Origin of the sequence: Streptomyces sp. NPDC047085 (assembly GCF_040643735.1) — a bacterium.
GTDB lineage: Bacteria > Actinomycetota > Actinomycetes > Streptomycetales > Streptomycetaceae > Streptomyces.
On the sequence record NZ_JBEYUW010000019.1, the window covers coordinates 1 to 111177 of the forward strand.

104 protein-coding genes and 21 pseudogenes (1 of these 125 only partly in view) are annotated in these 111177 nt (G+C 68.7%); 61 read left to right on the top strand and 64 right to left on the bottom strand.

Annotation, left to right across the window (positions count from 1 at the left end; translation table 11 throughout):
* Nucleotides 1-207: 207 nt before the first annotated feature.
* The 3 genes and pseudogenes from ABZ865_RS39040 (at nucleotide 208) to ABZ865_RS39050 (ending at nucleotide 2270) form a co-directional block, all read left to right on the top strand.
* Complete coding sequence (locus ABZ865_RS39040; protein WP_361241310.1) at nucleotides 208-423, top strand: hypothetical protein; 216 nt, start codon at nucleotides 208-210, stop codon at nucleotides 421-423.
* 262 nt (nucleotides 424-685) lie between these two features.
* A pseudogene (locus ABZ865_RS39045) lies at nucleotides 686-1848 on the top strand (IS3 family transposase).
* Between the two features lie 299 nt (nucleotides 1849-2147).
* Entirely contained in the window at nucleotides 2148-2270 is a 123-nt protein-coding gene (locus tag ABZ865_RS39050) for a hypothetical protein (protein ID WP_361241313.1), read from the top strand.
* A 120-nt stretch (nucleotides 2271-2390) separates the two neighbouring features.
* Here ABZ865_RS39050 and ABZ865_RS39055 read toward each other — a convergent pair whose 3' ends face one another.
* Both ABZ865_RS39055 and ABZ865_RS39060 read right to left on the bottom strand, forming a co-directional pair.
* Nucleotides 2391-3020 (bottom strand): class I SAM-dependent methyltransferase, encoded by a 630-nt coding sequence (locus tag ABZ865_RS39055; protein WP_361241315.1) that lies wholly within the window; start codon nucleotides 3018-3020, stop codon nucleotides 2391-2393.
* Between the two features lie 543 nt (nucleotides 3021-3563).
* Nucleotides 3564-3920: a hypothetical protein gene (locus ABZ865_RS39060; RefSeq protein ID WP_361241318.1), complete on the bottom strand. Its 357-nt coding sequence runs from the start codon at nucleotides 3918-3920 to the stop codon at nucleotides 3564-3566.
* 288 nt (nucleotides 3921-4208) lie between these two features.
* Here ABZ865_RS39060 and ABZ865_RS39065 point away from each other — a divergent pair.
* Nucleotides 4209-4410: pseudogene (locus tag ABZ865_RS39065) on the top strand (type I glyceraldehyde-3-phosphate dehydrogenase); the annotation flags it as partial.
* 37 nt (nucleotides 4411-4447) lie between these two features.
* Here the strand turns inward: ABZ865_RS39065 and ABZ865_RS39070 are convergent.
* Entirely contained in the window at nucleotides 4448-6718 is a 2271-nt protein-coding gene (locus ABZ865_RS39070; RefSeq protein ID WP_361241321.1) for a PAS domain S-box protein, read from the bottom strand.
* A gap of 554 nt (nucleotides 6719-7272) precedes the next feature.
* Nucleotides 7273-8439, bottom strand: a complete 1167-nt coding sequence (locus ABZ865_RS39075; RefSeq protein ID WP_361241323.1) for an alanine--tRNA ligase-related protein — start codon at nucleotides 8437-8439, stop codon at nucleotides 7273-7275.
* Between the two features lie 829 nt (nucleotides 8440-9268).
* Here ABZ865_RS39075 and ABZ865_RS39080 point away from each other — a divergent pair.
* Both ABZ865_RS39080 and ABZ865_RS39085 read left to right on the top strand, forming a co-directional pair.
* Nucleotides 9269-10180: a hypothetical protein gene (locus tag ABZ865_RS39080; protein ID WP_361241325.1), complete on the top strand. Its 912-nt coding sequence runs from the start codon at nucleotides 9269-9271 to the stop codon at nucleotides 10178-10180.
* Between the two features lie 175 nt (nucleotides 10181-10355).
* Nucleotides 10356-10520, top strand: a pseudogene (locus tag ABZ865_RS39085) (IS5/IS1182 family transposase); the annotation flags it as partial.
* A 1664-nt stretch (nucleotides 10521-12184) separates the two neighbouring features.
* Here ABZ865_RS39085 and ABZ865_RS39090 read toward each other — a convergent pair.
* Nucleotides 12185-12421 (bottom strand): hypothetical protein, encoded by a 237-nt coding sequence (locus ABZ865_RS39090; RefSeq protein WP_361241328.1) that lies wholly within the window; start codon nucleotides 12419-12421, stop codon nucleotides 12185-12187.
* Nucleotides 12422-12495: 74 nt separating this feature from the next.
* Between ABZ865_RS39090 and ABZ865_RS39095 the strand changes: the two genes are divergently transcribed.
* On the top strand, nucleotides 12496-12771 hold the full coding sequence (locus tag ABZ865_RS39095; protein ID WP_361241331.1) for a hypothetical protein: 276 nt from the start codon (nucleotides 12496-12498) through the stop codon (nucleotides 12769-12771).
* A 55-nt stretch (nucleotides 12772-12826) separates the two neighbouring features.
* Here ABZ865_RS39095 and ABZ865_RS39100 read toward each other — a convergent pair whose 3' ends face one another.
* From ABZ865_RS39100 to ABZ865_RS39110, 3 genes are all read right to left on the bottom strand, one after another.
* Nucleotides 12827-14086 (bottom strand): MFS transporter, encoded by a 1260-nt coding sequence (locus ABZ865_RS39100; protein ID WP_361241333.1) that lies wholly within the window; start codon nucleotides 14084-14086, stop codon nucleotides 12827-12829.
* A gap of 49 nt (nucleotides 14087-14135) precedes the next feature.
* Nucleotides 14136-14894 (bottom strand): GntR family transcriptional regulator, encoded by a 759-nt coding sequence (locus ABZ865_RS39105; protein ID WP_361241336.1) that lies wholly within the window; start codon nucleotides 14892-14894, stop codon nucleotides 14136-14138.
* A 490-nt stretch (nucleotides 14895-15384) separates the two neighbouring features.
* Nucleotides 15385-15891, bottom strand: a complete 507-nt coding sequence (locus ABZ865_RS39110) for a hypothetical protein (RefSeq protein ID WP_361241339.1) — start codon at nucleotides 15889-15891, stop codon at nucleotides 15385-15387.
* Nucleotides 15892-16213: 322 nt separating this feature from the next.
* Here ABZ865_RS39110 and ABZ865_RS39115 point away from each other — a divergent pair.
* A pseudogene (locus tag ABZ865_RS39115) lies at nucleotides 16214-16448 on the top strand (IS701 family transposase); the annotation flags it as partial.
* A gap of 308 nt (nucleotides 16449-16756) precedes the next feature.
* On the opposite strand, the gene ABZ865_RS39120 reads toward ABZ865_RS39115, so the two are convergent.
* Nucleotides 16757-17314, bottom strand: a complete 558-nt coding sequence (locus ABZ865_RS39120) for a hypothetical protein (RefSeq protein ID WP_361241341.1) — start codon at nucleotides 17312-17314, stop codon at nucleotides 16757-16759.
* Between the two features lie 100 nt (nucleotides 17315-17414).
* On the opposite strand from ABZ865_RS39120, the gene ABZ865_RS39125 reads away from it, so the two are divergent.
* From ABZ865_RS39125 to ABZ865_RS39135, 3 genes and pseudogenes are all read left to right on the top strand, one after another.
* Complete coding sequence (locus ABZ865_RS39125; RefSeq protein WP_361241344.1) at nucleotides 17415-18113, top strand: TetR/AcrR family transcriptional regulator; 699 nt, start codon at nucleotides 17415-17417, stop codon at nucleotides 18111-18113.
* Between the two features lie 125 nt (nucleotides 18114-18238).
* Nucleotides 18239-18429, top strand: a pseudogene (locus tag ABZ865_RS39130) (DUF6207 family protein); the annotation flags it as partial.
* A 144-nt stretch (nucleotides 18430-18573) separates the two neighbouring features.
* Nucleotides 18574-19485 (top strand): ADP-ribosylglycohydrolase family protein, encoded by a 912-nt coding sequence (locus tag ABZ865_RS39135; protein WP_361241347.1) that lies wholly within the window; start codon nucleotides 18574-18576, stop codon nucleotides 19483-19485.
* 477 nt (nucleotides 19486-19962) lie between these two features.
* On the opposite strand, the gene ABZ865_RS39140 is transcribed toward ABZ865_RS39135, so the two are convergent.
* The gene (locus tag ABZ865_RS39140) at nucleotides 19963-20301 is read right to left on the bottom strand and encodes a hypothetical protein (protein WP_361241350.1); all 339 of its coding nucleotides are present in this window, start codon (nucleotides 20299-20301) and stop codon (nucleotides 19963-19965) included.
* Between the two features lie 245 nt (nucleotides 20302-20546).
* Nucleotides 20547-20693, bottom strand: coding sequence for a hypothetical protein (locus ABZ865_RS39145; protein ID WP_361241353.1), 147 nt, complete (start codon nucleotides 20691-20693; stop codon nucleotides 20547-20549).
* 276 nt (nucleotides 20694-20969) lie between these two features.
* Between ABZ865_RS39145 and ABZ865_RS39150 the strand changes: the two genes are divergently transcribed.
* Both ABZ865_RS39150 and ABZ865_RS39155 read left to right on the top strand, forming a co-directional pair.
* On the top strand, nucleotides 20970-21908 hold the full coding sequence (locus tag ABZ865_RS39150; RefSeq protein ID WP_361241356.1) for a MerR family transcriptional regulator: 939 nt from the start codon (nucleotides 20970-20972) through the stop codon (nucleotides 21906-21908).
* 71 nt (nucleotides 21909-21979) lie between these two features.
* Entirely contained in the window at nucleotides 21980-22549 is a 570-nt protein-coding gene (locus tag ABZ865_RS39155; RefSeq protein WP_361241359.1) for a GNAT family N-acetyltransferase, read from the top strand.
* A gap of 137 nt (nucleotides 22550-22686) precedes the next feature.
* Here the strand turns inward: ABZ865_RS39155 and ABZ865_RS39160 are convergent.
* Nucleotides 22687-23229 (bottom strand): annotated as a pseudogene (locus ABZ865_RS39160) (transposase family protein); the annotation flags it as partial.
* A 347-nt stretch (nucleotides 23230-23576) separates the two neighbouring features.
* On the opposite strand from ABZ865_RS39160, the gene ABZ865_RS39165 reads away from it, so the two are divergent.
* Complete coding sequence (locus ABZ865_RS39165) at nucleotides 23577-24107, top strand: GNAT family N-acetyltransferase (RefSeq protein WP_361241362.1); 531 nt, start codon at nucleotides 23577-23579, stop codon at nucleotides 24105-24107.
* A 272-nt stretch (nucleotides 24108-24379) separates the two neighbouring features.
* Here ABZ865_RS39165 and ABZ865_RS39170 read toward each other — a convergent pair.
* Nucleotides 24380-24460, bottom strand: a pseudogene (locus ABZ865_RS39170) (AAA family ATPase); the annotation flags it as partial.
* A gap of 273 nt (nucleotides 24461-24733) precedes the next feature.
* On the opposite strand from ABZ865_RS39170, the gene ABZ865_RS39175 reads away from it, so the two are divergent.
* Together ABZ865_RS39175 and ABZ865_RS39180 are read left to right on the top strand one after the other, a co-directional pair.
* The gene (locus tag ABZ865_RS39175; RefSeq protein ID WP_361241365.1) at nucleotides 24734-25708 is read left to right on the top strand and encodes a helix-turn-helix domain-containing protein; all 975 of its coding nucleotides are present in this window, start codon (nucleotides 24734-24736) and stop codon (nucleotides 25706-25708) included.
* 159 nt (nucleotides 25709-25867) lie between these two features.
* Nucleotides 25868-26599: an MBL fold metallo-hydrolase gene (locus tag ABZ865_RS39180; RefSeq protein ID WP_361241368.1), complete on the top strand. Its 732-nt coding sequence runs from the start codon at nucleotides 25868-25870 to the stop codon at nucleotides 26597-26599.
* Nucleotides 26600-27379: 780 nt separating this feature from the next.
* On the opposite strand, the gene ABZ865_RS39185 is transcribed toward ABZ865_RS39180, so the two are convergent.
* Entirely contained in the window at nucleotides 27380-28516 is a 1137-nt protein-coding gene (locus ABZ865_RS39185) for an NAD(P)/FAD-dependent oxidoreductase (RefSeq protein WP_361241371.1), read from the bottom strand.
* A 333-nt stretch (nucleotides 28517-28849) separates the two neighbouring features.
* Between ABZ865_RS39185 and ABZ865_RS39190 the strand changes: the two genes are divergently transcribed.
* The gene (locus ABZ865_RS39190; protein WP_361241374.1) at nucleotides 28850-29239 is read left to right on the top strand and encodes a hypothetical protein; all 390 of its coding nucleotides are present in this window, start codon (nucleotides 28850-28852) and stop codon (nucleotides 29237-29239) included.
* Between the two features lie 179 nt (nucleotides 29240-29418).
* A complete protein-coding gene (locus ABZ865_RS39195) occupies nucleotides 29419-30573 on the top strand; it encodes a hypothetical protein (RefSeq protein WP_361241377.1) in 1155 nt (384 codons plus the stop codon).
* Nucleotides 30574-30728: 155 nt separating this feature from the next.
* Here ABZ865_RS39195 and ABZ865_RS39200 read toward each other — a convergent pair whose 3' ends face one another.
* A complete protein-coding gene (locus ABZ865_RS39200) occupies nucleotides 30729-31955 on the bottom strand; it encodes an MFS transporter (protein ID WP_361241380.1) in 1227 nt (408 codons plus the stop codon).
* A gap of 55 nt (nucleotides 31956-32010) precedes the next feature.
* Between ABZ865_RS39200 and ABZ865_RS39205 the strand changes: the two genes are divergently transcribed.
* Complete coding sequence (locus tag ABZ865_RS39205) at nucleotides 32011-32373, top strand: helix-turn-helix domain-containing protein (protein ID WP_361241383.1); 363 nt, start codon at nucleotides 32011-32013, stop codon at nucleotides 32371-32373.
* Between the two features lie 39 nt (nucleotides 32374-32412).
* On the opposite strand, the pseudogene ABZ865_RS39210 reads toward ABZ865_RS39205, so the two are convergent.
* A pseudogene (locus ABZ865_RS39210) lies at nucleotides 32413-32691 on the bottom strand (transposase); the annotation flags it as partial.
* A gap of 75 nt (nucleotides 32692-32766) precedes the next feature.
* Nucleotides 32767-33711: pseudogene (locus ABZ865_RS39215) on the bottom strand (ISAs1 family transposase); the annotation flags it as partial.
* A gap of 119 nt (nucleotides 33712-33830) precedes the next feature.
* On the opposite strand from ABZ865_RS39215, the gene ABZ865_RS39220 reads away from it, so the two are divergent.
* Nucleotides 33831-35102 (top strand): MFS transporter, encoded by a 1272-nt coding sequence (locus ABZ865_RS39220; RefSeq protein WP_361241386.1) that lies wholly within the window; start codon nucleotides 33831-33833, stop codon nucleotides 35100-35102.
* A 298-nt stretch (nucleotides 35103-35400) separates the two neighbouring features.
* On the opposite strand, the pseudogene ABZ865_RS39225 reads toward ABZ865_RS39220, so the two are convergent.
* A pseudogene (locus ABZ865_RS39225) lies at nucleotides 35401-35502 on the bottom strand (IS5/IS1182 family transposase); the annotation flags it as partial.
* 84 nt (nucleotides 35503-35586) lie between these two features.
* Here ABZ865_RS39225 and ABZ865_RS39230 point away from each other — a divergent pair.
* From ABZ865_RS39230 to ABZ865_RS39250, 5 genes and pseudogenes are all read left to right on the top strand, one after another.
* Entirely contained in the window at nucleotides 35587-36516 is a 930-nt protein-coding gene (locus ABZ865_RS39230; protein ID WP_361241389.1) for a GNAT family N-acetyltransferase, read from the top strand.
* A gap of 58 nt (nucleotides 36517-36574) precedes the next feature.
* Nucleotides 36575-36775 (top strand): annotated as a pseudogene (locus tag ABZ865_RS39235) (transposase); the annotation flags it as partial.
* A gap of 468 nt (nucleotides 36776-37243) precedes the next feature.
* Nucleotides 37244-37783, top strand: coding sequence for a GNAT family N-acetyltransferase (locus ABZ865_RS39240; RefSeq protein WP_361241632.1), 540 nt, complete (start codon nucleotides 37244-37246; stop codon nucleotides 37781-37783).
* A gap of 112 nt (nucleotides 37784-37895) precedes the next feature.
* The gene (locus ABZ865_RS39245; protein WP_361241392.1) at nucleotides 37896-38726 is read left to right on the top strand and encodes a M55 family metallopeptidase; all 831 of its coding nucleotides are present in this window, start codon (nucleotides 37896-37898) and stop codon (nucleotides 38724-38726) included.
* A 584-nt stretch (nucleotides 38727-39310) separates the two neighbouring features.
* Nucleotides 39311-39721 carry a PPOX class F420-dependent oxidoreductase gene (locus ABZ865_RS39250; protein ID WP_361241395.1) on the top strand — a complete coding sequence of 137 codons (411 nt, stop codon included), beginning with the start codon at nucleotides 39311-39313 and terminating at the stop codon, nucleotides 39719-39721.
* A gap of 530 nt (nucleotides 39722-40251) precedes the next feature.
* Here ABZ865_RS39250 and ABZ865_RS39255 read toward each other — a convergent pair.
* The 4 genes and pseudogenes from ABZ865_RS39255 to ABZ865_RS39270 form a co-directional block, all read right to left on the bottom strand.
* Nucleotides 40252-40982, bottom strand: a pseudogene (locus tag ABZ865_RS39255) (DUF3626 domain-containing protein).
* 10 nt (nucleotides 40983-40992) lie between these two features.
* Nucleotides 40993-41472 (bottom strand): hypothetical protein, encoded by a 480-nt coding sequence (locus ABZ865_RS39260; protein ID WP_361241398.1) that lies wholly within the window; start codon nucleotides 41470-41472, stop codon nucleotides 40993-40995.
* A 96-nt stretch (nucleotides 41473-41568) separates the two neighbouring features.
* Nucleotides 41569-41694, bottom strand: coding sequence for a hypothetical protein (locus tag ABZ865_RS39265; RefSeq protein WP_361241401.1), 126 nt, complete (start codon nucleotides 41692-41694; stop codon nucleotides 41569-41571).
* 52 nt (nucleotides 41695-41746) lie between these two features.
* Nucleotides 41747-42079, bottom strand: a complete 333-nt coding sequence (locus tag ABZ865_RS39270) for a transposase family protein (RefSeq protein WP_361241404.1) — start codon at nucleotides 42077-42079, stop codon at nucleotides 41747-41749.
* Nucleotides 42080-42447: 368 nt separating this feature from the next.
* Here ABZ865_RS39270 and ABZ865_RS39275 point away from each other — a divergent pair, with 368 nt between their 5' ends.
* Complete coding sequence (locus ABZ865_RS39275) at nucleotides 42448-43545, top strand: MerR family transcriptional regulator (protein ID WP_361241635.1); 1098 nt, start codon at nucleotides 42448-42450, stop codon at nucleotides 43543-43545.
* A 90-nt stretch (nucleotides 43546-43635) separates the two neighbouring features.
* On the opposite strand, the pseudogene ABZ865_RS39280 reads toward ABZ865_RS39275, so the two are convergent.
* A pseudogene (locus tag ABZ865_RS39280) lies at nucleotides 43636-43803 on the bottom strand (ATP-binding protein); the annotation flags it as partial.
* A 40-nt stretch (nucleotides 43804-43843) separates the two neighbouring features.
* On the opposite strand from ABZ865_RS39280, the gene ABZ865_RS39285 reads away from it, so the two are divergent.
* The gene (locus ABZ865_RS39285; protein WP_361241406.1) at nucleotides 43844-44269 is read left to right on the top strand and encodes a transposase family protein; all 426 of its coding nucleotides are present in this window, start codon (nucleotides 43844-43846) and stop codon (nucleotides 44267-44269) included.
* Between the two features lie 358 nt (nucleotides 44270-44627).
* On the top strand, nucleotides 44628-45839 hold the full coding sequence (locus tag ABZ865_RS39290; RefSeq protein ID WP_361241409.1) for a serine hydrolase domain-containing protein: 1212 nt from the start codon (nucleotides 44628-44630) through the stop codon (nucleotides 45837-45839).
* A 411-nt stretch (nucleotides 45840-46250) separates the two neighbouring features.
* On the opposite strand, the gene ABZ865_RS39295 is transcribed toward ABZ865_RS39290, so the two are convergent.
* Both ABZ865_RS39295 and ABZ865_RS39300 read right to left on the bottom strand, forming a co-directional pair.
* On the bottom strand, nucleotides 46251-46457 hold the full coding sequence (locus ABZ865_RS39295; protein WP_361241411.1) for a transposase: 207 nt from the start codon (nucleotides 46455-46457) through the stop codon (nucleotides 46251-46253).
* A gap of 144 nt (nucleotides 46458-46601) precedes the next feature.
* Nucleotides 46602-47288, bottom strand: a complete 687-nt coding sequence (locus tag ABZ865_RS39300) for an SDR family oxidoreductase (RefSeq protein WP_361241414.1) — start codon at nucleotides 47286-47288, stop codon at nucleotides 46602-46604.
* Nucleotides 47289-47399: 111 nt separating this feature from the next.
* On the opposite strand from ABZ865_RS39300, the gene ABZ865_RS39305 reads away from it, so the two are divergent.
* On the top strand, nucleotides 47400-47936 hold the full coding sequence (locus ABZ865_RS39305) for a TetR family transcriptional regulator (RefSeq protein WP_361241417.1): 537 nt from the start codon (nucleotides 47400-47402) through the stop codon (nucleotides 47934-47936).
* Nucleotides 47937-48215: 279 nt separating this feature from the next.
* A complete protein-coding gene (locus tag ABZ865_RS39310) occupies nucleotides 48216-48851 on the top strand; it encodes a DEAD/DEAH box helicase family protein (RefSeq protein WP_361241419.1) in 636 nt (211 codons plus the stop codon).
* On the opposite strand, the gene ABZ865_RS39315 is transcribed toward ABZ865_RS39310, so the two are convergent.
* The 4 genes and pseudogenes from ABZ865_RS39315 to ABZ865_RS39330 form a co-directional block, all read right to left on the bottom strand.
* Nucleotides 48751-49050, bottom strand: a complete 300-nt coding sequence (locus tag ABZ865_RS39315) for a YciI family protein (protein WP_361241638.1) — start codon at nucleotides 49048-49050, stop codon at nucleotides 48751-48753. The genes ABZ865_RS39310 and ABZ865_RS39315 overlap by 101 nt on opposite strands.
* A pseudogene (locus ABZ865_RS39320) lies at nucleotides 48998-49936 on the bottom strand (virginiamycin B lyase). The gene ABZ865_RS39315 and the pseudogene ABZ865_RS39320 overlap by 53 nt, the downstream one beginning before the upstream one ends.
* Nucleotides 49937-49941: 5 nt before the next feature.
* A complete protein-coding gene (locus tag ABZ865_RS39325) occupies nucleotides 49942-50598 on the bottom strand; it encodes a CatB-related O-acetyltransferase (RefSeq protein ID WP_361241422.1) in 657 nt (218 codons plus the stop codon).
* Nucleotides 50599-50859: 261 nt separating this feature from the next.
* On the bottom strand, nucleotides 50860-52329 hold the full coding sequence (locus ABZ865_RS39330; RefSeq protein WP_361241425.1) for an MFS transporter: 1470 nt from the start codon (nucleotides 52327-52329) through the stop codon (nucleotides 50860-50862).
* Between the two features lie 151 nt (nucleotides 52330-52480).
* On the opposite strand from ABZ865_RS39330, the gene ABZ865_RS39335 reads away from it, so the two are divergent.
* Nucleotides 52481-53047 carry a TetR/AcrR family transcriptional regulator gene (locus ABZ865_RS39335; RefSeq protein WP_361241428.1) on the top strand — a complete coding sequence of 189 codons (567 nt, stop codon included), beginning with the start codon at nucleotides 52481-52483 and terminating at the stop codon, nucleotides 53045-53047.
* A gap of 272 nt (nucleotides 53048-53319) precedes the next feature.
* Here the strand turns inward: ABZ865_RS39335 and ABZ865_RS39340 are convergent, their stop codons facing one another.
* Complete coding sequence (locus ABZ865_RS39340; protein ID WP_361241431.1) at nucleotides 53320-53448, bottom strand: hypothetical protein; 129 nt, start codon at nucleotides 53446-53448, stop codon at nucleotides 53320-53322.
* Nucleotides 53449-53484: 36 nt separating this feature from the next.
* On the opposite strand from ABZ865_RS39340, the gene ABZ865_RS39345 reads away from it, so the two are divergent.
* A complete protein-coding gene (locus ABZ865_RS39345; RefSeq protein ID WP_361241433.1) occupies nucleotides 53485-53661 on the top strand; it encodes a hypothetical protein in 177 nt (58 codons plus the stop codon).
* A 111-nt stretch (nucleotides 53662-53772) separates the two neighbouring features.
* On the opposite strand, the gene ABZ865_RS39350 is transcribed toward ABZ865_RS39345, so the two are convergent.
* On the bottom strand, nucleotides 53773-54552 hold the full coding sequence (locus ABZ865_RS39350) for a GNAT family N-acetyltransferase (RefSeq protein WP_361241436.1): 780 nt from the start codon (nucleotides 54550-54552) through the stop codon (nucleotides 53773-53775).
* Nucleotides 54553-55516: 964 nt separating this feature from the next.
* Here ABZ865_RS39350 and ABZ865_RS39355 point away from each other — a divergent pair.
* Nucleotides 55517-55891 (top strand): annotated as a pseudogene (locus tag ABZ865_RS39355) (SDR family oxidoreductase); the annotation flags it as partial.
* A 205-nt stretch (nucleotides 55892-56096) separates the two neighbouring features.
* On the opposite strand, the gene ABZ865_RS39360 reads toward ABZ865_RS39355, so the two are convergent.
* The 3 genes from ABZ865_RS39360 to ABZ865_RS39370 all read right to left on the bottom strand — a co-directional run bounded on the left by ABZ865_RS39360 (nucleotide 56097) and on the right by ABZ865_RS39370 (nucleotide 59451).
* A complete protein-coding gene (locus ABZ865_RS39360) occupies nucleotides 56097-57209 on the bottom strand; it encodes an MBL fold metallo-hydrolase (protein ID WP_361241439.1) in 1113 nt (370 codons plus the stop codon).
* 254 nt (nucleotides 57210-57463) lie between these two features.
* Entirely contained in the window at nucleotides 57464-58138 is a 675-nt protein-coding gene (locus ABZ865_RS39365) for a hypothetical protein (RefSeq protein WP_361241442.1), read from the bottom strand.
* A gap of 383 nt (nucleotides 58139-58521) precedes the next feature.
* The gene (locus ABZ865_RS39370) at nucleotides 58522-59451 is read right to left on the bottom strand and encodes an NAD(P)H-binding protein (protein ID WP_361241445.1); all 930 of its coding nucleotides are present in this window, start codon (nucleotides 59449-59451) and stop codon (nucleotides 58522-58524) included.
* A 787-nt stretch (nucleotides 59452-60238) separates the two neighbouring features.
* On the opposite strand from ABZ865_RS39370, the gene ABZ865_RS39375 reads away from it, so the two are divergent.
* Nucleotides 60239-60808, top strand: a complete 570-nt coding sequence (locus ABZ865_RS39375; protein ID WP_361241448.1) for a DinB family protein — start codon at nucleotides 60239-60241, stop codon at nucleotides 60806-60808.
* A 130-nt stretch (nucleotides 60809-60938) separates the two neighbouring features.
* Here ABZ865_RS39375 and ABZ865_RS39380 read toward each other — a convergent pair whose 3' ends face one another.
* A complete protein-coding gene (locus ABZ865_RS39380; protein WP_361241451.1) occupies nucleotides 60939-61109 on the bottom strand; it encodes a hypothetical protein in 171 nt (56 codons plus the stop codon).
* Between the two features lie 647 nt (nucleotides 61110-61756).
* Nucleotides 61757-62389 (bottom strand): type III effector protein, encoded by a 633-nt coding sequence (locus ABZ865_RS39385; RefSeq protein WP_361241453.1) that lies wholly within the window; start codon nucleotides 62387-62389, stop codon nucleotides 61757-61759.
* A 127-nt stretch (nucleotides 62390-62516) separates the two neighbouring features.
* Here ABZ865_RS39385 and ABZ865_RS39390 point away from each other — a divergent pair, with 127 nt between their 5' ends.
* The 3 genes from ABZ865_RS39390 (at nucleotide 62517) to ABZ865_RS39400 (ending at nucleotide 63950) form a co-directional block, all read left to right on the top strand.
* Entirely contained in the window at nucleotides 62517-62948 is a 432-nt protein-coding gene (locus ABZ865_RS39390) for an Hsp20/alpha crystallin family protein (RefSeq protein ID WP_361241456.1), read from the top strand.
* A 101-nt stretch (nucleotides 62949-63049) separates the two neighbouring features.
* Complete coding sequence (locus ABZ865_RS39395) at nucleotides 63050-63445, top strand: DUF2267 domain-containing protein (RefSeq protein ID WP_361241458.1); 396 nt, start codon at nucleotides 63050-63052, stop codon at nucleotides 63443-63445.
* Between the two features lie 67 nt (nucleotides 63446-63512).
* A complete protein-coding gene (locus ABZ865_RS39400) occupies nucleotides 63513-63950 on the top strand; it encodes a DUF2267 domain-containing protein (RefSeq protein WP_361241461.1) in 438 nt (145 codons plus the stop codon).
* Nucleotides 63951-64277: 327 nt separating this feature from the next.
* On the opposite strand, the gene ABZ865_RS39405 is transcribed toward ABZ865_RS39400, so the two are convergent.
* The 4 genes from ABZ865_RS39405 to ABZ865_RS39420 form a co-directional block, all read right to left on the bottom strand.
* Nucleotides 64278-65750: a lipase maturation factor family protein gene (locus tag ABZ865_RS39405; RefSeq protein ID WP_361241463.1), complete on the bottom strand. Its 1473-nt coding sequence runs from the start codon at nucleotides 65748-65750 to the stop codon at nucleotides 64278-64280.
* 193 nt (nucleotides 65751-65943) lie between these two features.
* Nucleotides 65944-66330, bottom strand: a complete 387-nt coding sequence (locus tag ABZ865_RS39410; RefSeq protein WP_361241466.1) for a hypothetical protein — start codon at nucleotides 66328-66330, stop codon at nucleotides 65944-65946.
* Nucleotides 66327-66707: an STAS domain-containing protein gene (locus ABZ865_RS39415; protein ID WP_361241469.1), complete on the bottom strand. Its 381-nt coding sequence runs from the start codon at nucleotides 66705-66707 to the stop codon at nucleotides 66327-66329. The genes ABZ865_RS39410 and ABZ865_RS39415 overlap by 4 nt, the downstream gene beginning before the upstream one ends.
* 146 nt (nucleotides 66708-66853) lie before the next feature.
* Entirely contained in the window at nucleotides 66854-67282 is a 429-nt protein-coding gene (locus ABZ865_RS39420; protein WP_361241472.1) for an Hsp20/alpha crystallin family protein, read from the bottom strand.
* A gap of 195 nt (nucleotides 67283-67477) precedes the next feature.
* Between ABZ865_RS39420 and ABZ865_RS39425 the strand changes: the two genes are divergently transcribed.
* From ABZ865_RS39425 to grpE, 3 genes are read left to right on the top strand one after another with little or no spacing between them, the layout of a single operon-like run.
* Nucleotides 67478-67828 (top strand): J domain-containing protein, encoded by a 351-nt coding sequence (locus ABZ865_RS39425; RefSeq protein ID WP_361241475.1) that lies wholly within the window; start codon nucleotides 67478-67480, stop codon nucleotides 67826-67828.
* A gap of 45 nt (nucleotides 67829-67873) precedes the next feature.
* Nucleotides 67874-69724 (top strand): molecular chaperone DnaK, encoded by a 1851-nt coding sequence (gene dnaK, locus ABZ865_RS39430; RefSeq protein WP_361241478.1) that lies wholly within the window; start codon nucleotides 67874-67876, stop codon nucleotides 69722-69724.
* Nucleotides 69725-69726: 2 nt separating this feature from the next.
* The gene (grpE, locus tag ABZ865_RS39435; protein ID WP_361241481.1) at nucleotides 69727-70332 is read left to right on the top strand and encodes a nucleotide exchange factor GrpE; all 606 of its coding nucleotides are present in this window, start codon (nucleotides 69727-69729) and stop codon (nucleotides 70330-70332) included.
* Nucleotides 70333-70775: 443 nt separating this feature from the next.
* Here the strand turns inward: grpE and ABZ865_RS39440 are convergent, their stop codons facing one another.
* The 5 genes and pseudogenes from ABZ865_RS39440 to ABZ865_RS39460 all read right to left on the bottom strand — a co-directional run bounded on the left by ABZ865_RS39440 (nucleotide 70776) and on the right by ABZ865_RS39460 (nucleotide 75088).
* Nucleotides 70776-71213, bottom strand: a complete 438-nt coding sequence (locus ABZ865_RS39440) for a VOC family protein (RefSeq protein ID WP_361241484.1) — start codon at nucleotides 71211-71213, stop codon at nucleotides 70776-70778.
* A pseudogene (locus ABZ865_RS39445) lies at nucleotides 71210-71884 on the bottom strand (IS256 family transposase); the annotation flags it as partial. The gene ABZ865_RS39440 and the pseudogene ABZ865_RS39445, both read right to left, overlap by 4 nt.
* Nucleotides 71794-72330 carry a DUF6000 family protein gene (locus tag ABZ865_RS39450; protein WP_361241487.1) on the bottom strand — a complete coding sequence of 179 codons (537 nt, stop codon included), beginning with the start codon at nucleotides 72328-72330 and terminating at the stop codon, nucleotides 71794-71796. The pseudogene ABZ865_RS39445 and the gene ABZ865_RS39450, both read right to left, overlap by 91 nt.
* A gap of 196 nt (nucleotides 72331-72526) precedes the next feature.
* Nucleotides 72527-73402 (bottom strand): metallophosphoesterase, encoded by an 876-nt coding sequence (locus tag ABZ865_RS39455; RefSeq protein WP_361241640.1) that lies wholly within the window; start codon nucleotides 73400-73402, stop codon nucleotides 72527-72529.
* Between the two features lie 582 nt (nucleotides 73403-73984).
* Nucleotides 73985-75088 (bottom strand): hypothetical protein, encoded by a 1104-nt coding sequence (locus ABZ865_RS39460; RefSeq protein WP_361241490.1) that lies wholly within the window; start codon nucleotides 75086-75088, stop codon nucleotides 73985-73987.
* 889 nt (nucleotides 75089-75977) lie between these two features.
* On the opposite strand from ABZ865_RS39460, the pseudogene ABZ865_RS39465 reads away from it, so the two are divergent.
* Nucleotides 75978-76655, top strand: a pseudogene (locus ABZ865_RS39465) (IS256 family transposase); the annotation flags it as partial.
* Nucleotides 76656-76694: 39 nt separating this feature from the next.
* Here ABZ865_RS39465 and ABZ865_RS39470 read toward each other — a convergent pair.
* The 3 genes and pseudogenes from ABZ865_RS39470 to ABZ865_RS39480 form a co-directional block, all read right to left on the bottom strand.
* Entirely contained in the window at nucleotides 76695-77648 is a 954-nt protein-coding gene (locus tag ABZ865_RS39470) for a MerR family transcriptional regulator (RefSeq protein ID WP_361241493.1), read from the bottom strand.
* Between the two features lie 84 nt (nucleotides 77649-77732).
* Nucleotides 77733-77981, bottom strand: a pseudogene (locus ABZ865_RS39475) (transposase); the annotation flags it as partial.
* Between the two features lie 431 nt (nucleotides 77982-78412).
* Nucleotides 78413-78892 carry an XRE family transcriptional regulator gene (locus ABZ865_RS39480; RefSeq protein ID WP_361241643.1) on the bottom strand — a complete coding sequence of 160 codons (480 nt, stop codon included), beginning with the start codon at nucleotides 78890-78892 and terminating at the stop codon, nucleotides 78413-78415.
* A 37-nt stretch (nucleotides 78893-78929) separates the two neighbouring features.
* Here ABZ865_RS39480 and ABZ865_RS39485 point away from each other — a divergent pair.
* Nucleotides 78930-79112 (top strand): annotated as a pseudogene (locus ABZ865_RS39485) (transposase); the annotation flags it as partial.
* A gap of 192 nt (nucleotides 79113-79304) precedes the next feature.
* Here ABZ865_RS39485 and ABZ865_RS39490 read toward each other — a convergent pair.
* Entirely contained in the window at nucleotides 79305-79829 is a 525-nt protein-coding gene (locus ABZ865_RS39490) for a GNAT family N-acetyltransferase (RefSeq protein ID WP_361241496.1), read from the bottom strand.
* Between the two features lie 58 nt (nucleotides 79830-79887).
* On the opposite strand from ABZ865_RS39490, the gene ABZ865_RS39495 reads away from it, so the two are divergent.
* Nucleotides 79888-80106: a hypothetical protein gene (locus tag ABZ865_RS39495; RefSeq protein WP_361241498.1), complete on the top strand. Its 219-nt coding sequence runs from the start codon at nucleotides 79888-79890 to the stop codon at nucleotides 80104-80106.
* An 839-nt stretch (nucleotides 80107-80945) separates the two neighbouring features.
* Here ABZ865_RS39495 and ABZ865_RS39500 read toward each other — a convergent pair.
* Nucleotides 80946-82321, bottom strand: a pseudogene (locus ABZ865_RS39500) (IS1380 family transposase).
* Between the two features lie 127 nt (nucleotides 82322-82448).
* On the opposite strand from ABZ865_RS39500, the gene ABZ865_RS39505 reads away from it, so the two are divergent.
* Complete coding sequence (locus ABZ865_RS39505; protein ID WP_361241501.1) at nucleotides 82449-83756, top strand: MFS transporter; 1308 nt, start codon at nucleotides 82449-82451, stop codon at nucleotides 83754-83756.
* 272 nt (nucleotides 83757-84028) lie between these two features.
* Here ABZ865_RS39505 and ABZ865_RS39510 read toward each other — a convergent pair whose 3' ends face one another.
* From ABZ865_RS39510 to ABZ865_RS39520, 3 genes are all read right to left on the bottom strand, one after another.
* Complete coding sequence (locus ABZ865_RS39510; RefSeq protein WP_361241504.1) at nucleotides 84029-84646, bottom strand: SUKH-4 family immunity protein; 618 nt, start codon at nucleotides 84644-84646, stop codon at nucleotides 84029-84031.
* A gap of 145 nt (nucleotides 84647-84791) precedes the next feature.
* On the bottom strand, nucleotides 84792-85088 hold the full coding sequence (locus ABZ865_RS39515; RefSeq protein ID WP_361241646.1) for a GNAT family N-acetyltransferase: 297 nt from the start codon (nucleotides 85086-85088) through the stop codon (nucleotides 84792-84794).
* Between the two features lie 327 nt (nucleotides 85089-85415).
* Nucleotides 85416-86063, bottom strand: a complete 648-nt coding sequence (locus ABZ865_RS39520) for a TetR/AcrR family transcriptional regulator (RefSeq protein WP_361241507.1) — start codon at nucleotides 86061-86063, stop codon at nucleotides 85416-85418.
* Nucleotides 86064-86137: 74 nt separating this feature from the next.
* Here ABZ865_RS39520 and ABZ865_RS39525 point away from each other — a divergent pair, with 74 nt between their 5' ends.
* The gene (locus tag ABZ865_RS39525) at nucleotides 86138-86524 is read left to right on the top strand and encodes an ester cyclase (protein ID WP_361241510.1); all 387 of its coding nucleotides are present in this window, start codon (nucleotides 86138-86140) and stop codon (nucleotides 86522-86524) included.
* Between the two features lie 407 nt (nucleotides 86525-86931).
* Here the strand turns inward: ABZ865_RS39525 and ABZ865_RS39530 are convergent, their stop codons facing one another.
* Both ABZ865_RS39530 and ABZ865_RS39535 read right to left on the bottom strand, forming a co-directional pair.
* On the bottom strand, nucleotides 86932-87270 hold the full coding sequence (locus tag ABZ865_RS39530) for a hypothetical protein (RefSeq protein WP_361241512.1): 339 nt from the start codon (nucleotides 87268-87270) through the stop codon (nucleotides 86932-86934).
* 476 nt (nucleotides 87271-87746) lie between these two features.
* Nucleotides 87747-88709, bottom strand: coding sequence for a TetR/AcrR family transcriptional regulator C-terminal domain-containing protein (locus ABZ865_RS39535; RefSeq protein ID WP_361241515.1), 963 nt, complete (start codon nucleotides 88707-88709; stop codon nucleotides 87747-87749).
* Nucleotides 88710-88886: 177 nt separating this feature from the next.
* On the opposite strand from ABZ865_RS39535, the gene ABZ865_RS39540 reads away from it, so the two are divergent.
* From ABZ865_RS39540 to ABZ865_RS39550, 3 genes are all read left to right on the top strand, one after another.
* Complete coding sequence (locus tag ABZ865_RS39540; RefSeq protein WP_361241518.1) at nucleotides 88887-90098, top strand: FAD-dependent monooxygenase; 1212 nt, start codon at nucleotides 88887-88889, stop codon at nucleotides 90096-90098.
* Between the two features lie 184 nt (nucleotides 90099-90282).
* Nucleotides 90283-90909, top strand: coding sequence for an NUDIX domain-containing protein (locus ABZ865_RS39545; RefSeq protein WP_361241521.1), 627 nt, complete (start codon nucleotides 90283-90285; stop codon nucleotides 90907-90909).
* Nucleotides 90910-91023: 114 nt separating this feature from the next.
* Complete coding sequence (locus ABZ865_RS39550) at nucleotides 91024-91470, top strand: hypothetical protein (RefSeq protein WP_361241524.1); 447 nt, start codon at nucleotides 91024-91026, stop codon at nucleotides 91468-91470.
* A gap of 220 nt (nucleotides 91471-91690) precedes the next feature.
* On the opposite strand, the gene ABZ865_RS39555 is transcribed toward ABZ865_RS39550, so the two are convergent.
* Entirely contained in the window at nucleotides 91691-92521 is an 831-nt protein-coding gene (locus ABZ865_RS39555) for a class I SAM-dependent methyltransferase (protein WP_361241527.1), read from the bottom strand.
* 59 nt (nucleotides 92522-92580) lie between these two features.
* On the opposite strand from ABZ865_RS39555, the gene ABZ865_RS39560 reads away from it, so the two are divergent.
* The 3 genes from ABZ865_RS39560 (at nucleotide 92581) to ABZ865_RS39570 (ending at nucleotide 94699) form a co-directional block, all read left to right on the top strand.
* Nucleotides 92581-93180 (top strand): helix-turn-helix domain-containing protein, encoded by a 600-nt coding sequence (locus tag ABZ865_RS39560; protein ID WP_361241530.1) that lies wholly within the window; start codon nucleotides 92581-92583, stop codon nucleotides 93178-93180.
* A 234-nt stretch (nucleotides 93181-93414) separates the two neighbouring features.
* The gene (locus tag ABZ865_RS39565; RefSeq protein ID WP_361241533.1) at nucleotides 93415-94005 is read left to right on the top strand and encodes a helix-turn-helix domain-containing protein; all 591 of its coding nucleotides are present in this window, start codon (nucleotides 93415-93417) and stop codon (nucleotides 94003-94005) included.
* Between the two features lie 22 nt (nucleotides 94006-94027).
* Nucleotides 94028-94699 (top strand): transposase, encoded by a 672-nt coding sequence (locus tag ABZ865_RS39570; RefSeq protein WP_361241536.1) that lies wholly within the window; start codon nucleotides 94028-94030, stop codon nucleotides 94697-94699.
* A gap of 345 nt (nucleotides 94700-95044) precedes the next feature.
* On the opposite strand, the gene ABZ865_RS39575 is transcribed toward ABZ865_RS39570, so the two are convergent.
* Entirely contained in the window at nucleotides 95045-95707 is a 663-nt protein-coding gene (locus ABZ865_RS39575) for a class I SAM-dependent methyltransferase (RefSeq protein WP_361241539.1), read from the bottom strand.
* A 76-nt stretch (nucleotides 95708-95783) separates the two neighbouring features.
* Between ABZ865_RS39575 and ABZ865_RS39580 the strand changes: the two genes are divergently transcribed.
* From ABZ865_RS39580 to ABZ865_RS39590, 3 genes are all read left to right on the top strand, one after another.
* Nucleotides 95784-96434 (top strand): TetR/AcrR family transcriptional regulator, encoded by a 651-nt coding sequence (locus tag ABZ865_RS39580; protein ID WP_361241649.1) that lies wholly within the window; start codon nucleotides 95784-95786, stop codon nucleotides 96432-96434.
* A gap of 87 nt (nucleotides 96435-96521) precedes the next feature.
* Nucleotides 96522-96863: a hypothetical protein gene (locus tag ABZ865_RS39585; RefSeq protein ID WP_361241542.1), complete on the top strand. Its 342-nt coding sequence runs from the start codon at nucleotides 96522-96524 to the stop codon at nucleotides 96861-96863.
* A gap of 61 nt (nucleotides 96864-96924) precedes the next feature.
* The gene (locus ABZ865_RS39590) at nucleotides 96925-97182 is read left to right on the top strand and encodes a helix-turn-helix domain-containing protein (protein WP_361241545.1); all 258 of its coding nucleotides are present in this window, start codon (nucleotides 96925-96927) and stop codon (nucleotides 97180-97182) included.
* Nucleotides 97183-97399: 217 nt separating this feature from the next.
* Here ABZ865_RS39590 and ABZ865_RS39595 read toward each other — a convergent pair.
* Nucleotides 97400-97830 (bottom strand): annotated as a pseudogene (locus ABZ865_RS39595) (DUF2267 domain-containing protein); the annotation flags it as partial.
* 603 nt (nucleotides 97831-98433) lie between these two features.
* Here ABZ865_RS39595 and ABZ865_RS39600 point away from each other — a divergent pair.
* Both ABZ865_RS39600 and ABZ865_RS39605 read left to right on the top strand, forming a co-directional pair.
* Nucleotides 98434-98895 (top strand): hypothetical protein, encoded by a 462-nt coding sequence (locus tag ABZ865_RS39600; RefSeq protein WP_361241548.1) that lies wholly within the window; start codon nucleotides 98434-98436, stop codon nucleotides 98893-98895.
* A 289-nt stretch (nucleotides 98896-99184) separates the two neighbouring features.
* A complete protein-coding gene (locus tag ABZ865_RS39605) occupies nucleotides 99185-100774 on the top strand; it encodes a S8 family serine peptidase (protein ID WP_361241551.1) in 1590 nt (529 codons plus the stop codon).
* A gap of 808 nt (nucleotides 100775-101582) precedes the next feature.
* On the opposite strand, the gene ABZ865_RS39610 is transcribed toward ABZ865_RS39605, so the two are convergent.
* Nucleotides 101583-102482, bottom strand: coding sequence for a hypothetical protein (locus ABZ865_RS39610; RefSeq protein ID WP_361241554.1), 900 nt, complete (start codon nucleotides 102480-102482; stop codon nucleotides 101583-101585).
* A gap of 106 nt (nucleotides 102483-102588) precedes the next feature.
* Between ABZ865_RS39610 and ABZ865_RS39615 the strand changes: the two genes are divergently transcribed.
* From ABZ865_RS39615 to ABZ865_RS39630, 4 genes are all read left to right on the top strand, one after another.
* Nucleotides 102589-103803 carry a hypothetical protein gene (locus tag ABZ865_RS39615; RefSeq protein WP_361241557.1) on the top strand — a complete coding sequence of 405 codons (1215 nt, stop codon included), beginning with the start codon at nucleotides 102589-102591 and terminating at the stop codon, nucleotides 103801-103803.
* Entirely contained in the window at nucleotides 103800-104012 is a 213-nt protein-coding gene (locus ABZ865_RS39620) for a hypothetical protein (protein ID WP_361241560.1), read from the top strand. Before ABZ865_RS39615 ends, ABZ865_RS39620 begins: the two co-directional genes overlap by 4 nt.
* Nucleotides 104013-104488: 476 nt before the next feature.
* Complete coding sequence (locus tag ABZ865_RS39625) at nucleotides 104489-106021, top strand: hypothetical protein (RefSeq protein ID WP_361241563.1); 1533 nt, start codon at nucleotides 104489-104491, stop codon at nucleotides 106019-106021.
* A gap of 297 nt (nucleotides 106022-106318) precedes the next feature.
* Nucleotides 106319-106813: a hypothetical protein gene (locus ABZ865_RS39630; protein WP_361241565.1), complete on the top strand. Its 495-nt coding sequence runs from the start codon at nucleotides 106319-106321 to the stop codon at nucleotides 106811-106813.
* Nucleotides 106814-106962: 149 nt separating this feature from the next.
* Here the strand turns inward: ABZ865_RS39630 and ABZ865_RS39635 are convergent, their stop codons facing one another.
* From ABZ865_RS39635 to ABZ865_RS39650, 4 genes are all read right to left on the bottom strand, one after another.
* On the bottom strand, nucleotides 106963-107130 hold the full coding sequence (locus ABZ865_RS39635) for a hypothetical protein (protein ID WP_361241567.1): 168 nt from the start codon (nucleotides 107128-107130) through the stop codon (nucleotides 106963-106965).
* Nucleotides 107131-107224: 94 nt separating this feature from the next.
* Nucleotides 107225-107632, bottom strand: a complete 408-nt coding sequence (locus ABZ865_RS39640) for a hypothetical protein (protein WP_361241570.1) — start codon at nucleotides 107630-107632, stop codon at nucleotides 107225-107227.
* 215 nt (nucleotides 107633-107847) lie between these two features.
* On the bottom strand, nucleotides 107848-108198 hold the full coding sequence (locus ABZ865_RS39645) for a hypothetical protein (RefSeq protein ID WP_361241573.1): 351 nt from the start codon (nucleotides 108196-108198) through the stop codon (nucleotides 107848-107850).
* 579 nt (nucleotides 108199-108777) lie between these two features.
* Nucleotides 108778-109746 (bottom strand): helix-turn-helix transcriptional regulator, encoded by a 969-nt coding sequence (locus ABZ865_RS39650; RefSeq protein WP_361241576.1) that lies wholly within the window; start codon nucleotides 109744-109746, stop codon nucleotides 108778-108780.
* Between the two features lie 79 nt (nucleotides 109747-109825).
* Here ABZ865_RS39650 and ABZ865_RS39655 point away from each other — a divergent pair, with 79 nt between their 5' ends.
* Complete coding sequence (locus ABZ865_RS39655) at nucleotides 109826-110026, top strand: hypothetical protein (protein ID WP_361241579.1); 201 nt, start codon at nucleotides 109826-109828, stop codon at nucleotides 110024-110026.
* Between the two features lie 254 nt (nucleotides 110027-110280).
* On the opposite strand, the gene ABZ865_RS39660 is transcribed toward ABZ865_RS39655, so the two are convergent.
* On the bottom strand, nucleotides 110281-111177 hold the 3' portion of the coding sequence (locus ABZ865_RS39660) for a helix-turn-helix transcriptional regulator (RefSeq protein ID WP_361241582.1). The gene runs 54 nt beyond the window's last position; the window shows 897 of its 951 coding nt (coding positions 55-951); the start codon falls outside the window, past its right edge; its stop codon occupies nucleotides 110281-110283.

Below are 111177 nucleotides of genomic sequence, written 5' to 3' on the forward strand. Positions count from 1 at the left end.
ATGTCCCGCGAACTGACCGGAGAATCCACACCTACCTGGCGAATCGAAACGGACATCCCACTCACACCAGCGTGAACATTGATCAGATGCTCTCTTAGCGATCACCAGTGATCGACTGCCGACGAGGTTGGACGTGAGTAGCCCGAATGGCGGAGCGCGCCGGGTGCCACCGTCCTTGCCGAGGACTTCAACGACATCATCTCTTCCGTGCGCGTACCCGGCGGTTGGACTGTCACGCTGTTCGACGGCCGTGACTTCGAAGGCGAAAGGCTCGAGCTCACCTCGGACGCGCCCAGCCTCGACCGCCAGATCAACGACCGAACCTCCTCCGTCCTCATCACCGCCCCGGAGCCTGGCGGACGCCTCTCCCCAGGAGAGGAGACGGTCCAGGCCACCGTCCACATCGTGCACTCATTGACCTGACGCCGCACCATGCCTGGGCAGTGGCTCCCGCCGACAGCGGGGCCCCTACGCTGACGCGCGTGGAAACGCGGTCAACGGGAACAGCGCCCGCCGATCCAACTTCACTGACAATCCGTCCAAGTTCGTTGTCACCGGACAACCGGTACGCTCCGATGCCTGAGCGAAGCGAAGGCATCGGAACCCACGCGATGGAGGGTCTGCTGCACGATCGGGTGACATCTGAACTGGCTTGCCCTGAGGGGCGGGTGGGAAGGATGTCGCTGTGCCCAAGCCCTATCCGGAAGAGTTCCGCGAGGACGTCGTGCGGGTCGCGAGGAACCGCGGCCCGGGTGTCACGGTGGAGCAGGTGGCCACCGATTTCGGGGTTCACCCGATGACGTTGTGGAAGTGGATGCGCCGGGCGGACATCGATGACGGGTCCAAGCCCGGGGTGACCAGCCAGGAGAGCGCGGAACTGCGGGAAGCGCGTCGGCGGATCAAGCTGCTGGAGCAGGAGAACGAGGTCCTGCGCCGGGCCGCGGCCTATCTGTCGCAGGCGCATCTGCCGGGAAAAGGATCTACCCGCTCGTGAAGGAGCTGGCCGTGGACGGGATGCCCGTCACGGTGACGTGCCGGGTGCTGAAGCTCGCCAGACAGCCCTACTACCGCTGGCTCGACAAGCCGGTGGCCGACGCCGTACTGGAGGAGTCGTATCGCGCGAACGCACTGCTCGACGCTCACCGCGACGACCCGGAATTCGGCTACCGCTTCCTGGCCGATGAAGCGCGTGGTGCCGGGGCTCGGATGGCGGACCGGACCGCGTGGCGGATCTGCCGGGACAACCGCTGGTGGAGTGCGTTCGGCAAGAAGCGCGGCAGGGGCAAGAAGGCCGGCCCGCCGGTGCACGACGATCTCGTGAGCCGCAACTTCAACGCGACCGGCCCGAACCGGCTGTGGCTCGCCGACATCACCGAACACGCCACCGGTGAAGGGAAGCTGTATCTCTGTGCGATCAAGGACGTCTTCAGCAAGAGGATCGTGGGCTACTCCATCGACGCGCGGATGAAGTCCCGCCTGGCCGTGACCGCCCTGAACAACGCCGTGGCCCGGCGGGAACACGTCGACGGGTGCATCCTGCACAGCGATCGCGGCTCGCAGTTCCGGTCCCGGAAGTTCGTCCGGGCCCTCGACCGGCACCGCATGGTCGGATCGATAGGGAGGGTCGGGGCGGCCGGCGACAACGCGGCCATGGAGTCCTTTTTCAGCCTGCTGTAGAAGAACGTCCTCGATCGCCGGAGCTGGGCCACCCGCGAGGAGCTGCGGATCGCGATCGTGTCCTGGATCGAGCGGACCTATCACCGGCGCCGCCGACAAGTCGCACTCGGCCGGCTGACACCCGTCGAATTCGAGACCGTCATGACCACACCGGCCCTCCAGGCCGCGTGACCGAACCTGTCACCTGAACCTGCACCAGACCCCGATGTACTTGATCTTGTTACTAAAGGTGCCCAGTTCTCCGGAGGCCGGATTGCCGGCGACCGCTGAACCGGCGCCCGGAAACCCGTCCTCGGTGACCGATGCACCGAAAACCCGGAACCGGCTGTGCTCATGAACACGCCTGTGTCCGTTGTCCCGTCCTCATCGTTCACGCGACGGAACGTCCGCAACTCGTCGAGATCCGCGACAACCTCCTCGCGCTCATGCTGGTAGCTGAACGCGAAGGTTGGATCGGGGAGGTCGAAGGCTTGCAGAGCAGCCTGTGCCACGCCGAGGAGAAGCTCGCCCAACTCGAAGCGCAGATCTTCCGGCAGCAGGAGTCCGTCGACCTCGCTCGCACCACTGCGGCCGCACCGCCGGAGCCTTCGTGACCTGGACGGTTGTCACCTCCGGCGATGCTCACTGGCCGCCGGCACAGAACACGGCGCCTCGGACGAGCTTCATCCACGCGGATGATCTACACCACCTCGATCCAGGCCCCGGGCCGCGCTCTACGGGCGGCGGGCCAGGAAGTGGGTGTCGAGGAAGCCCCGCTCGGACGCTGGGTCGTGGAGCAACCGAGCTACCGTGACGAGTCCGGCCCCGGCCAGCAACTCGGCAAACCGCTCCGCCGGCCAGCTGTAGGCGGGCGCCACCTTGTGGTCGAAGCGGAGGGGCTCCGGCCCCTCGGTCCCGAAGAGGGACACCAGGAGCAGGCCCCCTGGTGCCAGGACACGCACCTGCTCGGCGAGCAGCGCGGGCAGTTCTCCCGGTGGGGTGTGGATCATCGAGTAGTGGGCCAGCACTCCGCCGAGCGAGCTGTCCTCGATCGGCAGGGCCTCCATTCGCGCTTCGTCGAACCGCAGCGCCGGATGGGCCCGCCGGGCGTGGTCGACCATGGCCGGGGAGAGGTCGAGCCCGAAGGCGTCCAACCCCAAGTCGTGCAGCATGGCTGTCAGATGACCGGGTCCGCACCCGACGTCGGCTGCCCGCAGGTTCCCCGTGCCACGCACGAGCTCGGCGAAGGTGCCGATCATGTTCCGCGCGAACGGCTGCGTCTCCAACCGATTGGCGAACATCGACGCGTACAGCTCGACGACCCCGTCGTAGGCCGCCCTGGTCTCGTCCTGGTGTTTTAACACGGGGAGGAAACTAACACCCGCGCCGTTCGCAGCCGTTCTCCGGCCCTGTACCGGTCCATCCCCTCGGGACTGATCGTCCCGTCACCGGATCACGGGACGCCCCGGTGGTTCGGAGAAGCCAGGTGGAGTACGAGGCCGGTTCGTCTCCAGGTCCGGTCCAGGTGAGGGCCTCCCTGAGGACCAACCCACAGCGTCGCCGGCGCGACCGCGGACGGGCTGCTCACCTCGTCGTCGGCGCTGCCGGGTCTGGTCGTGGACATGTTGCGGCACGCGATGCTCATGGACGGCGACGACGTCCTGGTGACCGCCGGCACTGGCTACGGCATGGCACGCGTGTGTTGTCGCCTCGGTGCCGGCCGCGTGATCGGCGTTGACGTTGACTCTGACCTGGTGAAGTGGGGCAGTGCCGGAATTGGACAGGGAGGCTGCCGACCCTATGTGGCCGTCTGCGGCATGACAGAGGCCCCGGGGCGGTGACGGCCTCGCCGTCCCCCCTGGGGCCCTGGTCGCCTACACGGGCCTACGCAGCCCACCGAGCGGTGCTCAGCCGGGCGACGCCGTCGGTTTGGTTGTCACCGTCTTGGACTGGCCGCAGCTGAGCATGGCCGCGATGGACCAGCCTCCGTCAGTCGCGCTGCCCATCTGCCACAGACAGTCGTGCAACTCGTCGCGGAACAGTTCGAGTTCGGCGTGTGTCAAGCCGTGCTGATCCAGATCGGGTCGCGGGCCGTCCGCCGTGGCAATGGCGCTGAAGTGCGCGAAGTCGTCCTGCTCGAGCAGATGGGCGCAGCGGCCGACCTCGTCGTTCACGTCCGCGGCGGCGATCACGTTGTTGAGACCGACATATCCGTCCCCGGTGGAGTTGGCGAACTCGCCGGCGGTCTCGAGACTGCCGAACACCTGGGGCTCCAGAAGCGTGTCGGTGCAACGCCCCGGTTCACGGACCGGTGAAAGGCAGGTGCAGTCTCACACTGGAGCAGCAGCGCTGAAAGAGCTCAGTGTCCGCTCGGTCCAGCGGTGGCGGCGGGCCGCGGACAGGGGCGGCACGCGGGCTCTGCGGTCGGCGGGTTCGGCCGCGCTTCCCCGGCTGAGCGACGCCCAGTTCGCCGTACTGGAGGCTGAGTTGGCCAAGGGCCCGATCGCGCAGGGCTGGGCCGATCAGCGGTGGACGACGCGGCTTGCGCCGAGGCTGCCGAGGGACCGCTGAAAGGCATCCTGCGCCTCTCGACGGCGCCCATCGTCTCCCGTGACGTCATCGGCGACCCGGCCTCCTGTGTCTTCGACGCCGCGCTCCAACGGCATCCTCGCCAAGATCTTCGGCTGGTACGACAACGAATGGGGCTACACGAACCGGCTGTTGGACCTGACGGAGCTGGTCCCTGACTGCTGACGGCAAGGCAGGCCGCGACGAGTCGACTCACCGCGTCTCACAGCTTGAGGCTGAACCACGTCGTCTTTCCCAAGTCCGTGGGCCGCACGCCCCAGCTGTCGGCGAGGGCACGGACCAGCAGCAGGCCGCGCCCCGACTCCTCGTCCTCCGCGGCGAGACGTGGCTGGGGCAGGTGGGGGCTGCGGTCGCTGATCTCCACGGTGAGATCGGTGTCCGTGCGGCAGGCGTGGATGCCGATGGGGCCCTGGGCGTGCCGCACGGCATTGGTGAGGATTTCCGAGAGCAGCAGGAGCGCGTCGTCCGTCGTACCCGCGCAGCCCCACGTGCTCAGTGCCTTGGCGAGGAAGTCACGGCCCGCCGGCACGGACTCGGGCGCGGCGGACAGGTCCGTGGTGGCCGTGGCCAGCGGAGCCGCGGGCAGCTGCGTCAGCAGCAACGTGACGTCGTCGTGGCCGTCCGCGTCGGGCAGCAGCGTCGACAGGACGTGGTCAGCGGCGCTCTCCAGACCGGGTGCCGCGGCCGGGAGCTCGTCCAGGGTGGCGACGAGCTGGGCCAGCTTGTCCTCGATGTCGGTGCCTGGGGTTTCTATCAGACCGTCGGTGTAGAGCACGAGAGTCGCGCCGGGCTCGATGGTGCTGCAGCAGTGCTCGTAGATCACCCCACCGACGCCGAGGGGAGCGTTGACGGGTGCAGGAAGCGGCCGAGTGGGGGCACCCGGGACGGCGACGAGAACCGGCAGGTGGCCGGCGGAACACACGGTCACCTCCCCTGTGTCGGCGGCGATGACCAGATAGCAGCAGGTGACCAGTTGGTCGGGGACGTCGAGATCGGCGACGACGGTGTCCATCGCCTGCATCAGCTGGCGCGGTTGCAAGCCAGTCTTGGCCAACGCGTGTGCGGCGGAGCGGAGTTGTCCCATGACGGCTGCGGCTTCGAGACCCCGGCCCATCACATCACCGATCAGCACACCTACTCGGCCGGCGCCCAGCGGGATCAGGTCGAACCAGTCACCGCCGACGCCGGCCCCCTGGGTCGCGGGCCGGTAGCGGCTGGCGGTGGCGAGGCCGGGGATGTCGGGCGGCGTTCCCATCAGGCTGCGCTGCAGGGTCAGGGCGATGTGCCGCTGCTGCTCGTACAGTTCCGTCAACTCGGCCTCGGCGCGCTTGCGATCGCTGATGTCCCGGACGATCGCGCACGCCCCGACGACCGCGCCGTCCGCCGCCCGGGTCGGCCACAGGGTGACATCGACGTCCAGCAGCTCTCCGGAACGGGTGAGCCGTAACGTCTCGAAGTGCTCGACCTTCTCGCCTCGGCGCAGCCGCTCCAGGAGCGCGGTGATCTCGTGCCTCCCCGTGGAGGGGGCCAGCATGGACACATGCCGTCCCAGGACCTCGTCCGCCGCGAACCCGTACAGCCGCTGCGCCGCGGCGTTCCAGTACGTGATGCGGCCGTCGAGGGTCTTCGCGAGGATCGCGTCCTGCGAGGACTCGACCAGCGCGGCGAGCTCGTTGATGCGCTCCTCGGCGGTCTTGCGTTCGCTGACGTCGCGTACGGCGGCGGAGACGAGGAGGCCGTCGGTGGTTTCCAGGGGGCTGAGGCTGATCTCGACGGGGAACTCGGTGCCGTCCTTGCGCAGGCCGTACAGGTCGAGTCCGGCGCCCATGGGGCGCACCTGCTGGTTGTGGGCGTAGCCGTTGCGGTGTTCGGTGTGGTGGGTGCGGAAGCGGTCGGGGACGAGGAGTTCGACGGGGTGGCCCAGGAGTTCTTCGCGGCGGTAGCCGAAGAGGGCCTCTGTCTGGGCGTTGACGAGGCGTATGGTGCCGGTGTCGTCGACGATGACCATGGCGTCCGGCGCCGCCTCGAGCAGCCCCCGGAACCTCTCCTCCGCGGCCTTGCGTTCGCTGACGTCGCGTACGGCGGCGGAGACGAGGAGGCCGTCGGTGGTTTCCAGGGGGCTGAGGCTGATCTCGACGGGGAACTCGGTGCCGTCCTTGCGCAGGCCGTACAGGTCGAGTCCGGCGCCCATGGGGCGCACCTGCTGGTTGTGGGCGTAGCCGTTGCGGTGTTCGGTGTGGTGGGTGCGGAAGCGGTCGGGGACGAGGAGTTCGACGGGGTGGCCCAGGAGTTCTTCGCGGCGGTAGCCGAAGAGGGCCTCTGTCTGGGCGTTGACGAGGCGTATGGTGCCGGTGTCGTCGACGATGACCATGGCATCGGGCGCCGCCTCGAGCAGCCCCCGGAACCTCTCCTCCGCGGCGCCCGGGACGCCGGCGGGAACCCGCGAGCCGCATCGGCACGTGTCAAGTTCCACCGGGTGGGAGGGATCAGGTGGTGCTGTTTCGGCCAAGCCGCTCATTTTCGTCCTTGCCCCAGGCTCACGATGCGACAGGTCATTTGAGCGCAAACCGCATGGCTGTGCGGCGCCATGTCGCGTAATGGGCCCCGACTGCCCGAACTTGTCCACCGACGACGACCGCGGTGACCGCTGTTCGGCGACGTTCGCCCGGTCACCGCGGGAAGCGGCGACGCTCGCGCATGCGTCCCGGGCAATCAGGGCCGACCCGGCCCCCACATGGCCTCCGGACAGCCCAGGGGATCCCCTCATGACCCGGCCGAAGCCCGACCTATCGAGAGAATCAGGCGTGACGGGGAGAACGTCCAACGGGACGGGACAGCCGGACGTCACACGTAGACCACGGCCACGTGGGACACGCTCTTAGCTCGTTTTTTATGGTCTCGCCTGGTCGCGTTCGCTGACGAAGTGGACCGAGAGCGGGTGTGGCGGATCGGCACTCCTGTTGTGTGGTGGATCCCTGCTTTCGCGACCGGGTATCCACCACACAGGTGGGGCGCTGTGAACCGCCGTCACTGCGACCGCAGGTTCAGGACGAGCTCGCGCGGAAGACCATGGGTGTCGTGGAGGTAGTGGAAGTCCTCTTCGCTCAACGGTCCTCGGAATCGGGGTCGAGCCAGTACCTGCCGGCCGCGCTCCAGGAGCCGACGGAAACGGCGCTCCTCCTCGAACAGCACCTGGCGCACGACGTTCGGATCTCCTTTCTGGCGAAAGCGGTCCAGGGTGTGCTGGATCAGCTCGTCCGGCAGGTCTCCAAGACCGCACCACGGATCGTCCCGCAACAGCACGGCGAGCACCCGACGTACCAGGCGGCGCAGCACGTAGCCGCGGCCGGTGTTGGCCGGGTTCACCCCGTCGCCGATCACCACGATGGCCGAGCGCAGGTGGTCGCAGACCAGCCGCAGCGAGGATTCGTCCAGCTGCCACAAAGTCGGCACGATCCGGCGCCAGGGGTCGAAGAGGTCGCACTCGAACACCGACCGCCGGCCCTGCAACAGCGAGGCCAGCCGTTCCAGGCCGAGTCCGGTGTCGACGTTGCGCTGCGGGAGCGGCACGAGTGAACCGTCGGAGAGCCGTCGATGGCGCATCATCACGTGGTTCCACACCTCCACCCAGCGGTCGTCACCGGTCGGCGTCGACTCCGGCGGGGTGTCACCGGTCCACAGGAAGATCTCCGAGTCTGGGCCGCACGGGCCGGTCGGGCCGTTGGACCACCAGTTGTCCTCGACGGTGAGTTCCACCGGCACCCCGCGCTCCTGCCACAGCTCCAGGGAAGCGGTGTCCAGGCCGGTCTGGTGATCGCCGCCGAAGACCGTGACATGGAGCAGCCCCGGATCGACTCCGAGCCCCTCGGTGAGCAGTCCGTAACCCCAGTCGAGGCTCTGCGGTCCCTCGTAGTCGCCGAGCGACCAGGTGCCGAGCATCTCGAAGACAGTCAAATGGGTTCGATCCCCGACCTCGTCGAGGTCCGTGGTGCGCAGACAGCGCTGCACATTGACCAGCCGCTTGCCGAGAGGGTGCGGGCGTCCCTCCAGGTACGGGGTGAGCGGGTGCATGCCCGAGGTGGTGAACAGCACCGGGTCGCCGGGAGGCGGCAGCAGGGTCGAGCCGGTGATCCGGCGGTGGCCGCGCTCCTCGAAGTACTCGACGAACGTGCGGACGATCTGATCGGTGGTCATGGGTGGCTCCTTTGCTGGCGCAGCGTGGAGGCACCGGACAACGGGTCCGCACGATCATCGGAACCGGGGGCGGGAACGCCATGGAACCATCGGCAGACCGTTTCCGGTCGCCGGTGGGAAGGGGAAGTACGTCAGGCGGCGGCAACCGGCGAGCTGGTCGCTCGCGCGGTCGCGGTGATGCTCCGGCCGGTGACGTTCATGGCGCCGAGGGTAACGCGCCCAGTGCCCCCGGGCCACACGATTTCCGGCTTGGACGTCCCTGGCGAAACCCTCCAACGGATGCCCGGAGCGGACGGATGGCCTGAGCGCGCTCCACGCCGACAGACTTGCCTCTGACCTGGGGCCCGTCGTTTGGATCATCTGGCAGTTGGCCAAGGCTGCTGACTGGAGAGTCGATCGCGGTGCCCATTGTGGCGTACGCGTCGGCGCGGAGGGCTTCCGCAAGGGCGCAGTGGACCAGTGCGATGTGGGGATGGTTCAGAGAGTCGGGGCAGACGCGGAGTTGCAGGTTGTTGCCGCCGACTATGTCGATCTTGGTGAAGTTGCCGTCCGGATGGCGCCAGGGATGCGGGGTCGGAGTCGTCCGTTCCTCCTCGGGGATCCAGGTCACGCTGCCGGAGTCCCATTCCGAGGAGACGATGGTGAGGAGTGGGACCTCCGCGGTGCCGCACTCGGGGCAGGAGCGGTCGACGGGGTCGGTGACCGCCCAGCGGGTCCAGCCGCCGGTCTTCCAGCCCGCGGCGGTGGAAAGGTTGCCCAGGTAGAGCTCGCCCGGGTCGTCCGCCTACGTGTTGTACCGCGCGGGGTCGATCGTCTCCCAGCGGCTGAAGTGGCGGGGCTGCCGCTGCCCCATCGGCTGCGGCTGTGCTTCTTCGACGCCCGGCACGGGCGGGCCGTGCGCGAGCTGCCCTGGGCTCCTCCGGACGCGGCCACCCGCAATGTCGCGGTGTGCGCGGCGTGCGGGTTGCGGCTGGAGGAGCGGTGCGGTGGGGGAGGAGGGAGGCTTCCCGTCCCCCGACGGGTGGGGTCCGGGGCCGCGCTCCGGCAGCCAGAGCCCGTGGGGGCCGCCGCCCATCCTGATGGGGGCGAGCGGGAGTTCGGGCAGGGCCCTGGATCCACGCGGGTGCGGCTGCCGGCCGTGGGCCGGCCCGCCGTGCTGGTGGTGCGCAGCGACAACGCCGAGCAGCCGACCGTCGTCCTGCTGCTGCGCGGCAACCAGCGCAAGGGCTACATACTGGGCGACGGCTTCGAGCGGTGCACGCCCGGGTGCCGCTGCGGCGCTAGGGCAACCGCGAAGTGGCCCGGTTCCAGGTGGAGTTCGGGGGCCGCGGCCCGGGCCGATTGGGAGGCGTGGGTCGAAGTCGAACCCGTCGACGCCGTACCGCAGTTCACCGAGCGGATCCACGGGCGCGGCGGGGACCTCGTACGGTACGCGGGCCCGGGCGGCCCGGCCGTGCTGCGGCACCGCGGGCGCGGCGACGTACGGCTACTGGCCCTGGACGACGACCTCGCCGAGTGGGCCGAGGCGGCCCGCGGCAAGGGCGACGCCGACCTGCCGTTCCGCCTGCCTGGGCCTGGCGTCTACCAGGTGCAGGCCCGAGGCAGCTGGGCCATCGCGGCCGATGCACGGACGGGGACTCGGAGGCGGGAGACAGGCGCGGGGCGTGAAGGAGGGTTCACCCTTGTCTCCCAGGCCCGGGCCCCGCGGGACCCGTATCGCGGTCTGTGTTCCTCAGGCTGAACTCGTGGTGTCCGGTGACCTGATCGCGTTGTGATCCACGGCCAGGCCGGCGGGCGGGAGGCAGCCGTCGACGAGGTGGGGCCGGTACCGGATCTGTTTCAACTTCCGCTTGATCACCCGGGTGAGGTGCGTGAGGTCGGCGGCGAAGCCGGCCAGGTGCCGCTTGGGCAGCGACCAGAGTGCACCCGGCCTGCTGCGCGTCCTGCGGGAGGCCGATCCCGATCACGTCCTGCTGAGGGCACGCCGGCGGAGTGCGACCGGGTCGGCGACAGCCGGGCGGACGACTCCCACGAGCCGACACGGAGTGCACCTGCAGGCAGTGACTGACCCAGCCGGACGGCGCAGTGGTAGATGACTCGTCAGGAGGCTGGCGCACAGTAGCCGTAGCCCCTGCCAGGTTTGGTCTTGGTGGGATTGTGAACGGTGGTGCCCCAACTGTCGCCATTGGCATTGGTTGTAGCCTGGAAAGAGCCGTAGACGATCGTCCCGCTGCTGTAGACCCAGCCGCCGGAGATGGCCTTCTGCCCGGCGGGGCAGACAGTAAAGCTGTTCCCGAATCCGCCGGGCGCCACATCGATTCGAACTCCTCCGGATCCGTTGATGAGGCTTCTTGAAAACCTCCCCGCCCGACGCTGGCGGGTGGGACAGACCTGCTCGCCCGAGCTCCCCCACGCCCCTGCACCCGGTCATCGCGACGAACACGACCGCCGCCAGCACCTCACGCCCCCCCGACGCCGCCCGCCACCCTGCGGGCGATTACCGCCTTCTCCGGCACCACACGCCGGAACAACACCCACAACTCCTCCGGCACCAACCGCTCGATCAAACTCGTCATGCGCAGCACAACGACCCCAACGGTCCAAAGCTGGGTCTGTCGGAGGGACGAGTGCCTGCGGCGCTACCACCAGATGACGATGTACCCGTCACCTCCTGAGCGTCCGGCCCACCCCCAGCGGCCTCCACCGTTGCCGCCCTTCCCGCCAACGGCCCGACCTTGTGGCAGAGCGACGATGCCGTTGGCAACATCACCGCCTAGCCCAGCAATGGGGTCGCCGCCGACCGAGCCCTCCTCGCCATCGCTGCCGCGGCGGATCACGCCTCCGGTTGTGGACATGCCGTCTCCGCCGCCACCTCCAGCGCCGCCCGGAGGCGCGGGGCCTAGGTATCCAGGAGCGCCACCGGTGGCTCCGTATGCGGAAACCAGGGTGGTGCCACCGGACGTGGCCACCGATGACGCGCCTCCAGCACCTCCATGTCCGGCATAGACGCCTTCGGTGCCCCCGTCTCCGCCGCCGCCCCCAGTTCCGACAGTCACCGTGTATGTCTGCCCGGAAATGACTGGGATGGTGCACCAGACGAAGCCACCGCCGCCGCCTCCACCGCCGCCCGTCCCTGGTTCAGGATCGTGCGGGGTGGGGTTGGTTGCCCCGCCGCCACCGCCGCCTCCTGCACCCCACGCTTGAACGTGTACGGAGGTGACTCCCTGTGGGGGAGTGAACGTTCCGCTAGCGGTGAACTCTTGCAGTCCGCTGATCGTTCCTCCCAGGGACTCGAGTGTGGCTTCCAAGACGGAGTGGTCGTTTTTCCAGCGAGACGGCCCGCAGATGAGCGGTCCCTGAAGGTCAGCACACCGCACTCATCCGCGGACCGCGCGTCAGCAGGGGAAGGTCATGGCCCAGGCGGGTGACGAGATGCCAGAAGACCGTGCCCACTCGCCAGCGCCTCTGCAAGAACCAGCGTCGCGCCGACCAGCTGCCCCCCAACAGCGGCCGACGGGCCTTCGCCGATGTCGTTCTGGGCGACCAGCCCAGGCCTTCTTCACGAAGCAGAACCGCGCCGGCCTGGCCCGTCGAGCCGCCGCCGAACGGCTCGTCGCCGAGGGCCGCATCCGCACCAGCCTGATCGACGGAGCGCGAGGTGTCCAGGCCGGACGACAGCCGAGGCCCTTGGCACGACAGTCTCCAGCCCCGCGAACGCGCGGTCGAGTGCCTGGCCCTACATGGATCACGACCCCTCCTGGCCCGTCTCCTCACCACCGCCATCGCCGAACGTCGGTTCCAACGGCTGAGGGACCTTTTCGATGCCGAAAGTCGCGGCGAGGCCATCGGCTTCGGGCCCGGTGCTGACCAGATGTGTTTGGCTTTCGCTGCCGTCCGGGAGAAGGCCGAAGATCTCCGAGCGAGTGGGAAGGCCCAGCGAGGGGATATTCGCGTCGAGCGCGGCCTGCTCAAGCGCACGCACCTGTCGATCCGGTTCGGGAAGCTCAACTGCTGCACCATGGACGAGAACAACCCTGTCGGTGCGAAGGCCTGGAAGTGAACCGCGCCACCGACGTGCTCGCTGATTGGGACGACCGCATCGGCCAGAGCCCGGCAAGTCTCCACGACCAACGGCAAACGCAGGAGATCTCTGACCTTCGCCGCCAACTCAAGAACAACCGGCAAGTGCGACAGCAACTCCAGGACCAGGTCGACGCAGCCGCTACCGTCATCGCCGTCTTGCTCGCGGAAAACACAGCCCTGCGCGAGCAGGCCACCAAACAATCGGCCGTCATCATCCCCCTCGATCGCACTCACTTCATTTCTGAGTGAAGACCCCTTGGCGCTACAGGTCGTACACGCTTGTTTGTCAGCCATTAGCGACACCTCAACGCGCGAACTCGGGGGCCTTCTCCGTGGGCAACGTGCGCATTGTCCGAAGCGGTGACATGAAGTTGGGGAGGACACTCAGCGTCATACCCGCTGCACCGATGCACAAAGTGCCTGCCGCTCCGAACACGGAACCCGAGGCTCCACCCAAAAGCCCACCGAGAGGAATGCCACCCCAGGAAACAAACCGAGCTGTTGCGCTCATCCGACCCAGAAGCCGATCCGGCGTCAGGGCCTGCTGGAAGCTTGACTGAGCCACCACGCGGACGACTCCACCCAGTGACAGAGCCGCGAGTCCGATCGCAGCCACATACACGCTCCAACCCGCGCGTGCCAACGGCATGAGCACGGTCAACGGACAGGTAACCAGCGACGCCAGCCAGATGACCGGACCTTGCCCGACCCGCTTGGAGACCCTGGTTGCCAACAGTGCGCCGAGCAAGGCACCACAACCCATTCCCGAGAAAATGAGGCCGATACCAAAGGGCTCGAGACCAATCTCCCGCTCCAAAAAGACCAGCAACATGGTCTGATACATGACCAGGAAGAGATTGAATAGCGCGTCCCCCAGCATGATCGCACGGAGGGTAGGGTACTTGACGACGAACTTCAGTCCCTCCTTGATCTCTCGAGCCAATTGCGGATGTTCACTCGGCTCAGGCTTCTCTTCGCGTTTCCGGATGGTAATCGCGAGCAGCCCTGACATAGCCATACCGGCCGAACTCACCAAAAGCGTTGCCGGAGCTCCAACCAGGCCGACCAACGGCCCCGCCACCGTCGGCCCGCTGATACTGGTCACCGAGCGTATGGCCGACAGTTTTGAGTTTCCTTCCACGAGATTGCTGCGTCCCACCACGTGCGGGAGATAGCTGACGTACGCAACATCGAAGAAAACAGTCAACACTCCATGAACCAAGGCGACTGCATAGAGCCACCAGATGGTGAGAAGGCCCGCCCACCATGCCGCCGGAACCGTCAAGAGGAACAGCGCGCGAGCGAGATCAGTGCTGATCATCACCGATCGCTTCCGCATACGGTCGACCCACGCACCTGCCGGCAACCCGACCAGGAGCGATCCTGCCGAAGTCATCGCGGTCAGTAATCCCACCTGGAACTCGTCGGCATGCAATGCCGCGATAGCAATCAGAGGCAGGTCCAGAAAGATGATGCGGTCACCCAACTGACCGAGCGCAGTGGCAGCAAACAATCGCCCGAAGTCCCGATTACGTAAGAGGTCGAGCCGGGAGGATTTTGCCATGGAATACCTTACTGTCGAATTTTCGATGTCTCTCTCATGGCTTCAACGACTACGGACGGTCGACTCCGAACTCGTAGACCACTTCCCGGCGCATATCCGGAATGACCATGTCGGCCGTTTCCACCGGACGTCCGTCCGTGTCGAAGATCGTCCGCTCGATCTGCAGCACGAGGTCCCCCACGCTGATCCCCAGAAGGTTCGCCTGCACCTGGGTGGCACGAGCCGGGCGCGGCACCTCGACCACAGTCGAGATGACCACGTCAATGGAATGCATGCGCTCAACCACCCCTTTACCCGCCAGGGGACCCATCTCGGGCAGCACAATCGGCGTTCCATCCGTGATAGCCATCGGCTCCCAGGATTCGGAAAGCTGGACAGGTTGCCCGTCGGCGAGGAACTCGTAATGCGTATAGACGCAGAGGTCCCCGGGGCTGATGGCGAGCCGCTCGGCAATTGGCTCGGGTGCGGGGACGCGCACCTGACTATGTGAATCCCAGGCGTCGGCCCTGCCCCGCTCCCTCCTGTCCTGCCAGGGGGGAGAGCCCTCCCGGCGTTCGCGGTGCCGCGAGCGGACCAACCGGAGGCGCTCTCGCGGTCTGCGGACGTAGGTGCCCGAGCCGGCGCGGCCTTCGAGGAGACCCTCGATGATCAAACGGTCCATGGCCCTCTGTATGACGTTGCGTCCGACCCCGTACTCCACGGCAAGCCGTGCCCGGGACGGCAGGCGCTCCCCGATCTCCCACTCTCCGGCGAGAATCCGCGCGCGCAGCACGTCGGCAACAGCGAGGTACGGCGCCTTTCGGGGCATGGATGATCCTCCGGTTGTCCTGTTCTGCGGCACCTGGTCATTCCCAGGGGGCGTTGGCAAGTTACTGCACCAGGAAAAAGCTGCTGGAGTAGCAATACGCTCCGAGCTCATGCGCCTACGGAGGTAGTCGGCAAGCAGACCAACTCGCCGCTGATCGGCCGCCAAGAGGCGGACATGGCGTGCTGGTGCGGGGGCAGCGGTCCGGCAAGAACCAGCTTCTGCCGATCCATGGATGCGCAGAGCTGGACGAAACCGAGAACTCCTGGCAGCCGTGCACGGGCGGATGGTGACGTGGTGGTGGCATCGCCACCCCGACCGGGCCTGGTCGGGGTGGCGATCTGGGCCGGGCCGGTGTGCTGGTCACGGGGGTGACGTCCTCGGCCTGGTACTCCAGCTGTAGATCGTGATCTTGCAAACTTGCAGCGGCGACGGTGGAGCGCGTGCCTCCCGCGAACGTGAGCCTCTCGACCTGGCCGAAGGCGCCGTAGCGCTACAGGTTCTGACAGGCCTTGGCCTTGAAGTCCGCTATGGAGACGGTGATTGCGGATTCGACGCCGTTGTCCGAGATGCTGTCGTAGCGGACCTTGCCCGGGGTGAGCCGGTCCCGGTCGGCCAGGGTGAAGGAGACGCTGCTCGCTGACCACGAGTTGTCCTTGGTCCAGCCGTAGAGCGCGTAGGTGGTCTTGGCGGTGAGCGGAGCGAGGGATCCGGTCGCGGTCCAGCCGGCAGCCGGAGAATCGAGGGTCCAGGTGGCGAGACCCGACGTGAGGCGGCGGTCAGCGGTCCATGAACCGACCGTCACCTGCTTGTCGACGTCGTCGCTGTCCACGTAGAGGGTCGCGCCATCAATCTGATGACCGCAGACCATCATGACGCCCAGCAGATGGCCATCGGCGGTCACAGAGATGCTGGCAACGGCGTCGGAGGGAACGGTGCATCCAGAGGTTGCGGCCAGGGCCACGCCGACCACGACCGCGCCGACGAAGCGCCGGAACACCGGACGTGAAGTGGTCGACCACATGCCTAGCCCCCTGCCCGGGGTACTCGTCACGCCCCCTGTCCGAGACGGTAGGGGGCGAGCGGGGTTTGGCCCCAGCGTCGCCATCCACCCGTTGCGCGCTCGTTGTTGTCTTGTAGTCGCTCGGCTGGGTCAGCCCGATCACGGCACCGACAACCCGGCACCTTCCGCTCAACGATCGGCGGCATACGAAACGGATGCGACCACCGGTGATCATCGGTGTGTGAAGACAGAAGATCAGGCGGTGGCCGCAGGTCACAGCATAGATCCAGCCGGCTGGCAGGACATGTTCGAGGCTCTGATGGGCCGCATCGCAGGACGGTTCCCCCGAGTGGAACCACGATGGCGGGCGCGGAAGTTCGTGCTCGGACTCTTGTCGGACCTACCACGCAAGAATTGCTGGACGGCCGAGCACGCCGGCGATGCCACCCCGTACGGGCTGCAGCACCTGCTGTCGGGGCGAAGTGGGTGCCCATGCTGTCCGGGACGATCTGCGCAGCTTCGCCATCGAGCAACTGCATGACAGGGACGCGGTGTCAGCCCGTCCACGGTCGGGCGAGGCCCTGAAAGCGGCCTGAGCGACCCGGTCCTGCTTGTCGTCCGAGTCGTCATCGTCCTGCGGATCGTTCACTTCGGCCGCGGCGACAGCACGGTGAGCGAACCCGGAGACGTCGGTCTCACACGCAGGCGCGCGCTGCGGCCGCAGCGATACGGCCAGCGGATTCCCAGTCCATCGGGGTCTGGCGTCCCATACCCCGAGCTCCGCCCCGCGGCCAGATCCGTATCAACCGCTGGATCAACCACTGGCCACGGCTTACGTGTAGAGGGCCTCCATATCAGGTTCTCAGCTCCTGGGGGTCGAGCGGGACAGGCGGATCGCCGAGACGAGGAAGAAGATCCCGCCGAGCGTGGCGTAGCCGGCGAGGGGGGTCAGCGAGGGGTGGTCCTGTGTGGCGCTTCGGATGAAGGTCGCCCCGGCGAGGACGGAGATGCCGCCGCTGAGGATCATGGCCCACTGGCCGCCCATCGGGCGGCGCGCGACGCCCACGAGGAGCTGGATGAGGCCGGAGACGACCGCCCACGCGCCCCAGACGCGCAGCACGTCGGGGACGCCCGAGGTGCTGGCGACGGCGATGCCGAGGGCGGCGAGCACGCTGACCGCCATGTTGGCGTACAGGCCCTTGACCGGACCGGCGGCGCGCGCAGACCTGGCGTCGACGACGGCCGCGGCCACGTCGAAGACGGGATAGAGGAACAGCAGCAGCTTGGCCCCGACGGTGAGCTCCGAGCCGGACACCAGCAGGAGCGCGGCCCACGCGGCAGCGAAGACGAAGCGGATGACGTACAGCCGGCGAAGGGCGAGCGTGGCGCCGATGGGCTCGGCGGAGGCGGTGGATGCCATGTTTTCTCCAGTGACTGCGGGATAGAGAGAACGATCTCTCTTGTTTGCAGCCTGGCACACCTTCTCCGCGAAGACAAGAGAGAGCGTTCTACCCGCTACTATGGGCGATATGACAAAGACGGCAGCTGGCACAGGCACCGGCAGGCGAGTCTCCGAGGCCCGGGAACGGCTCCTGAGGACCGCCGGGCAGCTCTTCTACGCGGAGGGCATCCATACGGTGGGCGTCGACCGTCTGGTCGCCGAGTCGAAGGTCACCAACGCCACCTTCTACCGCCACTTCCGCAGCAAAGAAGACCTTGCCGTCGCCTACATCGGAAGCGTCGACCAGGCGATCCGCGCCCAGATCGGCTCCCTGATGGCCGCGGACGTGCCGACCGACGGCATCCTGCGGGGCATCGGTGCTTCCCTGGTCGAGCAGATCCGCTCGCCGGGTTACCGCGGATGCGCCTTCCTCAACGCGGCAGCGGAATTCCCCGACCCCGACCACCCGGTCCACCGTGCCGTCGTGCAGCACCGCGAATGGTTCCTTCAGACGATCACCGGACTGTTCGCCGAGATCACGGCCGCACAGGCCGAGCACGCCGGGCGGCACTTCGTCATGCTCCGTGACGGCGCGATGAGCGCCGGCTACCTCGGCGACCCCGTCCTGGCCGGCGAGACCCTGCTGCGCGGCATCGAAGGACTACTGCGGATCCACACCGCCCGTGGGCTCGACGAGCCCGCCGCCTCCCCACCCGGCCAGGCGTCGTCGACAGCCACGACGGTCTCCGGCATTGAGTGCTCGCCGCCCAGCGCGTAACCGCGATCGGGGCGAGACCGGCCCCGTTGAGCGCCGAGCGGGCCGAGGCGCGGTCTACCGCCGGAACGCAAGGCGCGCAAGAATCCCAGGGCTGCGGTGCGGACCGCAGGGCCCTTCATCCAGCGCTCGCTCGGCGATGGGCGACCGCAGAGCCGAGAACACCACGCGGGAACCCGGCGAGTCGGGCGTCCGACTGCGCTGCTACCTGGACCTGCGCCAGGAACTCGGCCGAGACTGCCTCGGGAAGGCGCCCGTCCCGGACCGTGGTGGCGAGGACCGCGAGATGACACAAAGCCGAGATCCTTACCAGGGCTGATGCCAACTGTTCCTCGACGCGGAGACCCCACTTGAGGAGGTCTTCTTGGCGCATGGGTACACGGCAGGGCGCGGGCGGCGTCAGAAACATGGCCACGCCGAAATTGGAGTGCTGGGGACGCCATCGCCTTGTGATACTGCTCCGATGATCAACCTGCCTACCGCTGTGCTGGACTCGTTGTCCGGGCTCGCTTTCGGTGATGCCTTCGGTGACCGATGGTTCGGCATCCTGCGCCGCGAAGGCACGGCAGCCTTGGAGGCACGGACCTTGCCCCCGGAGCCGCTGTGGCGGTGGACCGACGACACCGCCCAGGCACTCGTTCTCGTCCGGGAACTCGCCGCGGGCGGCGGCTCCGTCGACCAGGACCGCCTCGCCCTGCGCCTCGCCGAGGCTTACGCCGACGACACGCACCGTGGCTACGGTGCCTCGATGCACGACGTGCTCCGCCGGATCGGCGCGGGCGAGCCCTGGCGGGAGGTGGTGGCAGGACAATTCGGCGGCCAGGGCTCCTGGGGCAACGGTGCGGCCATGCGCGTCGCCCCGCTCGGCGCCTGGCACGCCGCCGACCTCGACGCCGTCGCCGAGCAGGCCGCCCGTCAAAGCGCGGTCTCGCATCACCACCCGGAGGCGGTCGCCGCGGCGGTGGCGGTAGCCCTCGCCGCGGCGCTGGCAACGCGCAGCCGGGGCGGGCCCGCGCCGGCACGTCCGGACTTCCTTCAGGCGGTCGCCGCACAACTCCCCGACAGCGACGTCCGGTCGGGAGTGCGGGTCGCGGCCCGGATGCCGGCACGCACCTCGGTTCGGCACGCCGCGGAGGTCCTGGGCTCCGGCTACCGGATGTCCGGGCCCGACACCGTCCCCTACGCCCTTTGGTGCGCGGCGGGACACCTCGACGACCTGCACGAGGGCCTGTGGCTCACGGTCTCCGGGCGAGGCGATATCGACACCACCTGTGCTATCGCGGGCGGGGTGATCGCCGCTCGTACGGGCGTCGCCGCTCTCCCGCTCGCCTGGCACGCAGCGCGTGAACCGCTGCCCCCGGCCCTCGTCTGGTAGCCGAACTGCGCCAGGACCCGGCCGTACGGCGCCGCGACGTGGGCGGCGTGGGTCGAAGCGAGCGGCCGGCCTGGCAGCCGCCGTACGGTGCGCGATCAGTGGCCCCGCTGAAAACGCTCACTGAAGCGATCTACTCGAGGAAAGCGGGACTGTCCCCTCGAGCAGGGTGGGATCACGGAAGTCGTGCAGGGCCTCGGCGATCTGCTTGCCGAGGCCGCGGTCGCCGAGTCGGCGCGTGAGGCGGGGCCGGGCATCCTGGAACGCCCGCATTGCCTCCTCGAAGGCCTCGGCCCAGCCAGATCCATCGGCCAGTTCGCAGACCAGGAGGGCCCCGAAGACGAGGCAGCTCCCCCCGGGGACGTCCCTGGCATTGGCTGCGGCACTGTTCGCAGGTGTTGAGAACGAGCAGGCGCCGCTGCTTCGTGGACGGCAGGGGAGCGGCTGCGAGTTCCTGCAGCGGCACCTGCTCGGTGGAGGTCAGCAGGATCGAAGAATCATCCGGTCCTTCAGCGGGTGCCGTCCGTGCGCGGCCCCCCAGAGCACGTCGTAGTCGTCGCGCTGGTACGAGGCCAGGAAGCTGGAGCGGGCCACCTCGTCACCGTCCAGCACATTGCACCGGATGCCGTCGTAGGAGAACACCGTCTCCAGTACCTCGGCCTCCGCCCTGGCGAAGGGAGCGTCTCCGCACCACAGCTGTACCGCCCCGACAGGACGGTCCGGCAGCGGCTGGCGCAGGCTGACTGCAAGCGGCAGTACGGGGCCGTGCCGGCGGGCCGGCAGTGCCTGGGCGGGTATCAGAAAGGGCAGGGCCGACACGAATGCCTCAGCCTTCTCGTGGCTGATGTAGTCCGCCAGATCGGCCGCGTCGAGGTACGCGAGCAGTGTGCGTCCTCCAGCTCGGCGGCAGACTCGAAGGACTTGCGCCCGGTAGCGGGCGTCGTCAGCGCCGCATCACTCAGACCGTGTGTGACCAGGCTCTTGCCGAGGGCTCCGTTCACCGCCGCGGTCAACCGCACCAGTGCGGTATCCCCCTCGGAGCCTGGGGCCGTCTGGGGCCGGTATCAGGCGCGGCTGCCTCCGGTCGCGAGCACGACGCACCGCCCGCTGCGCTGCTCTTCTGCCTCGACGCCGTACCAGACCGAAAGCCACTGCATCAGATCCCCAACGTCGCTTGCCTGCAGCAGCATGTGCACCAGGGGCCCGGACATGGACCGCACCCTGCCTCGGTCCCGCGACCGCTGCCCTGCTCCTGCTCGACGAGGGTGACCACCGTTTTCAAGGCCAGCACTGTATACGGGTTCAACGCGAGGTGGCCCAGAGCCCACTGGGAGCCTCGGCCGGGGCACTGTGTCTAGGTCCGTGACGTCACCGTAGGGCGAGACCTGGGCGCGCTTGCGGGGGAGGGAGAGGGTGAGCAGGAGGGAGTGTGGAGTCGTGGGGCGCAGACTTGAGTCTCCTGCAGGGGGAGACAGGAAGGTGGGCTCATGGACGGCGGCACTCTCTACTCGATCGGTGAACTGGCTCAGCGCACCGGGCTGACAGTGAAGACGATCCGGTTCTACTCCGATCGCGGGATCGTGGTGCCGGCCGGCCGTACTCACGCCGGCTACCGGCGCTACGCCCCGGAGGCCGTCGCTCGCCTTGCCCTCGTGCGGACACTTCGAGAACTGGGACTCGGCCTCGACCTGATCCAGCGGGTCGTGGATCAGGAACTCACGCTCGGCGATGTCGCCGCGGAGCACGCCGCCGCGCTGGACGTACAGATCAGCATCCTGCGTCTGCGACGGGCCGTGCTGACGGCCGCCGCCGAACGCGAGCCCACCGCCGAGGAGATGGAACTCATGCACCAGCTGGCCACGCTGTCTCAAGCCGAACGCCGCCGCCTGATCGACGACTTCCTCGACAGCGTCTTCGACGGCCCGCACAGCGGCCCCCGCCATGCCGCAGCTCGGCGCTCCATGACACCCGAACTGCCCGACAATCCTACAGACGAGCAGGTCAGGGCATGGGTTGAGCTGGCGGAACTGTCCCTGGACCCAGACTTCCGAGCCACGCTGCGGCGCCTGGCCGAAGACCATGTGACCGGCCTGCCCGACGGCGCCTGCACACGACCGCGCCCGGACATGGTCGCCGTCGCCCGTGATCTCGTCGGACCAGCTGTGGCGGCTGGTGTCAGCCCGGATTCGCTCCAGGCCGATCCTGTCGTCGCGGCGCTCACCGCTCAGTGCGCGCTCGCCCACGGCCGCCCCGATGACCCCACACTGCACCGGTGGCTGCTGCACCGTCTGGAAGCCGCGAGCGATCCACGCAGGGACCACTACCTCCAGCTGCTCGCACTGATCAACGGCTGGCCGGCGCCGGACCGCCTCGCCCCGGTGATCGACTGGTCCATCACAGCTCTGCGCATACGGGCGGCACGATGACACACCAGCCTCACGGTCCCGCACAGCCGGACTAAGCACTCAAAGCCATTACGGCCACGTACCCTCGGCCGATGGACAAGATCGCTGCACGACTGGAGGCAGATGCCACACCGTCAGCCCCCGCCCTCGTACTGCGTCCTTGGAGCCCGGCGGATGCTGCCGACCTGGTTGAGCTGTATCGGGATGACGTCCTGCGCTGCTGGACGAGTTCAGCCGTGAACGACGAGGCGAGCGCGGCGCGGTGGGTTCAGGAGCAGCAGCGGGGATGGGAGACGGGGGACCGCTTCGGATTCGCCGTTGTGGAATCCCAAGCCACGGGTCTTGAGGAGCAGTTGGCGGGCCACGTGGTCCTCAAGAACGTCACACCGGGTGCTTCGTCCGCCGAGGTCGGCTACTGGACCGCGGCGCATGCGCGCGGCCGGGGAGTGGCGCCCAGAGCACTGCAGGCGCTCACGGACTGGGCCTTCACCGCCTTCCCCGGTGACGGACTGACGCGCCTTGAACTCCTGCACCAGGTGGACAACACCGCGTCATGCCGCGTCGCCCAGAAGAGCCGGTACGAACTGACCACGCTCCTGCCCCCGGCACCGTCTGCATACCCCCGTGCCGGTCACCTCCACGTACGGACGCGCGAACCCTGACCGCTGCAGCGGGTCCCGGTCGAATCCGTGAGAGTGAGCTAGACAAGCCCACGACCTGCACCGAAGTACCACTCAACCTGTCATGCGAGGCTCAGACACAGCTTCTGACCGGCGGAAGGGGTTTCCCGGCGACCTCAACAGGGGGTACGGACCGTGCCGCCGGCGCCCCGATGCGCCTTGTCCGCCCAGCACTGGACGCCGGTCTCGGCGAGGGCGTCGAGGATGCCGCGTTCGCGAGCCGGGCGGACATCGTGGTCGGCGCCGGGCTGGGCCGGTGAGGCCCACAGCGGTCGGCCGAAGGAATCCGTGAAGATCTGCACGTTCATGCCGGGCTTCTTGTGTTTCCCGGAGGAGAAAGGCCGGTCCGCGGCAATGCGGTCGATCGGCAGGAGCGTGCCGCCGAGGATCACGAACGCCTTCGTCGACGCGGCCCGTATCGCATCGGTCAGGGTGGGCGCGAGGTCGGCCAGGAGTTCCACAGCCCCGGTGACATACCGGTAGGCGGTCGTGATCCCGGCGCCGAGCCCGGCCGCGAGCTGGGCATGCGTGTGTCCTACCCTCAGGTGGGCGAGCGTGAGCGGGGCCTGCCGGCCGGCGCTCAGACGCCGCCGGTGGGAGCCGATCGCGCGACGGTGCTGCCGCAGACGGGTGGGCAGGAAGCGCAGGACAGAACCGGACACGTCGACGCCCGGCGGGTAGACAGGCTTGCGAAGCCTCTGGTGGAGACGGTTCTCTTGGTCGAAAACCCGTCTACCAGGGGCTTCACCACATGGTCAGCCCAACCACCCCGGCCCTGCGGCGGGTTGGAAGGAGCTCATGTGTTTCCCCGCTCTCCCGGTCAACACCCATCCGCTCCTGGTAAAGGTCTCTAACGGCTCCGTCCGCGATTGATGGTGGGTGTAGCTCCGTCTTGGGGGCAGCTGATCTGGGGTGTTGCGACGACCGTTGACCGGCCCGGGGTGTTGTGATGTGCGGTGCTCGGGATATTCGCTGGTCGCTGCTTGTTGGTGGTGTTCATACTGCCGGGATGGATCCGGTGACTCTTGAGACCGACCGTCTGGTGCTGCGGGCGTTCACACCTGCCGACGTGGATGCGGTGTACGAAGCCTGCCAGGACGAGGACATCCAGTTCTACACCCCGGTGCCGGTGCCGTACCGGCGTGCGGACGCGGAGAAGCTCGTCGGTGAGAAGCTGCCCGCTCAGTGGGCCGAGGACAGGGACTACACCCTCGGCGCCTTCCGTAGAGACAGTGGCGCCCTGGTCGGCTCGTACTGCCTGACCCTCATCAGCCGCGGCGTCTGGGAGCTCGGTTACTGGGCGGTCAAGGAGCAGCGCGGACGCGGGTACTCGGTGGAGGCCGCTCGGGCCCTGTGCGACTGGGGCTGGGCGACGCTCGACGTGCACCGCATCGAGTGGTGGGCCATGGCCGGGAACACCGGATCGCGTGCCGTCGCCGAGAAACTCGGCTTCACCGTCGAAGGGACACTGCGCAATCGCGCCATCGCCAACGATGGCAAGCCGCACGACTGGTGGGTGGGCGGACTGCTGAGGCCCTGATGCTCGGGCCGGTGCTTGGCCGGCTGCCTTTGCTCTTCTGCAGGGAAGTTCCCAGCTCGGACAGTTCCCGCAGAAGAGCCACACCCATTGATCACCGACGGGCAGCCGTGACGTGGCAGTGGCCGCACGGGTTCTTCGAGTGTGACCAAGTGGGCCCGTGCGGCCTTGACCCATCCTGCCTTCTGCGGCGTCTCGCATACACATCTCGGCGATCCGATCGAAGAGTTGGCCGATCTGTGGCTAGCCCGGTGTGAGTCGGGGCTTCGTGAGCGGCGTGGGAAGCCCGCGGCGCGGATGCAGTGCTCGGGCCGGCGGCGGTCGCGGTCCTCGCACTCGGCCATCAGCAGTTCGGCCTGGTGGGGCCGGTTCTTCGAGCCGAGTGGTCTGCCGGGTCCAAGGCGTTCAGCCGACCCGCCACGCCCAAGCCGCGCGCCGGCGGGCGGTGGTTGATGCCGGCCTCGGGGTCCGGCGGTCGGGAGTTGCATCAGGTGTCGCCGGGTCCGGGTTCCGGGCCGCGGGGTGGCCCCTGGCTGCTGGTGGGGCCGGTCGGGCTCTCTTGGTCGTTGGCTTGATGTGACAGATTCTGGTCGTTGCGGCCGTATCTGGTCGGGCGGAATGATCAGGGCATGCCCTCACCGCATCGTGTCGTGATCGTCGCTTTCCCTGGTATCGAGGTGCTGGATGTCACCGGCCCGGCCGAGGTGTTCTCGGTCGCCGCCCGGGTCGGCGGGGCCGGCCGGCCCGGCTACCGTGTCCAGGTCGCGACGGCTGACGGCGGCCCGGTGGTCACTTCCAGCGGCGTGCGGCTGATGGCCGACCTGGCCCTGGGGGACGTGGCGGGCCCGGTCGGCACCCTGCTGGTTGCGGGGGCGGTCGAGTTGGTCGACGGCGGCGTGGAGCCGGTGATCGACCGCGACGTCACGAACTGGCTGCGGCGTGCGGCGCCTCGGGCCCGGCGTGTCGGGTCGGTCTGCGCGGGGGCGCATCTCCTGGCGGCTGCTGGGCTGTTGGAGGGCCGGCCGGCCACCACGCACTGGCTCACCGCCGGCCGGCTGGCAGCCGAGCATCCCGGCGTCCGGGTCGACCCCGATCCGATCTTCATCCGGGACGGGCGGGTGTGGACGTGCGCCGGTGTCACCTCCGGTATGGACATGGCCCTGTCCATGGTCGCCGAGGACCACGGCCAGGATCTCGCGCTCGCGACGGCCCGGATGATGGTGATGTATGTCAAACGCTCCGGGGGGCAGAGCCAGTTCAGCGTGCCGCTGTCCGTGCAGAGCTGCGAGGACGACCGGATCGACGAGCTGCGGATGTGGATCGCCGATCACCTCACCGAGGACCTCTCCCTCGAAGCCCTGGCGGCCCGGACGCATCTGAGCGTGCGCCACTTCAGCCGGCTGTTCCGGCAGCGCACCTCCACGACACCGGCCGCCTACGTGGAGGCGGCCAGGCTGGAAGCCGCCCGCAGACTGCTGGAGGACAGCGACCTGAGCCTGCCGGAGGTCGCCGCCGCCGGCGGCCTGGGCTCCGTGGAGACGCTGCACCGCGTCTTCCGGCGGCGGCTGGGCACCACCCCGGCCGAGTACCGCCGCCGCTTCTGACCGCTTTGTCCCACCCGCACCACCTGCCGGCCGGCGGGCGCGTTCGCACACCCGGCCGAGCCTCGCATGCCTCGTACGGCGTGACACCGACCCGCGTACCCCGGACGAAAGCCATGCCCGCACGGCGTGGCATCGACCCGCGCCCTTGAGAGGAAAGCCATGTCCCGCATAAAGGTCGTCCCGATCCCGGTCACGGGCCGGCACAACATCAACGCCTATCTCCTGCTCGGCCGCCGGCCCGTCCTCGTCGACGCCGGAACCCCCGGCAGCGGCCGGAAGATCCACGACCGGATCACCGCGCTCGGCGTCGACCCCGCCGATGTCTCGCTGATCGTCATCACCCACGGCCACATCGACCACTTCGGCTCGGCTGCCGAACTGCGCCGGCTCACCGGCGCGCCCGTCGCCGGCCACGTCGCCGACCTGGGGCCGTACCGCTCGGGCCGGGCCCGCGACCCGTACCTGCCCACCGGCCCGATGGGCCGCCTCATGGCCCGCAGCCGCAAGCTCCACACGCGGGTCGAGCCCGTCGAACCCGACGTGCTCATCCGCGGCGAGACGGGCCTGGAGGATTTCGGGCTCGCGGCGCGCATCATGCCCACCCCCGGCCACACCGCCGGGTCGGTCTCGGGCCTCACCGACGACGGCGACCTGATCGCAGGCTCGTTCATGGGTCTGATCCCCGCAAGGCCCGCCAACCCGCCCTTCCACGACGACCCCCGACAGAACCTCGCCAGCCTCCGCGAGATGCTCGCCCTCAACCCCACCAGCCTGCACGTCGGCCACGGCACGGCCCTCGATCCCGGGCGGGTCCGGCGGTGGGCCGAGAAGGAGCACGACCGCCTCGAACGGCTCGATGCTGCCAAACGCCTCACCGTCCGCGGCCAGTGATGCGCCCGTTGCGGTCCAGACCAGGACGGGGCATCCGGCGCCGGCCTCCACCGGCCCCCTGCTCGGTCGGGTCGTTGTCCCGCCGCGGGCCCACGCGTCGGCCGGCCCTGGCAGCCCCGGCCGGGCGGCCCCAGGGCCGACAGCCGCTTCAGCCGGCCGGAGGCAGGCCCCCGCAGAGCTGGGGTGGCGAGAGGCCGTGCCGGTCGTCGGCCCCGGCCGCGAGGGCGCGTGTCCGGGCTTTGTCGCCCTTGGTGGAACGGGTGGTCCGTGTGTCCGGCCTTCCCGCCGCCGTAGAACGTGGCAGGGCCGGCCTGCCAGCGGGAGGTTCTCCCGGTAGCGGCGGACCAGGTCCGGGCCGGCCAGGAATGGCGTGCCGAAGGCGACCAGGTCCGCGTACCTGGCGTCCACAGCCGCCTGGGGCGCGCGCGACGTCGTAGCCGTTGTTGGCGATGAACGCACCGGCGAACCTCCTCCGCAGCGCGCGGTGGTCGACGCAGGCGGTCCTCGTCGCCATGTCGCCCTCCAGGACGTGCGCGTGCGCCAGGCCGCGCCCCAGGCCCTCCCCGGCGAGCCCGCCTGCGTCGACCTGGGGATCCTCGTCGCCGTCTGCGCCCGGGTCCAGGCCCTTCGCCGTTCGGTCACGCTATGGCCAACGGAAAAGCGAGGATGACGAAGGCGTTCGTGGAACGGTCGTGGTGACCGCTCCACGAACGGAATACATGGAGTGGGCGAGGAACTTGAGCACGAGGCGACATCACCGTGGTGACCTCGGTCGGCGACTCATGGGGTCTGCTCGTCCTGGGTGAACGCGGCGATCAGGCCGTGGGGTGTGTTGTTGTCGGAGTCGATCCTGTGGATCTCGGCACCTTCAAAAGTGGCGACTTCGGTGCTGCGGGGGAACATGGCCTGTTCGTACTCGGTGAGTGCGGCCTCGATGTCGTCGGGGTGCGCGGCGAGGGCCTTGCCGAGTTCGGCGCCGTCGAGCATGGCCAGGTTGGCGCCTTCGCCGTTCGGGGCCTGGAGGTGGGCGGCGTCGCCGAGCAGCGTCACCCCCGGCACCCGGTCCCACCGGAGCCCGGCCGGCAGAGCGTGGAGGGAGCGAAGAACCGGCGCCGTGTCGCCGTCGGTGATCAGCGCGGTGAGCTCCGGCGCCCAGCCGTCGAACTCCGCCGCGATGCGCGCGGTTGCCGCGGCGGCATCGGTGAAGTCGATGGTGGCGAACCAGTCCTGCGGCTTGCTGAGCCCCACGTAGATGTGCAGGGTGTCGCCGCTCTCCCGGTGCGCGAAGATGTCTTTGCCCGTCGAGGGCGCGATCATCGACCCGCCGCCGACCGTCTTCGCGGCGGCGGGGTGCCGTGTGTCGGCCTCGTACAGATAGATCTCGACGCACGACGTGCCGGTGTACTCGGGTGTGGCATCGCAGAGCAGCGGCCGCACCCGTGACCACGCGCCGTCCGCGCCGACCAGCAGGTCGGTGACGACGGTGCCGCCGTCGGTGAACGTCACCTCGTGGCGACCCTCGCCGAGGGCACGGGTGCGGCCGGCCTTGTGCCCCCACCGGACGGTGCCGTCCGGGAGCGATGCCAGCAGGATCCGTCGCAGCTCGCCGCGCATCACCTCGGGGCGTCCGCCCGAGCCGTCGTCGCCTTCCTCGAACAGGACGGTCCCGTCCCGGTCGAGGACCCGCATCGCCTCGCGGCCGTCCAGGACGATGGCGCGGAACTCGTCCATCAGGCCGGCCGCCTCGAGGGCGAGCTGCCCGTTGTAGTCGTGGATGTCGAGCATCCCGCCTTGCGTGCGCGCCGACGGGGAGGACTCGGCCTCGTAGACCGTGACCGGGATGCCGTGGACGTGCAGGACGCGGGCCAGCGTGAGTCCGCCGAGTCCGGCGCCGATGATCGTGACGGGAGTGCGCATGGTGGCTCCTTCGGAATCAGGCCGCCGGTGAGGTCCGGCCGACCGTCTCCGGAAAGGTGCCAGCGCCCGCCGACACGTCACCGACATCGGACCGACAGCCCCCGACAGCTGACCGACAGCGGGGCTTCGGCCGCTCGGTCACCCCGGGCCAAAGCGCAGATCAACCAGGAGGCTTGGCCCACGATCTGAGGCGGATGTTCCTCAGTCCCCGAGTTGGCCGAAGGCGACTCAAACGCCTTCCATCTGTCGCACGGGCCATGGTTCTGTCGGCAGTTTCGTGCAGCCTTGGTTTGCCCGGCCCTGAGCGCAGTGGATGCCCGGTGTGGATGACTCATGCGGCTGTCCGGGTGTCTTCCGGGCATCCTGCGGGCCTGTGACGTGTGGTGGGGGTATGTCGTTTCGGGTGAGGCGGCGTTGGGATCGGTGAGGAGATCAGCCATGTACGCGGTGGTTCGGCGGTACGAAGGGGTTACTGATCCTGCCGAGGCGGGACGCCAAGTGGATGAGGGATTCGTGCCTCTCCTGCGTCAGGTCCCCGGATTCGTGGCCTACTACTGGGTGGATGCCGGGGACGGAGTGATGGTCTCTACCAGCGTCTTCGAAGACCGAGCCGGAGCCGACGAGTCGGTCAGGAGGGCGGCGGACTTCGTACGGGACAACCTCGCGGCGCTGCTCCCCAATGCTCCTCAGGTCACGGCCGGCCAGGTTGTGGCTGCTGGGTAGCGGCCTCCGCACCGGCTCTGGAATCCACGTACCCCCATCCCGCTGACCTGGTCATTCACAAAACGCCGGTCAGAGCCCTGACACTTTCCGGGCGGTGCTGGGAGGGCGATGAGGCTTGCCCACACCTGATTCCTCGGGCGCATGCGTGATGGGGAGGGCGTGAACCCTAGGATGAGCGCATGGCTGTCCCCGCAGGGGCTCTCCTGGTCGACGCGCTGCAGGCCCTCCTGACCGACCGCCATGCCTCGCCGGTCGCTGTCGAGCGCTGGGAGCGGGTGGAGCCGTGGGCCGTGGCCCGGGTGTGGCTGCGAAGGAGTGCTGCCGGGCTTCCGCGTTCGGTCGTCGTCAAGTGGATACCGGACGGACAACGCGAGGCACGGACTGCCTCGTGGCGGCTGCGTACCGAGCTGGCTGCGCTCCGGTTCCTCGACGAGGATCTCGGGGCCGGCCTTGCTCCCGGCGTCATCGCCGCCGACACGGCTGCCCGATTCCTCGTGCTGGAAGACCTCGCTCCCCGCGTCCCTCTGGACCAGTTGCTCCGACGGGACGGAGCGGCAGCGCACGGCGAGCGACTGGCCGCGTTCGCCCGCGCTCGCGGTGCGCTGAGCGCGGCCACCGCGGGGCGGGCGGAGGCCTACTACGCCCGCCGGGCCGCCCTGGGACCGGTTGACGCCGTGGCAGACCTGGCAGGACGACACGCCCCTCTCCAGCAGGCAGCCATCGAGCACGCGTCGGCACTCGGGGTACCCCTTGACGGCCGGGTTGCCCATGAACTCGCCGCAGCCATGGGAGAATTGGCCCGCCCGGGGCCTTTCCTGGCCCTGAGCAACGGCGACGCGGAAGCCAACAACCTCTTGCTCCACGCCACTGGCTCGGCCGACGCCCGCCTCATCGATTTCGAGTTCGCCGGCTACGCCCACGCGCTGACCGATGCCGTGTGCCTGTATGTGCCGGGCCCGGCCTGGCTGTCAGTGGGTGATCCGACCACCACGGGCCTGGCTGACCAGTACCGCCGCACCCTGGCGTGCGGCATCCCAGAGGCCGAGGACGACCGGCGGTACGGATACGGCCTCGCTGCGGCGTGCGTGTCCTGGGCGCTGGTACGTCTGCAGCGGTTCGCCCGCCTCGACTCGCGCCCACCGGGAGACCACAGCCGGCTCCAGCTCATCGCCACACTGGAAGCCGTCGCACGCACCGCAGAGACCTACAGGACCCTGCCCCGCCTCACCGCCTGGATCCGCCGCGTCGCTGTCGTGCTGCGTCGCCGCTGGCCCGACGCGGACCAGGACTTCGCCGACTCCGCACGGTTCCCGCCCTACCAGGCCCGGCACTGATACCGAGCGTCCCTTCGCGGCTCGACCCCGCGACCGAATGACCTGCATCGAGCGACCAGCTACTGCCGAATGCCTTCGTCGAGACCGAAACCAAGCGAGGCACGTGAGCATCCTCAGCCAACCGCCATGACCGCCAACCCGGCGGACCTGCGGCACTAGACACCTCCGATGTGGCTCTGCGCCGCTGGCACCACTTTGCCGATCGTGGTGGCGAGCGTGGCTCCGAGGACGCTGACGCCGGCCAGGGTCAGCCAGATCGCGGCTGCCCCCGTGGACAGCAGCCCGGAGAGGGCGGCCGGAGCGACCGCTCCTGCGACACTCACGGCGAGCTGGTTGAGGGCCAAGTACCGGCCGCGGAGAGCGTCTGGGGCGCTCTCCGCGGCGACAGTCGACGTGATGGGGCCGCCGACGATTTCACCGAAGGTGTAGCTGATGGCACCGAGCAGCACGACGCAGACCGCGAGGGCGAGCGCAGCCACGCGGTCGGCGGCGAGGAACAGGAGGTAGCCGGTCGCAAAGCAGGCGTGTCCTGCGACGAGGACGCGGCTGCGCATCCGCCCGCTGAGCCACCCGACGATGACGCCTTGGGCGAAGCCGACCATCAGGGTGTTGAGCGTGAAGACAGCGCCCGCAGTCCAGCCGGGCAGTCCCAGCACGTTCACGGCGTAGACCGGTATCGCGATGTTGAGGGCGAACAAGGAGATCGCGAAGCACAGTTGATGCGTGACCACCGACAGGTACCGCAGGTCCCGGAGTACGCGCCCCCAGCCTCCAGCAGCGTCCTGGGCCGCCTCGGGACGGATGTTCGGCACGGCCCGCATCAGAACGAAGGCGGTGAGATAGGACAAGGCATTGACGACCACGATCGCGGCGTAGACGCCGTGAGTACCGAAGCTGACGGCGACGGCGGTGAGGAGGCCGCCGAGTGCGTAGCCGAGGTTGCGTACCGACCCCAGAAGACCGAACCAACGCTCGCGTTGGCCGGGCGCGGCCAGCGCCGTGACGGTAGCGCCGTAGCAGCTGAAGAACACCGCCCGCCCGGCACTGTTCAACCAGGCACAGAAGGCGATCTGCCACGTCTGGCCCACGAGGAGATACCCGGCGAAGCCGACCGCCTGGGCCAGGTTTGCCGCCTGCAGCACCGGCTTGGCGCCGTACCTGTCGACCAGTCCTCCGACCAGAGGGCCCACCGGGAGTGCCAGCAGCCCGGCCGTCGTCAGTGCCGCGCCCACCTGAACCAGCGTCAGTGACGTCGTGGCCAGGAAGTACAGCATCGAAACGGGGACGAAGACACCGGTGCCGATCGAGTCGATGACGATAGCTGCGACGAAACGGCGGTGCCGGGCTATCGAGGGACGGACCGTGCAATCGGGAACAGTCACAACCCGGACGGTATAGATTCGATACCGGTATCTACAACGCTACCGGGAGTCGTGCATGGGTAACGCCTACAACGTCATGGCCGCGACCTGTCCCAGTCGCACCGTTCTGCACCGGATCGGGGCACGCTGGACGGTGTTCATCGTCAACGCGCTGGACAACAGGCCGATGCGATTCACCGAACTCAAGGCGCACATCCGGGGGATCACGTCGAAGGCGCTCACCGAGACGCTTCGCGCGATGGAGTACGACGGTCTGATCGCTCGCACGGAGACTCCCGCAAATCCCCCGCATGTCGAGTACGCCCTCACCGACCTCGGGCGGTCACTGCTGACACCCCTACGCGCCGTCCGGGAATGGGCCGAGAGCCACGTCCCCGACATTGAACGCGCCCGCGCACAAGCCGATGCGCAACGGTAACTCCGTTCGCCGGTGGGTGCGGTTGGCCGCCCTTACGAATCACGTCGAGTTGGCGGCCTTCGCAAGCCTGCGGTAGTAGATCAGGGCGGCGGCAATTCCGGCGAAGGCGAGGAAGTGTTCTGCCTTCCGTCCGTATCGACGGTGTAGGCGGCGGCACCCGGCCGGCCACGCCACTGTCCGTTCCACGATCCAACGATGGCGACCCAGCCGTTGAGAGGGCTCGATGCCCCTGCGGGCGATGCGTGAGGTGATGTTCCGCGCTCGGAGCCACCTGCGCAGATGGTCGTGGTCGTAGCCCTTGTCGGCGCGGAGCTTGTCAGCCGTCTCGACGCCGGTGGCGAGGTTGCGGAAGGTGGCCATGGCGCGGGGTGCGGTGCCGGTGTGCATGCGGGAGGCGTCCTCGGCGAAGGTGACATCTCGGATGTTGTGGGAGGAGTTCTCAATTCCCCAGTGTCCGCGGATCGCGTTCGCTGGGTCGGCGGGGCTCGTCTGGTGGGCGTCGAGGCTGGTCACGGCGTAGACGGTCGTACGAGTCTCCCGCTGGCCGGCGGATCGTCGGCGGCGGTGCAGGCGCAGGGCGAGGCGGGCGTGGGGGAAGTTGATGCCGCCGAGGTTGTCGGCGATGGCGCAGGTCTTGATAGAGCGGGACTCGCGTCGGCCGTGGGCGGCGGTGGAGGCGGTGTGCTGCACCGGGATCGCGTTCCAGGGCAGGGCGGCGAGCTGCCGGTCGGTCGTGGGCTGGTTCGTCTTGATCACGGCGATGTAGTGGCCCTTCTTGGCCGTCACGAGCCAGGTGATGGTGGCCTTGACCGAGTGCAGGGCGTCGAAGGTGACGATGGTGCCCGCGAGTTCCAGGGGCGCCAGCAGCGGGCGGAAGTGCCGGGTTTCGTTCGTCTTCGACCCGACCTCGACCTGAGCGATCGTCGCGACGGGGGCGTGGGTGACGGCCGACAGCAGGTGCCGGCCCGGGGCGCCCGAGTGGGCCGAGCCGTTGAGGGTCTTGCCGTCCACGGCGATGACCCGATGCGAAGGGCCGGTCGCCGCGGACTCGGCGGCGCGGTGCTGACCGGCGAGGTAGGCGCTGACCGCCCGGTCGAGGGCGTCACCGTCGAGGGCAACGAGGACGCGTCTGATGCTCGCCGCCGATGCCGAGCGGCGCCAGCCCAGCAGATACCGGCGCACCCCGAGGGCCGCCAGCACGCTCCGGCAGGCCCGCTGACCGAACTCGGCGACCTCCTCGATGCTTCTGGCGCCGGAGACCGCCGCGCAGGCGCACATCAGCAAGATCGCCGTCAGCGGGTACCACCGCCCGCGCCGTGATCGCGGATCCGGAACCATCCCGAGGTGAACGCGCAGGTCAGCGACCCGGTCCTCGTCCAGCGGACCCAGGTTCTCCAGCACGGCAGGGATAGGGGAAGATGCAATGATCACCGGAGTCACCAGGGGGAGCCCGCAGCATGACCGGCACCACGCAGGCCCTTGGCGGGTCGGCTGCAGTCGACGATGCAGCACGAAGCGTCACGCGCCCGTTCTACGTATACGCCGTGCTCGCCAACTCGCTGTTCCAGCGTGGCGTATTCGTCCTCTTCCTTCAGCAGCGAGGCTTCTCCGCCGGGCAAGTGGCCCTCCTTCAGACACTGCTCTACCTGGTCAGCGGACTTGCGGAGTTGCCGACGGGAGTCATCGCTGACCGAATCGGCAGGCGTGCCAGCATCGTGATCGGCCAGGTGCTGATAGCTGGATGCCTGCTCGGTCAGGTGACGTCCTCCAACTACTGGGTGTTCCTGACGCTGTTCATCGGCCAGGGCGTGGGCATGGCATGTGTATCCGGTTCGGACACCGCCCTGCTGTACGACCTGCTCGTGCGTCGTGGTGCAACGGCCGGCTACGTCAAGATCAAGTCTCGGTTCACCATGCTCGGGACGGTCACCTCGGGAGTCGCCATCGTCCTTGGCGGCCAACTGCAGCAGTTTTCCTGGGGAATCGTCTACGTCGGTTCGGCGTCGTGCCTCGTCCTGGCCGTGGTGGTGCTGATGTCACGGGTGCCCGAGATCCGCGGCGCGGATGCGGTGGACGAGCAGGACGGAGCCGAGAAGGAGCACGGCGACGCCACAGCATGGCGGGCGATGCTTCGGGTCGCCACGCCGGCGCTCGTGACGCTTGTCGTGGTGTCCGGATTGATGCATGCGACTTTGACGCCGTACATCATTTTTACGCAGAAGACCCTCTCCGATCAGGGAGCGGGCACCGCATTGGTCAGCGTGGTCATATCGGCGGGATTCTTCGTCGGCGGACTCACTCCCTTGCTGTCGGACCGCGCGAACCGGCGCATCGGATATCGGGTCATCGTCCCGGTGTCTCTCCTGACGCTCGCCGCGGCACTCGGCCTGAGCGGCCTCGGCCTTGTCTGGGTCACCATCGCCGCGTTCCTGGCCCTGGTCGGAATTCCCGAGATCACCGCCGTGCTCGTGGACAACGTGTTCAACGAGGCAGTGCCGTCACGCCACCGGGCGAGCCTGCTGTCGATGATCGCATTCGTGGAGTCGGCGCTCATCGGCATCGGCTATCTCGTCCTCGGCGCCCTCATGGACGGGCTGGGCTCCAGCGTGGGCATGGCCACCTACGCCGCGGTCCCCCTGCTGGCATGTCTCCTGTGGCTCCCAGTGCTCTTCCGAGGGGCACGGGTGACCACCGAGATCGAGAAGCCCGCCGACCAAAAGGCATCCTGAAACAGACCATCTCGAGCAACGCCCCTGCCCGATGGCAGGGGCGTTGCTCGTTGACATGTCGCTCCCAGCGGCGACGGAGCTGTCATCGCGACGATCGGCACCAAACGGGATGGGAGGAATCGCGCCACTGCGGCAGCTGTTCAGCCTGGATCGACCGCGTAACGGTCGGCCTGTGGATGGCGAAATGAGAAGAGGTACCCGCTGACCTGCGAGAATGGGAGTTCCTACGCTTCCATCCGCCGCTCACAGCAAGCCACCTCGTAAGTGAAAGTCTTCCACAGGCCCCTTACTGATCGTTTCAGAATGAGGTACCCAGGCGACGGAGGCAGATGAGGCAGCAGGCCAGTTCGAGCATGCTCTGGTGGAGGTCGGCGTGTCGTTCGTAGCGGGTGCGGAGTCGTGGGCGATGTTGCGTCGGGTCCCCGAGACAGTCACCGACAAATATTGGTTGTGAACAACTCCACGTTCCTGCGACGGTGCCCGTGTGCATAGCAGAGCCGTCAACGAGTCTGACATCGAGGCGATCTTCGATCTCTTCGGCCGAGCCGAGCACGCCGCAATCGGGCGTCAAATGACGACGCGAGCAGACGTGCGTGACCTGCTCGCGAGCCCCGGCCTGGACATGGCGTCGCGGACGATGGTCGTGGAGTCGAAGGACGGTCGGCTGAGCGGCTTCGTCGCACTGCATCCGGCACCGCAGGCTGGCCAACTCCGGGCGCATCTGCTCCTTGCGTCGGCAGACGGCGCTACGGACACGGCCCGAGCACTGCTGCACCTGCTCGACGAGTGGGTGCTACGGGACGCGCCACACGCCGACACTCCCGTGACCATGTTTCAGCTGCCCAACTGCCCGGCCCATGACCTCATGGCCGCCGAGGGCTGGAGCATCGTGCACAGCTACACGCGCCTCAGCATCGACCTGGACACCACCGAGTTCCCCGAACCGGCTCAGCCACCCCTCGGTGTGCGACTGCGCTTCGCTGCCGATGACCAGGACCGGCGCGCCGTCCACTCCGTATTGGAGGACGCATTGGCCGGGCACTGGAACCACCGGCGGCGTACCTTCGCCCAGTTCGACCGTGACCAGCAACAGCGCGACGGCTACGACGCGGCCCTATGGTGGCTGGCCGAGGTCGATGGGGTCTGTGCGGGTGCTGTCATCGCTCGCGACCCGTCGGAGCGCGCATGGATCGCTTGGCTCGGAGTTCTCGATGCCTACCGCGGCCGTGGCATCGGCACCCAGTTGTTGAGCACCGTCTTCCGGCTCCTCCGGGACCGTGGCCATCACAGCGTGGGCGTCGACGTCGACACCCACAACTCTGTCGGCGCTCTCGGCGTCTATCGGACCGCCGGGATGAGCGAGCGGGGCACCGCTGACCAGTGGCGCAAGATCTACAGCCAACAGCCTTCCTGAGCAATTCAGTTGAGCCTCAGGTCTTGCGCATGTCGATCTTGGCCGACAGGGCGTCCGCGTGCGTGCTGATCTTGTTCCGGATGACCTGTGGGAGCGAGTGGCTCCGCTACTCCCGCCCGCTCCCGAACGCCGCCGCCGCTACCCCGGGCGGTTGCGCGTTCCGGACAGGGCGGCCCTCGCAGGCGTCATGTACGTGTTGCGGACCGGTGTCGCGTGGCGCGACGTGCCCGCCGAGACTGTGGGCTGCTCCGGAGTCACACACCCACTCGTCGAGCAGGCGTAGCAGTGCTCGGGCCGTGTCCGTAGTGCCGTCTGCCGACGCAAGGAGCAGATGCGCCCGGAGTTGGCCAGCCTGCGGTGCGGCAGGCTGGTTCACCGGGGTGGCTCGTGGAAGGAGAGGTTGCTTGGCACCCGGCACGGGCTGGCCGGGCGCCGCTTGGAGGTGACGGGTCGTGCCCGTGCTGACGCGCTTGCCCGCTTCCGCGCTCCGGTGCTGCAGGGCCGGGGCGAACGGGCCCGGGGCGGGCGGCTCGGTCCACGGACCGCGATCGAGCTCGTTCAGCCCGGTGAGGCTGCCCTCGGCGTAGAGCCGCTCGGCGTTGCAGCGGGCGGCTGAGAAGCTGTGATTGAGCCTTGCATGGCAAAGTGGACGGTGCTTTGGTGCAGGTTTGGAGCTCAGGTCGTCTGTTTCGGATCATCCTCGCGGGCGTGCGATATGTTGCCCGCCATGACTGATCTTGGACCCGTCGCCTGGCCACCTGCCTTGATCAGGACCGAAAGGCTCGTGCTCCGCGAGTCCGAGGCCCGGGACCGTGCGGCGTTCATCGAGCTGCTGGCGTCGCCAGAGGTGCACACCTACCTCGGCGGCCCCCGCCCTCGTGGCGAACTTGAGCGCGAGATGCCTGAGGTGCCCGAGCGGTGGCCCGGGAGTTTCGTCGTTGAACTCGATGGAGCGATGATCGGCCAGATCCTGCTCAGGAGAGCACCGGAGCACAGTCGCCCGGCCGCTGCGGGGAAGGTCGATCTCGGCTACCTGTTCCTGCCGCGAGCGTGGGGATCCGGATACGCCGCCGAGGCGTGCGCGGCGGCACTCGACTGGTTCGACGGCGTCCTTCCCGGCGAGCCGGTCGTGCTCCACACCCAGACGGCCAACGTCGGTTCGATGCGCCTCGCGGCAAAGCTGGGGTTCACCGAGGTAGAGCGGTTCCATGCCTGGGACGCCGAGCAGTGGCTCGGCCTACGGTCCCCGGTCATGCCGTCCAGCTGAGCTGACGAGCGTGCTGGTCCAGGCGGAAACCGGATGATCGTGAGCTGGTGAAGGAACCAGAGCAAGAACGGCGAACGTCTCCTGAAACGATCAAGCTCGAGGAGACTGCGCAGTGCGGATCTACATCAGTGTGGACATGGAGGGCATCACCGGGCTGGTGGATGCCGACGATGTCCAGCCTGGCGGCCGGGACTACGAGCGTGGACGGCTGATGATGGCAGAGGACGTCAACGCCGCGATCCGCGGTGCTGTCGCGGCCGGTGCCACCGACATCACCGTCAACGACGCGCACGGCCCGATGCGCAACCTCCTGCCCGAGGCACTGCACCCAGCAGCGCGCCTCATTCGCGGCAAACCCAAGCAGATGCTCATGCTCGAAGGACTCGCTCCCGAGCACGACGCTGCGGTTTTCGTTGGCTATCACTCACGGGCCGGTGCGCCCGGCGTACTGAGCCACAGCTTCATGGGGCACGAGATCGAAGACATGTGGCTGGACGGCCGGCCTGTGGGTGAGATCGGCCTGGCCCACGCCACCGCGGCCGCCATCGGTGTGCCGGTGACGGTCCTCACTGGTGACGACTGTGCCTGCACAGAGATGACGGAATGGGACGCCTCGGTGACGACCGTGCCAGTGAAGTATGCGCGAGACCGGTTCTCGGCAGATCTGCGGCCGTCGCAGGAAGCACGTGCGGCCATCGAGAAGGCGGTCGCCGCCAGTCTTTCCGTACCACCGAAGGCTCCAGCCGTCGCAGCGGGCCCCTCCACCCTCACGGTCCGGTGGCAGTCGGCTTCAGTGGCCTCGACGCTCCTGGGAATTCCGGGCGTCACCTCGGCAGACAGCCGGACCGTACAGGCGCAGGGCCCTCTGCCCGGCCTCTACCGGCTGTTCGGCGTGTGGATGCGAGTGGCAGCGTCCCTGACCAACCAGCCCCCTTACTGCTGACCGCCGGCGGGCGACGGCTGGCCGGAGATCGAGCCTTCGCCCTGCGGTGGCCGCATGGCCAGGAACGGGGTGCCCCGGCTGCGGCTGTTCGTCGTCACGGATGGCGACGCGGGGCCGCGGCTATGTCGCGGGTGCGGAAGTCCGCTGATGCCGGCGGCGAAGGCGACGGCGATGTTCCGCTCGTCGGCGTGCCGGTCTCGGCACTGGCGTCGGATGCGGCGAGCACGGGTGAGGACCGAGGCATTGACGGCCAGCCAGACCTCGTCGTGCCCAGAGTGCGAATCCGCGTGGTATCCGCGGCGGCTGAAGTCGGCGGTCCTCTCGGTGGGGGTCTGGTCAAGCAGCTCGCGAATGGGACGCAGCAGGAGGTCCTGTTCAGGAGTTCGGGGGGCATCCGGACCGTGCCGTGTTCGATGTTCACGGGAACCGACGGCACCCGGATCACTGGCAGGCGTCCCTTCTGAAGTCCCGTTCGGCATCGACGGGTGACGGAACCGTGAGGCGTGGCCCGCCGCCAGCGCAGGACCTCTCAGTCGACTGAATCCAGGTGCGAGACGGGCCGGGCGGCAGGTAGCTTCGCCCGAATGACAGTCATGCTGAACGATTCCGTCCGGGCGCTGCTCGATGCGCCGGTTCCCGCCGTCCTCGCCACTGTCAACCCGGACGGAAGCCCGCAGACGTCGGTGGTCTGGGTCGGCCGCGACGGAGATGACCTGCTCGTCTCCACGGCTTCCGGCCGCCGCAAGGAACGCAATCTGCGCCGTGACCCCCGTGCCTGCCTGACCGTCTACGATCCGGATGACCCGTTGCGCTACGCCGAGATACGGGGCCTTGCCACCGTCACCGAGGACACCGGCCGGTCTGTGGCGGTTGCCCTCGCCGAACAGTACGAAGGCCCCGGCGCCGGCCAGGAGTACCTCGATCTCCCGGCAGAGGTTGTCCGTGTTGTCGTCCGCATCAGCCCGACCAAGGTGGCCGGTACCGCGTCCGCCTGACCGATCGTCACCGGACCGCCCCTGTGAGGCTGAGGCCTGAGTTTTCATCGGGGACATGAGGACATCCCGGCGCTGTCGGTGCCCCCGGGGAGAAGCGCGAGGACACCGGCAGCTTCGTGCAGGCCCGTCTGAGAGTGCGTCGGGCGCGGCCGGCAGATCCGTGGGAGGCTCCACGATCCGTGGGGCGTTGGAGGCGGCTTCGTTGACGGCCTTCGTGCAGGCGGTGGTCCGGTTGTGGGGTGGTGCGGTGTGCGGCCCGCTCCTTCTCGCAGTGCGGCACCTGTTCGTCCCGGACGTGGCACGGGGCGGTGACCATCGAGGGTGCGATACGTTACGGTCGGCGTAGGGCGACGTAGTCGGTCACGGTGCACCTGCTCGGGATCCACAGGAACACCGCCACTCAGTGGGCGGCACTGGCCCAGGACAGCTGGGCCGGCTACCTCGCGGCTCTCAGAGCTGCCGAGTGACGCTCTATCAGGTGATCGCTCGGTAATCAGCCTGTTCGTCCAGCCACGAGGGGGCGTTGCTACTCAGCAGGCGGTGCGTACTCCGAAGCGCGCCAGGCAGTGCCAGACCTTCTTGAGGTCCTGAAGGCTGTAGCGGCCAGTGCAGGCGGCATCCCCGATGACCTTGGGGTCGAGCAGGCCGTCAACGGCGATCTCAGCACCCAGATCAACGTATTCCCGCCCCCGGTAGCTTGCGTGACGTCGTAGTTCAGCCACGCTGAGCCGAAAACCTGGATGCCCTTCGATTGGGCACGGGAGGCGATGAGCTGCGGATTCAACCTCTGTGCCGCGATAGCTCGGGTCCAGCACCAGCGCCTCTCAGCCGACTCGATGAGCGAGCAGCGGTCTGCCATGCCGAAGTCGGAAGGCTCGGTGGAACTGTCGGGGTAGCAGAACGTGGTGCGTCTCAGGGTCTCCGCGTTGAGTCTGAAGTACGAAGAGCCGAACCGCGGTGCACCACCGACCGGATCACGGCGGTAGTTCAGCGCACCGTATACAGGGCGCTGCTCATCAGGGGCCTCGTCGTACGCACCGCCAAAGATGCGACTCTCCCAACGCCACCGGTCTCCACCAGGATGAGCGGTTAGACCACCGTTGCTCGTTCCTGTCACGAACTGCGACCGGTAAACACCGTCTTCCACCATCTGAGCCAGGGTCAGACGATCCCCTGCGGGACGATCGGGATGAAAATGCATCGTCACCCGGAGGTCCCCAGCGAGTGGCTCGCTTTCCGTGAACCGGTCACGGTGAGTCATGCCACGTAGCTCAAAGGCCGTGGTTCTGGTGCGCTTCTGTGGCGAGATAGTCTCGCGCCGCGGAGGTGACCCGGTCGCGAATGTGCTGCTGGTCCGGAGGTTGATCGTTCGACAGGTAAAGCGCTCTCGCCAGATCAGCGATGGGTTGCAGCGCGTCGGGGTAGTCGAGTTCGGCTGCAGCTTCCTCATGGATCAGCTTCGCTCCGTGCACCGGATCGAGTTGGCACGCCACGATCTGGCCTGCCCACCACCGGGCCGCGGTCCATCGCGCCTCGGCAAGATCTTCCGAGGTCAGCGGCAGCAGACCCAACTCTTCCAGCACAAGGTCGAACAGCTCGCGGGCCTGGGGATACTCGCCACGCGCGAGGCCGGCCAGCAGGGGAAGCGAGGGAGCCTCGATGTCGGCCATCAGGGCGTCCAGGCCCAACTGGACCAGGTAAGCGTCCGAGGGGCGCTGCCAGGGTTCCATGGCCAAGTCTGCAGCGGCCATGCGGATCAGGCTGATCGCTACTACTGCGTCCAAGCTGTCGCCTTCTCATCGTCTTCCCGTAGAGGGAAGTCCTATCACCGAGAGCCGGGTGGTTGATCAGGCGGCCAGCGGCCCGGCCTCGCGGGTCGGGAGCACATGGACCACGCGATGGTCTTCGACGCTGGTCAAGACCGTGGAGTAAGTCTGGCCGCGACGGATCGTGAAGTCGTCGACGACCAGCACCCGAAGTGTACTGAACTGCGGATCGGCAATGACATGATCCTGCGTAACAAGGTCATTCTTCCCGCGCCGAAGCCCATCTGGGCAGCCAGCCGGGCGAACGGCTCGGCGAACGTCCGACGCGGGCATTCCGCCGACCCCAGATGAAACGCCGGACCATCAGCCGGATCACAAAGCCCTGTGCAGCGAGCGGAAGGTCCTTCAGCCTGCGCTGGTACCGGTCGTGGACCCGGTCCGAGAAGCAGCCGCAGTCCGGGCATGCAGCCTCGGCCCCGCGGCCTCTCGCCGCTACCTCGACCGTGCCGAACGCGGCCGTAACCGCCTCGGCACCCACATCGTCGATCCCGTCGAACACCAGCGAGTCCCGGAACGGTGCATCGGTGTGCATGGCCAGCACCATCACCGTCCACAGGCGACACCCGCAGAGACAGGCCGATATCTGAGGGAGCGTCATTTCCGGCTGTCGGACGACAAGGCGCACGCCGTCTCACACGAGCCATCTCCTCACCATCGAACATCGAGGTAACGCTCCGCGACGACTCCCCAAGATCTGTGCCAGAACCGACTTTTGATGTCACTAGGTGTGCTGCCGGGCCACTCCGTCCAGTTCCAAGCTTCTCTGACCCAGACCATCGCTCTGGCTCGCAGGAGTCGCCTCGAACCACTGCTTCCCGTTCGGCTCTTGCTGCCGTCAGTGAGGTTGACCCTCACGTGGCGTCAGGCTGCATAGTCGGTGCCGTGGAGGATCACTGGACCGTGGGACACGTGGCCGAGCTGGCCGGCGTGAGCGTTCGCACGCTGCATCACTATGACGAGATCGGGCTCGTTCGGCCGTCGGCGCGGACCGCGGCCGGGTACCGGGCATATTCGGCAGGCGACGTGGAGCGCCTGCGGGAGGTGCTGGCCTATCGGCGGTTGGGATTCGGGCTGCGGGAGGTTTCGGAACTGGTCGGCGACCCGTCCACCGACGCGGTCGCGCACCTGCGCCGACTGCGCGGCCTGCTGCTGGAGCGGCGTGATCGCGCTGACGCCATGGTGGCGGCCATCGACAGGGAACTTGAGGCACGGGCGAAGGGACTGATGGTGACACCGGAGGAGCAACTGGAGATGCTCGGTGCACGGCTGTACGACGCGATCGGCGGCGCTTACACCGCGACACGGCGTACCGAGCCGCGGATCGCCGCGCAGATCTGGGACGCGCTCGGGGACGCGCAGACGGTGCTGAACGTCGGGGCTGGCACCGGCTCCTACGAGCCTGCTGATCGCGACGTGACCGCGGTGGAGCCGTCTGCGGTCATGCGGGGGCAGCGGCCTGCCGGCGCGGCGCCGTGCGTGGCCGCCGCCGCGGAGAGCCTGCCGTTCGAGGACCAGTCCTTCGACGTCGCGATGGCCGTCTCCACCGTTCACCACTGGGGGGATCCGATTGCGGGGCTGCGTGAGATGCGGCGCGTGGCCCGCCGCATGGTGGTGCTCACGTTCGACACGGACGAGCCCGGATGGCAGGACCGGTTCTGGCTTACCCGCGACTACCTGCCCGAGTTCGCCGCCGTCCTCGCAGAGTTTCCCTCGCTTGCCGGGATGGCCGACGCGATCGGCGCCCGCACTGAGCCGGTGCCCATCCCGTGGGACTGCGCTGACGGCCTGTTCGAGGCGTACTGGCGCCGACCGGGGGCGTATCTGGAGGATCACGTGCGTCGTGCGATGTCGGTGTGGACGAGGGTCGGGCCGGAGGCCGAGCAGCGGGCGGTGCGAAGCCTCAGCGACGACCTCGACTCCGGCCGGTGGGCCGAGCGCAACAGCGGCCTCGCCGACCTCGACGCGGCAGATCTCGGCCTCCGCCTGCTCATAGCTTGACCCGCGTCGTAGGTTCAGCGTCATGGCGGCTCCTGGACGGCCCGCTGGTTCGGCTGGTTGTCAGGCGGCCCCCTCCCATGTGGCGCCCGGTCAGCTGGCCTGGGCTTGTTCGACTTGGGCCTTGGTGTGGGCGAGGCGGTGGGACTCGGTGCCGGTCTGGATGATGGCGCCATGGAAGGGCAGCCGGTCGACGATGGCCGCGCAGAGCCGGGGATCGGTGAACGTCTTCGTCCATCGTGCGCCGTGAGGCGCTTCGTTGTATCCCCGACGCAGTCGGGAGGAACTTGGAGGTAGGTTCTTGGGTCGCCGGGCTTTGCGGGGCGGGGAGGTAGTCCTGATCGACGGCACTCTCATCCCCACCCAGCGCCGCACCGGCGCCGCGAGCCGACCGAACTACTCCGGCAAACACCACCGCCACGGCCTGCACGTCCTCGCCCTCACCGACGAGCGGGGCCGGATGCTCTGGATCTCCGCCGCCCGGCCCGGCCGCACCCACGACATCACCGCCGCCCGCCGCGACCACATCCTCGCCCACCTGCGTGAGGCCGGCCTCGGCGCACTGGCCGACCTGGGCTTCATCGGCCTGGACGACGGCGGGGACGACCCCGTGGTCGTCACCGGCTTCAAGGCTACTCGCGCCCGCAAGCTCACCACCGGCCAAAAGGGGGCCAACCAGGTGCTCGCCGCCGCACGCGCCCCGTCGAACACGGCTTCGTCCACCTGAAGCACTGGCGGATCCTCACCAAGCTCCGCACCGATCCCGCCTGCGCCACCCACCTCCTGCGCACCCTGCTCGTTCTGACGAACCTCGAAGTGCGCCGCTGACGGATGATCTACGCGGAGGATCGCCGCCCACGACCAGCACCCCCGCGCAGCGTCACGCCAGGCCCCCTGACCAGACACTTCAAGATGACGCAGGCTCAGTCATCGATCCTTACGGGGGTTATCCCCACTGCCGTTCCGGATGATCACCCCATCGCATCGGCCGGCACCGCTCGGGCATCGTGAACTGACGACGAGAGGGCGGGGTGTCAAGAGCCCTCCGCAGCAGCGATCTTGCTACGACGACGGAGGATGGACACGTGATCAAGCACAAGCGTGCACTGGGTGGGGCACTCACGCTGGCCGTGGCAGTCGGTGTGATGGGAGGCGGCCTGCCGGGTAACGCCGCCACCGCGGCGACCACGGCCAATACCACCACCGAACAGTCCACCCACACTGCCGACGACGCTCAGCTCCGCGTGCTCATGCACCGGTTGACCACCGCAGACGGTGCGCCCGGAGCACTCGTCGCGACGCGGGACAGACGCGGCGGCGCGGTGCTGACCAGCGGCGTCGCGGACGTGGACAGCCAGGCGCCGGTGCGTGGCGACAGCAGGTTCCGGATCGGCAGCATGACCAAGCCCTTCGTGGCCACGGTCGTGCTCCAGCTGGTGGGAGAACACCGCGTCGATCTCGACGCCCCGGTGGAGCGCTACCTGCCCGGCGTCGTCCGCGGCCACGGAAACGACGGCCGGGTGATCACGGTCCGTATGCTCCTCCAGCACACCAGCGGCCTGCCCGACTACCTCGACCACCTCAAACCGCAGGACATCCTCAAGGAACCGCTGGCCCACCACGACACCCGCGACCTGGTGAACCTCGCGCTCGCCCACCCGCCGACCTTTGAGAAGCCCGGTGCGAAGCCCGGCTCCGAGTGGCACTACTCCAACACCAACTACCTGCTGGCGGGCATGCTCATCGAGAAGGTGACCGGACACTCGTACGGCGAGGAGATCGGCCGGCGCATCATCGAGCCGCTCGGCCTGCACCATACGTCCGTGCCGGGCGATGCCACGTCGATCCCCGGACCGCACCCGCGCGGGTACGTACGCCCAGGCGAGGACGCGCCGCTCATGGACATCACCGCATTCAACCCCTCCATCGCGGGCGCGTCCGGCGAGATGATCTCCAGCGGCACCGACCTCAACCGCTTCCTGGACGCCCTCGTTCGCGGCAAGTTGCTGCGCCCGGCCCAGCTCAAGGCGATGATGAAGACACGGTCGACCGGCAGTGACGACGGCCGGAAGTACGGCCTGGGCCTGGAGAGCCGGCCGCTGCCCTGCGGCGGCCTCTACTGGGGCCACGGCGGCGACATCTTCGGCTACCAGACCGCGGGCGGCGCCACCGCCGACGGCAGGCAGGCGACGGTCATGACGAACGTCGACCCGGGTGGAACGGACGCTCAGGACGACGACATGGAAGCCGCCGTCCAGACGGGGCTGTGCGAGGGGCAACCCGCACACTCCCAGTAGCGGTTCGGCGTCGCCTTCGCCGTCCCCATCGTCCTCCTGGCCAGGCACGCGGCGTCGTCCCTGGCATGAAGAGAGCCGGGCTCCTGCGATCGGTGCGGCCCGCCGTGGCGACGGGCGGCCGGTCGTCACCGGGCCCGCGGACTGTCGCACGGCGAGCTCGTCCCGTTCAGCCCGCACCTCGGACAGCTGCTTGGCCAGTTGCTCTTCGCGTCCGTCCAGCTCCGTGCGTCGCGCGGCGATCCGCTCCCGCGCCTCGGGATCCGTCATACGCCGGAGCGTAGGAGCGGCACCGGCGACGACGAACGGGAATCCGCAGAACCACCCTGCCAGACAAGCTACGCGGCAGACTGCCGCCCACGACCAGCACGAGCACCCCGGAACAACATCACGCCAGGCCCCTGACCAGCCACTTCAAGATGGCGCACGCTCAGTGTTCTCGACCCGGCCTGCGGTGCACTGCCGCTGCATGCCCACCGGGACGGCGCCCTTCTTCAGGAAGCCTGTCTCGTCCACGATCAGGACGCGTCGTCGGCACCGAGGTGTTTCGTGGACGTAGGCCCGGATGTCATCGCGGACCGCTTCGGCGTCCCATCGAGTGCTCCGCAGCAGCCGCTGCATCGGCTCGGGCCGGGCGTGACCGGCCTGCTCGGCCGAACGCCGGCATTCTTCCGCTCGACGCGGGACAGCAGGGCGAGCACGAAGGCGCGGGCGGTCGCCCGCGGCTCCATCCGCCTGAACCGGCCCGTGATCCGGGCCATGGCCTCAGCTGAGGGTGGGCGTCTGGGAAAGGCCCTGCTTGATCTGTCGGGTGATGTCGTCGGCGAGGATCTCGGGCAGGCCCGCCTCGATGCCGTCCAGGGTCTGGGCCGCGACATCGGCCGGGTCGGACTTGTCCGCCGTGGGCATGCCGGCGGTCATGTCGGTGTCCATGAGGCCGACGTGCAGTGCGGAGACGGTGATGCCGCGGGGTGCGAGTTCCTCGCGGAGGGCATCGCTCATGGCCCATGCGGCGGCCTTGGACGCGGCGTAGGAGCCGAGCTCGGCCGGGTGCCACCACGAGAGCACGGAGGCGACGTTGAGGACGGCTCCGCCGCCGTTGGCCTCGATGACCGGGGCGAATGCACGGGTGACGGCGAGCGGCCCGTAGAAGTTGGTGTCCATCTCCGCGTGCACCGCCGTCAGGTCGCCGGTGATCAGCCGAGTGCCGAGGGAGATCCCGGCATTGTTGATCAGCAGCGTCGCGTCGGACGCGACGCGGGCGGCCTCCCGGATCGTGGCCTCGTCCGTGACATCGAGACGCAGTGGCGTGACGCCCTCCAGGTCCACGCTCTCGGGCCGCCGGGCCGCGGCGTACACCTTCGCCCCGCGCTGCACGAGCTGCTCGGCCAGGCGGCGCCCCAGCCCGCGGTTGGCGCCGGTCACTACAGCGGTCGCACTCTTGAGTTCCATGATCCACTTTCGGTAGGTATGGGCCGCACGGCCCGCACTAATAGATTACGTATGTAATCTAAAATCGAGCCTACTATAGATGACGAGTGGCATCTAACTGGGAGGTGGGCGATGGGCCGCGTATCGCAGGCGCAAGCGGAAGAGAACCGGCGCCGCGTCGTCGAGACCGCGTCGCGCCTCTTCAAGGAGCAGGGAGCCCAGATCAGCGTTGCCGATCTGATGAAGGCGGCCGGACTGACGCACGGCGGCTTCTACAAGCAGTTCGCCTCCAAGGAAGCGCTCTTCGACGAAGCCACCACCCACGCCTTCACCGCCTCGCACGCAGGCTCCGCGACTACAGATGCCTCTCCCGAAGCCACGATCGACGCCTATCTGTCCACCGAGCACCGCGACGACGTAGCCGACGGCTGCCCGGTGGCAGCCCTCGCAGCCGACATCGCACGGGGCCAGGGGGGCCCCGCGGCACAACGCAGGTACAGCGAGGGCGTCAGCGAGCTGGCGCAGCGCCTGGCCACGGACCCGGACGACGGCCTCAGCCGACTGTGCACCATGGTCGGAGCACTGATCCTCGCGCGGGCGACCAAGGGCGAACCTGTCTCGGAGAAGATCCTCGCCGCCGCCCGTAAAACGCTGGACCAAGGCAACTGACCAGGAAACCAATCGACACCCCAGGCGAGTTGCCGGGCCCATCACTTGAACCGATCCGCTCGGCTGACCAGCTGTGGCACCCCGTACCCTCACAGGCCGGGCAGACCCGACTCGGCAGAGACCCTCATCAGGCGGAAACGCGCCCCACACACCGCGCACATCCCGCCTCTCGGAACGTGGACCGGATGCCACAGAGCGCCCACACGAGATGTGCCGACTGCGCGAAGCTCCGCCAGATCCGGCACCCGTCCGTCCCGCGTCCCGAGGTTCCAAGCCGCGATGCCCCTCGCAACGCCCCACCCCGCAGCTCGTCGTGTGCTGCGCCCGGATCAGAACGCGGCCGTCGACGCGGCGGTCCGGCACCTGAGAAACCCGGGTTCGCGTGGTCACATCGTGTCCGCATGCGGGACCGGGAAGACCCTGATCGCGCTATGTACAGCAGACGCACTCGACGCCCGTCACCTCCTGGTGGCGGTGCCGTCCCTGGGCCCGCTCGGACAGTGGGCGGCCGCGGCCCGCGCCGATGGCCGCCGCGAGCGGCTGATGGCGGTCTCCTCCTTCGACGCCGGCAAGCACCCACTGCTCGCCGGCGCGGGAGCGGTGAGTACGAGGTCGGGGGAGTACCTGGCGTACTGGTTAGCCCAGCGCACCAAGCGGCGTGAGCAAGCGACCGTGTTCGTCACGCTCGAATCCCTGCCCTGCACGACGGCCGGGCCTGCCCGCCCCGGACGGCATGATCAGACGAAGCCGGGCGGCACTACAAAGGCGACCCTGCGGCCGGGCTCTGTGCCGTCGGGCCGGCTGCCGGCGTCGGTCAGGCGGATTCGAGAATCGGGCGGACCTCGACGGTCTCCGGGGCGGGGAGGCTCTTGGCCAGTTCGAGTGCTTCCGTGCGGTCGGCTACCTCGACGATGAACCAGCCGCCGAGGGTCTCATCGCCGGCGTGCGCGGGCCCGTCGGTCACCGTCGACGTCCCGTCTGCCGCAGTGCGCACTGTCGCGGGAGCGGTGTGCTCGGTCTCCAAGGCTTCGCCGCCCACCAGTTTCCCGGCCGCGGCGAGGCTACCGATCCAGCTCTCGTACTCCTTGCGGTACGAGGCCCGGTCGGCCCGGATAGGGCGGGGCGATGCGGGCGAGTGAACCGATCTCCAGCGCGGTCCACAGGGCGCCGTCGGGGCCGACGGTGATGCCGTGCGGTTCGGAGCCGGGGGTGGGCAGGTCGTGGACGGTGACGCAGCCGTCGGGGGTGATCGTGCCGACGCGGTTGCTTCCCTATTCGGTGAACCATGCGGTGCCCTGTCCGTCGACGGTGACGGCGTGTGGTCGGGCGGCGCGGTCGGGCAACGGGAACTCGGTGATCCGCCCGTCGGGAGTGATCCGGCCGATCTGACCGGCGGCGATCTCGACGAACCAGAGGGCTCCGTCGTGGCCTGCGGCGATCCCGACCGGCGCCGCCGCCTTGGTCGGCAGGGGGTGGAGGGTGACCGCACCGTCCATGCCGATCCGCCCGATGGCGTTGGCCTGGTTGAGGGTGAACCACATCCTTCCGTCGCCGCCGGCGGTGATCGCCGAGGGAAACGCGCCGGTGGCGGGCAGCGGAAACTGGGTGAGGTGACCGTCGACGGTGATGCGGCCGATGCGGTCGGCGGCGGTCTCGGTGAACCACAGCGCGCCGTCGGGCCCCGCCGCGATGCCGAACGGTCCGCAGCCGGAGCCGGGCACGCCGAACCCGTCGATCACGCCGTCGGTGGTGATTCGCCCGATCCGGTCCGCTCGGTACTCGGTGAACCACAGCGCGCCGTCCGGGCCGGGGGTGATGATCGTGGGCCCGCTGTCGGGGTCGAGCCGGTGGCTGGTCGGCTCCTCTCCGGGGACGAGACGGCCGATCCGGCCGCTGTGGACGAGGGTGAACCACAGGGCGCCGTCCGGTCCCGTGGTAAGGGCGTAGGGTCCGGCCGCGTGGTCGGCCACTGTGTGCTCTTCGATGGATACCTGGGGCACGTGGTTCAAAGGGACTTCCCCCGTCCGTGCTCGGTGGCGATGCGCGCGATGTCGGCCGGGGTTCCGGCCATGATGGTACGGGCGTGTTCGGTGACCAGGTCGGCGGGCCAGTCCCACCAGGCTGCGCGCCGCAGCCGCTCGACGTCGACGTCGTCGAAGCGCTGCCGGATCGGTTTGGCCGGGTTGCCGCCGACGATCGTGTAGGGCGGGACGTCGGCGGTGACTACGGCGCCGGCCGCGATGATGGCGCCGTCGCCGATCCGTACGCCGGGCATGACGGTCGCCCGGTACCCGAACCAGACGTCGTTGCCGACGACTGTGTCGCCGCGGCTGGGCATGGCGGTGACGATGTCCAGCGTCTGCTCGGCCCACCGGCCGCCGAACATGGTGAACGGGTACGTCGAGACGCCCATCGTCGGGTGCTCGGCGCCGGCCATCAGGAAGGTGGTTCCGGTGGCGATCGCGCAGTACTTGCCGATGGTGAGGCGCTCCGGCCCGTAGGCGTAGAGGACGTTGCGGTGCTCGAAGTCCGTGGCGCCATCCGGGTCGTCGTAGTAGGTGTACTCGCCCACGGTGATGTTCGGTGAGGTGACCAGCGGGTTGAGGAACACCACGCGGTCGTGAGCGGGCAGCGGGTGCACGGTGGTCGGGTCAGGGGACAAGGTCGGGGTCCTTTGCGTGGTTGCGGGATGTCGCACACGGTCCTGGCGGGGCGTCGCCGGCCCAGGGTCGGATCGCCCTGGCCCGGTGGGGCTTCAGGTGTTCGGGGCTGGGCGGGGTGACCCACTCGATGACCTGGACGATCACGCCGCTGGGGTCGGTGACCTGGAAGTAGCGTTCGCCCAGGGGGCCTCGGCAGCGGCATGGTGATGTCGACGCCCTCGGCGCGCAGCCGCTTCTCCCGGCCAAGGCGGTTGTTGTTGTCAACGGCTGTTCACGGATGCCTCGTTCGAGGTGGTGACCGCATCTGGATGGGTGGAACGATGCGGCGCCGCGGAGCCTTCCGTGGGCTTGGACCTCGCCAGCCACAGGCCGGTGAACACGGCGGTGGCCAAAGTGACGGCGCCGGCAGCGAGGAAGGCGCTGTCGAGGCCGGTCTCGAAGGAGGCGCCGCCGGATTGCCGGGTGCGGACGATGGCTCCGAGTACCGCCACGCCGAGCACCGCGCCGATCTGCCGGGTGGTGCTGCTGATGCCTGAGGCGAGGCCGCCTTCCTGCGGGCTGACTGCTTGGATGGCGGCGCCTGTCAGTGGGGACATGGCCAGTGCGAAGCCGGTGCCGGCGAGTCCCAGCCGCCACCACACGTTCCCGTAGCCGGTGTCGGCGTGCACCATGCCGAGCGCCAGCAGCCCCAGGCCGGCCAGGGCCAGGCCGGTGGTGACCACGATGCGGAAGCCGTACCGGGCGGCGAGCCGGCCCGCGTACGGGCTGACGATCACCATGGCGAGGGATACCGGCAGGGTCTGCAGGCCGGCGCGCAGGATCGAGCTGCCCTGGACGTACACGAAGAACTGGGAGAAGAAGAACGACGAGCCCATGAGCGCGAACCCCACCACGACCATGGCGGTGTTGGACACGGTGAACAGGCGCTGCCTAAACAGCCACAGCGGCAGCATCGGAGCGGAACGACGCGCTTCGACGGCGACGAAGGCGGCGAGGAGGATCACCGAGGCGGTGAAGCTGCCCAGGATGACCGGTGAGGTCCAGCCGCGGGCACCCCCCTCGATCAGCCCGTAGGTCAGTGCCCCCACCGCCAGAACGGACAGCACCGTGCCCGGGATGTCGATCGCGGGGGCGCTCGGGTTGCGGGACTCGCCGAGGTGGCGCAGGCCGACCAGCAGCAGGACCACGCCGATGGGCAGATTGACCAGGAAGATGGCGGGCCAGCCGAAGATTTGTGCCAGCACGCCGCCGGCCACGGGGCCCGCGGCCAGACCGATTCCGCTGAGTCCGGCCCACAGCCCGATCGCCTTGATTCGTTCTTGCGGCACGGGATGGGCGGCGGCGAGCAGGGCGAGCGAGGCTGGGCTCAGCGCCGCGGCCCCGATGCCCTGCAGCACCCGGCCGGCGACCAGCCAGCCGAGCGAGGGCGCGAGGCTGCACAGCAGCGACGCGGCGGTGAAGACCGCCACGCCGGTCAGGTACACCCGCTTGCGGCCGAACCGGTCGGCGAAGACACCGCCGGACAGCAGGAGCATGGCGACCAGCAGTACGTACGCGTCGACGATCCATTGCAGTCCGGTCAGCTGAGCATGCAGCCGGTGCTGCATATCGGGCAGTGCCGCTCCGACGATCGTGTTGTCGAGCAGGACCATGAATTGGCCCAGGCAGGTCACCGTGAGCAGCACGGTCCGGTTTGATCGACTGCCTGCGGTCGCATGCGATGCAGCCACGGGATCCCCCTCAATCGTTGGTTGCGCCCGGTTTGCGGTCGATGCGGGTGGCGATACACCTGAGCGCTCTAAAGCAGTCAGCGACTGCGTTAGGTGACTATAGGGAGGATCGCCTCGCAAACGCAAGCCGCCACTGCGTTAAGGTGAGGTCATGAACGAGCGACAGCGAGCCCGGCGGCCCGGCGGGCGCAGCGCCCGCGTCGGCGCGCAGGTGCACCAGGCCGTCACCGACCTGATCAGTGAGCGCGGCTACGGCAACTTCACCGTCGGCGAGGTCGCAGCCCGCGCAGGCGTAGCCGACAGCAGCATCTACCGCCGGTGGGGCAGCCTGGAAGCCCTGCTCACCGACGTGGCGCTCACCCGCCTCAATGCGCAGTCGCCGATGCCCGACACCGGGAGCCTCGCCGGCGACCTGCGCACTTACGCGGCCCAAGTGGCCCGCGAGATCACCGGACCCGACGGTCCGGCGGTGCTGCACCTGGCCGTCGCCCTGTCGAGCAGCGGTCAGCAGGGCCTGCAGGCTGGTGCCGACCTCCGCGCCGAACGCACCCGGCAACTGCAGTCCATGCTCGATCGCGCCCGCGACCGTGGCGAGCACGCACCCGACGCGTTCGACGTGCTGGACCACATCCTGGCCCCGATGTATATACGCGTCTTGTTCGGCATGGTCCCGCTCACCCCGGACTACATCGACGGGCTGGTCGACCGATTGCTGTGACCTCAACCCGGTTCCCGGGATCAGCCCTCGGACGCGGTGCCAGGGCTCCGCGAGGTGCTCGCCGACACGCGCCCGGCCGGCTCAGGGATCCGGCCCTCGGCTGGCTCACGCGGCCCGGCTGAATCCGTCGGGCGGCGGGCCGTCGCCTTGGCCGGGACCGCCCCGGCCCAGCTGGCCGCTGCGAGCATGGACGAGCCGCCGCTCCACTTCACCCTCGAGCAGGCCCCGGCTGCGGCGCAGCGGCAGAGCCCCGAACCCAGGGCCGCCGCCGGTCAGAAGAAGCCGGTGACGATCACGGGGTCGCAAACGTCGTTGGCCAGGCCACGGAAGCCGAGGTCCGCGAGGGCGCCGAGGCCAGCGGCGCGCAGGTGGCAGGAAGAGAGGGGTGACAGCAGCTGCACTCCCGCCTCCCGGGGCAGGAGACACCCCCTCGGCCAGTGGATCTGCTCACCGGCGACCGTGATCTCCACTTCCTCCGTCCGGGCACCGGTGGAGCACGATTTCGCCACGTCAAGAACCGGGGAGTCCTCGGCACGTTCCGCACCGACCAGACGTGGGCGACCACCCTGGTGCGGGCCTTGCTGGTCCTGACGAATCGCGAAGTCGCCCGGTGACCGACGATCTACGCCGAAGTCGTCCGCCCGCAACCAGCACGAGCACAGTGCCTACCGGCGCATCTGTTCACATGATTGGGGCCCTGCGGGGAACTGGCGAGCCGGCGGGCTTCACCGCGACGCTGTCACATGAGGAGAGGCCCACCAGGTCGAGGGCGTCGCGGCGGTGTAACCCAGCGACTCGTACAGCGGCCTGCCCAGCTTCGACGCGGTAAGTGTGACCGGCAGATCCGCCAGGTGGGCGAGGGAGCCGAGCATGACGGCCCGACCCACGCCACGCGACCGGAATGCGGGCGAAGTACCGACCCAGTAATGGCTGCCGACGCCGTCGTCCACGACCCTGACGCAGGCTCCCGCGGCCACGCCGTCGTGCGAGGCGACGAACACGTCCACGCCCGGCTGCTCGATCAGCGCCCTCGGGAACAGCTCGCCGGGGCGGTAGGGCTCGAATCCGGCCAGCTCGAAGCCCTCGATCACGATCCGCTCGGCTGCCTGGAGGTCCTCGGACCGCCGTACCCGGATCACGTCCAGCACCGGTTCGCCGACGGGCCCGGGCGGGCGCAGCATGATCGGCATCTGCCAGCTGCGCATGCCCAGGTGGCTCAGGTCGGTCGAGCTGAACGGATCCTCGGCGTTCACCGGGCCCCTGCCCTGGCGGGCCAGCTCGCTCAACTCGCCCAGTTCGCCCGGGTCGAGATGGGGCTCCTGGATCAGGATCCGCAGGCCTGCACGCTCGTCACCGTCGACCGCGACGAATCCGCGGCGCCGGATCACCTCATGCCCCCGGCCTCGCCCGGTCGCGATCCAAAAGGCGGCGGAGTTGCGGGCCTGACGCATCGGCGCCTCGGCCAAGGACGTGGGCTGGTCGGTCGAAGTGGATCCCGTTGTCATTGCACCCACGGTAGTGAGGAATTGACCCATCACACGGGCCAATTCCATGCGAGCCGACCGGGCCACCTTCGGGCCGGGCCACCCGGGCGAGCACGAGCAGAACATCGAAGCCAGCGAACAGGCGGCGCTGGCCGAGACGTTGAGCCGTTGCCCCGACAGCCCCATCACCGTGACCCTGGTGTGCGCATGCTGGGCAGACGCTGGCGCGGTCTGTGAGGGAGAACGCTTCACCGGTGCGGCCAGCGCTGTCTTTGAGCGTGCCCTCGGTCTTGTCACCCCACCTCGTAGGAGGCATCCAGGAGCCAGTGCATCGGGGCACAGCCGAGTCCTGGCAAGACGAGCATGAGTGCAAAGTGGCTTCTAACAAGGGTGCAGTATCGGGAGCGGCCCGTACGATGATCGGCGTGACCGTCCGCCGCACTCTTGGCAGCGGCCCCGAGGCTTCCGCGCATAGCATCCGCGCCGCCCAGGCCGACCTTCTCGACGCGCTGCCTGCCGTCCAGCTGCCCGACCTTGACGAACTGCGAGCCCGTGGAGTGCTCGGAGCCCAGCCTGCATCATCCCGGGGCCCGCGGCGCACCCTCGGAGCCGGCAGCCGCGCGGACGACAGCCCGACTGACAGCCTCGACTGACGCACCTCCACCGTGGCCGCAGAGGTGCCGGCAAGGGGGCGGTCTTTCCGGACGTCTCGGTTACTGCGCAGGGCCTATTGCCGCCGTTCCGCAGTGTCCTCCCGGATCGCGGCGGCGACCTCCAGCAGTACGTAAGCGATACCAGACAGTCCTTCGCCGATGGCGTCGGCCTGACGGTCGTCTCCGGTAGAGGGTCGCGTCGCATGCGTCAACCCGGAGCGAGCATCGCGGCGGAGTCATGGTCTACGTTCCTGACTCGGCGAGCCGTTGGACCAGCGGGCCTCGGGCGCAGCTTGACCTTGCCGTTGGCGGCAGGGTTGAACGATCACTGCATGGACACCCGCATCGCACCGCAGAGCAGCAGAATCGTTGCCATCACCGGGGCCGGCACTGGGATCGGCCGGGCCACCGCCCGGGCCTTCGCTGCCGAGGGCGCCCACGTGCTCGGCGTCGGCCGGCGAGCCGAACCACTCCACGAGACCGCAGCCGGTCACGAGCGGATCACCCCGCTCACCGCGGACATCACCGCCGCGGGAGAGCCCGATCGAGTCATCCACACCGCGCGGGAACTGCACGGCCGATTGGACGTGCTGGTCAACAACACCGGCATCGTGCGCAGCGGTGCCCTCGGCACCCTCACACCGGAGGTGATCACTCCGCAGATCGCCACCAACCTGATCGCACCCGTCGTGCTGACCCAGGCAGCGCCTACTCACCCACATTGCCGCCGCACCAGCCGGGTTGCTCGCCGGCGTGATCTGCCCGGTCAACGACGTGACTTGCTCACCGGAACGAGGACGGAGCGACAACGGGCACCTCGACAGCCGCACTCGGCCTGCGGACCAGCACCGGGCATGCCCGCTGATCATGCTGTCGTACCGGGGAACGCCGCGATGCCTGGCAGAGTCGGGCTCAGGGGCGGGTGCCGAAGGGGCCGAGGACTTTGTGGTCGAGCCGCAGGGATTCGACCATGGTCCAGGCGTTGTCGAAGGTGAAGACGTCGGCGCCGCCGAGCCGGCCGGTCCAGGCCGGGGTGACGGCGTCGGCCGTGGTCTGGGTGAGGATGTCGAGGTACTCCTTGAACACGGCCCAGGGGTTGTCCGGGTACTTGGCGAAGAGGGGTCCCACGTTGCCGAATTCGGTGATGGCCTTCCTGCCGTAGTGCTCCAGGTCGCGCAGGTACTCCTGCTGGATCTCGACGTCCTGCCGGGTACCCAGACGGGTCAGGTGCCCGCCGATGTAGGTCTTGAAGTCGAACTCCAGGATCTGGTTGTGCGCGTTAAGCCAGCCGGGGATGTTGGTGGACACGACGAGGTTCCTGAACGGGACCCAGCCGGGGTAGACGATGTCCACGACGTTCAGGACCCTCTGCTGCGGCGCGTAGATGAACAGGTTGTCCTGGCTGTGATTGGGGCCCTTGTAGTGGAGCTCCAGGACCTGGTCGTCCACCTCCAGACGGTAGCGGCTGGAGACGGAGCGGTTCGGCATCGGCGGCCGGCTGGACTCGGGTACCTGCTTCAGCAGGTGGGCGGTCTGCTCTTGGGCGATGATCACTAGCTTCGGGAGGCTCGCGTCGCGGAGCTTGTCCGCCGCGCCGATGTGGTCCGCGTGGTAGTGGGAGTACACCAGGTGGCTGATACGGGCACCCGGTGCCACCTCCTCGATCGCGCGGAGGATGTTGCCCCCCAGCGTCGGGGGAGCGTCCACGACGATGACACGCTGCCTCTTGTCCTGGTGACGTTCGGTCACCAGGAACATGATCTGGTAGAAGCCGTCCGTCAGCCAGTACAGCCGCTGGCCGATCTCCTGGACCAGATAGCCCTTCGCGGGGATCTGCGGGCCGATTGCGGTGGGCGGAACGGGCGCGTATGCGCCCGGTGCGGCAGCGGCCGCAGCGGGGTTTGCGAGTACGGACTGCAGCGCGGGTACTGATGCTGCCAGTGCCGAGTACTTCAGGAAGCTGCGACGGCTGGCCGGGTCGTGAGCGACGGGGGGAAGGGGTTCCCCACCAGGAGCTGTCGTCATGGCCTCTCCCAGAGGTGTACGTCCGAATCGACGGGTGTGGCAGCCCTCCTGCCCGTCAGAGCAGCCCACTGCAACCCGCAGCCGACGCAGACTGGAAGGGCGGGGCAAATCTAGGTGCTGCACCGCGCTTCATCGATGAGCCACGCTGAGATCGTGGACGCCCTGGAGTAGCTGGATGACGCACAACCACCCGGCCCAGAGCGCGGCGGACCACTTCCACGTCGCCATGCGGGGCCCACGTGTGCAGGCGCGCCTCAGCTGGCGGTGCCGGCCAGGCGACGCATGATCGTCAAGAGTTCGTCGGGCGGGGAGATCCTCATCGTCCGACTTTCCTGGTCGAAGAGCGTGATCGATGTCAGGGTGCCGGCGCGCCACCAGAACATCCGGGGGGAGAGGCGTCCGGGGCCATCCTCGTAGGCGCCTTGCCCGAACTGTGCCAAGGCGTTGACGGCCTCGGCCACGTGCTTGTCGGTGAGCGGGTAGAACGCGAGGTTGTGGCGGTTCGGGACGACTAGCAGAACACCCTCGTCCGGTATCTCGGGGCCGTCGGTGGCCCGCACCGCCTCTTCGAAGACGAGCACCTTGCTGGCCGCGAACACCGACTCCGGGTGGCCGAGGATGTGGAGGACCGCGCCACCGGGAAGATCGACGGCGTCGTAGTTGACCGGCTCGCTGAGCAAGTTGGTACGCGCTGCGGCCGTCAGGGTGTCCCACTCGACGAGGGCCACGTCGCGGTCACTGAGGACGCGGACGTTGTCAGGGGTGTCGAGGGCGATGCCCGCCAGGAGGTCCGTGGCCAGTGGTTGCAGGTAGCTGAACTGCCCTCGCGCTTCCTCGGGTATCGATTCCTCGGCGACCAGCCGCAGGTACACGCTGCGCAGGGGATCCGGGGCACTGTTGTGGTCGGTCCGGGCTGACAGGTCGTTCATACGCGGTTCCTTGGGATCTGGTGGGTGGTCCGTCGGGCGGCTCACAGGTGGAGCAGCTCACCGATCAGATCACGCGGCCCCGCGCCGCCGCACCGTGGTGCAGCGGCGAGCAGGTGCGGGCGCGGGGTGCGGCCGGGACACCACATTGCCGGTGGCGAGGCCCGGCATCGCTCCCGTACAGCTCTGTCACTCGCGCGCCGGCGGCGTGGACAAGATCGGTGAGACCGCGGGCCACTGACATAGGCGGACCACCCGGCCTGTGCCCGGAACCCCTCTGGGCGACGAACGAGGCGGGCATCGCGCCGGGCAGCGTCGTAGGACGGCTGCAGCACGAAGGCGCCTTGCTGCCCGGCCGACCTCGGCGGCCCGGACGGCAAGCGGCTTCAGCGAGTGAACAGCTCGGGGTTCTTGCGGACGAAATCGGCTACTCCTGCAGCGGGCCGCCCGGTGACCTCTGCCATGCCGTCTGCCTGGCGTTCGTAGCGGCCGGCCGCGTGCAGGCGAGCCATGGTGGAGATGTGCTGGAAGACATGGTCCGGCAGTCCCAGCGCTCCGAGATCGTTGTCGAGCCATTCCTGCAACGGGACGTCGGTGTAGCCGACTGTGCGGTGCAAAGCATCGGAGATCTCCGCGGCCAAAGCGGCGATGTCCTGTGATCGGGGGCCGGTCAGCTCATAGATCCGGCCGATGTGCCGGCCCGGATCGGCCAGAATCTCCTCGACGACCGCGGCAACGTCACCGGCCGCGATCGGGGAGGTTTTCGCCTTGCCGAAGGGCCACCTGATGGCGCCGTCCTTGGCGATCGAGGAAAACGCGGTCTGGAAGAGCGGGTTCTCCATGAAGACGGTGGGCCTGACCTGGACCACGGGCAGACCTGACCAGACGAGAACCTGCTCGACCAGCCACTGCTGCCGATGCTGATGCGACTCGGACGTGCTGGTGGCGTCCATCTCGGAGACGGTCAGCTGCGACATGTTCACGAACGCCTCCAGTCCTCCATAGGCGCGCGCGACCGCCGCTGTGGTCACGGCGGCCAGGAGATACTGTGCCGACACGGCCATGCCGAAATACACCCGTCCGCAGCCGTCGAGGGCGTCGGCCACATCACGGGCACGCGTCAGATCTCCGACCACGACTTCGGCGCCCGTCGCGCGCAGCGCCTGAGCACGGTCGTCATCGCGGCGCACCAAAGCCCGGACCTGGAGGCCCCGGCGCCGAAGACCTTCGACCACGGTCCTGCCGACGGCCCCGACCCTGCCCGCAGCGCCGGTCACCAGAATGGGCCGCACGCCTGCTTCCGGGGTGTAGTCCATGGGGGCAGCCTGCGGCCCGCACGACCAGGGCGCAACCGGGGTGACGTCCAGCCCACGGACCACCCCAGGGGACGCTGCTGCTGAGACGAGCGGATCCTCGCGGGCAGAGATCCGGGTGCGTCCGTCCACGGCGATCGACGGCATGTGGCTGCTGGCAAAGAGATCCGCATGCACCCAAAGCCCGGCTCGGCCCGCCCGCCCGAACAGTTACTGACCTTTGCGGGGTGTTGTCGTTGGGGGCTGACGATGTGTGATCGCCGCGGTATGCCGGTTGTGTGAGATATCCGCAGGGTGGTGGGCTGACGCCATCAAGGATCTCTAGCCGGTGACGAGCAGCTCAGCCAAGACGCGTACGGCTGCCGAGCACCTGCCGCGCCCTCCATGCCAGGGACACCCAAAACCTTGCCTCGGTGCGAGGCCAGAAGCCGCTCGCGAGAGCTCATGCCGCGACCACGGATCGCCTGTGGACGGAGTCCGGCGTCCCAGTGGCGCCCCGGCTGTGCGGGGGTGATGCGGCGTTGCGTGTTCGCCCTCAAGTCAGTGTCCTGCGGCATGGCACCTGCTCGACGACCCCGGTGTCCATCCGCCGTCGGCCAGGCTTAACTGAGAGCCGGTCACATTCCAGAACGAGAGGAGAGGCGGCTTTGGACGCCAATACCGTGACTGCCATCTGTGCCACCGCCATCGCAACTGCGTCTTTCGTCGTCTCCGTCCAGCAGAGAGGGCGAGCCGGCGACGGCGTCCGCGTGGGGCGCAGCCAGGTCTCCGTTGTATGTAGTGTGCGGACATGACAAGAAGCGAGCGGCTCGCGGAGCAGCTGGACTGGTACTGGCACAAAAACCTGCGGCCACGGCTGGACGGTCTTACCGACGAGGAGTACTTCTGGGAGCCGGTGCGCGGCTGCTGGAGCATCCGCCCACGTGGCACGTCGGCCGCACCGATGTCGGAAGGTTCGGGGGAATGGACGATGGACTCCGCGTCCCATGACACGGTGCCGGCACCGGCGCCGGTGACCACGATTGCCTGGCGGCTGGCGCACATCATCGTCTCGTGCCTGGGCTATCGGGTCGGATGGTACTTCGGCGGCCAGGACGTCGACTCCGAGACATTCGCCTACGCGGGGACCGCTGACGAGGCGCTGAAACAGCTCGATGAGATGTATAGGAGATGGAACGCGGGGGTCCGCGAGCTCTCGGACGCTGACCTGGAGAATCCGCCCACGGTGGGTCCCGAGCGGTTCCCCATGGAGAACAGGGTCCTGCACGTCAACAGGGAGCTGATCCATCACGGCGCCGAGATTTCCCTGCTGCGCGACCTCTACCGCTGGCAGGATGGATCCGTACCGCGCCGAATATGACTCTTTGGTGACCGGCGATCGGGTTCGGAACCCTACGTGGACTCCGTGACGCTCCGTGGCTGCGAGCTTCAGTGAAGCTGCGCCCTCCTGAAGATCCGACGAGCCGTTCGTTCAAGCGTCACGACCACCGTCATGTCATGTCGACCTCAGGAAGCTGCTGTTGCCTGCCGGCAGCTCTGCGTCTGCGTCGCTCGTTCAGGGCCGTGAGCCAGAAGATGCCGCCGATGGCCCCCGCGAACGGCAAGGTGCCGACAAAGTCCCCGGTAGCCGCGATCTCGATGAGGAAGAAGAGCGTCCCCATGACGACCCCGGTACCGAGGGGGTGCTGTGCGGCCCATCGCGAGTGTGTCGGCGTGGATCTCCGAACACGCGTTGTACTCCTGCCTGAGACTGGGAACTGCTACGTCAGAGGTGCGGCCAGACATGGCTGGGAGCATCTGCGCCAGTGCCGCGCCGACCGCCACAGGGCGCGGCCCCTGCGGACGTAGTGGGCTGTGCGTCCTGCACCTGCCGGTGGCGTCGCTCGGTGCCGTAGCGGTAGACGATCCAGCCTGGGACAGCACCGGCTCCCGCCGCACAGGCGGGGGCGCCCCATCCTTCTGTGACGAAGGAGCAGCCCGCGGCCAGACCCCAGGAGACCCACGTCTGGTGATGCGCGACGAAATGAGTCACTGACCAGGTCTTCAGCCCGGCCCGCTGCCGTCCAGGCGCGGCCGAAGCGCCTCGCTGTTCCTCGCTCACTTGGTGGGCACCGCCCGCTCCTTGATCGTCGGCGTGACTCGGGCGCGACGGTGCCAGACGGCCTGGCGGAGCGTGCGGTGATCCCCAACTCCAGCCCAGAGCATCGCCCCAGGCGGTAGATGGGCAGCCCGGACGGGAGATGGCAAGACGATCCCGCTCGCCGGCTCGCTGCTCGTGCCGGGCGAGAGGCAATGGTGGGTGGCGGGTTCAGGGGAGTCTGAGTGTGTCGAGTTGTGCAGCGAGGTCGGGGTGGGTGGTGGCCAGGTGGGGGCGGGTGGCGCTGAGGGGGCGGATGAGGACGGCGGGGTCATCTTCGGCAAGGGCCGCGTGGAGCTGGCTGAGCGGACTGCGCGCCGCTGTGGGCAGGTCGGTGAGGGCGGTGATCTGGCCGGCGATCCGCCGCAGGTCGGCTGCGTTGCGGCGGGCCCAGGTGGCGGCGGCGCGTTCGGCGGCGCGGCGTTCGCGGGTGGCCTGGACGCGCTGCTCGCCGGTGGTTCCTGCGGGGCCGGGCCGGCCCCGCAGGTAGCGGCGTTCGGCCGCCTGGCGGCTGGCGACGCCGAGCGGGTGGGCGAGGTCGGCCCAGCTGGCACCCGCCTGGCGGGCGGTTTCGATCAGGCCGGTTTCCCAGCCGGCGAGCTGCTCGCGTACCTGTCGCAGCAGCAGAAGAGAGGCCAGGGCCTGTTCCGGGCCGACCTCTTGGGCCTCGGGGGTGTCGGGGGGCTCGTGCCGGGCGGACTGCAGGGCGTCGTCTATGGCGTGAAGGGCTGTCGCGGCGGCAAGGAACGACGCCGGGCTGTTCGCGTCGGTGCTGGGTGAGGTCGGCTCGTCGGCCGGGGTCATGGGCACCTCCCTCGATGGTCATCGTCTGGATGACACCAGGATTGTCATCCATTGGATGACATGTTACAACGGTGTCGTGAGGCGCATTGGCAGCAACTGCCCCAAACCTGCTGGAGGTGTTTTCACGATGTTGATGCGCACTGACCCATTCCGTGAGTTCGACCGGCTGGCACAGCAGTTGATGGGACCGGGCACCTGGTCGCGGCCGTCGCCGATGCCGATGGACGCCTACCGCGAGGGCGACGAGTACGTGGTGGCCTTCGACCTCCCCGGTGTCAGCGCGGACGCGATCGACATCGACGTCGAGCGCAACATGCTGACCGTCAAGGCCGAGCGACGGCCCGCGGCGAAGGCCGACGACGTGCAGATGGAGCTGTCGGAACGGCCGCTGGGCGTCTTCTCCCGCCAGCTCGTGCTGGCCGACACGCTGGACACCGAGCACATCCAGGCCGACTACGACGCAGGCGTGCTCACCCTGCGCATTCCGATCGCCGAGCGCGCCAAGCCCCGCAAGATCGCCATCGGCGTCGGATCCGGCCGCAAGGAGATCTCCGGCTGAGCCGGACAGACGAGGGCTGAACAGCGGCGGAGGACGGGTATCTGATCTCCCCCTCTCCCGTCCTCCGCGCCCCCGGGGACCGAGGAAGGGCGGCGGCCGACGTGACGATGCGACGGGAAGCGTTCCTCGAGCATGTGAAGGAACGCGGCGAGTACGACACCCCGCAGGAGGCCGAACGCGCGGCCCGCGTGGTACTCGCCCTGCTGGGCGCACACCTGGTCGGCGAGGTACGCGCCCAGTTGGCGGCGCGTCTGCCGGAAGACTTCGCCCTGATCCTCCTCAACCCGCTGCAGAGCGCCGAGCCACTGTCCCCGGAGCGGTTCGTGCGCGCGACCGCGGCCTGGATCGAAGGGGCTACCGAACAGACCGCGGCCTGGGACGTCAGCGCCATCCTCTCCACGGTCGCCGACGCCGCCGACGACGACCTGCTCAAACAGATCCTGCTCCAGCTCCCCGCGGGCTACGACCTCCTCTTCGGCCGTCCCCAGCCCACCTGACCACCCACCCCCCGGTGACCGAACACCGGTCACCACGACCCCCGGCGACAGAAAGGCAACCACCACCGTGACGACCGACCGGCACGCGCCGCTCCAGCAGCCCTACGGGAGGGCGTACGAGCAGATGCTGGAGAAGGTCCGCTATGAAGGCGCCTACCCCACCCGTGAGAAGGCCGAGGAAGCCGTCCTCCTCGTCCTCGCGGGACTGGGACGCCAGCTGACCGGCGACGAACGCGTCGACCTGGCCGCCCGCCTGCCCCTCGAAGCCGCACGCGTCCTCACCGCCCAGGTCCCCGACACCAAGCCGCTAGGTGGCTGGGCCTTCGTCAAGGATCTCGCCGCCCGCACCGGTGCCTCCCTGGCCACCACCCGCTGGGACACCGGATCCGTCTTCTCCGCCGTCGCCGCCTACGCGGGCCCCGACCTGATCACCCGCATCCTGCACCAGCTCCCCTCCGGCTACGCGCTGCTGTTCGGCCGCGCCGAACTCACCCCCGCCGCGTAGACGGCAACGTGCATGTTCGGGCGGTTTCCGGATCTGGACGACGCCGCGGCGTGACGACGCAGGCCTTCGCCGGTGAGGGCCTGCGTCGTGCGGCCGGGTCGGGCCCGGCGACGTGGCGGGCGACCGCATCCACACCGGGCTGCGTGTACCGCTCCAGGGAGCGGACCGAAGTGTGGCGGGAGCGGGCCACCAGCATCGGGGTGGAGGTTGCCGCCGTCCGCGTCGTGCGTCAACGCACTGTGCCTGAGCCGGTGCAGGGTCCAGCAGTCCAGGCCCTGCCTGGCCCTGTCCGACAGGGAATTTTGCTCACTTCCTCTGCCCTGGAATTTAGTGATGGATCCGTGTGGTGGCAGCTGAGCAGGGCTCGGTGGTCTCTGCGCATGTGACGGGCGGCAGGTAGTCCTGCACCAGGGTGCGGTGCCACCAGGCGCCGGTCCGGCGGAGCTCTGGCCAGGTGGTGAAGCGATAGGCGTAGAGGCGGGCGCGCAGGAAGGTGGGCGGGGCGGTGGGGAAGGGATTGCGGCGCAGGAGCCGCAGGGTGGCGGCGTCGTTGTCCAGGAGGCGGACGAGGAGAGTCGTGAACCATTCGGTGGCGTACACGGGCGAGAGCGCGGCGAACCACATCAGCCAGTCGAGTCGCAGGTGGTACGGCGCCACCTGCGGCGGCAGCCGCCGCTTGTCGCCCGGCTTGCCCTTGAACTCGTACTCCTTCCACTGCGTCTGATCGGTGAGGTCCGCCTCGTCGGTTCCCTCGATCACCACCTCGTAGCGGACGCGGCTGACGCTGCCGAACGCCCCGTAGGTGTTGACCAGGTGCAATGGGTTGAAGGAGGCGTTCATCCGCTGGTGGCGGGAGAAAAGGTTGCGCACGGGCCAGTAGCTGAGGACGGCGACCAGGGCGGTCACGGCCAGAACCAGGACCACGTACCAGGCGGGCGTCGCGCCGAAGGCCGGTGGCTGCTCGGGCAGGGGCAGGAGGTGTGCGGCGCGCACGCTGTCGATGGCGGAGACGGCGAGCAGGATGGCCAGCCAGTTCAGCCAGGCGAAGTTGCCGGACGCCACCAGCCACAACTGGGTGGCGACGATGAAGGCCGCCGCCCAGCCGGCCACCGGCTGCGGGGCGAACAAGGCCAGTGGGGCGCCCAGCTGCGCGAGGTGGTTGGCCACGACCTCCGCCCGGTGCACCGGCCGGGGCAGGTGGTGGAAGAACCAGCTGAGCGGACCCGGCATCGGTTGGGTCTCGTGGTGGTAGTACAGGCAGGTCAGGTCGCGCCAGCAGGGGTCGCCGCGCAGCTTGATCAGCCCCGCGCCGAACTCCAGCCGGAACAGCAGCCAGATCAGCAGCCCGAGCACGAGGGCTGGCGGGGCGACCTCGTCGTTGCCGAGGAAGATCGCGAGGAAGCCGGCCTCCAGCAGGAGCATCTCCCACATGAAGCCGTACCAGGTCTGCCCCACGTTGACGATGGACAAATACAGCGCCCACAGCGTGAACCACATCAGCATCGCGGCCCACAGCGGCACCAGGTCCGCCGCGCCCGCCGCGACAGCGGCGGACAGCGCCGCGCCGGTCCAGGCGACGAGGGCGAAGAAGCGGTCCGAGTAGTGCCACTGGAAGATGCTCGGTGCCTTCCGGAACGGCACGGACGCCAGGAAGCGCGGAATGGGCAGCAGTCCCCGCTCGCCGATCAGCGCCCGGAACTGCAGGGCGCAGCTGACGAAGGCCACACCGTAGACCGCAGCGAGGCCCCGCTGGAAGACGAATCTGCTCAACCAGTAGTCGGCGTTGGTGAACCACTCCATGATCGGCTCCTCCGCACGGCGTCGATCCTCGACGATGCGCGGATGTCCCTGGGGCCGTGAACGGCCGGATCAGAGCTGGGCCGAGCCTCGAATTTTCGGCGGTACCAGAGGCGCATCGACCGAATGGTTCCGTCCACAGCTCGCACCTCTGCTGCCTGCGAGGTGATCCACGGTTTGTGAACAGCCCTGTGGATCACGGTCGCTCCTCCGACGGACGAGCCGCTCGTGCGTCGGGCTCTGGCTGGGGATGACCGGTCGCCTGCAGGAGCGGCGCTGTGTGGCGTTCGGGGCGGTGGGCTCCCTCGGCGGGGACGCGGCTGCGGGGGGTTTGTGCGTTGCCGGGCAGGGGGATGGGGCGGCGGGCCACGAGGCGGCCGACCCAGCGCCGGCCGCAGTGTTCGCAGGGCGGGGCGCCGGCCGGGGTGTAGGGGGAGGGGACCGCCGTGTTGTCCCGGTAGAAGTACTCCCATTCGTCGTCGAGGGCGTCCCGGTAGCGTTGGACGTCGTAGTCGACGCTCCATCGGTGCCAGCACGTGCCGCAGGTGAATTCGATGCGTTCGACGGCAAGTTCGGTGATCACGGCACGGCACCTCCTGTCCGGTCGGCAGGGACGGATCGTGGCGGGGCGAGGGCTGCGGTGAGCGTGGGGTACGAGGGCATGGCGCGGGTGATTTTGCTGGTCCGCAGGATCCGCGAGACCCGGCCTTCGGGACAGACCAGCCGCAGCTCCCCTTGGTCCTCGTGCAGCAGCGCGCGGAGGGACATGAGGGTTCTCAGTCCGTCGACATCGGCGTACGTCAGCTCGGACAGGTCCGCGATCAGGTTGAGGTGCTTGTGCCGTCCGGTCACGTCTGTCACGAAGTCACGCAGCTGGTGGGCGGTCGTGGTGTCGAGTTCCCCGTTGATCTCGATCACGGTCCAGCCGTCCTCCCAGTGCGACGCCAGGAACAGAGCCATGGTCCTCTCCGTTTCCCGCCGCTCGATGCCCGTCGTGGGCCGCCGCACGGGCGGCGCTGCAGCACGTGCGGCGGCCCCACCGCATGTCCTGGATACTGTCCAGTTCGTCCCTCCTCTCTGCTCTGCCGCTCATCTCGAAGCAGCGATCAACTCGTGATCTGCTTGGCCTCTGCGTCTCCCCGGCTGATCTCGATGCGGCGCGGCTTGGCCTGCTCCGTCACCGGGATGTGCAGCGTGAGCACGCCGGCGTCGTAGCTCGCGCTGATCTTCTCCAGGTCGAGCGAGTCGCCGAGGAAGAGCTGGCGGCTGAAGACGCCGTGCGGCCGTTCGGCGACGAGCAGGTCGGCCTCCTTGGCGTCCGGGCCGGGCCGCTCCGCCCGTACGGTCAGGACGTTGCGCTCCACGTTGAGATCGACGGTGTCCGGGTCGACGCCGGGCAGGTCGAAGTGGACGACGAAGGCGTCCCCGCTCTGGTAGGCGTCCATCGGCATGACGGCCGGCCGGGCGAGGGTGCCGAACATCTGCTGGGTGAGCCGGTCGAGGTCCCGGAAGGGGTCCGTGCGGATGAGCACCATCGTTCAGCTCCTTTCGCCTGGTGGGAACCGTTTCGTCGGCGGTTCGACGGTCCGGGCTCCGGGAGCCCGGAGTGCCTTCACCAATCCCTATACCTCGCCCAGTCAGACTTGACAAGAGGGCACTCAAGTTTTATTCAGGCTTATAGGCAAGTTGATCCGAAATCGCAGCTCACAGCGGTCGAGGAGGTGGCCTGGATGGAGATGCCGGACCTGTATGCGGAGCTGGGAGTGGAGCCCTCGGCCACGGTCGAGGTGATCACCTCCGCCTTCCGGCGTCAGGTGCGGGAGCTGCGCCCCGACACCCGGGTGGATGCCGTCACGGCGGAACGGTTCGGGCAGCTGCGCTCGGCGTACGAGACGCTGCGTGATCCCATCCGGCGCGCGGCCTACGACCAGACGTATGAGCGGACGTACCGCGGCCCGGCCGAGTCCCCCCGGGCTCCGGTACCGCCCCGGCCGCCCCGCAGGTTCGTCGTCGTACTCGGCACCACAGACCCCGAACCGCCGTTGCGCGCGGGACCGGTCCGATGGGAGCCCCACAGCTGAACGAGGCCCTGGCAGACAGGGCCGGGACGAGGAGGGAGATTCCAGATGGCACGTCCGGTCGGTATTGACCTCGGTACGACGAACTCGGTGGTCTCGGTCCTGGAGGGCGGCGAGCCCACCGTCATCACCAACACGGAAGGAGCACGGACCACACCGTCGGTCGTGGCCTTCGCCAAGAACGGCGAGGTTCTCGTGGGCGAGGTCGCCAAGCGGCAGGCGGTGACCAACGTGGAGCGCACCGCCCGCTCGGTCAAGCGGCACATGGGGGACCACGCGTGGCGGTTCCCGGATCACGGTGACATCGACGGCAAGCGGTACACCGCGCAGGAGATCTCCGCCCGGGTGCTGCAGAAGCTGAAGCGGGACGCCGAGGCGTATCTCGCGGAGGACGTCACCGACGCCGTCGTCACCGTGCCGGCCTACTTCGACGACTCGCAGCGGCAGGCGACGAAGGAGGCCGGTGAGATCGCGGGCCTGAACGTCCTGCGGATCATCAACGAGCCGACGGCGGCGGCACTGGCCTACGGGCTGGACAAGGAGAACGACCAGACCGTCCTCGTCTTCGACCTCGGCGGCGGCACCTTCGACGTGTCGTTGCTCGAGATGGGAGAGGGCGTCATCGAGGTGAAGGCCACCAACGGCGACACGAACCTGGGAGGTGACGACTGGGACCAGCGGATCGTGGACCACCTGGTCAAGCAGTTCAAGAACGGCTACGGCGTCGACCTGTCCAAGGACAAGATGGCCGTGCAGCGGCTGCGCGAGGCGGCGGAGAAGGCGAAGATCGAGCTGTCCAGCTCCTCGGAGACCACGATCAACCTGCCCTACATCACCGCCTCCGCCGAGGGCCCGCTCCACCTGGACGAGAAGCTCACGCGCACCCAGTTCCAGCAGCTGACGGCCGACCTCCTGGAGCGGTGCAAGGGGCCGTTCCACAACGCGATCAAGGATGCCGGGATCAAGGTGTCCGACATCAACCACGTGATCCTCGTCGGCGGTTCGACGCGGATGCCGGCGGTGACCGACCTGGTCAGGGAGCTGACCGGCAAGGACCCGCACAAGGGCGTCAACCCGGACGAGGTCGTCGCCGTGGGCGCCAGCCTGCAGGCCGGTGTGCTCAAGGGCGAGGTCAAGGACGTCCTGCTGCTCGACGTCACCCCGCTGTCCCTGGGCATCGAGACCAAGGGCGGCATCATGACCAAGCTGATCGAGCGCAACACGACCATCCCGACCAAGCGTTCGGAGATCTTCACCACGGCCGAGGACAACCAGCCGTCGGTCACCGTGCAGGTCTACCAGGGCGAGCGCGACATCGCCGCCTACAACAAGAAGCTCGGCATGTTCGAACTCACCGGTCTGCCACCCGCACCGCGCGGTGTGCCGCAGATCGAGGTGGCCTTCGACATCGACGCGAACGGCATCATGCACGTCTCGGCGAAGGACCTGGGCACCGGCAAGGAGCAGAAGATGACCGTCACCGGGGGCTCGGCGCTCCCGAAGGACGACATCGACCGCATGGTGCGGGAGGCGGAGCAGCACGCCGAGGAGGACCGCCGGCGCCGGGAGGCGGCGGAGACCCGCAACCAGGCCGAGCAGCTCGTCTACTCGACGGAAAAGCTCATCCAGGACAACCCCGACAAGATCCCGGCCGATGCCAGGACCGAGACCGAGGCGGCGCTGGCCGACCTGAAGGAGAAGCTCAAAGGCGAGGACACGGCCGCGATCCGGCAGGCCATGGAGCGTGCGGCCGAGGCGGCCCAGAAGATCGGCACGGCACTGTACGAGCAGTCGCGCACCGAGCAGCCCACGGCCGGGCAGGCTCCGGACGCCTCGGGATCCGACGACGACGTGGTGGACGCCGAGATCGTCGACGACGAGAAAGGGGAGGCGGGCTGACGATGGACAACGGCCGACCGCAGAATACGAACCCCACCGAGCTGCGGCGTCTGCTCCAGGAACGCACTGAGGACCTGCAGTGGGTGAAGGCCGAGTACGACAACTACCGCAAACGGGTGCGACGCGACCGCATGGCCATACGCCACATCGCCGTGGCCAACGTCCTGCGCGCCCTCCTGCCCGTCCTGGACGCCGTCGACCGCACATGCGCCCACGAGCCCATGACCCCGGGGCTGAAAGACATCACGGACACCCTCCGGGCCCAGCTGGGATCCCTGGGGCTGGAGACGTTCGGCACGGAGGGCGACCCCTTCGATCCCGCCCGCCACGAGGCCGTGGTCCATCACGTCTCCCCGGACGCCGACGAGCTGATCTGCACGGAGATCCTGCGACCCGGCTACCGGCTCGGTGACCAACTGCTGCGTCCGGCCCACGTGGAGGTCACCGGGCCGCCCCCGCCCGCGAGCAACCGGCTCGCGGGACATGGCGAAGCACCCCACGACGACACGGAACGAGACGACGAACGGCCCAGCCCCCCAGTCCGGCCCGCGGCACCGAATACGTGGGCTCCATCATCCCGGCGTGCTCCTCCCCGGCCCTCGATCTGACCGGGTTGCCGTCGCCCGACAGTGGCCGTGCTCAGTGTCTGTTCGCAGCTCGGAGCCGGGCTGTGTCGCCGGCACCGACTGGACGGCTGGGGCGTCAGGTGCTTGGCGCTCGAGTGTCACTCCGGGCGGCGGCGTGGTGGCACCTTCGGGACGACAAGGGTTGCAGCTTCGGCGGTCTCAGGATTCCGCGGGGAACTTGGCGGCGATGGCCTTGTGCGGAAACGGCCTGCCCTGTGGCGCGGTGACCACGCGGGTGCCAAAGCGGGCACGCAGGGCGGGGATCTGGGCAGACGTACGGTCGGCGTCGCTTCAGGTGGGATGGGTTCCTCGCCCCGCCACGCGGCCGTCGTCACCCGGATGGCCGCCGTCCGAAAGCGCAGAACCGCCCATGGGAGGCGTCCTCAGGACACTCGGCAGTGGGCCCGCGAGACCTGGAGTAATCGTCAAGACTTGTGGATTGGTTGATCTTGTTCGGGTGAGTTGATCGCGACGAGTTCGACTTCGAAGCCGTCGTCGTTCTCCAGGTAAGCGGCGTAGTGCTGTCCGCCGCCGGCATAGGGATGCCGTTCGGGGAACATCAGGTGCCAGCCGTGCTGGGCGGCGTCGGCGGTCAGCTTCTCGACCGTGGTGGCGTCTTCGACGTGGAAGGCCAAGTGGTTCAGCCCCGGGCGGCAGCGGTCGTGCTTTTCGGCGGTGAGGGCCGACGACTGCTCGATTACCAGGTAGGTCGGCCCGAGCCGCCAGCTGCGGCCGCCGTCCCAGCTCTGGAAGAGGGCGTAGCCCAGCGCCTCCAGCAGCCAGCCGAGCGAGGCGAGCGCGCGACGCAGGTCCGGCACCCACAGCTCGACGTGATGCAGCGTGCCGTGCGACGGCCGACTCATGCGGCGACCGCCTCGGCGCGTTCGGCGAGCTGGCCGCGTTCGAAGCGGGCTCCGGCCCGAACGAGGGCGACGAGGTGGGGTGCGTTCACGGCCCGCCGGCGCACCTGGGCGGACTCTCCGAGCTCGAAGACCATCGCGAGCGCGGCGGCGCGGGCCCCGGCGCCACGGGTGACCCTGGTCCGCAGCCGGACGGTGGAGACGGTGGACTCAATGGGGTTCGTGGTCCGCAGGTGGATCCAGTGCTCGGCCGGGAAGTCGTAGAACGCCAGCTCCTCCTCCTGGTCATCGGTGATCTTCTTGACCGCCTTGGGAAACTTCGCCCCGTAGAGCTTGGCGACTGTCCTGATCGCCGCCTCGGCGTGACCGCTGTCCTCGGCGTTGTAGATGTCCTGGATCGCCTTCTTCGCGCCCGGCTGCGCGGACTTCGGCATGGCGTCCAGGACATTGGCCGTCTTATGAACCCAGCACCGCTGCTCGCGGGTTTCGGGGAACACCTCGGCCAGGGCCTTCCAGAAGCCCAAGGCGCCGTCGCCGACCGCCAGGACCGGGGCGCGCATGCCCCGGCGGCCACAGTCGCGCATCAGGTCGGCCCATGACTCGGCGGACTCGCGGCAGCCGTCCTCGACGGCGACCAGCTCCTTGGAGCCGTCGGCGCGCACGCCGACACGCACGGAGATGCCGTCATCGCCGAGCATGTGGGGCGCGCCCTGGAACGCCGCCACAGGCCGCCCCCCTGGAGGAGGCGGCCGGCCCGGTCGCCGTGCAGGACGGAGTCGGTGTACGCCAGGGCGCCCATGGCCGTCGGCTGGTCGTAGGCGAGGTCGGGCCGACGCAGGTAGCGATCCAGGCAGGCGGCGAGCAGGTCGGCGTCCCGTGCGGTGCCGAAACTCGCCGGCGCCACGCGGTAGGCCCCACCCGCGCAGCAGACCTCGCTCTCCAGCAGCAGCGCTCCCAGACGCTCGCGGAAGTGATCACGGCGCGAGACGGCGGCGAGCCATGCCGCGGTGCGCCGCTCTCGCCAGCTGCCTTCGAAGAGGGTGGTGAGCTCGGCGTCGGAAACAGCCCTCGCATCAGCGGCCAGGGCATGAACGAACGGCACGTACTCCTCGCGCGGCATACGAAGTACCGCTCCGCCAAGCTTCAGACAGTGCCGCGCAGGGGCGCAATAGCGGCGGAACAGATCCTGTATCTCAGGGTCGTGGCGGATCACCACCCCATCCTCTCGCAACCAGCACACAGCTGAGGGCGTGGGACGGAATACGCCTGCGGTGATCCCGAGACGGGAGAGACGGAGGCGGAGCGGAGCCCTGGGCTCAGTTCGGGTTCACCACGGGGCCGAGCCTCTCGATGACCTCGCGCATCTCCTCCTCGTCGGCCTCGTAGACCGTCTCACCCATGCGCGGATCACGGACATGCAGCGTGTGGATAAGTGGCCCGTGGGGTGTTCCGAGCTGCACAAGGGAGGCTGACGGGCCGTGGACAGCGCGCTCGGTGCCGGGCCGAGCCGTCAGATCGATGCGGCTGGCGACGCCGGGCGTCACCCAGACGGTTGCCTGTTCCAGGTGCCCCAGAATCTGCAGGTGGAAGTGCCCGCTCAAGATGAGTTGGACGTCGGTTCCACGGATGGTCTCGGCCAGGTCTGCATCGTTCTGCAAGCCCAGCGCCCGCTGGACGTCGACGTCCAGGGCGACTGGCGGGTGGTGGAAGGCCAGGACGGTGCCCAACGGTGCCGGGCTGCTGAGTAGTTCGCGGAGCCAGTCGAGTTGACCACGGTCCAGTCGACCGTAACCCTTGCCCGGAACGAGCGTGTCCAGCGTAATCAGCCGCCATCCGTCGATGGTGCTTGCCCCTGCTCGCTCACCCGCCGCTCCCTCGTACACCGCTTCGGGCTGGACGTGGCCGCTGCCGAGCACGTCGGCGAATGCGGTGCGGTCGTCGTGGTTGCCCGTCGTGTAGAAGACGTCCGCCCCTCGTTGGCCGGCGTACCTGGACAGGAGCCCCTGCGCCCGCGCATATGCCTCGCGAGAACCGTCGTCCGCGACATCGCCCGTGACCACTACTGCGTCGAGGTCGTGAAGGTGGCCCAGTTCGGCAAGCAGGCAGCGGAGTGCGGCAGTGCCGTCGGCCCCGTCGGCGTCGGGACCGCCAGAGCGGTCGAGATGAGTGTCAGAGAGATGCAAGATCCGCATCATCTGAAACTAGCTTTCGGTACCCGCGCAGAGCCATGGGTTTTGTGGTCATGCGGTCGGCACCCACTGGCCGTTCCCGACTGTCCCTGATCACGAAAGGCCAGCGATCGATGCCGTCCGAAGTGCTGAACAATTGCTGTCCCATCTCGGGTTCTGGCTCAACTTCTGTGAGGCGGCGCTGTGTTTGCTCGTCCTCGCGCCGGCGCGCCCCAGCCGACGTGCCCCTTCTCGGCCGTCGCCCGACTGGGCGGCTGAGCAGCGACGGCCCACCACAGAAGTTGTGCCAGAGCCCGAGAACGGACGGCGATGTTCACCACTTCGGGAGGCGCCACTGCCCGCCTCTCTTCGATTGCGGCCGTGCCGAAGAGCGAATGCCGGCGCCCTTGCCAGTCGGCTAGGCTGTTTCGTTCGGATCTTGCGAGGCTTGTCATACTTCTCGAATGGAGATGCAAGCCGTGGAGGCGGCGCGGCGTTGGCTAGCTGATCAGGGTGTCCGCCAGGTGTGACGGCTCGATCCGCGCCCAATGCGCGTCAGTCAACGGCACATCCAGACCAACGATCAGATGATCCGAACGAAACTGCCTAGAAGAGACCCGCGCGCATGTGGTGCGTGAGGTTCTCCAGGATCTCGCGCAGCCACGGGCTGCGGACGGCCGGCAACCGGACCAGCGTGTGCTGGAAAGTTCCCGGGTCGGCCCGAAACAGGTGGTGGGGACGCGGCGCGGGCGGGTCGTCGCGGAGCACGCCGTCTGGCATGGTTCCTGACGTGGGGAGGTGGAGGTGTTGCTCGGGGAAGGCCATCGACATCCACACCCCGAACGGCAGCGGCACCGGGTATGCCGATGCCGTCGGGCCGGCCGGGCTCCAGAGTTCCCCCGTCTGTGGGTGGGTCGGCACGATGACTATGTCGACGTCCGTATCGGGGGCTGGCAGTCCGGGTCCGGCCAGGACGGCGCGCCGCGCCGGCTGGACCGCGGGCAGCAGGGCGTCGAGGCTGCGTTGGAATACTTCCGCGACCAGTCCGTGGGGGACAGCCACCGGCCGGCCGTCCGAGGCGGCCAGCAGGTGGGCCAGCGCCCGGCCGGCTGCCGCCTCCCATTGCGGGCTCCATGACCACCAGTGGTCCAGTCCGAGCAGCGAGCCCCATCTGGTGATCGGCACGCTCGGGGGTGTGGCCTTCCCCTCCACCAAGAGTTCCGCCCAGGAGAGGATTGCGGTGTCGGCGTCGACGCGGAGGCGGTGCACGGCGTCCGGCGCGAGCCAGACCGCCTGCCAGAGTGAGCAGTCGTCGATGCGGTTCGCCACGGGCAGGCCGCACGCCTCGCAAGCCATGTTGGGGCCGTCACCCCAGTCGAGGCCGCAGCAGTAGCCGCCGGCTTGCTCCGGAACGAGCACGGTGCCTCGGGTGTCCCCCGGTGCGATGACGATGGCGCGGGGTGGGCCGTCGGACAGGGCGTGGACCGGAGCGTGGATGCCTCGGGCTGCCGCCTCGCCTGGATCGATCTCCTCCCCCCTCCGCCACGGGTGCCCCCAGGGCCCCGGTTCGACGGCGAACGTGCCCGACTCCATGAGAACCGGGAGCTGAATCCCGTTCCCGTACTTCTGATGGGCGTGGGCCGGGAGCTCTACCTGGGACAGCGGGGTGGTCAGCCTGGCGCCACACCCAGCACACACGAAAACGAACAAATATCCTCCGATGGAGAAACGCAGGGCATCCTCGCAGCACCGCGCCGGACGGGCCAACGTGTTTTTTCTTCCACCGCACGGAACCGTGCACCGTCACGATGGGAAGCGTCACCGTTCGAATCATCGATGTGCCGAGTGCCTCCCGAAGTGGTGAACACCTGCTGCCCGTTCTCGGGCTCTGGCACAACTTCTGTGGTGGGCCGTCGCTGCTCAGCCGCCCAGTCCGGACGGCCGAGAAGGGGCACGTCGGCGAGGGCGTGCCGGCCCAAGGACGAACAAACACAGCGCCGCTTCACAGAAGTTGAGCCAGAGCCCGTTCTCGTAGACAAAGCCACCACCGAACTGCAGGCCGATCAACCTCTCGTACTCGGTCTCCCCTCCCGTGCCGGGGACCTGCCCTTGCCCGAGGTGTCCGCCCCGGAGGGCGAGCTGGATGAGCAGCCGGCCAGCAGTAGACGCACAGCACCGATGACACGGCACGGTGTGATCCGCATGACAACCGCTCATAGACGGGTGGAGAGCTGGGTACATTCCCCGCCGTACGGCGGCCTGCGCACGGATCGGCGCGGAGGTGCGCCGACAAGCGGGCGAGAAGGCATGCAGCCATCAGAGCTTCCGGCGCTTCACGCACGGATGCAGCCCTGTATAGGCGGCCAGATCAGATTCTCCACGGGCGGCCGCTTAGCGGGGAGCCGTCTGGCCGTGATTGTCACGATGAGTATCGATACTGCGCGCTGCCGGCCGGCCCATGCCGCCCTGGACTGCGTGGAGTTCTACTGGACCGCGGCGGGTCACGTATTGCAGCAGGAGGCTGGGCGGGGCAGGACGGGGACTCCACGGCGACAGCAGTGGTGGCCTGCTGCGGCGGACGCCGACCCACCACCATGGAGTCGGCCTCATCGGGGTCCGTGCCGACGGCTCCAAGGAGCTGGTCGCGCTCAAGGACGGTTACCGTGAGTCGGGCGAGTCGTGGGCCGACCTGCTGCGCGACTGCGCCCGCCGGGGCATGCGTGCCCCGGTCCTCGCGGTCGGAGACGGTGCCCTGGGCTTCTGGAAGGCCCTCGCGGAGGTGTTCCCTGGCACCCGTGAGCAGAGGTGCTGGGTTCACAAAACAGCCAACGTCCTCGACTCCATGCCGAAGTCCGCGCAGCCCGGCGCGAAGAAGGCCATCCAGGACATCTACAACGCCGAGGACCGTGACCACGCGGCACGAGCGATCGAGACATTCGAGAAGCTCTACGGTGCGAAGTTCCCCAAGGCGGTCAAAAAGATCATCGATGACCAGGACCAGCTGCTGGCGTTCTACGACTTTCCGGCCGAGCACTGGATCCACCTGCGCACCACGAACCCCATCGAGTCGACCTTCTCCACCGTCCGGCTGCGGACCAAGGCCGCCCGCGGCGCCGGCTCCCGCATTGCCGCCCTGGCCATGGTCTTCAAGCTCGTTGAGTCCGCCGAGCAGCGGTGGCGGGCCGTGAACGCGCCCCACCTCGTCGCCCTCGTCCGCGCCGGAGCCCGCTTCGAGGGCGGCCGCCTTGTCGAACGCCCCGAGGCCCTCGCGGCCTGATCGAAGCCGCGAGGAGCGGGCCGGCCGCCAGGCGCGGGACTACTCCACGCGGGATGGCTGCCCGGTACTGGCGCGCAAGGCTTGCGTGAACCACGCGAACACCGGAGTCAGGCTGGGCGGGACGGGCCATCCGTTGATGACTGCGAGCAGGTGCCAGTAGCGTTCCGCGCGGGGGTCGCCGGCGATCTCCAGGCGCCTCAGCAGCCAGTGGCGCAGGTCGGCGTCGTCGGCACGGCTGAAGGTCTGCGCATAGCGGGCGGTGAGAGCGTCGATGACGGGTGCGGCCTCGGCGGAGGCCGGGGTGATGCCGGCATCGATCGCGCGGCCGACGCTGTCCCGGACGGTCTCGGTGAGGTCGTGGTGCAAGCCGGTGTGGTCGCCTTGGGCGCGCTCGGCGGCCTGGTACTGCGCCATGCGGCGCACGGCCGCGCGGAAGTCGGGATCCTGGGTGAGCTCGGCGAGTTCCACCCAGGCGTCGACCTGCTCGGGGTCGGGGTCGTCCGGCAGTTCTGGCATGGCCGAGCGCATCATGTCCACGAAGTCGGCGTTGGCGTCGAGTCCGCCGAACGTATCGTCGATGAAATCGGTGATCAGGCGCCGGCGTTCGTCGTCGGAAAGCTTGGCGAGCTTGTGCATGAGGTCCATCTCCTCGGGGCTGGAGCCGCGTTTGGCCACCGCGCGCAACACAGCGCGCCGCAGTCGCAGAGTGCGGATCTGCACCTCCAGGGCATCGGCGTGTGCGGCCGCGACCTCGGGCACCGAGACCTCCCGGTCCAGCACCTGCCGGATGACGGCAAGGTCGAGTCCCAGGTCACGCAGGGTGCGCACCAGATCCAGACGCGTGAGCGCGCCGATGTCGTAGAGCCGGTAGCCAGCCGGGCTGCGGTCTGTCGGCGGCACGATCCCGGTGTCGGAGTAGAACCGGATGGTCTTGACCGTCAGCCCGGTCCGCCGGGCCAGGTCACCGATCGTGAAGAGTGTGTCGCCGTCCATGCCCTCACTCTCGCGCCTCCCCTTACGGGAGACTCAAGCCTCCCTCTCCCCGCTGGTTCACCAATCCACAGGTATTGACAATTACTCCCGCTTCGCGGCTTCCGTAATCACGCCCTCCAGCAGGGCCTCGAAAACCCCAGCATCCCTCCACTGCCGGAAGCGGTTGTGGACAGTCGACCAGGCGCCGAACTCCTGCGGCATCTCCCGCCACTGGCCGCCCGTCCGAAACCGCCAGATCACGCCCTCGAACTGCCGGCGCAGCCGCTCGGGGTACGGGCCGTACTCACCGATCGGCAGGTACGGCTCAATGAACTCCCACTCGGCGTCTGTCAGTTGTACTCGCGTCGCACACCAAGATCTGCCGGATCAGGCACGACCGCGAGGGCACATCCCGCAAGCTGATCACAACCCGATACCCGTCCTAGAGCCTCGCACCCCGCCACGACGTCCGGGTGCACCCGCAGCGCCATTCGGATCCGAGGGCTGACCCTCATCAGGAGTTGTTCCATCGCGGACTCCTGCGGCAGGGAAGGGACCGGCTCCGGCCAGACTTCGGCAGGACCTGTTTCCCGGGAGCACCGCGGCGAGTCCGGCTTCTGCATCCAGCACTGCGTCCAGGCGATTCACCATGGTGTCGTGGCTGGACTGAAGCAGAACCTCCCGCAGACCAGCCCCTTCCGCCCGAACTCCAGCGCTGGGCCCGCAAGCAGAGCATCCTCTGGCACCAACTCCAGCCGTCGGCGGGGTCTGCGGCTGTTGGGGATCTACAGGTCGAACTCAAGGTGCTCGATGTCGGTGAAGCGGACCTCATCCAATTGGCCGGCGCGACGGGCGTTGTCCTGGAAGTACACCTCCTTGAGTGCGTCGGCGGCGATCTGCTGGAGCTGCTGGTCGCTGGCGCCCTGCTCCTGGGCGTCGAAGAGGCGGGCGGCGTACTGCGGCGGCAGCGCGACGGTGAGGTGACGGAGCCGGTCTTCGTCCGTCGTGCCGATCGGCGCGGTGTAGCCGATCGGGGCGCGGGTGTCGATGACGATGCCGCCGGTGGTCGCAGCCTTCTGCCACGCCTTGGCCCGGATCTGTGGCTGCCGGCGCTTTTTCACCTCGTTCTCCAGGCGGGCAGCGAGGTCCGGACGGGGCCTTTTAATCTGGTCTTTGACGTATCGCTCTACGGTGCGCTGGGAGATGCGCAGCATCTGGGCGACCGGCTTGGTGGCCTGGATTCGTGACCAGCTGCGGCGCCGGATCCGCACGAACCTCGGCCGGTGCCCCTATCCCGTGACCCTGATCGTTGACTCGCCGTCGGTGAAAGCCGCCGACACCGTCTCGAAAGCCACCCGCGGCTACGACGCCGGGAAGAAAATCAACGGCCGCAAGAGACACATCGCCGTCGACACCAAGGGCCTACCCGTGATGATCATGGTGACCCGCGCGGACATGACGGACCGCGATGCCGCCCGCGAAATGCAACGTCCGCGACTACGAACGCCTCCCGCAACATGGCGAAGCCCACCTGACCTGGTCTCTCAGCACCCTGATGACCCGACGCCTGACCCGAACCCCGGCAGCCCAGAGGGCTGCCGGACGACGCTGACCACGCACCGAGGCAACCCGGGTATCTCGCTGCTCCCGTCCGATCAGGGCGAGAGCAGGCGATTCCTATTCCCCGCTGTCCCGTATGGCCTTTTCGAGGAGCGTGAACGACTTGGGCGTACCGCCGGGCTGCGGCTTGCCCTCCTTGTGCCCGACAACCTGGTAGCCGGCGTTGAGGTAGTAAGCGTTCAGGCGTGCGTTGCCGGCCAGGCAGTCCAGCCGCACCAGCTCTCGGCCTGCCTCAGCCACGCGGCGCTCCGCGGCTCGCAGAAGCTGCCGACCTGTCCCGGACGGGACACGGCTGTGGTCCACCATCAGCCGGTGCACATAGCCGGCGGTCGGCGGTTGCGGCCCCCAGGCGTCCTCGTCCTCCCACCACAGCTCCCAGGCCCCGACCATACGATCGGCAGCCTCCGCGACCCACACCTCCCCGCTCTCCATGACGCGGCGGAAGTGGTCCCCGCCCAGCTCACCAGGCTGCCACTGACCAGTGACGCCCTGGGCAAGCATCCAGCGGGCAGCGTCGTCGCGCAGACGCACCACAGTCGCAACGTCGGCGTCGTCAGCGAGACGGAAGCGTAGATCGTTCACGCCGCGATCTTCGCACAGGCGTCCGCACCTGCATCGGCCGGCCGCAAGGAAGCTCCGCGTGTTCATCGACATCCCGAGCGAACTCGAAGCCGCTCTGATCGACTGTCCTCTCCCGCCCTGGGAACTGGACGGCTCGTTCCTGACGCAGCCATCTCGGCTCGGAGGTGAAACCGAGCAGGACCTGCGTCACCGGTTCGGCGTCGCTCAGCCGCGGCGCGATCCCGATCTTCGGCCGCCACGGAGCGAGCTGCGGAGCAGCCCTCAGCAAGTGCGGTAGCCGGGGGGTGTCCAATTCGGTCGTCATACACTGACGTTGGACGCCTTCGCCGCGGCTCCGCAGGAAGAACGAGGGACTATCACGGTCCGGAGCTGACGGGAACACTCGGATTGGTCGTGTCGAAGTAGACCGTGTCCGTGCCTGGATCGAGATAGAACGCGCCGATGTACGTCCCAGCCGTCATGTCATGGTCGAAGGAATCACTCCGAACCCACCGTGCATCCTTGGGTAGGAACTCAACGAGTTTCTCGGGAAGTTGAGTTGGTACCTCTGGCTGAAAGCCCCGCTGCGACGTCCCCGTGATGGCGGCACCGGCACCCGCTCTCAGCTGGGCGGTTCCCACGACGCGCACATCGGTGGGGCCCGGAACGGACCCCCGCGAATCGGTGCCCAGTGCGATGCCGAGCCAGTGCGCACCTGATAGCGGGCCGAGTCCAGCGAACCTACGTTCCAGAGGCTCCAGGTCGGTGCGGACCCTGGCGCCATCTGCGCTCTTCGTATGTGCCGTACACGCCGCAAGCAGCGTCACCGCTCCGAGTGCGAGCGTCCCCCGGCGTCCGAGACCCGCCATGCCACCCACAGGCCGCCCTCCCCAAAGCCCCCACATCTCATGCCTGATCGTAGCCGTCAGCTCGCTGCTCTCACCCCTTGGAATTGATCATCTAGCCTCGATCCCTCATGAGGGTCCGTCAGCTTGCTGACTGACCCTTTGTGGTGAGTGCTGGTGGGGGTTTTTGGAGTCTGGGCAGGTTGAGCGCCCGACTGTCGCGTCGGGTGTGCGCCGGGTTCCACGGCTCCGGTCGGGGTGGGTGCTGCTCGCGGGGACGGAACACTGCTGGTCAGCCGGGGTTCGGGAGGGCGTGGAGCCGGTCCAGGGCATCGGTGATCACGTCGGTCCAGGGCCAGTGCCTGGCGAGGCGGAGGTAGCGGCGGCGGCCGGTGGTGACAAGTTGAGCGGCGGTGGAGAACAGCTGAAGCCTCAGGCGGCGGGGCTCCCAGAGCCGGGCGGCGCCGGTCAGGGCGAGCAGGGGCATCCAGGCGAGCAGGTCGAGTGCGATCTGGATGATCTCCAGCCAGATCTGGTTCTGTGCTGTGTCGTGGAGGGGGAGGTTGCGCAGGCCGGTGGCGCGGGCGGCGCGGATGCGGTCCTCGGCCCGGGCCCGCTGGCGGTGGCGCAGTTCGAGGGCGGTGATCACCTCGCCGACAGTGTTGGTGGCGAAGCAGGTCAACCGCATGCCGTCGGCGTCGGTGAAGCGCAGCTGGGCGCCGGGGTGCGGCCGTTCCTTTCGCACGATCAGCCGTAGCCCCTTCGGCCAGCCGGTCAGGCAGTCGCCGGCGAGCTCGGCGACCCAGGCACCGTCGCGGATGTCCCCGTCGGGTTCCGTGGCCGGTGTCCAGGCCGAGGCCGGGACCTTCAGGACGGCCTGGTGGACGGCGTCGGTGATGGTCATGCCGACCGAGTACGACAGCCACCTTCCGCGCTGGGCGAGCCAGGCGACGAACTCGTGGGTGCCGCCGCCGGAGTCGGTACGGATCAGCGTCTGCCGGCCGCGCCGGAGCCGTTTGGGCAGCTGGGCCAGGGCCAGCCTGGTGGCCTCGATGTGGTCCGCGGCGGTGTTGGAGCCCGCGTTACCGGGCCGTAGCATGCCCACGACCGGCTCACCGGACCCGCCGCGGCCGTGGTCGACGAACCCCATCAGCGGGTGGTGGCCGAACGTCTTCTTCCAGGTCGCGGCGGCGTCCCTTTCTCGGAGTGCGCCAGAACGAGGACGCCGTCGATGTCCACGATCAGCTACCCGTCGGTGTCCGGTGCTGTGTCACCGGCCAACCGCAATACGTGTTCGCGTACTTCGGCGCGGGCGGTGCGCAGCGCGGCCAGGACCCGATGTCCGCCCGACGCCAGCTTGCTGATCAGCTGGGATGCCGTCGGGTCGGAGGCCACCGGCCCGAACACGGCCGGTTCGGCCCGCAGCATGCCCACATCAGCCAGGCAGTCCCCGCCCAGTGCCACCGCGAGCGCCACATCCAGCAGGATCTTGCCCGGATCGTGCACCGCTCGCGGCTTGCGCCACGGCGTCAGGGCCGCCGATATCGCCTCATCCAGACCGGACTTGCGGACCGTCTCGATCAGCAGCACCGCACCGGCCTGCGAGACCACTCCACGACCGTCGCCCTCAACACGGACGCGCGGGTAGGACCCGCTACTCTTCTTCACCCGAGGATGCACTTTCCTGACAGCGAACCGGACCCTGGACGAGTCCCATTGTCCAGATCAGACGTGCTCCTCGTTCATTTTCGTGGCCTCCAAAGCAACCGCCCACGACTTCACACGGAGAAGCCGGATGACCGCCCAGGCCCCCGCAGGGCTCGCTGGCCAAGCAGAGTCCAGCCCGGACCGGTGGTCACTCGGATTTGTGTTGGCCGCGAATGTCATCTCGATCGCCGGGAACTCCCTGGCCGGTATCGGCGTGCCCTGGTTCGTACTGCAGACCACCGGCAGCGCCGCCAAGGCGGGTCTGGTGGCCTTCTGGGGAATGCTGCCACTGGTCGTGTCGGCACTCGTCGGCGGACCGGTGATCGACCGGATCGGACGTCTGCGGGCATCGGTGATATCCGACCTTGTGTGCGGAGCCGCGATCGCAACGATTCCGTTTCTGCACTACGGCGGGGTACTGCGCTTCTGGGAACTGTGCGCGCTGATGGCGGTGAACGGACTGTTCCACGCCCCCGGAGAGACCGCCCGAAACGTCCTCACACCCGATCTCGCCACCCGCGCTCGGATGCCCCTCACGCGGGCCACAAGCCTGTACACGGGAGCCTCGCGTGGGGCACGGATGCTCGGCGCGTCACTCGGGGGCATCCTGATCGCGCTGCTGGGCGCGGAGTCCGTGCTGCTCCTGGACGCCGCGACCTTCGGTATCTCGGCACTGCTCATCGGACTCGGGGTACGTGGAATCCCCGCCGCCGGGCCAGTACGGGATTCACCAAGGGTAAGCCTGCGGACGTACCGGTCCGAGCTGTGCGAAGGGTTGGCCTTCTTGATCCGTGCACGCCTGCTGCTCGCTCTCACCCTCGTCCTGCTGGTCACCAACGGTCTGGACCAGGGATGGAGCGCGGTACTGCTGCCCGTGCACGCAACACGCGATCTGGGCGGCTCGGTCGATCTGGGACTTCTCGCCGGCCTGTTCTCCGCAGGCGCGCTCGGCGGATCGCTGCTCTACGCAGCACTGGGACACAGACTGCCCCGCTGGCCGGTGTTCACCCTGTGCTTCATCCTGAGTGGATTCCCACGCATGCTGGTAGCCGCCTTCGCCCCCGGCCTCGCGCCCTTGGCCGTGACACTGGTTCTCGCCGGTATCGGTGCCGGGGTACTCAACCCGATCCTGTCGACACTGCTGTATGAGACCGTGCCAAATGCTCTCCGTAGCCGCGTGATGGGTGTCCTGGCGGCCGGGGTGCTGCTGGCGACACCACTCGGCGGGCTCATCTGCGGATATCTGGTGGACAGAGCAGGTTTGACGACGGCGCTCCTGGCCTTCGGGGTGACATACCTGATGGTGACGATCTGTCCCATGGTCTTCCCGTCCTGGCGCCACATGGACCACCGGGCAAACCCCGATACTCCTCAACAGCCTGCCCGGCTCCCGTAACGAGCCCGCACAGCTTTCCCCACAGTCACCTGCGAAGTGCTCTGTTCAGAGGGCGTCGAGGACCTTCGGCTGACGTCACCCCTTGCAGGTCAGGAGCCACTCTTCATGGGTCCAGCGCCCGCTGGACAACAGACATGGCGAAAGACCGAGGCTAGGCCGGGGCCAGGCAGAGTGGGAGCTGGTCGGGCAGGTCGAGGAGGAGACCGGTCTGCATGAAGGGCGGTCTGCGCACCGCGCCCACGGCGCGGTGGGTGGGCGACATCGGTCGGCGATCACCCGTAGAGCGAGTGGGCTTTTGGGCTGTTGCCTTTGAAGCGCTGGCCCATGGCGATCTCCTCGCCCACTACCGACCAGAGGGTCTCGTCGTCCTGGAAGGGGAGCGGGTCGATGTTGCTCGTCTCCTCACGGATGCGATCGACCTCGCCGTCCAGGCGCTCGAAGTCGGCTTCCTCGTCGCCGTCGCTGCCGCTGAACGTGAACTCTTCGAGCAGCCGCTGGAACCGGAGGGTGACCTGGACGAGGGAGGAGACGTCCGTGTGGAGTTCCTGCACGGTCTCCTCGTCGGGGTCGAAGGCGTACACCTTGCCGGATACGGGGTCGAGGGCGAGGTGCGCGTTGAGCAGCCAGCCGATGACGGGCCAGTCACCCGCGTCTTTTGAGGCGTCCTCGAAGTTCTCGGCGTCGACGACGTCTTGGACGAGGGGCAGCAGGCCGTCGGCCTCGTCGGGCTGACGCAGCCAGAGAGTCCCGGTGGGGACGCCGACGGTCTGCAGGAGGCGGGCGCCCTCGGTGTCCGCGGTGGAGGGCGGGAAGGCGGTGGCGGGCAGGGTCGCGATCCGGTTCTTGCCGAAGATGTCGGCGAGTTCGCTGCGGGTGACGTCGAAAAGCACTGCCGGAACTCCGAACTCCGCGGCGGCATTGGCGCCGTGGGACTTTCAGTGGATGGAAGCGGTTACAACAACAGCGTTGCGGATCGAGGCGCTTCCGGCGACTGCGATTCCGCCCCGCCCGCTCACCGGCCTCGCAATGGTCCCGTCAGGTTGCGTCTCGAACGTGCACGAGCAGCAGGTCGAACTCGGGGCCGTCTGGCGTGTTGCGGTACGGGTCGGCGTACTTGTAGCCGAGCCGGGCGTAGAGGTCTTGGCCCCGCTGGTTCGAGGGGAGCGCGAGCAGTGAGGACCAGCGCGGGTTGACGGCTTGGAGCAGGGCCGTGTGCAGCCGGGTGCCGATGCCCTGGGACTGCCACGGCGGCCGGACGAAGCCCCGGAACGTTGAACCGCGCGCGGCTCTGTCATGACTTCGACGCCGAGCACCACTGGGACCTGCCCTCAGGCTCCTCGGTCGACAGGCTGTTCCTGCTGCCCGGCTGTCTCGAAGTAGAGATCACCTTCGCCCGGGAAGCCGGGTTGGCCCGCTCGGCCCCACATGGTGCACCGTCTTCGGCCAGACCGCGCAGCGCGCCGAAGGGCAACCACCCAACCACGAGCATCAGGTCGGCCTGGCCTGGCATTGGAAGCCGTTGTCGTACCGGTCATGGTGGGCATCGGTTCGGACCGGCGCGACTCGATCGGGTGGTCTCCGGCTGGTGTGCATGAAGGCAGGGGCTTCTGATCGGCTCGGGGTTTTCGAGGCTCGAGTCCCGCAGGTCCGGGCAGGCGACTACCCGGCGGTTGTTGTTCTGGGAGCTGGGTCCGGTGGTGTGCCCACGAGCTTGCGAAGGAAGCGGTCGACCTGGTCCTCCAGCGGGGGCCAGTGCTGGTCGGGTTGGTTGACCCGCATGGAAACCGCGCCGTGCACGGCGGCGCGCAGGTCGAGGGCCACCATGGCGGCGTCGTCCGTGGGAGCCAGGCCGGCGTCCATGCATCTTTGGACCGCGGCCGTGGTCGTGCGCCCGAGTTCTTCCTTGAAGCGCATGTCCGCGCGCTGGTTGAGGGTGCTCTCGTGCAGCACCTTGTAGAGCCCCGGGTGGTCGTGTGCCCAGGCCCCGAGTACGAGGGTCCGGGCGCGCAGCTGGGCGACGGGGCCGTCTTCGGTGAGTTCGGCCTGCTGCACGGCGAGCATCAGGTCCTGGTGGCAGCGCTCCAGCGCGGCCAGGACGAGTGCATCGCGGTCGGGGAAATGGAGGTACACCGACGTCGCGGCGACGTTGATCTCCCGGGCGACGGCCCGGAGGGACAGAGCCTGGTCGTCACCGAGCTCGTCGAGCATGCGGAGCGTGGCGGCGACGACCTCCTCGCGGAGACGTTCGCCCTGGCCCCGGGGATTGCGCCCGCGCGTCTGCCGTTTGCTCGGTGATTTGGAATCCACAGTGATCGATTGTATCTGCACGACCGTTGCCCTACAGTCGTAGCGCTACAGCTGTTCACTTACTAGGGGGAGCCATGCCGAGCGCACGACACGAAGAGAACAAGCAGACTGTCCTGGCCTTCTACCAGGCCGCGATCAACGAGAAGGACCACGACGCGGCCTCGAAGCTGCTCCGTCACAGCTACATACAGCACAACCCCCGGATCGCCGACGGCCTGGAGGGCTTCCGGGAGTTCGTTGAAACCCTCAAGGCGGACTTCCCCCACCTCCGCGCCGAGGTGAAACGGATCTTCGCCGAGGGCGACTACGTGATCGCCCACGTCCACGGCGTCCGGGTGCCGGGCGGCCCCGAAACCGCGATCGTCGACATCTTCCGCCTGGAGGACGGTCGGATTGCCGAACACTGGGACGTCATGCAGCAGATCCCCGAGGAGGCGCGGAACCAGAACGGCATGTTCTGACAAGCCACCGGCCTCGGCCGGGTGATCCCGCGGCCGCCCCGGCATGAGAACAGGGCCTCCTGCACAGCTCGCCGGTATTCGAGTCCAGCCGGGCAACAGGAGGCCCTGTGCCGCGGTCTTCCGCTCCTGCACCGACGACGTCCGACTCGGCAGCATGATCGTGTGATTGCCTCGCGCACCGGTTCGGTGATGCGGGCGACCGTCCGGGCGCGAGCCGCGGTACCTGTCGTACATGCCGGATGCCGAGTGGGTCGTGGTGTGCGGCGTGATGCCGGTGCCGGCATGGCTGGACCGCGGCGGGCAGCCGGAGGGCTACTGCCACCGGCAGATGATGGACGCTGTCCGGTCCGGTCATCGAGCTCCACCCGTGCAGGGCCGTTGGTGTCCGACTGCGTCTTCAAGTCCCGTCAGCCAGTGCGCCGGTCGACGACCTCAATCTCCAGAGCCGGCCAGATCATGCCCAAGCGCGCAAGGTCACCCGCCGTCGGCAAAGTCACTGAACCCAACGACTCGTCCAGCTTGAAGTGGACCAGCGTGCCTGTTGTGCCGTCGACCTCAACGGGCTCAAGGTCGGTCACGGGGATGCCGCGTTCGTAGCGCTGAGCCCAGGCCCCGTTCAGGCGACGGTTGGTATGGACGAGCCACTCGCTGAGCGCTGCCACCACGGACATACCGCGCCGCGCATGCCCGTCGGGCAGCACTTCCGCCTCTGGGAAATCGAAGAACCGGAGGTCCTTCGACGCCATGACCGGCTTCCGCACACTCCGTCCGTGCTCGTCCACCCGGGTGTCCGTTCCCCGACCGTCATCCCCAACGGACAGCGAGCCGTCAGGATGCAGAATGACGACACATCGTCCCCCGCCCTGGCACGACGCTTCGTCTGCGGCGTAGGCGACTACCTCAAGAACGAGATGCCAGGGTCCACCCGGAGTGAACTCCGCCTGGCTCTGCCGGATACGCGCCAGGGCCAAGTGGGACGCCGACGCCGTCCGCGACGACCCGCGCGACTACGTGGCCGTGCACCTGCACGACGACCAGGCGGTACTCGTGGTCGACGAGACCAAGGGCCTGGCCGGACTGGACCAGCACCAGGTCCGCCGTTACGGGTCAAGCCGAGATGGGAGCCCCCGGGCCGGGACCGTGAGGTCACGGTCCCGGTGTCGCGTCCGAATGGAAGCCGCTTCTTTGGTGTCGGTGGCCAGGGGCCTCTCGAGCTCGCCGTTCAGTCGGCGGAGCTCTCGTTGAGGACTGAGGCGAGGCCGTCGAGGAGGCGTTGGAGGCCGAACTCGAAGAGGGCGTCGAGGTCGAGGTCGTAACCGGCCGTGGCGAGGCGGGAGAGCGCGGGGAACCGGCCAGTGGCCAGAATCGCCAGGAGCGTGGGCTCCTGGGTGTCCATCCACTCTTCACTGTCGAGGCCGCTGTGCGCCTCGGCTTCCCGCTCTGTCTCCAGGTTGACGGCGATTCCACGGGCGTAGTTGAGCAGCATGAGGTGCGCGGTGAAGGCGGACTGCAGGTCGAGTCCGTGCGCGTGCAGGGTGGCGAGCATCCACTCGCTGTACGGCAGTGCCGAGTTGATCATCTGAGGGCGGGTCACCGACAGGGCCGGCGCGAGCCATGGGTGGCGGCGGAACAGGCCCCAGAGCTGCCGGGCCGCCAGCTCGATCGCCTCGCGCCAGCCCTCCGGCGGGTCTGCGGGCAACGGGTGCTCCGCGATGACGGTGTCCATCATGCGCGTCAGCAGGTCGTCCTTGTCAGCCACGTGCCGGTACAGCGACATGGTCGCCACCCCGAGCTCGGCGGCCACCCGGCGCATCGAGACCGCGGCCAGCCCTTCTGTATCGGCGACCATGACGGCGGCGGCGACGATCCGTCCGAGTGTGAGCGCCGCCTGGCCCGATGACACATCAGACGGCCTGCCCGGGCGTGAGGCGGCCGCGGAGCGGGCGGTGCGCACCGGGCGGCCCGGGGCCTCCACGACTGTCCCGACGCCGGGGACGGCACGGACCATGCCCTCGCGGCGCAGCTCGGTGAGCACCTTGGTCGCGGTCGCCATCGCGACGCCCCACTGCTTGGTGATCTCTCGGGTCGAGGGCACGCGATCGCCCGGCGCCAGTTCGCCCGTCTCGATCCGCCGCCGCAGTTCGGCGACGATCTGGCTGTAGCGCGGCACTGCCTCTCCGCCCACCGACACCCCTCCGCACTAGTGCACCTGGATGGGTGCCATCCTAGCCGTCGCCGCCGGGCGATCCCCGCGTACGAGCACCTTCCCGTCTCATCGCACTAGTGCAGTGCTACCCAAAACCTCATGCTGTAAAGGGATTTCATGCTTGCGCACCACTCGCGTACGGCGTACGTTCACGTCATGCTGAACAACGAGATACTCATCTGTGGTGCTGGCATCGCAGGGCCCGCGCTGGCGTACTGGCTACGCAAGGGAGGCTTCACGGTCACGATCGTGGAGCGCGCGCCGGAACCCCGGCCCGGGGGGCAGACCGTGGATCTGCGCGGCGCCGGCCGCACCGTGATCGAGCGGATGGGCCTGATGGACCGGGCCAGGGCGGAGAGCGTGGACCAACGCGGCCTCGCCCTCGTCGACGCCTCTGGCCGGACCACCGCGCGGGTACCCGCGGACAGCTTCGGCGGCGAGGGGATCGTCTCCGAGATCGAGATCCTCCGCGGCGACCTCGCCCGTCTGCTGTACGAGGCCAGCCTGCCGGACACGGAGTACCTGTTCGACGACACCGTCACCGGGATCGATCAGGACGCGGACGGGGCCACCGTCACCTTCGAGAAAGCCGCGCCGCGCCGGTTCGGGCTGGTCGTCGGCGCGGACGGGCCGCACTCCGTGGTGCGCGCGCTGGCCTTCGGCCCGGAGCGGGACTTCGTCCACCCGCTCGGCCTCTACACGGCCTGGTTCACCGCCCTCGACGACCTGGACCTCGACGGCTGGTTCCTGATGCACAACGCGCCCGGCGGCCTGGTCGCCTCCGCCCGGCCAGGCCGCGTCCCCGGCGAGATCAAGGCCGGCCTCAGCTTCCGCTCGCCACCGCTCGCCTACGACCGCCGCGACGTCGCCGCCCAAAAGGAGCTCGTAGCCCGGCGTTTCGCCCACGTCGGCTGGGAGACCCCACGCTTGCTGCGGGCGATGCGCACCGCCCCGGACTTCTTCTTCGACTCCATGGGCCAGGTCCGCCTCGACCGCTGGTCGCGCGGCCGTGTAGCGCTGCTGGGCGACGCCGGATACTGCGCGACCCCGCTGACCGGCCTGGGGACCAGCCTGGCCCTGGTCGGCGCATACGTCCTGGCCGGTGAGCTCGCCGCTGCCAGGGGCGACCACCGCATCGCCTTCCGCCGCCACGACGAGGTGATGCGCCCCTACGTGAGCCAGGCCCAGCAGCTCCCGCCGGGCGGCGCCTCGGGATTCGCACCGTCGGGCCGGCTCGGCATCCGCCTGCGGGACCTCTCCATGCGGTCGATGACCCGCTGGCCGATGCGGAACCTGCTCGCCGCGCAGTTCGCCAAGGCCGGGAACATCGCACTGCCGGAATACAGTCTCGCCGCGGACACACGGTGAGCGGCCCCAACCACGAGTCAGCGAACGTACAGACAGGATCGGGCGCACACCAGGCGGCCTCGACGCGCCCCACACGAACGGGCAACGCTTCCCGTCCCCTTCTGAGACAGTTGCCGCGTGGTTCGCAGTAGGTCGTTCAGGCGCTTCCGCCTGGGTTCCAGCGAGACAGGGGGACGCCTGAGACATGCGAACTGTTCCTAACGGCGGCCACCTTGAGCCGACCGATGCCACGCTGGTCGAGGCGGCGGTGCGCGAGCTGACGCAGGAGACCGGCATCGGTCCCAGCCAGGTCTCCGTCGTCTCGGCGACTCCCGTCTACGTCGAGCACGGCAAGGTGCCGGCCCCAGAAGGACGAGCCGGAGCACCACCACCTGGACATCGGTACGCCTTCACGACGGCCCGCGGCGAGGTCGGGCGCATCCAGGAGTCCGAGGTGACCGGCACCGGCTGGTACCCGTTGGAGCTGGCCGAGCGGGTCGTCGGGAACCGCATCGCGCGAGCGGTCAGCACACCGGCTCAGGCCAGCTTACCTGGTATGCTCGACAACCGTGACACGACGCCCTTGCCAGGCTGGCTGAATGACCTCGCTAACAGCGGGCTGGCCACTCTCACCGGCCTCGCCCGAGCCCTGCGCGAAGACCAGCATGCCGTCGCCCAAGGAATCACCACCCCTCACAACTCCGGGGTCAACGAAGGCCGCATTACCGATGTCAAGCTGCAGAAACGTCTGATGGCCGGCCGCGCCGGTGTCTCACTTCTCCGCCACCGCGTCGTCCTCATCGCCCACCTGGGCCGACGCTACGCGAACTGATCGAGCACCCTCCCGCGCTCGGCAACGCTCCCTGAAATCTGACGCCATGGTTTACATCCTCACGGATGCCCGCCTCGGCGGGGGCTGTCAGCCGTGGATGTCAGAATCGGCGGCATGACTCTGTGCGACTACTTCGCCGCCGCTGACGACCACGCGGCGGCCGCCGTGGCTCAGGCGCCCGGCGGCCCGGCTCAGGCCGCACTCGACGCGGTATCTCTGAAGGGCATCGACCCGGTGGTCGCCATGGCCCAACTGGAAGGGATCGCGACCGGCTGCAGCTATGAGGAAGCCGGCCAGCGCCCGCGGTCCGGACAGTTGCTGTCTCCACCGGAAGCCGACGGCCCCTTCGTGTTCAGCCTGTCGGACTCCCTGATCGAGGCACTCGTCACTGCGACACCGGATGACCTCGTGCGGTTCGCCGAGCCATGGTCCAGGACCGAGGAACTCCAGCAGAGCAAGATCGATGCCGAGACCGCGGCCAGTGTTCTGAAAGCCCTGGCCGGCTTGGCCTCTCGCGCTCAGGCGAGCCGCATGGGTCTGTATTGCTGGTGGTCACTGTGACTCAGCGGCGTCTCTTGCCAGAGCCACGTTCGCTTGTACGCCGACACGCTCCCACCTGAGCGAGATCGATGATCGAGTCGTCGACCCAGATGAACGGGCGTGCTGCCGCTGCTTGGACGAGGGCTCGGGTCTTCCAGGTCGGCGCGCCGGCCTCACACTCCTCTGCGTCGCCGAGCTCATGAGTCTGCTCGCGCTCGGCGACGCCCGACGGTTGCGGCGGTCAGGCCGTATGGGAGCGGGTCGAGGTGATCACGACGGATGTGTAGGGCATGGTGGCGTGTCCGCCGAGCTTGTCGATCGCGGTTCCGGCGCTGTCCAGGACCTCCGCCATTTTGTCTGCGGGGAGTTGGGTGAGACCGCCGAAGGTGGGGAGCTGGTCGAGCCACTCCTGTCGGGAGTAGGTGCGCTCCCAGGTGAAGCGCCACTGTTCCGGCTCGCTGAAGGTGCCGGTCTGCCGGATCCCGTCGGCGATTTTCGCGAACAGTGGCTGGTATGCGTCCACGGCCGATCCTCTCAGCAGGCCGGGGTTGAACGGGGAATCGGGGGCGACCCGTTGGAGGGCTTCGGCGAGGGCGTCGATCACCTCGGCCGGGAGCTGGGGGACGTGGTGGAAGGGAGCGAGTCGGCCGCCGGGCCGGAGCACCTGGGCCGCCTTGGCCGCGCCGACGACGGGGTCCACCCAGTGCCAGGCGGTGCCTGCGATGACCGCGTCGAACTGCCGCCCGGCCGGCTGCCAGTCCTCGAACCTGGCGACCTCGACTTCGACGCGGCTGCGTCGCGCAAAGGCGGCCATCCGCTCGTCGGGCTCGACACCGAGCACCGTGCAGCCGGCCGCCTGGAATTGCCGGGCCTCGATGCCGGTCCCGGCTCCGACGTCGAGGACGTGCCGACCGGGGCTTGCCGCGACGATCCTGTCCACCAGGGCCTCGGGATACGGCGGTCGGGCGCGGTCGTAGCGTTCGGCGTCCACGCCGAACGACTCGGCCGTCTGCCGGTGGCGATGGGGCTCGGGCCCGGACTTGTCCGGCTGTCCCTGCGATAAAGTGGGCATGCGCCCACACTAATGGGCGGTTGCCCACTTGTTAAGTCGGGGGCGCGGAAAGGAAGACAATGCCGTCAGGGGTGCACATCCACAACGTGCGCGGCCAGTTGTTCGAAGCCGCCGAGCGCGTCCTGCTCCGGGACGGGCCCGACGCCTTGACCAGCCGGGCGGTCACGGAGGAGGCGAACTGCGCCAAGGGCGTGCTGCACCGGCACTTCACCGACTTCGACGCTTTCCTGGCGGAACTGGTCCTCGACCGCGTCCGCGGCATCGAGGACCGAACCACGACTCTGCGTGCCGCCGCCGGCACCGGGAGCGTGGTGGACAACCTCGCCGACGCCCTGCAGGATCTGTTCGGGCCCGTCACGGTGGCAATCATCGCGCTCATCACTTTCCGCGACGGCCTCCGCGCCCGACTGCGTGAGGCCGGTCTGACCGGCATCCCACTGGCCATGCAAGGCATCGCCATGATCGCCGCATACCTCACCGCCGAGCGGGAGTCGGGGCGCCTGGCCGCTGACGCCGACATCGACACACTCGCCCCCACCCTCGTCGGGGCCGGGCACCTGCTGTTCGCCGACCGGACAAGCGCCCCGCCGCAGACCACCGCCATCCGCAAGATGGTGACCACCGTCATCGCCGGTGCCTTGCGACCACCCCAGCCGTGACCTGAGCGCCTCGGTCGCACGTCGCCCCGTCCGCCCCTGCCCGGGTCTGGTAGACCTCCACCTCTGATCTTGCAGGGTGTCCCCGCCTTTAGGCGGGGAGGGAATGCATCCTCGGACCGGAGCCGCGCAGCGGCGGAGTTCACTTCGGAACATGCTCTGACCTGCACATTTCTGATATGATCAGCCCAACTGTCGAGGTATGGAAGGGGTGTTGGGTTCGTGTCGCGTTTCCGCATGTACCCGACGCCTCAGCAGGAAGAGCAGATGCTCTTGCACTGCGCGCACGCCCGGTACGTGTGGAACCTGGCCGTGGAACAGCACGCGCACTGGCGCCGGTGGCGCAAGCCCGCGCCCGGTTTCGCGGAGCAGTGCCGCCAGCTCACCGAGGCCCGGCGGGAGAACGAGTGGCTGGCCGCCGGTAACGCGGACGTGCAGCAGCAGGCGCTGAAGGACTTCGCCAAGGCCAAGAACGCCCGCTTCACCTCCGGGTTCGGTGAGCCGACCTGGCGCAAGAGGTTCCGGCACGAAGGCTTTCGCGTCATCGGCACCGACCGCGTACCCGAGTACAACGAGGACGGCACGCCGAAGCTGAACGCCAAGGGCAAGCAGGTGATGGGCCGGTCCGTGGTCGTGCAGAAACTCAACCGCAGGTGGGCGCAGGTCAAGGTGCCCGGCTGCGGATGGGTCCGCTTCCGCCTCAGCGTCAAGGACAAAGGCGCGCAGCTCCCTGACGCGAAGACGTTCCGCGTCACCTACCGCAACGGTCAGTGGCACGCCAACGTTCGCGGTCATCCCCGCACCGACGCCCGCGCCCGGCACGGGTGAGGTCATCGGTATCGACCGAGGCGTGAAGATCACCGCAGCCCTGTCGGACGGCCGGGTACTGAACTGCCCCCACCTCACCGTCAAAGAGCGGGCACAGATCCGCAAGCACCAGCGGCGGGCAGCACGCGCCCCCAAGGGCAGTGGGGAGAAGACGGCCGAATACGCCAAGGTCGCCAAGCTGAAGGCGCGTGAGGCGAACCGGCGTAAGGACTGGTGCGAGAAGACCTCAACGATGCTCGCCCGGTCGTACGACCTGATCCGCTTCGAGAAGCTGAACATCAAGAACATGACCGCCTCCGCCAAGGGGACAGTCGAGGAACCCGGCAAGCGCGTACGGCAGAAGGCCGGACTGAACCGGGCGATCCTCGCCCAGGGCTGGGGGCTGCTGCGTCAGCGCACGGAGCACAAGGCCCCCGGCCGGATCGAGGACGTTCCCGCCCCGTACACCTCCCTGCGATGCAGTGCCTGCGGATGGATCGACAAAAACTCGCGCAAGAGCCAAGCCGAGTTCGTCTGCTCCTTCTGCGGCTTCACCTGCAACGCGGACGTCAATGCAGCAACCAACGTCGCGGCAGGACAGGGCGGGATTCCCCGCCCCCGGCGCTCAGCCGGTGCCGGAGGGGTGACAACGGCCACCGGCCGTTCGAGCGCCCGTGAACCTCAGCCCAACTGGGTTGGAATCCCCCTCTTTTAAGAGGGGGAGGATGTCAAGCGAGGGCACCTGCCAGACGCGGGCACCGGCTGTCAGTGACGGTCAGTATCGTGTTGTGCACGGGCACGCACTGGCCCAAGCCCGCCTGAGCCCATGACTGTTGGCCGTTGAGGCGAAGGTACGCGGGACCTAAGGGTCCAGGCGTGTCAGTGCGAGGCACACCGCCGATGCAGCGGGCCGGATGCGGTGAGGATCGGCGATGCGATTCCACGTAGACCGCGATGGCGGACACCCTTGGAGAGCTTCGGTCTCCTCGCCGCGGGTGCCGCTGCCGACGCGGGCGAGGATGGCGGCGTATCGATCCGGCCCGGGGTCTGGCCACATCGTTCAGAGGCGGCAGCTGATCTCCATGCCGTCCTCGACAGGGAAGGTCACGCTCTGGTAGCCGTTCGCGGGGTCGCGTACGTAGTCGAGATACGGACGAAGGCTGCTCAGGTCGATGTCGTCGGCCACGACGAGTGTGCCGGGCTGCAAGCGCGGTTCGAGGAGCCGCAGTACGGGCAGGCACAGGTCCTTCCAGCCGTCCAGGAGGACGAAGTCCGCGGGGCCGTCGAGGCTGCGGAGGGTGTCGCGGGCGTCCCCCTCCAGCACCGTGATGAGGTCGTCCAGACCTGTCTCGGCGAAGGTACTGCAGGCTGCGGCGATCTTGCCTTTGCTGAGCTCCGTGGTGACGACTCGTCCGGCACCGTTGTCCCGTAGGGCCGCGGCCAGGTACAGGGTGGAGATCCCGAAGGACATGCCGAACTCGACGACCGTGGCCGGCCGGACGGCTCGGACCAGGTTGTAGAGCAGTTCTCCGCCCGCGGCGGAGATCGGCATGTAGATCTCCGCCACGGCATCGGCATGCTGCTGGGGCGTCAGCGGCGCGAACCCGCCGGGCAGTTCCGCGCTGATGCGGGCGGCTGCGGCCTCGTCCTGCTCGGCTCGCTCGAACATGCGGCTGAGGGCCGCCTGGACCCGGGGGTCGGCGAGTGTGTGAGTGAATGTCATGGGCGCTAGAGTAGACGCAACGTTGCGTCCTTTCTAGAGGGAATATGCTCAAGGAGGGAGGGTGAGAGAGGGCGAGATGGCACCTGCGACACACGCTGCCGAGGCAAGCAGCACTGGCGGATCGGGACAGCGTCACCACGGCAACCGGCACGGACGCAGCGAACAGGCCCGGCTGGCGGTACTGGAGGCCGCCGACGACCTGCTCGTCGAGAAGGGTTTCGCCGGTGTCACCATGGAGGGCATCGCCGCCCGGGCCGGTGTGGCCAAGCAGACCATCTACCGCTGGTGGAACTCCAAGACCGACGTTCTGATTGATGCCTTCCTCCAGGATGCGACCGAGGACCTGACCCCGCCCGATTCCGGCGACATCGGCCTCGACCTGGGTGAGTATCTGCGCCGCCTGGCCTTGTTCCTCAGCGAATCCGACGCCGGCGCCGTCTTCAAGGCGCTGATCGCCCAGGCGCAGCACGACCCGGTGTTCGCCCAGGACTTCCGTTCCAGATGTCTCGACGCGCAACGCCGCCGCGACCGCCTGCCACTGGAACGAGCCGTGGACAGGGGCCAGCTCCCTGCCGACCTCGATGTGGCGGCCGAGACAGACCAGCTCGTGGGCCCTCTCTACTACCGCGCGCTGGTGACCGACGGGCCGATCGGCCACGGATTCACCGACAGGCTCGTCGACGCATTCCTCCGCCGACATGGGCTGCCGAGGCCGGCGAGGCCTTGAGCACGCGTGGCCCGGTGCGCGGGTGGGCGAGACGACCGCGGCTGCGGTTTGTCGCCGCCACATTCTCTTTCCGCAGGTCACGGGATCATGAAGCAGGATGATGTGCACCGGGGCGGGTGGGTCGAGCACGAGCCGACCGGACGCGCAGTGGTGCAGTGCACCTGTGGCCTCGATAGCGACATCGTGGCGGAGACCCAGGCAGTGCAGGTCGCCGACGATCACCGCCGGACTGCCGCGGAAGCCCGCAGCGCCATGGGCTCCTCCGCTGGAGCCGGTGCGGATTGTGCTGACGCGGGCAATGAGCTCGCCATCTTGAAGTGGCTGGTCAGCGGGGTGGCGTCACCCCGTTTCGGAGTGCTCGTGCTGGTCGTGGGCGGCAGTCTGTGGTGTAGATCGTCTGGCAGGGCGGTTTTGCCGATGCGTTACTGACCTTTGCGGGGTGTTGTCGTCGGGGGCTGACGATGTGTGATCGTCGCGGTATGCCGGTTGTGTGAGATATCCGCAGGGTGGTGGGCTGACGCCTGAACGGCAGGCGTTTCGCGAGCGGATCCGGCTGGAGGCTGCGGAGCGATTCCCCGCGGGTGCCTCCAGCACCGAGGTCGCCAAGGACTTACGGGTGAGTGTGCGCTCGGTGCAGCGCTGGCGCCGGGCCTGGCGCGACGCCGGAACCGAGAGACTGCGCTCTGCCGGTCCCGTGTCACGGCCCAAGCTGAGTGTGGCCCCGTGGCGTCCCCCCCTGCCGGGCTGAGTGGTGGTCTGTGAGCTCGTGGTGGCTGCTGGTGGTGTTGCTGGGCGAGAAAGCAGTTCCGTGGCCCGGCGCGAAGGTCCTGCGATTTCCACCCCGGTCGCAGAGACCTTCACGCGGAATAGTCCTCGCAGTCGCGGGGCGTCGCGGGAGTACGCACTCGCTGCCGCCCGCCGGTGTGAGCCGCGCTTCCGCCCAGACCGGCCGGGGCGGGGCAGCCGGCAAGGTCGGCCTTGCCGAACAGCACGGCGTAGCTGGAGGGCAGCTGGCTGATGATCTGGTTTAGCTCGCCGCCGCTGACCGCTTCGGCAACGTGGTCAGGACCGCGCTGGCATCCCACTCGGCGGTGCGCGGCCGGGCGCCCGTGCGCTCGGCGACCCTGCGGTAGAACTCCTCGATGCCGAAGCTCTCGGCCTGCTCCGGCTTGGCATCGGCCGGCATCTGGCCGAGCGGTCCGGGCAACTGGGAGGCGAGGTCGGCGACCTCCCCAGGACTGATCCGCTGGGCCGGCACCCCCAGCACGGCTTCACTGACGTTCGCGGCTTCGTCCTGGCCCTCGTATTCGCCCAGCTCACGCACGCGGGCGAGGAACTCGTGGCACGGATCATCACCTCCGCCTGAAGCCTCGAGGCACCGGTGCGATGCCCCCATCCCCGGTACCCAGGTAACCCCCGGATGCCCCTGGGCGCTGGCACCTGGGTGGTGCCGGCGCATGGTTACCGACCTCGCTCAGGGCCCTTGGGCGCGGGTGGTGATGCCTGGCGTGAGCTCTGGGTGTCTGCCTCCCGCGCAGGGCCAGCACGGTTGTCGCTGGTCGTGCGCGGGCGGAAGCTGAGTGCTCCCATCGGGTCGGCAGGAGCTGCAGGCGTCTGTCCCAGCGTAGAGCTGAGCGCGCGTGCCTCCAGCCCCGCAAGAGGGTTGCAGCCCTCGACATCTCCGACGGCCATGCGATGCGGACCGGCCGGCGTCAGGTTGCATCACTCGATCAGCGGAGCGATTCCGGTTCGGTTCGGGGCCGGATTCTGGGGTGCTCATGGCCTTGACGCCGGTAGCGCAGCCCCTGAGCTGCCAGCTGCCAACTGCCAGGCATCCGCGTGCCGATCGATGGTGCAGTCGAGCGATTCGTCTTCGGGAGCGGGTGGCGCGATTGCGGCCCGGACGACACCGACTTAACTTCAAACCGTCATATTTTGTGACGAAGCCGACACAATTTCTGAGTCGGCTTTCCCACCGTGACGCTCGAATGGAGCATTCATGTCGGTGATGACCGGTACCCCACCCCTGCAGCAGACCGGCCAGCAGGCCGGGCCGCAGCAGATCGCCCAGCTGGTCCAGCAGACCATCCAGCAGGCGTGTCAGCAGACGGCCCAGCAGGTCGCGCAGCAGGTGCAGCAGACGTTCCAGCAGATCCAGCAGATCCAGCAGCAGCTCCAGCAGCGGCCGGACCTGGCTCAGCAGGCGCACCCGTACCTGGCCCTCGCGCTGCACCGCTCGCTGGCCGGGGCTGTACGCCACGCCGTGGAGCAGTCCGTGCAGCAGGCGCTGCCGACCACGATCGTGATGCTGCTGCAGCAGAGCCAGCAGGGCATGCAGGGCCAGCAGCAGTGGGGCGGCGGGTTCGGCCAGCAGCAGTACGGTCAGCAGCCGTTCGGCCAGCAGTACCAGCAGCCTGGCTTCGGCTTCGGTCCGATGGGTCAGCCGTTCGGTATCGGCTGAGCTGAGGGCGGCGCGATGCGGTGTGCCCGGAGCGGTCTTCCGGCACACCGCATCAGCGTGCAAGCGCGAGCCGCCCCGTCGCCGGACCAGAAGCACAAATTACGACGTAGGCGTGGTGAAGGTGGACGTGATGGTCAAGGACAGGCCCGGAAGCAGCCGCAGATACAGCCGCGCGAGCGAGGCGGGGGGCGGCGGCGGGGGCGGGCCCGAACCCGAGGGCAGGGAAGCGCAGCCGCGTAAGGAAGGCGCGCGGTCATCGCGCCCGGTGCAACCGCGCCAAGAGCGGTACATGGTGACGCCGCTGCCCCAGCAGATGCTCCCACCGGGAGTGCCCGTACTCAGCATGGATGCGGTGTGTGACCGGCTGGAGCGCATGCCCGAGGTCAAGGTGCTCCGCAGGCTCCAGCCGTCGGAGAAGCTCCGGTCGGCCGGGCTGCCCCCGTCCTGCCCGGAAATCGCGGTCGTCGAGGCGGCCGAGGCCCAACTCCCGGCGATGCGGACGCTGCACCTGCACATCGAGCCGGACCTGCCGCTGTCCGGCACCGGACCCGCCGCACCAGCGACCGCGGGCATCCTCCCTCTGCGCGATCCGGCACTGGTTACGCAGCTCGAGCAACCCACGGAGATCTCGCTGCGCGTTTGCGACCCGGACGGCGAACCCCTGGCCGGCGCGGGCGTGTACCTGATCGGCTCGTCCTGGCCGGGCCATGGCATCACCAGTGCCGACGGGACGGTCACCATCACACTGGCCACGGAAACCCCGGACACCGTGCAGGCCCTCTACGTCCGGCCCGCGGGCGGCTATGCGGACCGCTGGGTCAACCGTCCCGACCTGTCGCTGGCCCACGAGAACCTGATCAGCCTGACACCGCTGGACAAGGTGTACCCCGGGCTGGACGAGAGGCAGCAGTACGGCTGGGGCCCCCAGGCCATGCGCCTGGACCGGCTGCCTCCCACCTTCCGCGCCTTCGGCATCAAGGTCGCGGTCATCGGCTCGGGAATCGCCTCGGAGCACCCCGATCTGAAGCAACGAGCGCGCTCCGGAGTCGACTTCGTTTGCGGCACGGAAGAGGGCTGGGCCCAGGACATGGTGGGCACCGGCACCCACGCAGCTGGCATCATCGCCGGCGCGGACACCGGCAGGGGCGTCATCGGCATCGCGGTCGACGCCGAACTCGAGATCTGCCAGGTCCAGCCCGGCGGACGCTTCAGCGACCTGATCGCCGCCCTGGACCACTGCATCGAGCGCGAGATCGACATCGCCCACATCGCAGTGGCGACCCCGTATGCGTCGGCGCTGGTCTCCCGCAAACTCGCCGACGCGGGCGCCGCAGGCATCGCCTGCGTCGCACCGGCCGGCGACACCGGCGGACCGGTCTGCTTCCCCGCCTCACTGCCGACTGTGTTCGCCGTGGGCGCGCTGGGAGTCTTCGGCTCCTACCCGCAGGACACCTCCCAGGCCACTCATACGGGCCCGCAGCTGACACCGGAGGGGCTGTTCGCCGCGCCGTTCAGCTGCCACGGCCCGGGCGTCGACGCCGCCGCCCCCGGCGTGGCGATCCTTTCCTGCTCGCCGCGGGGCGGATACACGGCCCTCGACGGCACCGTCACCGCCTCGGCCCACGTCGCCGGGCTCGCCGCCCTGGTGCTCGCCCACCACGAGGACTTCCACGGCCAGCTGCTGCCCCGCGGGCCCGGCCGGGTGCAGCATCTCTTCGACATCATCTCCGCCAGCTGCCGCCCGTTGGCCGCCCCGGGCACCGCGGACGCGGCCCGCGTCGGCCGCGGCCTGCCCGACGCCCTCGTCGCCCTCCACCTGGCCCCTGGCATGCAACTCGCCCCGGCCCTGTCCCCCTACCTCCCGACCCTGACCGGTTAGGCCCGACCAGGGAAACACGCCAGACCGCCCCACGGCGAGATCATCGAGCGTCGCCCGCATCAAAGCGGGCGCCGCTCGGTCGGCCGCCCAACTCCGTTCCCGCAGTGCTCGGTCGAGGGTCTCTTCCTACGGCCCGCCAGAGCGCGAGGCAGTCCTTAACCAGGTACGCCACCACCTCGCCTGGGCCGAGGCAGACGGTTCCCTATGGCCCGGCGACCACCTGTTCAGCCCGCCCCGCACCAGACCGTGAATCACGCAGGGATCCCGGCGCCACCCCAGTCCACGGCCGGAAACGGCCCAGGCACCGACACAAGCGGCACCTCCTACGAGGCTCACCGCGTCCGCCCCACAGCGTCTGTTCGGCTGGCTGCCCGGCTTCCTGGCACCGCCGTCACCCTGGCGAGGGTTGTCCTCGAATTACTCGGTTCGCGCCGCGTGCTGTTCTGCCAGACTCGAGGGCGTGCCGAAGAGTCGTGGCCGCCGCACGTCGCGTGGCGGCAAACAGTCAGTTCGCCGTTCGCCAGGCCCTGTGCGGTTGTCGGACCGTGTGCTATGGCAGGCCCGAACGCTGGGACTTGAAGACACAGATGTCCTTGCCGCGGAGGCGTGGGGGAGTGGCTGGCTGGGCGAGGCGTGGCTGGGCGCGGGGATGACCGAACGCGAGCCGGAACTGGTGCTGTGCCGTGAGGTGGTGGGGCGGGCTTTGATGAAACCGTCCCCGTTTGGCCTGGCCGCGGTGGCCGCGCTTGAGCGAGTGGGTCCGCCCGGCCAGGCCGTGCTGCAGGAGACGGTGGAGGTTCTGGCCGGTTCACAGCCGGTGCCGGCGTGGCACGCGGCCGGCCCGCACCGCCCGGTGGGGGCCTGGTGCGCGGTGGACGTGTGGGACAGCGAGCGGGTGCTGTTCGTCGACTACGACGGCCCGGTCCCGCACACGCTGATGGCGCACATCGGCGAAGTCGGCGGCACGCTGGTGGACAAGCTGGCGCTGCTTGAGCCACACGCGGCCCACGCTTGGGAGGGGACGCGGGGCGAGGGCGAGGTGCCGATGCCGTTGGTCGAGCAGGACGCGGCCGAGGTGCTCGCGGATCTTGCTGCGGCGCTGCGGCTGACGGACATGACCTGGCCTCGGCCCGACGATGAGGACGTCGTCGGGCTGCGGGCACTGGCCTGGGCGCGCTGCCGGGACCACCTGCCCGACTGGCCCGAGCACCAGCCGCTTGCGCAGGGCGAGCGGGCCCGTGTGCTGGATGCGTTCGCACAGGTGGGCGCCCCTGCGGCGGAGGAAGCCGGCACCGCCCGGTCGCTGGCCGAGCTGTTCTTGGACTACGCGGAGAACTACCTCAGCCGCGGGCCGATGTGCTGGAGCCCCGGCCAGGTCGCCGTCTTCCTGGGGGACTGGCTGCCCCGCAAGACGGTACTCGATCAGGTACACCGCGCTCTCCTGCCCGCTGTCTTGAAGCGATGGGTGACCTTCGCGCTCACCGAACGCGGCGTCCCCACGCCGTGGATCGCTCCCGTCGTCGCCGCGGTCGAGACGCATACGCCCGCCTTCCACGCGGCCTTCGACGACGAGGAGGCGTGGGGCCCGGCCAAGCAGATCGCGGCTGCCCTCGCCGCGCGGGATGTCGACCTCACCGACCGCGATGCCGTCGACGCCGCCGTGCGCGCCCTGAATGCCGAACGGCTCGCTCAACAGCTCATGGACCACACGGCCGCCCGGCCCCTGACGTCCAGCCACGGACCGCACGTGCCCCCCGGGGCGGCGGCTTGCGACAACGCACCCCACAGCAAGAACAGGCAGGAAGAAAACAGTAGTGGAACACAGCGATTCCCCCACGGCGCTGCCCCACATCGCCCGACTGGTGGCACGCAGCGGGGAGCTGAAGAGCGAGTTGGTGGCCTTCGCGCACAGTCCGCGCTTTGCCCGGCGGTTGGATGCCCGGATCGAGGAGGCAGCGGACCGGCTCGGCTTCCTGGACGAGGCGATGGTCATCGAGACCATCGACCGCTTCGTGCTGCAGCACCGGCTGGCGGACGGCTCGAGTGTTCTGGAGCGGTTTACGGCTCAGCGGTGGCCGCCGCTGAGCGAAGACGAGCGGGCGATGCTGCTCGGCTGGCGCGAGGTGGTGGAGGCAGTCTTCGAGGTGCGGGGCTCTCAAGGGGATGCCGTCGTCCTGCACAACCTGCTCGACGACCTCGTCTACCGGGTCCACTCCAACCTGGGGCGGCGTGCCCTTGGCCAGCTGCGCACGGGGATGTTCGTGGCCGGCCGCATCGTGCCCGTCCACCCCGACACCGACGCCTGGCTGGTCACCGGCAACCTCACCACCTACCCACCCGGCGATGGACCACAGCTGGCGCAAGTCGCCGTCCAGACGCTCACCGCCCATCCGCAGCTTGTGCGCCGCAATCCCGACATGCTGCGCAAGGCCTGGCAGATGCAGGCCGAAGCCCGCGCCGACTTCATCGAGGTGTTCGGCACCGACCTGCTCGTCCTGGATGCCGGCGAGGCGCCCGCACGGATGCGGGAGTACCACCGATACCGGCAGGAGAGGGCCCTGGCCGAACTTGACGACGAAACCGCCGCGCAGGCGATGAACGGCAGGCCCTTACTCGACGAGCTCAGCAGTCTGCCCGAAGAACTCTGCGAGGCGGACACCGTCGCCGTGATCTTCGACGAGGCCGAAGGCCTGTGCTACTACGCCGACTTCGGCCACCTTGATGCGCTGTTCACCGATCCCGCCCTGGCCCGTGACCGCACCTACCTGAGCCGGCTCAGGCACTACCTGAACGACGACTCCGTCGCTCCCATGGTCATCCGCCGTCTGGTCCAGCGGCATCCCGACAACGCCGACGCCGTCTTCCGCGCACTCCTGCGCAAGCCCACCTTCGCCTGGGAGCGGGACGGGGAGGAACTGCTGCGCCGCCGCAAGGCAGATCACTTCGCCCACGAGCCCTTGCCCAGCATCACCCCGGTCGGCGCCCGCCTCGCGGAACTCCTGCGCACGCAAGGGAAGAAGAGGCGATGAGGCTGTCCACCGCCGCACTCGACGCCCTGGTCGAAGTCGTGATCGTCGATGCCTACGACGAGCACGAACAGCTCGCCGCCTTCCAGGCGGTCATCGAGGACTGCCTGGCCCTGCCGTTCACCGTCGTGCTCGGCATCCCCTTGGCCGTCACCGCCATCCACGACCGGCCCGGCAGCGGCGTCGCCGCCCGGTGCAGTTGTTCCTCGTGAGTGATGTCCTTTGAACCTGACCTGGCATGCGTCTCACTGAAGCGGCGGTGACCGGCGCCGCTGGACGAGGTTGTTGCGGGGCCTCCCGGTGTTGACGGAGGGCGGCCGGGGGAGGGCGTGGCTTCTACGTGTGCGATGTCCTCGTGATTGCCTGTCAGGCAAGATCACGGTTGTGGCACGAGCGTCGATTATGTGTAGGCAACATGGATAACTTGTGTTCCCGGCTGCCGTGGGGAACACCCCTGACGTCCTGCCGGGCCAAAGTCCCGAAGAACCCGGGGACCCCGAGGAAGCAGGAGTGGCAACGGAAGAAGCCGCTGCGACTCGTGTTCCTGTCCGCTGTCGCTTGCGCGCAGACCCTGAGCCCTGCCGGCGACTGCGGCACGCGTCAGGCAGCCTGCCTGCCTGCCTGCCGGGCGGAAGCGGGTTCATGCCTCCACCCTCCAGGCCGCGCACCAGACAAGGAGAGCGTGTACGTGTACGACGAGGAAGCGGCCAGGGAGCGGTTCCTTCAGGCGGGGTGCAGCCCCGAGGAGGCCGACACGCTGGTGAATGCGGGCATCGATCCTGACATCGTCAAGCCCCATGCCCGCGACGCCGTGGGCTTCGCCTCCGCCGCCGCCTTTCACGATCTGGCCGACCCCAACCCTTATCTGCAGGCCGCGGGCGGCGATGCGGACGAGGCCTTCAGACAGTGGGCGAAGGACTCCGTGGAGGGTTCCTTGTACCAAGGGCAGGACGAGGACGCAGGCGCGGACGAGGGCTGCGACGACGAAGGGAGGGACGAAGACGACGGCGAGGACGCTCGCGGCGTCTACGGATGGGCGAGCGCCTCCATCACCCATGTCGGCGCGGGGGAGTACTCCATCGACCTGTACGACGATCTGGGCTTGCCGGGCAACGCCGCTTACGTGGACACGCTGACCTTCTCGGTGCCCGCCGTGATTCCTGCCGGCTCGCCGGCCGACCGGGATGCCCAGGTCGTCAAGGCGGCCACCGAAGAACTCGCCGACTACGGATGCATTCCGGCCTCCGACTTCCAGGGCAGCGGCGACCGTTTCAGCGTGCAGGTCCGCGCGAGCGACCACGCCCGGCAGTGGCTCGAGGACCAACGGCCGCCGGCGGAAAAGCTTGAGCTACTGCTGGCCGGGCTTGAGGGCCTGGTGGACGATCTGGCGACCGCGCATCCAGGCCGCGACCGTCCCTCCATCGACACCGTCCCGTACCCCCACCCGGGTCGGCCGGCAACGGCCCCGGACGGCGGCGCTCGCACCTCGATCGTCGCCTGGGGCGACCGGGAGGCCTTCCTGCAGGCAGTCGCTGCCGAGGTGCCGGACAGCGTACGCCTCGAGCGATACGAAGGCGGCTGGGCACAGCGCCTTGAGGGGGCAGAAGACCTGAAGCATCCCTGGCTGCTGGGCCTGGAGCGGGTGCGGGCCGAAGCAGCCCGGCGTGATGGCGAACTGAGCGGCTTCACCGCCACGTTCCGCTCCGGTGACGTGGTGCACCACTACCAGGTGAGCGCCGACTGGGCCCAGGAACTGGACGAGTGCCTGGACGACTGGGAGATGCGCGTGAGGGCGGTGCGCGAGGAGCAGACCCGATTCCCGCACCTCAAGCAGTGGGGCCGGCAGCTCTACCAGGCCCTAGTCGACGACGATCAGTTCATGGCGGCCGAGACATCCCACGACCAGGACAGCAGGGGTCAGGATCTCGCCCGCAGCATGTTCGGCCCCGACTGCCCGATTCACTCGCATGACATCCAGTGCGCCCTTGCCCACGCACGGGCGAAGCGGGCCGACATCCTCCTCGAGCGGCAGCGGGCCCAGTGGCAGGCCGCCATCCCGGCCTGGGCAGCGCAACTGGCCACCTCGCCGGACTTCCAACAGGGCACGACCGCGCAGCGCGCCATGCTCGCCAGCAACCTCCTGTACGCGCACCACCCCATGGCCGACACACCAGACCTTGTCCGCCTGCTGCGCACCGCGGCTGCCGACCTGCTGACTTGAGACGACACCAGCGCAACGCAGCCCGGGCAGCGCCTCATCGCCTGTCGGCGGTGCGGGACGCCGCAGGTCCAGCCCGAGATTCGTCGAAGGAAGTGATCGTTGGGGGTGGGCGTGAACAAGGGGCAGTATCCGAAGGGGAGGTGCAAGGCGTGTGGTCGCACTCTGGGCCTGCACGAGGGCAAGGTCACCGTCCACCCCGCCCGTGGCACCAGCGGATCGTGTCCGGGCAGTCGGCTTGGACCTGCGCAGACTGCGACGACGAGGCCCGTCAGGTCGACGACGCAAAGTCTGCGGGCGTTGAAGCCGATGGTCCGGGCGCACATGCGACGGAACGTGCCGCTGTGGTTTGCCGAATGGGAGGGCCAGTCGATGCCGTCCATCGCGCTTCCGGCGGGCCAAGAACGCATGGCGGTGTGGATACCGGTGCGGCGTCGGGCCATCCTCCGGCTGATCAACGAGATCCTGGCGGTGCGCGTGCGACCGGACTGGGACGACGAGCTGGAGTGCTGGATGGTCTCTCGCGGGCACTTCACCGCATTGGCTGAGGGACTGCTGCGACGCTATCCGCGTGTGGCCGTGGCGCGCGAGTTCAACCGTGCGGAGGCCTGCACCGCGTCATGCAAGAACGCGTCGGGGCCGTATTGCACATGTTCCTGCCAGGCCCGCAACCACGGCGGCGGTGGCTGGATGGCCGGATGGCGCACCACATCCGGACCCGCCCGGCACGTCGGTGGGTTTTGGTGGACGTGGCTCCTTGCCGAGAAGGAGGCGCCGCCGCGGCCCGCCGCGTAGGAGCGACCACAACGAAGCAGCGGGCGCAGGCCCCCGCACATGGCACCGTTGCCCCTGCCCCGGGGGGCCAGGGTCGGCAAAGTGGCACTTGGTGAACAGCACTCGCGTTTCACCGGTGGTCGAATCGTGGGGCTGGCCGGGTGCCGGGTTCAGCCCGCGCTGCGGCAGTCGGTGTGGGTCATGTCGTGGTGTCGGCGCGGGACCTGTCGGAGGCGCGGCCCCCTGTGCGGCGGCCGTCGCGCTTGGGAGCGGATCACCTCGGCGTGCCGGACGGGGCGGTCGATCGCCGTGGCGGCGAGGCGATCGTCGATGCCCACGATGAGCACGATGAGTACGGACAGCTCGCCGCCTTTGCGTGGCAGCTGGGTTGCGTCCTCGGCGGAGCCTGACCGGACGAGCTCCCACTGACCGTCAGTTGGTTTGGTGGATCGAGGCGCCGACGAGGATGCCGTCGGCGACGGTGTAGTCGTCGGCGTACGTCTTGAGCGTGCCGTCGGTCTGGGTGGCATACAGGATGGCGTGGACGCGCAAGGCTCCGAATGCGCTGATGGTGCCCAGGGTGATGCTCTGGGTGGTGTTGAACCCGGCCACCCACCGGTCGTAGGTCGTCCCGGCGATGTGCGAGCCGCCGAGCGCCCAGGCGGCCGCATAGTCGTGATCGGTGATGTCCTGGTAGTACTGCGAGACCACCGCCGAGGCGTTGGTCAGATGCGGCCGAGGAGTGGCCGGGGGCGCCGTTGTGGGCAGGGTGGCCGTCGTGGTCGGCGTCGCGGACGTCGGCGTAGGGCTGGCGGTTGGGGGCGTCGAGGTGGGTGGCACCGGGGCCGGCACTGTGCGCGTCACGGTAACGGCCGGAGCTGCCCCGGAAGCGGTTCTTGCGGAGCAGGCGGCGAGAGGCAGGACAGCGGTCAGAGCGACAGCCGAGACGATACGGCGCACGGGCCCCCCGTTGACGGTGCGGAAGTTGCTGCGGACACCGTGGCATCTGCGCACGGAGCGGTGAGTTGGTGTTGGGCGGAACGGCCGGCCGCGGATCATGTCCGTTCGGTGCCCAGGGCGGTTCCGGGGTCCTGGCCTCTCCAGCCTTCCTTGGTACGCCACAGGACGTGGACTTTGAAGATGTCGTGGAGGGTGTCGGCTGCCCAGTCTTCGGCGGGGGGTTGGCACAGGACCAGGTGGAGGCGGTCGGCGGGGGTGGGCAGGGTGTGGTTGATCTCCAGGAGGCGGACGGCTCCCGAGCGCAGGTCGGCGTAGGTGCAGCGGCCGGCGTCGAGGACCTCGTAGAGGAAGTGGCCGTTCTTCGTGGGGCAACTGACGTCGATGATGGGGGTGTTGGTGGGCTGCAAGTCCGCTCGCAGGAGCGCGGCCATCAGTTCCAGGCGCACGGCCTCGTGGGTCTTGCAGGTACGGTCGGCCGTCGCCGCCGTCTCCAGGGCCTGCAGGAGGCTGGGGGGTGCGGCTGTTGTCGGCGCGGGGCGGGGGACAAGGAACCTGTCGAAGAGACGTTTCCGGATCCGCGCTCTCCGACAGGTGAAGCACTGCCAGGGTCTCGGTGAGTTGCGGAGACCGGGCGACGGTGGCTTCGGCGATGCGGCGATTGAAATGGTTGAGTACTGCCTCGGCACGTTCACGCAAGGCAGCCTGGAACTGTCGTTCCTGGAGTAGGTCGGTGAACCGCTGGTAGAGGCCGCCGCGGCTGTCGGGTAGAGCCGCTTCGGAGTCTGCCTGGTACAGGTGGCAGAGGATCGTCGCCATCAGGGGAACACGTGCCAGGGAGGCGTAACCCGAGCGGGCGGCCAGGGCGAACAGTTCCTCCGCCTGCTGCTCAGGCGATGACACGCCCTGCGCCGCGAACCACTTTGTGGCGAAGGATCGGAGGTCTGTGCTGTCGAAGGGCTGAAGTTCATGGCGTCCTGCGTTTGTGCCGAGGCAGGTGAACTCCTTTTCGTCCAGAGGGCGACTTGTCACGACGAAGCGGTAGACCGATGCGTCTCCCACGGCCAAGCTGCGGAGACTGCCATGACTTTCATGCGCAGAGCGGGGTCGATGATCTCGTCTAGTCCGTCGACAAGGAGAAGCCAGGGTGTGTCCGGGCGGGGTCGGGCGGCGAAGAGTCCGCGCAGCCCGGGCGGCTTGTCGGACAGCGCGCCCACTTCCTTCTCTACGTGTTGGGCGATCACCTGCGGCAACGGGTTGGTGTCTGCCAGTGCCCGCGCCGGCACAAGGACGGGGACGGGCACCTCAGGTGCGTGACTGCGCAGCCCTTCCAACAGGACTGCGTGCAGCAGGCTGGACTTCCCACCACCCGGACCAGCCACGACGAGGCAGTTGCCGCCCTGCAGGACGGTCGACGGATGAAGCGGAGCGCCGTCCGCGTGCGTTGCCGCCTCCGAGTCGTTCGCATCGAGGGCGGCCGAGCCGGTGCTGCGCTGGAGTTGGTAGACCTCGGCGAAGGAGGGCACAGTCCAGCGGGCCAGCCCCGGAGTGGGGTGTTTGTCGGCGATTTCGCTGGCCGCGTGCAGGTAGACCTGTAGCAGTTCGGATGACTTGGCGGTGCGAAGTCGTTCGGCCCTGCCTTCGTGAGGATCCCACTGCCCGATCGGCTTGCCGAGCCCCTCATCCCGCACATGAACAGGACCGGTCTCGCCTGCCGCGGCCCGTCGCAGCTCCAGCAGCTGCTCGACCTGCAGGCTCAGTTTGCCGGCCAGCGCCGCGACCGTTGCGGCAGACGGAACGGGACCACCAGGCTGGAAGGCCGCCTGGACAGTCGTGCGTCCCAGTCCCGATCGGGCGGCGAGCTGGGTCTTGGTCAGCCCCTCGCTGGCCAGGGCGTCGTCCAGACGCGTGCGCAGCTCAGTGAGCGCCACCTCGCGTTCATCGTGTTCCCCTCCCACGTGGACCCCCAGCGCTCTGTGTTCAACGATGTTCATCATTGTCCGGCCGGACCACGGCGAACACCGTTTCCGCGACCTTCGGTCACGTCAACATCCCACCTTCTTCGGGGAGATCGCCGTGAACCGTATCGCCATCGTCCTGCTCGCCGCCGCCCTGGTCGTCGTGCTCGCGCTGCTGGCCGCCGCAGCCGCGGGCACACTCGCCCGCCTCGACGGCGCCACATACCCCACCGCCCTCGTGCGCGCCGCCACCACCTTTGCCGCCGTCCTTACCCTCGCCGCCGTCGTCACCGGAGCACTCGCCCAGTTCCTCCCCTGAGCCCCCTTGCCGCACCAGTCGGAGACGACCGGATATGGGGACCTGGCCCCGCACTGCGTGCGGTTCCTGCGCTCCTGCTGCCAGTAGAAGCGAGCACGAGCTGTCGATGCGTTCCCGGGTGCCGGAGGAGGACTGGCCCCCACCCCGGCCAATCGCGGCCCGTGCCCCACCCCGGCCGGACGGGGTCTGTTTCTGCCCCGGGCGGGTGTCCTGTGCTCGGTGGCTGCTCTTCGTCTCCCAGATGGTCTCGGGCGTCAGCTCGCGAACGTGAGGGGTTTGGCGGGGGCGGTGCCGCGCTGGGGTGGGGAGGAGGACTTGGCCTCCACGAGGACGAGATCGCCGCGGTTTGCGAGGGCGGTGACGTCGGGGCCCCGCAGGGCGCCCGGGAGGCGGCTGGATTCGACGAACAGTTCCCGTGCGGTTCGCATGACGTTGTCGACGGAGCGGGGCGGGGCGGTGCGGTGCCGTTGCGGTGCGCCTCGCCGGCGATGAGGTAGGCGGCGCCGACGGTGAGGGCGGTCTCGATGTCCTCGGGGGACATGGAGTCCATCAGATTTTTGAACCAGGGGGTGATCTTGTCGGTTTCCCGGCCGGGCGCGGTGGCGGGCCGGATCTGGGTGCGGGGGCGCCGGGTGCTTGCTGCGGTCTGCGTGGATGTGCTGGAACGCCTCGTGGTAGTGCTGCTGGGCGGAGGGGCGCACCCGGCACACGTCCAGGAAGGTCTGCAGCTGCTCGGCGTCGGCGGGCAGGCCGCGGCGGTTGGTGATGCGCCAGGCGGTGGTGCGCGGGATCCGCCTGCGGTCTCCTGCGGGGCGGACGAGGTCGCTCGGGCAGGGCGCGCCGGCCCGTTCGTATTCCGCGGCGAGCGCGGCGCCGAGGTCCTGCGCGGTGCGGATGAGCGCCGGCGCGGGCGCCTCGAGGCCCCGGAGCCGGTCGCGGTGGTCGCTGCGGCCCTGGTTGCGCAGGACGTACGCGCGCTCCCGCCCCGCCTGGTCGCCCCCGCAGGCGCGCACGAGGGCGTCGAGGACGGCCGTCGAGGGCGCCGCGGTGCCGGACTCGGCGCGCTGGACGGTGCCGCGGGAGACGGCCGCGGCCGCGGCGAGGTGGCGCTGGGACATCCGCGCGGCCCTGCGGAGGGCGACCAGGTGCTC

What these genes read in the sequence shown, in the direction of transcription:
- ABZ865_RS39075 (WP_361241323.1), bottom strand. Translation starts at nt 8,439, where the DNA reads ATGACCACCGATCAGATCGTCCGCACGTTCGTCGAGTACTTCGAGGAG.
- ABZ865_RS39100 (WP_361241333.1), bottom strand. Translation starts at nt 14,086, where the DNA reads ATGGCAAAATCCTCCCGGCTCGACCTCTTACGTAATCGGGACTTCGGG.
- ABZ865_RS39105 (WP_361241336.1), bottom strand. Translation starts at nt 14,894, where the DNA reads ATGCCCCGAAAGGCGCCGTACCTCGCTGTTGCCGACGTGCTGCGCGCG.
- ABZ865_RS39120 (WP_361241341.1), bottom strand. Translation starts at nt 17,314, where the DNA reads ATGGCATCCACCGCCTCCGCCGAGCCCATCGGCGCCACGCTCGCCCTT.
- ABZ865_RS39125 (WP_361241344.1), top strand. Translation starts at nt 17,415, where the DNA reads ATGGGCGATATGACAAAGACGGCAGCTGGCACAGGCACCGGCAGGCGA.
- ABZ865_RS39135 (WP_361241347.1), top strand. Translation starts at nt 18,574, where the DNA reads ATGATCAACCTGCCTACCGCTGTGCTGGACTCGTTGTCCGGGCTCGCT.
- ABZ865_RS39145 (WP_361241353.1), bottom strand. Translation starts at nt 20,693, where the DNA reads ATGTCCGGGCCCCTGGTGCACATGCTGCTGCAGGCAAGCGACGTTGGG.
- ABZ865_RS39150 (WP_361241356.1), top strand. Translation starts at nt 20,970, where the DNA reads ATGGACGGCGGCACTCTCTACTCGATCGGTGAACTGGCTCAGCGCACC.
- ABZ865_RS39155 (WP_361241359.1), top strand. Translation starts at nt 21,980, where the DNA reads ATGGACAAGATCGCTGCACGACTGGAGGCAGATGCCACACCGTCAGCC.
- ABZ865_RS39165 (WP_361241362.1), top strand. Translation starts at nt 23,577, where the DNA reads ATGGATCCGGTGACTCTTGAGACCGACCGTCTGGTGCTGCGGGCGTTC.
- ABZ865_RS39175 (WP_361241365.1), top strand. Translation starts at nt 24,734, where the DNA reads ATGCCCTCACCGCATCGTGTCGTGATCGTCGCTTTCCCTGGTATCGAG.
- ABZ865_RS39180 (WP_361241368.1), top strand. Translation starts at nt 25,868, where the DNA reads ATGTCCCGCATAAAGGTCGTCCCGATCCCGGTCACGGGCCGGCACAAC.
- ABZ865_RS39185 (WP_361241371.1), bottom strand. Translation starts at nt 28,516, where the DNA reads ATGCGCACTCCCGTCACGATCATCGGCGCCGGACTCGGCGGACTCACG.
- ABZ865_RS39190 (WP_361241374.1), top strand. Translation starts at nt 28,850, where the DNA reads ATGCGGCTGTCCGGGTGTCTTCCGGGCATCCTGCGGGCCTGTGACGTG.
- ABZ865_RS39195 (WP_361241377.1), top strand. Translation starts at nt 29,419, where the DNA reads ATGGCTGTCCCCGCAGGGGCTCTCCTGGTCGACGCGCTGCAGGCCCTC.
- ABZ865_RS39205 (WP_361241383.1), top strand. Translation starts at nt 32,011, where the DNA reads ATGGGTAACGCCTACAACGTCATGGCCGCGACCTGTCCCAGTCGCACC.
- ABZ865_RS39220 (WP_361241386.1), top strand. Translation starts at nt 33,831, where the DNA reads ATGACCGGCACCACGCAGGCCCTTGGCGGGTCGGCTGCAGTCGACGAT.
- ABZ865_RS39240 (WP_361241632.1), top strand. Translation starts at nt 37,244, where the DNA reads ATGACTGATCTTGGACCCGTCGCCTGGCCACCTGCCTTGATCAGGACC.
- ABZ865_RS39250 (WP_361241395.1), top strand. Translation starts at nt 39,311, where the DNA reads ATGACAGTCATGCTGAACGATTCCGTCCGGGCGCTGCTCGATGCGCCG.
- ABZ865_RS39260 (WP_361241398.1), bottom strand. Translation starts at nt 41,472, where the DNA reads ATGGCCGCTGCAGACTTGGCCATGGAACCCTGGCAGCGCCCCTCGGAC.
- ABZ865_RS39270 (WP_361241404.1), bottom strand. Translation starts at nt 42,079, where the DNA reads ATGCACACCGATGCACCGTTCCGGGACTCGCTGGTGTTCGACGGGATC.
- ABZ865_RS39295 (WP_361241411.1), bottom strand. Translation starts at nt 46,457, where the DNA reads ATGCAGCGGCTGCTGCGGAGCACTCGATGGGACGCCGAAGCGGTCCGC.
- ABZ865_RS39300 (WP_361241414.1), bottom strand. Translation starts at nt 47,288, where the DNA reads ATGGAACTCAAGAGTGCGACCGCTGTAGTGACCGGCGCCAACCGCGGG.
- ABZ865_RS39305 (WP_361241417.1), top strand. Translation starts at nt 47,400, where the DNA reads ATGGGCCGCGTATCGCAGGCGCAAGCGGAAGAGAACCGGCGCCGCGTC.
- ABZ865_RS39310 (WP_361241419.1), top strand. Translation starts at nt 48,216, where the DNA reads ATGCCCCTCGCAACGCCCCACCCCGCAGCTCGTCGTGTGCTGCGCCCG.
- ABZ865_RS39335 (WP_361241428.1), top strand. Translation starts at nt 52,481, where the DNA reads ATGAACGAGCGACAGCGAGCCCGGCGGCCCGGCGGGCGCAGCGCCCGC.
- ABZ865_RS39350 (WP_361241436.1), bottom strand. Translation starts at nt 54,552, where the DNA reads ATGACAACGGGATCCACTTCGACCGACCAGCCCACGTCCTTGGCCGAG.
- ABZ865_RS39360 (WP_361241439.1), bottom strand. Translation starts at nt 57,209, where the DNA reads ATGACGACAGCTCCTGGTGGGGAACCCCTTCCCCCCGTCGCTCACGAC.
- ABZ865_RS39365 (WP_361241442.1), bottom strand. Translation starts at nt 58,138, where the DNA reads ATGAACGACCTGTCAGCCCGGACCGACCACAACAGTGCCCCGGATCCC.
- ABZ865_RS39370 (WP_361241445.1), bottom strand. Translation starts at nt 59,451, where the DNA reads ATGGACTACACCCCGGAAGCAGGCGTGCGGCCCATTCTGGTGACCGGC.
- ABZ865_RS39375 (WP_361241448.1), top strand. Translation starts at nt 60,239, where the DNA reads ATGACAAGAAGCGAGCGGCTCGCGGAGCAGCTGGACTGGTACTGGCAC.
- ABZ865_RS39380 (WP_361241451.1), bottom strand. Translation starts at nt 61,109, where the DNA reads ATGGGGACGCTCTTCTTCCTCATCGAGATCGCGGCTACCGGGGACTTT.
- ABZ865_RS39385 (WP_361241453.1), bottom strand. Translation starts at nt 62,389, where the DNA reads ATGACCCCGGCCGACGAGCCGACCTCACCCAGCACCGACGCGAACAGC.
- ABZ865_RS39390 (WP_361241456.1), top strand. Translation starts at nt 62,517, where the DNA reads ATGTTGATGCGCACTGACCCATTCCGTGAGTTCGACCGGCTGGCACAG.
- ABZ865_RS39405 (WP_361241463.1), bottom strand. Translation starts at nt 65,750, where the DNA reads ATGGAGTGGTTCACCAACGCCGACTACTGGTTGAGCAGATTCGTCTTC.
- ABZ865_RS39415 (WP_361241469.1), bottom strand. Translation starts at nt 66,707, where the DNA reads ATGGCTCTGTTCCTGGCGTCGCACTGGGAGGACGGCTGGACCGTGATC.
- ABZ865_RS39420 (WP_361241472.1), bottom strand. Translation starts at nt 67,282, where the DNA reads ATGGTGCTCATCCGCACGGACCCCTTCCGGGACCTCGACCGGCTCACC.
- ABZ865_RS39425 (WP_361241475.1), top strand. Translation starts at nt 67,478, where the DNA reads ATGGAGATGCCGGACCTGTATGCGGAGCTGGGAGTGGAGCCCTCGGCC.
- dnaK (WP_361241478.1), top strand. Translation starts at nt 67,874, where the DNA reads ATGGCACGTCCGGTCGGTATTGACCTCGGTACGACGAACTCGGTGGTC.
- grpE (WP_361241481.1), top strand. Translation starts at nt 69,727, where the DNA reads ATGGACAACGGCCGACCGCAGAATACGAACCCCACCGAGCTGCGGCGT.
- ABZ865_RS39440 (WP_361241484.1), bottom strand. Translation starts at nt 71,213, where the DNA reads ATGAGTCGGCCGTCGCACGGCACGCTGCATCACGTCGAGCTGTGGGTG.
- ABZ865_RS39450 (WP_361241487.1), bottom strand. Translation starts at nt 72,330, where the DNA reads ATGCCGCGCGAGGAGTACGTGCCGTTCGTTCATGCCCTGGCCGCTGAT.
- ABZ865_RS39455 (WP_361241640.1), bottom strand. Translation starts at nt 73,402, where the DNA reads ATGCGGATCTTGCATCTCTCTGACACTCATCTCGACCGCTCTGGCGGT.
- ABZ865_RS39470 (WP_361241493.1), bottom strand. Translation starts at nt 77,648, where the DNA reads ATGGACGGCGACACACTCTTCACGATCGGTGACCTGGCCCGGCGGACC.
- ABZ865_RS39505 (WP_361241501.1), top strand. Translation starts at nt 82,449, where the DNA reads ATGACCGCCCAGGCCCCCGCAGGGCTCGCTGGCCAAGCAGAGTCCAGC.
- ABZ865_RS39525 (WP_361241510.1), top strand. Translation starts at nt 86,138, where the DNA reads ATGCCGAGCGCACGACACGAAGAGAACAAGCAGACTGTCCTGGCCTTC.
- ABZ865_RS39530 (WP_361241512.1), bottom strand. Translation starts at nt 87,270, where the DNA reads ATGGCGTCGAAGGACCTCCGGTTCTTCGATTTCCCAGAGGCGGAAGTG.
- ABZ865_RS39540 (WP_361241518.1), top strand. Translation starts at nt 88,887, where the DNA reads ATGCTGAACAACGAGATACTCATCTGTGGTGCTGGCATCGCAGGGCCC.
- ABZ865_RS39545 (WP_361241521.1), top strand. Translation starts at nt 90,283, where the DNA reads ATGCGAACTGTTCCTAACGGCGGCCACCTTGAGCCGACCGATGCCACG.
- ABZ865_RS39550 (WP_361241524.1), top strand. Translation starts at nt 91,024, where the DNA reads ATGACTCTGTGCGACTACTTCGCCGCCGCTGACGACCACGCGGCGGCC.
- ABZ865_RS39555 (WP_361241527.1), bottom strand. Translation starts at nt 92,521, where the DNA reads ATGCCCACTTTATCGCAGGGACAGCCGGACAAGTCCGGGCCCGAGCCC.
- ABZ865_RS39560 (WP_361241530.1), top strand. Translation starts at nt 92,581, where the DNA reads ATGCCGTCAGGGGTGCACATCCACAACGTGCGCGGCCAGTTGTTCGAA.
- ABZ865_RS39565 (WP_361241533.1), top strand. Translation starts at nt 93,415, where the DNA reads ATGTACCCGACGCCTCAGCAGGAAGAGCAGATGCTCTTGCACTGCGCG.
- ABZ865_RS39575 (WP_361241539.1), bottom strand. Translation starts at nt 95,707, where the DNA reads ATGACATTCACTCACACACTCGCCGACCCCCGGGTCCAGGCGGCCCTC.
- ABZ865_RS39580 (WP_361241649.1), top strand. Translation starts at nt 95,784, where the DNA reads ATGGCACCTGCGACACACGCTGCCGAGGCAAGCAGCACTGGCGGATCG.
- ABZ865_RS39585 (WP_361241542.1), top strand. Translation starts at nt 96,522, where the DNA reads ATGAAGCAGGATGATGTGCACCGGGGCGGGTGGGTCGAGCACGAGCCG.
- ABZ865_RS39600 (WP_361241548.1), top strand. Translation starts at nt 98,434, where the DNA reads ATGTCGGTGATGACCGGTACCCCACCCCTGCAGCAGACCGGCCAGCAG.
- ABZ865_RS39605 (WP_361241551.1), top strand. Translation starts at nt 99,185, where the DNA reads ATGGTGACGCCGCTGCCCCAGCAGATGCTCCCACCGGGAGTGCCCGTA.
- ABZ865_RS39620 (WP_361241560.1), top strand. Translation starts at nt 103,800, where the DNA reads ATGAGGCTGTCCACCGCCGCACTCGACGCCCTGGTCGAAGTCGTGATC.
- ABZ865_RS39650 (WP_361241576.1), bottom strand. Translation starts at nt 109,746, where the DNA reads ATGATGAACATCGTTGAACACAGAGCGCTGGGGGTCCACGTGGGAGGG.